This window comes from Micromonospora sp. NPDC003241 (assembly GCF_053589795.1).
In genome coordinates, this window is record NZ_JBSFSO010000008.1 from 93,069 (window position 1) to 205,209 (window position 112,141).

The 112,141-nt window shown below is 70.7% G+C and carries 108 protein-coding genes, 1 tRNA gene, 1 pseudogene and 1 riboswitch (1 of these 111 running past the window's edge); of the genes and pseudogenes, 57 read left to right on the forward strand and 53 right to left on the reverse strand.

Annotation, left to right across the window (positions count from 1 at the left end; translation table 11 throughout):
- Nucleotides 1–644: 644 nt before the first annotated feature.
- The gene (locus ACWDVW_RS09355) at nt 645–1,886 is read left to right on the forward strand and encodes a GNAT family N-acetyltransferase (protein ID WP_449946366.1); all 1,242 of its coding nucleotides are present in this window, start codon (nt 645–647) and stop codon (nt 1,884–1,886) included.
- Here ACWDVW_RS09355 and ACWDVW_RS09360 read toward each other — a convergent pair.
- Nucleotides 1,883–2,545, reverse strand: a complete 663-nt coding sequence (locus tag ACWDVW_RS09360) for a futalosine hydrolase (protein WP_449946368.1) — start codon at nt 2,543–2,545, stop codon at nt 1,883–1,885. The two genes, ACWDVW_RS09355 and ACWDVW_RS09360, sit on opposite strands and share 4 nt — an antisense overlap.
- Nucleotides 2,542–4,203: an MFS transporter gene (locus ACWDVW_RS09365; RefSeq protein ID WP_449946369.1), complete on the reverse strand. Its 1,662-nt coding sequence runs from the start codon at nt 4,201–4,203 to the stop codon at nt 2,542–2,544. Before ACWDVW_RS09365 ends, ACWDVW_RS09360 begins: the two co-directional genes overlap by 4 nt.
- A gap of 87 nt (nt 4,204–4,290) precedes the next feature.
- Here ACWDVW_RS09365 and ACWDVW_RS09370 point away from each other — a divergent pair, with 87 nt between their 5' ends.
- Nucleotides 4,291–5,127, forward strand: a complete 837-nt coding sequence (locus ACWDVW_RS09370; RefSeq protein WP_449946371.1) for a DUF3027 domain-containing protein — start codon at nt 4,291–4,293, stop codon at nt 5,125–5,127.
- 33 nt (nt 5,128–5,160) lie between these two features.
- Here ACWDVW_RS09370 and ACWDVW_RS09375 read toward each other — a convergent pair whose 3' ends face one another.
- Complete coding sequence (locus ACWDVW_RS09375; RefSeq protein ID WP_449946372.1) at nt 5,161–5,403, reverse strand: DUF2530 domain-containing protein; 243 nt, start codon at nt 5,401–5,403, stop codon at nt 5,161–5,163.
- 86 nt (nt 5,404–5,489) lie between these two features.
- Between ACWDVW_RS09375 and ACWDVW_RS09380 the strand changes: the two genes are divergently transcribed.
- The 5 genes from ACWDVW_RS09380 (at nt 5,490) to thpR (ending at nt 10,112) form a co-directional block, all read left to right on the forward strand.
- Nucleotides 5,490–6,965 carry an NCS2 family permease gene (locus tag ACWDVW_RS09380; protein WP_449946373.1) on the forward strand — a complete coding sequence of 492 codons (1,476 nt, stop codon included), beginning with the start codon at nt 5,490–5,492 and terminating at the stop codon, nt 6,963–6,965.
- Between the two features lie 129 nt (nt 6,966–7,094).
- Nucleotides 7,095–7,544, forward strand: coding sequence for a MarR family winged helix-turn-helix transcriptional regulator (locus ACWDVW_RS09385; protein WP_131052561.1), 450 nt, complete (start codon nt 7,095–7,097; stop codon nt 7,542–7,544).
- A 76-nt stretch (nt 7,545–7,620) separates the two neighbouring features.
- A complete protein-coding gene (locus ACWDVW_RS09390; protein WP_396741034.1) occupies nt 7,621–8,898 on the forward strand; it encodes an MFS transporter in 1,278 nt (425 codons plus the stop codon).
- A 114-nt stretch (nt 8,899–9,012) separates the two neighbouring features.
- Nucleotides 9,013–9,513, forward strand: a complete 501-nt coding sequence (locus ACWDVW_RS09395; RefSeq protein WP_449946376.1) for a hypothetical protein — start codon at nt 9,013–9,015, stop codon at nt 9,511–9,513.
- Between the two features lie 17 nt (nt 9,514–9,530).
- Nucleotides 9,531–10,112: an RNA 2',3'-cyclic phosphodiesterase gene (gene thpR, locus ACWDVW_RS09400; RefSeq protein ID WP_449946378.1), complete on the forward strand. Its 582-nt coding sequence runs from the start codon at nt 9,531–9,533 to the stop codon at nt 10,110–10,112.
- Between the two features lie 68 nt (nt 10,113–10,180).
- Here thpR and sepH read toward each other — a convergent pair whose 3' ends face one another.
- The 3 genes from sepH to ACWDVW_RS09415 all read right to left on the reverse strand — a co-directional run bounded on the left by sepH (nt 10,181) and on the right by ACWDVW_RS09415 (nt 14,118).
- Nucleotides 10,181–11,257 carry a septation protein SepH gene (sepH, locus tag ACWDVW_RS09405; protein ID WP_449946379.1) on the reverse strand — a complete coding sequence of 359 codons (1,077 nt, stop codon included), beginning with the start codon at nt 11,255–11,257 and terminating at the stop codon, nt 10,181–10,183.
- A gap of 260 nt (nt 11,258–11,517) precedes the next feature.
- Nucleotides 11,518–12,645 (reverse strand): phosphoserine transaminase, encoded by a 1,128-nt coding sequence (gene serC, locus ACWDVW_RS09410; protein ID WP_449946381.1) that lies wholly within the window; start codon nt 12,643–12,645, stop codon nt 11,518–11,520.
- 366 nt (nt 12,646–13,011) lie between these two features.
- A complete protein-coding gene (locus ACWDVW_RS09415; protein WP_396692183.1) occupies nt 13,012–14,118 on the reverse strand; it encodes a citrate synthase 2 in 1,107 nt (368 codons plus the stop codon).
- Nucleotides 14,119–14,400: 282 nt separating this feature from the next.
- Here ACWDVW_RS09415 and pdxH point away from each other — a divergent pair, with 282 nt between their 5' ends.
- The 7 genes from pdxH to ACWDVW_RS09450 all read left to right on the forward strand — a co-directional run bounded on the left by pdxH (nt 14,401) and on the right by ACWDVW_RS09450 (nt 20,483).
- A complete protein-coding gene (pdxH, locus tag ACWDVW_RS09420; RefSeq protein ID WP_449946540.1) occupies nt 14,401–15,027 on the forward strand; it encodes a pyridoxamine 5'-phosphate oxidase in 627 nt (208 codons plus the stop codon).
- Nucleotides 15,024–16,364: an MFS transporter gene (locus ACWDVW_RS09425; RefSeq protein ID WP_449946383.1), complete on the forward strand. Its 1,341-nt coding sequence runs from the start codon at nt 15,024–15,026 to the stop codon at nt 16,362–16,364. Before pdxH ends, ACWDVW_RS09425 begins: the two co-directional genes overlap by 4 nt.
- An 11-nt stretch (nt 16,365–16,375) precedes the next feature.
- Nucleotides 16,376–17,305: an aldose 1-epimerase family protein gene (locus ACWDVW_RS09430; protein WP_396741028.1), complete on the forward strand. Its 930-nt coding sequence runs from the start codon at nt 16,376–16,378 to the stop codon at nt 17,303–17,305.
- A 19-nt stretch (nt 17,306–17,324) separates the two neighbouring features.
- Complete coding sequence (locus ACWDVW_RS09435; protein WP_449946384.1) at nt 17,325–17,927, forward strand: nitroreductase family protein; 603 nt, start codon at nt 17,325–17,327, stop codon at nt 17,925–17,927.
- Between the two features lie 191 nt (nt 17,928–18,118).
- Complete coding sequence (locus ACWDVW_RS09440) at nt 18,119–18,424, forward strand: type II toxin-antitoxin system VapB family antitoxin (protein ID WP_131055140.1); 306 nt, start codon at nt 18,119–18,121, stop codon at nt 18,422–18,424.
- Nucleotides 18,425–18,454: 30 nt separating this feature from the next.
- A complete protein-coding gene (locus ACWDVW_RS09445; RefSeq protein ID WP_449946386.1) occupies nt 18,455–19,615 on the forward strand; it encodes an acyl-CoA dehydrogenase family protein in 1,161 nt (386 codons plus the stop codon).
- Between the two features lie 115 nt (nt 19,616–19,730).
- Nucleotides 19,731–20,483: a DUF4230 domain-containing protein gene (locus ACWDVW_RS09450; RefSeq protein ID WP_396741025.1), complete on the forward strand. Its 753-nt coding sequence runs from the start codon at nt 19,731–19,733 to the stop codon at nt 20,481–20,483.
- Nucleotides 20,484–20,867: 384 nt separating this feature from the next.
- Here ACWDVW_RS09450 and ACWDVW_RS09455 read toward each other — a convergent pair whose 3' ends face one another.
- Nucleotides 20,868–21,074 (reverse strand): PspC domain-containing protein, encoded by a 207-nt coding sequence (locus tag ACWDVW_RS09455; RefSeq protein ID WP_117230305.1) that lies wholly within the window; start codon nt 21,072–21,074, stop codon nt 20,868–20,870.
- A gap of 639 nt (nt 21,075–21,713) precedes the next feature.
- Between ACWDVW_RS09455 and ACWDVW_RS09460 the strand changes: the two genes are divergently transcribed.
- The 6 genes from ACWDVW_RS09460 to ACWDVW_RS09485 all read left to right on the forward strand — a co-directional run bounded on the left by ACWDVW_RS09460 (nt 21,714) and on the right by ACWDVW_RS09485 (nt 30,350).
- Complete coding sequence (locus ACWDVW_RS09460; protein ID WP_449946388.1) at nt 21,714–23,090, forward strand: L-serine ammonia-lyase; 1,377 nt, start codon at nt 21,714–21,716, stop codon at nt 23,088–23,090.
- 52 nt (nt 23,091–23,142) lie between these two features.
- A complete protein-coding gene (locus tag ACWDVW_RS09465) occupies nt 23,143–23,970 on the forward strand; it encodes an ABC transporter permease (RefSeq protein ID WP_449946389.1) in 828 nt (275 codons plus the stop codon).
- On the forward strand, nt 23,970–24,716 hold the full coding sequence (locus ACWDVW_RS09470; protein WP_449946390.1) for an ABC transporter ATP-binding protein: 747 nt from the start codon (nt 23,970–23,972) through the stop codon (nt 24,714–24,716). Before ACWDVW_RS09465 ends, ACWDVW_RS09470 begins: the two co-directional genes overlap by 1 nt.
- Complete coding sequence (locus ACWDVW_RS09475; RefSeq protein WP_449946391.1) at nt 24,713–26,692, forward strand: DUF5941 domain-containing protein; 1,980 nt, start codon at nt 24,713–24,715, stop codon at nt 26,690–26,692. The genes ACWDVW_RS09470 and ACWDVW_RS09475 overlap by 4 nt, the downstream gene beginning before the upstream one ends.
- A gap of 15 nt (nt 26,693–26,707) precedes the next feature.
- The gene (locus ACWDVW_RS09480; protein WP_449946393.1) at nt 26,708–28,897 is read left to right on the forward strand and encodes a bifunctional glycosyltransferase/CDP-glycerol:glycerophosphate glycerophosphotransferase; all 2,190 of its coding nucleotides are present in this window, start codon (nt 26,708–26,710) and stop codon (nt 28,895–28,897) included.
- Between the two features lie 145 nt (nt 28,898–29,042).
- Nucleotides 29,043–30,350 carry an ABC transporter ATP-binding protein gene (locus ACWDVW_RS09485; protein ID WP_449946394.1) on the forward strand — a complete coding sequence of 436 codons (1,308 nt, stop codon included), beginning with the start codon at nt 29,043–29,045 and terminating at the stop codon, nt 30,348–30,350.
- 98 nt (nt 30,351–30,448) lie between these two features.
- Here the strand turns inward: ACWDVW_RS09485 and ACWDVW_RS09490 are convergent, their stop codons facing one another.
- A complete protein-coding gene (locus ACWDVW_RS09490; RefSeq protein WP_449946396.1) occupies nt 30,449–30,784 on the reverse strand; it encodes a hypothetical protein in 336 nt (111 codons plus the stop codon).
- Between the two features lie 233 nt (nt 30,785–31,017).
- Here ACWDVW_RS09490 and ACWDVW_RS09495 point away from each other — a divergent pair, with 233 nt between their 5' ends.
- The 3 genes from ACWDVW_RS09495 to ACWDVW_RS09505 all read left to right on the forward strand — a co-directional run bounded on the left by ACWDVW_RS09495 (nt 31,018) and on the right by ACWDVW_RS09505 (nt 32,528).
- Entirely contained in the window at nt 31,018–31,818 is an 801-nt protein-coding gene (locus tag ACWDVW_RS09495; protein WP_449946398.1) for a helix-turn-helix domain-containing protein, read from the forward strand.
- Nucleotides 31,809–31,997, forward strand: coding sequence for a DUF397 domain-containing protein (locus ACWDVW_RS09500; RefSeq protein ID WP_449946400.1), 189 nt, complete (start codon nt 31,809–31,811; stop codon nt 31,995–31,997). The genes ACWDVW_RS09495 and ACWDVW_RS09500 overlap by 10 nt, the downstream gene beginning before the upstream one ends.
- Nucleotides 31,998–32,063: 66 nt before the next feature.
- Nucleotides 32,064–32,528 carry a DUF4442 domain-containing protein gene (locus ACWDVW_RS09505; protein ID WP_449946402.1) on the forward strand — a complete coding sequence of 155 codons (465 nt, stop codon included), beginning with the start codon at nt 32,064–32,066 and terminating at the stop codon, nt 32,526–32,528.
- 9 nt (nt 32,529–32,537) lie between these two features.
- Here the strand turns inward: ACWDVW_RS09505 and ACWDVW_RS09510 are convergent, their stop codons facing one another.
- The 4 genes from ACWDVW_RS09510 to ACWDVW_RS09525 form a co-directional block, all read right to left on the reverse strand.
- The gene (locus ACWDVW_RS09510) at nt 32,538–33,014 is read right to left on the reverse strand and encodes an SRPBCC family protein (protein ID WP_449946404.1); all 477 of its coding nucleotides are present in this window, start codon (nt 33,012–33,014) and stop codon (nt 32,538–32,540) included.
- A gap of 22 nt (nt 33,015–33,036) precedes the next feature.
- Entirely contained in the window at nt 33,037–33,366 is a 330-nt protein-coding gene (locus tag ACWDVW_RS09515; RefSeq protein ID WP_131053173.1) for an ArsR/SmtB family transcription factor, read from the reverse strand.
- A complete protein-coding gene (locus tag ACWDVW_RS09520) occupies nt 33,359–33,787 on the reverse strand; it encodes an SRPBCC domain-containing protein (RefSeq protein ID WP_117230375.1) in 429 nt (142 codons plus the stop codon). The genes ACWDVW_RS09515 and ACWDVW_RS09520 overlap by 8 nt, the downstream gene beginning before the upstream one ends.
- Nucleotides 33,788–33,927: 140 nt before the next feature.
- Nucleotides 33,928–34,338: a hypothetical protein gene (locus tag ACWDVW_RS09525; protein WP_449946407.1), complete on the reverse strand. Its 411-nt coding sequence runs from the start codon at nt 34,336–34,338 to the stop codon at nt 33,928–33,930.
- A 171-nt stretch (nt 34,339–34,509) separates the two neighbouring features.
- Here ACWDVW_RS09525 and ACWDVW_RS09530 point away from each other — a divergent pair, with 171 nt between their 5' ends.
- Together ACWDVW_RS09530 and ACWDVW_RS09535 are read left to right on the forward strand one after the other, a co-directional pair.
- Entirely contained in the window at nt 34,510–35,262 is a 753-nt protein-coding gene (locus ACWDVW_RS09530) for a beta-phosphoglucomutase family hydrolase (RefSeq protein WP_449946409.1), read from the forward strand.
- Nucleotides 35,259–37,634 carry a glycoside hydrolase family 65 protein gene (locus tag ACWDVW_RS09535; RefSeq protein WP_449946410.1) on the forward strand — a complete coding sequence of 792 codons (2,376 nt, stop codon included), beginning with the start codon at nt 35,259–35,261 and terminating at the stop codon, nt 37,632–37,634. The genes ACWDVW_RS09530 and ACWDVW_RS09535 overlap by 4 nt, the downstream gene beginning before the upstream one ends.
- A gap of 92 nt (nt 37,635–37,726) precedes the next feature.
- Here ACWDVW_RS09535 and ACWDVW_RS09540 read toward each other — a convergent pair whose 3' ends face one another.
- Nucleotides 37,727–37,906 (reverse strand): hypothetical protein, encoded by a 180-nt coding sequence (locus ACWDVW_RS09540; RefSeq protein ID WP_396741011.1) that lies wholly within the window; start codon nt 37,904–37,906, stop codon nt 37,727–37,729.
- A 135-nt stretch (nt 37,907–38,041) separates the two neighbouring features.
- Between ACWDVW_RS09540 and ACWDVW_RS09545 the strand changes: the two genes are divergently transcribed.
- Entirely contained in the window at nt 38,042–38,713 is a 672-nt protein-coding gene (locus tag ACWDVW_RS09545) for a dienelactone hydrolase family protein (protein WP_449946413.1), read from the forward strand.
- 2 nt (nt 38,714–38,715) lie between these two features.
- Here ACWDVW_RS09545 and ACWDVW_RS09550 read toward each other — a convergent pair whose 3' ends face one another.
- The 4 genes from ACWDVW_RS09550 to ACWDVW_RS09565 all read right to left on the reverse strand — a co-directional run bounded on the left by ACWDVW_RS09550 (nt 38,716) and on the right by ACWDVW_RS09565 (nt 41,847).
- Nucleotides 38,716–39,894, reverse strand: coding sequence for an AI-2E family transporter (locus tag ACWDVW_RS09550; RefSeq protein ID WP_449946415.1), 1,179 nt, complete (start codon nt 39,892–39,894; stop codon nt 38,716–38,718).
- A gap of 124 nt (nt 39,895–40,018) precedes the next feature.
- Nucleotides 40,019–40,807 (reverse strand): hypothetical protein, encoded by a 789-nt coding sequence (locus ACWDVW_RS09555; RefSeq protein ID WP_449946416.1) that lies wholly within the window; start codon nt 40,805–40,807, stop codon nt 40,019–40,021.
- A gap of 213 nt (nt 40,808–41,020) precedes the next feature.
- A complete protein-coding gene (locus tag ACWDVW_RS09560) occupies nt 41,021–41,443 on the reverse strand; it encodes a hypothetical protein (protein ID WP_449946417.1) in 423 nt (140 codons plus the stop codon).
- Nucleotides 41,444–41,538: 95 nt separating this feature from the next.
- Nucleotides 41,539–41,847, reverse strand: coding sequence for a helix-turn-helix transcriptional regulator (locus ACWDVW_RS09565; RefSeq protein ID WP_350696112.1), 309 nt, complete (start codon nt 41,845–41,847; stop codon nt 41,539–41,541).
- A gap of 196 nt (nt 41,848–42,043) precedes the next feature.
- On the opposite strand from ACWDVW_RS09565, the gene ACWDVW_RS09570 reads away from it, so the two are divergent.
- Nucleotides 42,044–42,742: a carbonic anhydrase gene (locus ACWDVW_RS09570; RefSeq protein ID WP_449946420.1), complete on the forward strand. Its 699-nt coding sequence runs from the start codon at nt 42,044–42,046 to the stop codon at nt 42,740–42,742.
- An 81-nt stretch (nt 42,743–42,823) separates the two neighbouring features.
- Here ACWDVW_RS09570 and ACWDVW_RS09575 read toward each other — a convergent pair whose 3' ends face one another.
- From ACWDVW_RS09575 to ACWDVW_RS09585, 3 genes are all read right to left on the reverse strand, one after another.
- Nucleotides 42,824–43,840, reverse strand: coding sequence for a coiled-coil domain-containing protein (locus tag ACWDVW_RS09575; RefSeq protein WP_449946422.1), 1,017 nt, complete (start codon nt 43,838–43,840; stop codon nt 42,824–42,826).
- A 3-nt stretch (nt 43,841–43,843) separates the two neighbouring features.
- Nucleotides 43,844–43,975: riboswitch (cyclic di-AMP (ydaO/yuaA leader) on the reverse strand.
- Between the two features lie 166 nt (nt 43,976–44,141).
- On the reverse strand, nt 44,142–45,521 hold the full coding sequence (locus tag ACWDVW_RS09580; protein WP_449946423.1) for a YibE/F family protein: 1,380 nt from the start codon (nt 45,519–45,521) through the stop codon (nt 44,142–44,144).
- 281 nt (nt 45,522–45,802) lie between these two features.
- Complete coding sequence (locus ACWDVW_RS09585; RefSeq protein WP_117230386.1) at nt 45,803–46,099, reverse strand: metal-sensitive transcriptional regulator; 297 nt, start codon at nt 46,097–46,099, stop codon at nt 45,803–45,805.
- Between the two features lie 118 nt (nt 46,100–46,217).
- Here ACWDVW_RS09585 and ACWDVW_RS09590 point away from each other — a divergent pair, with 118 nt between their 5' ends.
- From ACWDVW_RS09590 to ACWDVW_RS09610, 5 genes are all read left to right on the forward strand, one after another.
- Nucleotides 46,218–46,427, forward strand: coding sequence for a heavy-metal-associated domain-containing protein (locus tag ACWDVW_RS09590; protein WP_396741003.1), 210 nt, complete (start codon nt 46,218–46,220; stop codon nt 46,425–46,427).
- Nucleotides 46,428–46,452: 25 nt separating this feature from the next.
- Nucleotides 46,453–47,460, forward strand: coding sequence for a hypothetical protein (locus tag ACWDVW_RS09595; protein WP_449946426.1), 1,008 nt, complete (start codon nt 46,453–46,455; stop codon nt 47,458–47,460).
- A gap of 10 nt (nt 47,461–47,470) precedes the next feature.
- Nucleotides 47,471–49,756, forward strand: a complete 2,286-nt coding sequence (locus ACWDVW_RS09600; RefSeq protein WP_449946427.1) for a heavy metal translocating P-type ATPase — start codon at nt 47,471–47,473, stop codon at nt 49,754–49,756.
- 41 nt (nt 49,757–49,797) lie between these two features.
- Nucleotides 49,798–49,971: a CsbD family protein gene (locus tag ACWDVW_RS09605; protein WP_449946428.1), complete on the forward strand. Its 174-nt coding sequence runs from the start codon at nt 49,798–49,800 to the stop codon at nt 49,969–49,971.
- 119 nt (nt 49,972–50,090) lie between these two features.
- Nucleotides 50,091–50,672, forward strand: coding sequence for a sigma-70 family RNA polymerase sigma factor (locus tag ACWDVW_RS09610; RefSeq protein ID WP_350696100.1), 582 nt, complete (start codon nt 50,091–50,093; stop codon nt 50,670–50,672).
- A 39-nt stretch (nt 50,673–50,711) separates the two neighbouring features.
- On the opposite strand, the gene ACWDVW_RS09615 is transcribed toward ACWDVW_RS09610, so the two are convergent.
- Nucleotides 50,712–51,509, reverse strand: coding sequence for a zf-HC2 domain-containing protein (locus ACWDVW_RS09615; RefSeq protein ID WP_449946430.1), 798 nt, complete (start codon nt 51,507–51,509; stop codon nt 50,712–50,714).
- Nucleotides 51,510–51,769: 260 nt separating this feature from the next.
- Nucleotides 51,770–53,569, reverse strand: a complete 1,800-nt coding sequence (locus tag ACWDVW_RS09620; protein ID WP_449946432.1) for a glycoside hydrolase family 15 protein — start codon at nt 53,567–53,569, stop codon at nt 51,770–51,772.
- A 113-nt stretch (nt 53,570–53,682) separates the two neighbouring features.
- Between ACWDVW_RS09620 and ACWDVW_RS09625 the strand changes: the two genes are divergently transcribed.
- The 7 genes from ACWDVW_RS09625 (at nt 53,683) to ACWDVW_RS09655 (ending at nt 63,159) form a co-directional block, all read left to right on the forward strand.
- Entirely contained in the window at nt 53,683–54,900 is a 1,218-nt protein-coding gene (locus ACWDVW_RS09625; RefSeq protein ID WP_449946434.1) for a D-arabinono-1,4-lactone oxidase, read from the forward strand.
- A complete protein-coding gene (locus ACWDVW_RS09630; RefSeq protein WP_449946436.1) occupies nt 54,900–55,277 on the forward strand; it encodes a sensory rhodopsin transducer in 378 nt (125 codons plus the stop codon). Before ACWDVW_RS09625 ends, ACWDVW_RS09630 begins: the two co-directional genes overlap by 1 nt.
- A 32-nt stretch (nt 55,278–55,309) precedes the next feature.
- A complete protein-coding gene (locus tag ACWDVW_RS09635) occupies nt 55,310–56,422 on the forward strand; it encodes an FUSC family protein (protein ID WP_449946438.1) in 1,113 nt (370 codons plus the stop codon).
- A gap of 100 nt (nt 56,423–56,522) precedes the next feature.
- Nucleotides 56,523–56,858, forward strand: coding sequence for a YnfA family protein (locus tag ACWDVW_RS09640; RefSeq protein ID WP_350696092.1), 336 nt, complete (start codon nt 56,523–56,525; stop codon nt 56,856–56,858).
- 16 nt (nt 56,859–56,874) lie between these two features.
- A complete protein-coding gene (locus ACWDVW_RS09645) occupies nt 56,875–57,879 on the forward strand; it encodes a glycosyltransferase (protein ID WP_449946440.1) in 1,005 nt (334 codons plus the stop codon).
- A 207-nt stretch (nt 57,880–58,086) separates the two neighbouring features.
- Nucleotides 58,087–60,066, forward strand: coding sequence for an ABC transporter ATP-binding protein (locus tag ACWDVW_RS09650; protein WP_449946441.1), 1,980 nt, complete (start codon nt 58,087–58,089; stop codon nt 60,064–60,066).
- A gap of 90 nt (nt 60,067–60,156) precedes the next feature.
- Nucleotides 60,157–63,159: a fibronectin type III domain-containing protein gene (locus ACWDVW_RS09655; RefSeq protein WP_449946443.1), complete on the forward strand. Its 3,003-nt coding sequence runs from the start codon at nt 60,157–60,159 to the stop codon at nt 63,157–63,159.
- Here the strand turns inward: ACWDVW_RS09655 and ACWDVW_RS09660 are convergent.
- The 3 genes from ACWDVW_RS09660 to ACWDVW_RS09670 form a co-directional block, all read right to left on the reverse strand.
- Complete coding sequence (locus ACWDVW_RS09660) at nt 63,152–63,547, reverse strand: LPXTG cell wall anchor domain-containing protein (protein ID WP_449946445.1); 396 nt, start codon at nt 63,545–63,547, stop codon at nt 63,152–63,154. The two genes, ACWDVW_RS09655 and ACWDVW_RS09660, sit on opposite strands and share 8 nt — an antisense overlap.
- Nucleotides 63,548–64,068: 521 nt before the next feature.
- Entirely contained in the window at nt 64,069–65,124 is a 1,056-nt protein-coding gene (locus tag ACWDVW_RS09665; RefSeq protein WP_449946447.1) for a hypothetical protein, read from the reverse strand.
- A gap of 16 nt (nt 65,125–65,140) precedes the next feature.
- A complete protein-coding gene (locus ACWDVW_RS09670) occupies nt 65,141–65,680 on the reverse strand; it encodes a hypothetical protein (RefSeq protein WP_449946449.1) in 540 nt (179 codons plus the stop codon).
- Nucleotides 65,681–65,862: 182 nt separating this feature from the next.
- On the opposite strand from ACWDVW_RS09670, the gene ACWDVW_RS09675 reads away from it, so the two are divergent.
- Nucleotides 65,863–66,963: an L-dopachrome tautomerase-related protein gene (locus ACWDVW_RS09675; RefSeq protein ID WP_449946451.1), complete on the forward strand. Its 1,101-nt coding sequence runs from the start codon at nt 65,863–65,865 to the stop codon at nt 66,961–66,963.
- A gap of 7 nt (nt 66,964–66,970) precedes the next feature.
- Here ACWDVW_RS09675 and ACWDVW_RS09680 read toward each other — a convergent pair whose 3' ends face one another.
- Genes ACWDVW_RS09680 through ACWDVW_RS09690 form a run of 3 tightly spaced genes read right to left on the reverse strand, consistent with a single transcriptional unit; the run spans nt 66,971 to nt 69,407 of the window.
- Nucleotides 66,971–67,585, reverse strand: a complete 615-nt coding sequence (locus ACWDVW_RS09680) for a copper resistance CopC family protein (RefSeq protein ID WP_449946452.1) — start codon at nt 67,583–67,585, stop codon at nt 66,971–66,973.
- 17 nt (nt 67,586–67,602) lie between these two features.
- Complete coding sequence (locus ACWDVW_RS09685; protein ID WP_449946453.1) at nt 67,603–68,820, reverse strand: Dyp-type peroxidase; 1,218 nt, start codon at nt 68,818–68,820, stop codon at nt 67,603–67,605.
- Nucleotides 68,817–69,407, reverse strand: a complete 591-nt coding sequence (locus tag ACWDVW_RS09690; protein WP_449946455.1) for a copper chaperone PCu(A)C — start codon at nt 69,405–69,407, stop codon at nt 68,817–68,819. Before ACWDVW_RS09690 ends, ACWDVW_RS09685 begins: the two co-directional genes overlap by 4 nt.
- 192 nt (nt 69,408–69,599) lie before the next feature.
- Here ACWDVW_RS09690 and ACWDVW_RS09695 point away from each other — a divergent pair, with 192 nt between their 5' ends.
- The 4 genes from ACWDVW_RS09695 to ACWDVW_RS09710 are packed head-to-tail and all read left to right on the forward strand — an operon-like array spanning nt 69,600 to nt 72,702.
- A complete protein-coding gene (locus tag ACWDVW_RS09695; RefSeq protein WP_449946457.1) occupies nt 69,600–70,025 on the forward strand; it encodes a TOBE domain-containing protein in 426 nt (141 codons plus the stop codon).
- On the forward strand, nt 70,022–70,795 hold the full coding sequence (modA, locus tag ACWDVW_RS09700) for a molybdate ABC transporter substrate-binding protein (RefSeq protein ID WP_449946459.1): 774 nt from the start codon (nt 70,022–70,024) through the stop codon (nt 70,793–70,795). Before ACWDVW_RS09695 ends, modA begins: the two co-directional genes overlap by 4 nt.
- 12 nt (nt 70,796–70,807) lie before the next feature.
- A complete protein-coding gene (locus tag ACWDVW_RS09705) occupies nt 70,808–71,608 on the forward strand; it encodes an ABC transporter permease (protein WP_350696079.1) in 801 nt (266 codons plus the stop codon).
- A complete protein-coding gene (locus ACWDVW_RS09710; RefSeq protein ID WP_449946461.1) occupies nt 71,605–72,702 on the forward strand; it encodes an ABC transporter ATP-binding protein in 1,098 nt (365 codons plus the stop codon). The genes ACWDVW_RS09705 and ACWDVW_RS09710 overlap by 4 nt, the downstream gene beginning before the upstream one ends.
- Here the strand turns inward: ACWDVW_RS09710 and ACWDVW_RS09715 are convergent.
- The 4 genes from ACWDVW_RS09715 to ACWDVW_RS09730 form a co-directional block, all read right to left on the reverse strand.
- A complete protein-coding gene (locus tag ACWDVW_RS09715) occupies nt 72,681–74,858 on the reverse strand; it encodes an HAD-IC family P-type ATPase (RefSeq protein WP_449946463.1) in 2,178 nt (725 codons plus the stop codon). The genes ACWDVW_RS09710 and ACWDVW_RS09715 overlap by 22 nt on opposite strands.
- Before the next feature lie 112 nt (nt 74,859–74,970).
- The gene (locus ACWDVW_RS09720; protein WP_449946465.1) at nt 74,971–75,207 is read right to left on the reverse strand and encodes a preprotein translocase YidC; all 237 of its coding nucleotides are present in this window, start codon (nt 75,205–75,207) and stop codon (nt 74,971–74,973) included.
- Between the two features lie 59 nt (nt 75,208–75,266).
- The gene (locus tag ACWDVW_RS09725; RefSeq protein ID WP_131051346.1) at nt 75,267–75,389 is read right to left on the reverse strand and encodes a 50S ribosomal protein L36; all 123 of its coding nucleotides are present in this window, start codon (nt 75,387–75,389) and stop codon (nt 75,267–75,269) included.
- A gap of 175 nt (nt 75,390–75,564) precedes the next feature.
- Nucleotides 75,565–76,251 carry a hypothetical protein gene (locus tag ACWDVW_RS09730; RefSeq protein WP_449946467.1) on the reverse strand — a complete coding sequence of 229 codons (687 nt, stop codon included), beginning with the start codon at nt 76,249–76,251 and terminating at the stop codon, nt 75,565–75,567.
- A 190-nt stretch (nt 76,252–76,441) separates the two neighbouring features.
- Here ACWDVW_RS09730 and ACWDVW_RS09735 point away from each other — a divergent pair, with 190 nt between their 5' ends.
- Nucleotides 76,442–77,065, forward strand: a complete 624-nt coding sequence (locus tag ACWDVW_RS09735) for a TetR/AcrR family transcriptional regulator (protein ID WP_449946468.1) — start codon at nt 76,442–76,444, stop codon at nt 77,063–77,065.
- Between the two features lie 101 nt (nt 77,066–77,166).
- On the opposite strand, the gene ACWDVW_RS09740 is transcribed toward ACWDVW_RS09735, so the two are convergent.
- Entirely contained in the window at nt 77,167–77,835 is a 669-nt protein-coding gene (locus ACWDVW_RS09740; RefSeq protein ID WP_396740965.1) for a response regulator, read from the reverse strand.
- Nucleotides 77,832–79,088 (reverse strand): sensor histidine kinase, encoded by a 1,257-nt coding sequence (locus tag ACWDVW_RS09745; RefSeq protein WP_449946469.1) that lies wholly within the window; start codon nt 79,086–79,088, stop codon nt 77,832–77,834. The genes ACWDVW_RS09740 and ACWDVW_RS09745 overlap by 4 nt, the downstream gene beginning before the upstream one ends.
- Before the next feature lie 141 nt (nt 79,089–79,229).
- Here ACWDVW_RS09745 and ACWDVW_RS09750 point away from each other — a divergent pair, with 141 nt between their 5' ends.
- From ACWDVW_RS09750 to ACWDVW_RS09765, 4 genes are all read left to right on the forward strand, one after another.
- Nucleotides 79,230–80,003: an ABC transporter ATP-binding protein gene (locus ACWDVW_RS09750; RefSeq protein WP_449946470.1), complete on the forward strand. Its 774-nt coding sequence runs from the start codon at nt 79,230–79,232 to the stop codon at nt 80,001–80,003.
- Entirely contained in the window at nt 80,000–81,337 is a 1,338-nt protein-coding gene (locus tag ACWDVW_RS09755; protein ID WP_449946471.1) for a hypothetical protein, read from the forward strand. The genes ACWDVW_RS09750 and ACWDVW_RS09755 overlap by 4 nt, the downstream gene beginning before the upstream one ends.
- On the forward strand, nt 81,334–81,912 hold the full coding sequence (locus ACWDVW_RS09760) for a hypothetical protein (RefSeq protein ID WP_449946472.1): 579 nt from the start codon (nt 81,334–81,336) through the stop codon (nt 81,910–81,912). Before ACWDVW_RS09755 ends, ACWDVW_RS09760 begins: the two co-directional genes overlap by 4 nt.
- An 88-nt stretch (nt 81,913–82,000) precedes the next feature.
- Nucleotides 82,001–82,513 (forward strand): hypothetical protein, encoded by a 513-nt coding sequence (locus ACWDVW_RS09765; protein WP_449946474.1) that lies wholly within the window; start codon nt 82,001–82,003, stop codon nt 82,511–82,513.
- A 445-nt stretch (nt 82,514–82,958) separates the two neighbouring features.
- On the opposite strand, the gene ACWDVW_RS09770 is transcribed toward ACWDVW_RS09765, so the two are convergent.
- The 3 genes from ACWDVW_RS09770 to ACWDVW_RS09780 all read right to left on the reverse strand — a co-directional run bounded on the left by ACWDVW_RS09770 (nt 82,959) and on the right by ACWDVW_RS09780 (nt 86,600).
- Nucleotides 82,959–83,597, reverse strand: a complete 639-nt coding sequence (locus ACWDVW_RS09770; protein WP_449946476.1) for a nucleotidyl transferase AbiEii/AbiGii toxin family protein — start codon at nt 83,595–83,597, stop codon at nt 82,959–82,961.
- A 2-nt stretch (nt 83,598–83,599) separates the two neighbouring features.
- Nucleotides 83,600–84,166, reverse strand: a complete 567-nt coding sequence (locus ACWDVW_RS09775) for a hypothetical protein (RefSeq protein ID WP_449946478.1) — start codon at nt 84,164–84,166, stop codon at nt 83,600–83,602.
- Between the two features lie 85 nt (nt 84,167–84,251).
- Nucleotides 84,252–86,600, reverse strand: coding sequence for a TOTE conflict system archaeo-eukaryotic primase domain-containing protein (locus ACWDVW_RS09780; protein ID WP_449946480.1), 2,349 nt, complete (start codon nt 86,598–86,600; stop codon nt 84,252–84,254).
- A 61-nt stretch (nt 86,601–86,661) separates the two neighbouring features.
- Between ACWDVW_RS09780 and ACWDVW_RS09785 the strand changes: the two genes are divergently transcribed.
- The 4 genes from ACWDVW_RS09785 (at nt 86,662) to ACWDVW_RS09800 (ending at nt 91,043) form a co-directional block, all read left to right on the forward strand.
- Entirely contained in the window at nt 86,662–86,973 is a 312-nt protein-coding gene (locus ACWDVW_RS09785) for a hypothetical protein (protein ID WP_449946482.1), read from the forward strand.
- 6 nt (nt 86,974–86,979) lie between these two features.
- A complete protein-coding gene (locus ACWDVW_RS09790; RefSeq protein ID WP_449946484.1) occupies nt 86,980–88,131 on the forward strand; it encodes a hypothetical protein in 1,152 nt (383 codons plus the stop codon).
- 455 nt (nt 88,132–88,586) lie between these two features.
- Nucleotides 88,587–88,659, forward strand: a tRNA-Arg gene (locus ACWDVW_RS09795).
- 458 nt (nt 88,660–89,117) lie between these two features.
- The gene (locus ACWDVW_RS09800) at nt 89,118–91,043 is read left to right on the forward strand and encodes a DNA/RNA helicase domain-containing protein (protein WP_449946485.1); all 1,926 of its coding nucleotides are present in this window, start codon (nt 89,118–89,120) and stop codon (nt 91,041–91,043) included.
- An 82-nt stretch (nt 91,044–91,125) separates the two neighbouring features.
- Here ACWDVW_RS09800 and ACWDVW_RS09805 read toward each other — a convergent pair whose 3' ends face one another.
- The 10 genes from ACWDVW_RS09805 to ACWDVW_RS09850 all read right to left on the reverse strand — a co-directional run bounded on the left by ACWDVW_RS09805 (nt 91,126) and on the right by ACWDVW_RS09850 (nt 98,954).
- Nucleotides 91,126–92,505 (reverse strand): tyrosine-type recombinase/integrase, encoded by a 1,380-nt coding sequence (locus ACWDVW_RS09805; protein WP_449946487.1) that lies wholly within the window; start codon nt 92,503–92,505, stop codon nt 91,126–91,128.
- The gene (locus tag ACWDVW_RS09810; RefSeq protein WP_018722283.1) at nt 92,502–92,687 is read right to left on the reverse strand and encodes a helix-turn-helix transcriptional regulator; all 186 of its coding nucleotides are present in this window, start codon (nt 92,685–92,687) and stop codon (nt 92,502–92,504) included. Before ACWDVW_RS09810 ends, ACWDVW_RS09805 begins: the two co-directional genes overlap by 4 nt.
- 23 nt (nt 92,688–92,710) lie before the next feature.
- Nucleotides 92,711–94,513, reverse strand: coding sequence for a replication initiator (locus tag ACWDVW_RS09815; RefSeq protein WP_449946488.1), 1,803 nt, complete (start codon nt 94,511–94,513; stop codon nt 92,711–92,713).
- Nucleotides 94,510–95,187, reverse strand: a complete 678-nt coding sequence (locus ACWDVW_RS09820) for a DUF2637 domain-containing protein (protein ID WP_449946489.1) — start codon at nt 95,185–95,187, stop codon at nt 94,510–94,512. The genes ACWDVW_RS09815 and ACWDVW_RS09820 overlap by 4 nt, the downstream gene beginning before the upstream one ends.
- A complete protein-coding gene (locus tag ACWDVW_RS09825) occupies nt 95,184–96,566 on the reverse strand; it encodes an FtsK/SpoIIIE domain-containing protein (protein WP_449946490.1) in 1,383 nt (460 codons plus the stop codon). Before ACWDVW_RS09825 ends, ACWDVW_RS09820 begins: the two co-directional genes overlap by 4 nt.
- 38 nt (nt 96,567–96,604) lie before the next feature.
- Nucleotides 96,605–96,910 (reverse strand): hypothetical protein, encoded by a 306-nt coding sequence (locus ACWDVW_RS09830; RefSeq protein ID WP_449946491.1) that lies wholly within the window; start codon nt 96,908–96,910, stop codon nt 96,605–96,607.
- A 93-nt stretch (nt 96,911–97,003) separates the two neighbouring features.
- A complete protein-coding gene (locus tag ACWDVW_RS09835) occupies nt 97,004–97,432 on the reverse strand; it encodes a hypothetical protein (RefSeq protein WP_449946493.1) in 429 nt (142 codons plus the stop codon).
- 115 nt (nt 97,433–97,547) lie between these two features.
- Nucleotides 97,548–98,279 (reverse strand): GntR family transcriptional regulator, encoded by a 732-nt coding sequence (locus tag ACWDVW_RS09840; protein ID WP_449946495.1) that lies wholly within the window; start codon nt 98,277–98,279, stop codon nt 97,548–97,550.
- A gap of 37 nt (nt 98,280–98,316) precedes the next feature.
- Nucleotides 98,317–98,619, reverse strand: coding sequence for a DivIVA domain-containing protein (locus ACWDVW_RS09845; protein WP_449946542.1), 303 nt, complete (start codon nt 98,617–98,619; stop codon nt 98,317–98,319).
- 2 nt (nt 98,620–98,621) lie between these two features.
- Nucleotides 98,622–98,954, reverse strand: a complete 333-nt coding sequence (locus ACWDVW_RS09850) for a hypothetical protein (RefSeq protein WP_449946496.1) — start codon at nt 98,952–98,954, stop codon at nt 98,622–98,624.
- Between the two features lie 633 nt (nt 98,955–99,587).
- On the opposite strand from ACWDVW_RS09850, the gene ACWDVW_RS09855 reads away from it, so the two are divergent.
- The 3 genes from ACWDVW_RS09855 to ACWDVW_RS09865 all read left to right on the forward strand — a co-directional run bounded on the left by ACWDVW_RS09855 (nt 99,588) and on the right by ACWDVW_RS09865 (nt 103,838).
- The gene (locus ACWDVW_RS09855) at nt 99,588–100,868 is read left to right on the forward strand and encodes a hypothetical protein (protein ID WP_449946497.1); all 1,281 of its coding nucleotides are present in this window, start codon (nt 99,588–99,590) and stop codon (nt 100,866–100,868) included.
- A gap of 14 nt (nt 100,869–100,882) precedes the next feature.
- Nucleotides 100,883–101,428, forward strand: coding sequence for a GNAT family N-acetyltransferase (locus tag ACWDVW_RS09860; RefSeq protein WP_449946499.1), 546 nt, complete (start codon nt 100,883–100,885; stop codon nt 101,426–101,428).
- A 628-nt stretch (nt 101,429–102,056) separates the two neighbouring features.
- Nucleotides 102,057–103,838 carry a pentapeptide repeat-containing protein gene (locus ACWDVW_RS09865; protein WP_449946501.1) on the forward strand — a complete coding sequence of 594 codons (1,782 nt, stop codon included), beginning with the start codon at nt 102,057–102,059 and terminating at the stop codon, nt 103,836–103,838.
- Nucleotides 103,839–104,446: 608 nt separating this feature from the next.
- Here ACWDVW_RS09865 and ACWDVW_RS09870 read toward each other — a convergent pair.
- From ACWDVW_RS09870 to ACWDVW_RS09890, 5 genes and pseudogenes are all read right to left on the reverse strand, one after another.
- Complete coding sequence (locus ACWDVW_RS09870) at nt 104,447–105,640, reverse strand: hypothetical protein (RefSeq protein ID WP_449946503.1); 1,194 nt, start codon at nt 105,638–105,640, stop codon at nt 104,447–104,449.
- 395 nt (nt 105,641–106,035) lie between these two features.
- Nucleotides 106,036–106,944: an ImmA/IrrE family metallo-endopeptidase gene (locus ACWDVW_RS09875; protein ID WP_449946544.1), complete on the reverse strand. Its 909-nt coding sequence runs from the start codon at nt 106,942–106,944 to the stop codon at nt 106,036–106,038.
- Nucleotides 106,945–106,959: 15 nt separating this feature from the next.
- A pseudogene (locus ACWDVW_RS09880) lies at nt 106,960–107,184 on the reverse strand (helix-turn-helix transcriptional regulator); the annotation flags it as partial.
- On the reverse strand, nt 107,132–107,791 hold the full coding sequence (locus tag ACWDVW_RS09885) for a hypothetical protein (RefSeq protein WP_449946504.1): 660 nt from the start codon (nt 107,789–107,791) through the stop codon (nt 107,132–107,134). The pseudogene ACWDVW_RS09880 and the gene ACWDVW_RS09885, both read right to left, overlap by 53 nt.
- Nucleotides 107,792–108,628: 837 nt before the next feature.
- The gene (locus tag ACWDVW_RS09890) at nt 108,629–109,402 is read right to left on the reverse strand and encodes a hypothetical protein (RefSeq protein ID WP_449946505.1); all 774 of its coding nucleotides are present in this window, start codon (nt 109,400–109,402) and stop codon (nt 108,629–108,631) included.
- Nucleotides 109,403–110,028: 626 nt separating this feature from the next.
- Here ACWDVW_RS09890 and ACWDVW_RS09895 point away from each other — a divergent pair.
- A complete protein-coding gene (locus ACWDVW_RS09895) occupies nt 110,029–110,619 on the forward strand; it encodes a hypothetical protein (protein WP_449946507.1) in 591 nt (196 codons plus the stop codon).
- Between the two features lie 357 nt (nt 110,620–110,976).
- Here ACWDVW_RS09895 and ACWDVW_RS09900 read toward each other — a convergent pair whose 3' ends face one another.
- Nucleotides 110,977–112,141: the 3' portion of an ABC-three component system protein gene (locus ACWDVW_RS09900; protein WP_449946508.1), read on the reverse strand. The gene runs 578 nt beyond the window's last position; only the last 1,165 of its 1,743 coding nucleotides appear in the window; the start codon falls outside the window, past its right edge — the gene reads right to left on this strand; its stop codon occupies nt 110,977–110,979.

Below are 112,141 nucleotides of genomic sequence, written 5' to 3' on the forward strand. Positions count from 1 at the left end.
CCTGGTCTGGGCCCCGCCTCGGCCCTGGTCTGGGCCCCGCCTCGGCCCTGGTCTGGGCCCCGCCTCGGCCCTGGTCTGGGCCCCGCCTCGGCCCTGGTCTGGGCCCCGCCTCGGCCCTGGCCTCGGCCCCGCCTCGGCCCCCCTTCCCCTCGGCCTGGCTGAGGGAGTTCTGTGGCCTGCGCGCCTGGCGGCACAGCGTTGCGTGGACGTCAACCGCCGGACGTCGCTCGGGTGCCGACACCATGTCCACCGTGGCGCCTGTCGAGCTGACTGCATCTGCGGATCGGACCTCGTCCGAGCCCGAACCGGTGCGGATTCGCCGGGGCGATAGCACCGACGGTTCAGCTCGACAGGCGGCCAGGAGGAGTAGAGGTCGGCCCGACCTGTCGAGGTCAGGGCACCCGGTGCCACCAGATACGGGGATCCTGCTCACAAAGTTATCCACAGGCGTTGTCCACAGGTTCGGCGGGCGGGTTGAGAGGGCCGCCGGGTTCGGTCAGCATCGATGGCGCGGGGGCAGCGACGGCACGGGGGACGACGGCACGGGGACCAGGCCATGGGGACAGCGCTACGGGGGGTGAGGCCATGGGGGCAGCGCTACGGGGGGTGAGGCCATGGGGGACGACGCCATGAGGGACGAGGCCATGAGGGACGAGGCTTTGGGGGACAGCGCGGGTGCCGCCGGCGAGCGGCTGGTCGACGTGGGTGCGATGTTGCGCGCGTTGCGTCGACGGGCCGACCTGAGCCAGCGGGAGCTTGCCGCGCTGTCCGGGGTACCGCAGTCGACCGTGGCGCGGATCGAGTCGGGACGGGGCGCTGACCCGCGGTTCCGGACCGTGCAGCGGCTCGTCCGCGCGGCAGGGAGCACGCTGGGCCTCGTCGGGGGCGCCGCCATCACGGCGGAGAAATCCACCACGGCAGGGAAGGCCATCACGGCAGGGAAGGCCATTGCGGCGGGGCAGGCCCTCGTGACCGGGGACGAGAGCGCCACCGGAGACGAGAGCGCCGCCCTGGACGTGAGCGCGACCGGAGACGAGAGCGCCGCCCTGGACGTGAGCGCGACCGGAGACGAGAGCGCCACCCTGGGCGAGAGCGCGACCGGAGACGTGAGCGTCACCGGGGACGAGAGCGCCAGCGGCGACCGCCCAGGCTCGGCAGGGGCGAGCGACGTGGCCTCCGACGACACCTGGCGGGACGCGGCGGGGCGTCGCTATCCGGCTCACCTCGACGCTCGGCGGGTACGCACGCTCAAGGACTGGCCGGGGGCCTGGTGGGCGAACTGGTACTCGTTGCCGCCCGAGCGGTGGCCGTTACGAGTGCCCGAGGTGACCTTCGACCTGAATCGGCGGTACCGGGACGAGCGGCGTCTGCGCGAGCGGTTGCTTGCCGAGGTGCAGATCCGTCGCGTCACCGACGGCGTGCCGGAGACGTGCTGGCGCCTGGTCGCCGAGCTGTCGGACGGCGATCCGGTCGGCGAGTTGCGGGCCCATGAGCGCAGCCTCGACCTGTTGTACGCCGAGGACCTGGGTGACCAGCGCGAGGTGGTGCTGGACGGAGTGCTGGTCGCTCCCGAGTTGCGGCGGCTGGGCATCGGACGGCGGCTGGTGGGTCGGCTCGTCGAGGAGACGCGTCGGACGGGTCTGTGCGCGGTGTGCGCCACCGCGGAGTCGGGTGGAGTGCGGTTCCTGATGGCTTGCGGCTTCCGGATCGCGTCGAGCAGACACGTGTCGCTCCGTCTGGAACACCGGCGACCGCTGGAACCGAGGCCAGTCCGCCATCCCGGTGTGCACCAACCAGCGCGGGAACGGCTGGCGAGATCAGCGTGGGAGCGGCCGGAGCGGCGAGATCAGCGCGAGTGCGGGCGGCTAGCGCAGGGTGGTGGCTAGCGCAGGGGGGTGGCTAGCGCGGTGGCGGCGGCGGTGAGGGCGACGAGCGCCTCGCGCATCCGCCAGGCGCCGCGGTCGCGGGGACCGATCGGGTTGGAGACGGTACGCAGCTCCGCGAAGGGCACGCCGGCGTGGATGGCGGCGACGGCCACGCCGTACCCCTCCATGGCCTCGGCCACGGCGTCCGGGTGACGTCGGCTCAGCGCCTCGGTGCTGGCGGCGGTGCCGGTCACGGTGCTGACGGTCAGCACCGGCCCGACGGTGGCGTCCGGTAGCGCGGCGCGCAGGGCGGCCAACAGGGCGGGGTCGACGGCGACGGAGGTGCCGCCGCCGAGCAGTTCCGCCGGCATGCCGAGGTCGTCGAGGGGGATGAAGCCGTCGGGTGACTCGGCGCCCAGGTCGGCGGCGACGGCCCGGGTGCCGAGCACGGTGCCGCCGACCGGTACGCGGCCCGGGAAGCCACCGGCCACGCCCGCGCTGACCACCCCTCGGTACGGCCGGCCGGCGCCCTCGGCGAGGGCGAGCAGACGGGCGGTCGCGGCCCCGGCGACGGCCGGTCCCACGCCGACCGGCACCACCGCCACGGCGGGGTCGGCGAGACCGGCCTGGATCGCCTCCGCCTCGGCGGGCACCGCGGTGACCACGAGCAGTCCGGTCACGGGATCGGTCCCGGTGAGCTGCGTCGGGTCTCGTCGTCGCTGCCGCCGGTGACCGCCGACGACGGGCGGTAGATGTGGAAGCCGGGCGGTGCCAGGTCGCGCTCGTCGGCCGTACCGCCCTGGTAGGGCGCCGGTGAGGTGGGGGCGACTTCGGTGGCCTTCGCCTGCTCGGCGGCTTCGGCCTCCTCGGCCGCCTTCTTGTCCCGGGCGGCCTGTTCCGTGGCGGCCTGTTCGTCGGCGGCCCGTTCCTCGGTGGCCAACTCGTCGTCGGTCAGCGGTCGGCCGCGCAACCGTTCGGCCCGCAGCCGGCGGGCCATCACCATGCCGCGCATGGCGGCGAGCGTGCCGACACCGGCGGCGACCGCGATGCCGATCCGGCCCTCGAAGGGTACGAGTCCCAGCCCGCCACCGGCCACGAAGGCGAGCATCAGGGCCGTCTCGGAGTGCGCGAAGGAACTCGCCCGCAGCCGTTCCGGGATGCGTTCCTGGATCGAGGCGTCCACGGCCAGCTTGGCGATGCCGCTCATCATGGCCGCGACCAGGCAGAGCAGGGCGACCATCGGCAGGGAGAAGTTCAGGACGGTGAGTACGCCCACCCCGGCCACGATGATCATGCCGCTGGACTGGAGTGCGGCCGGCCGGTGGATGCGCAGTCGGGTGCCGATGGCGGTGGCCAGGAAGGTGCCGACGGCCAGGGCGCCGCCGACCACGCCGAGTGCTCCCTCGTCACCCAGGTCACGCCCGAACACCACGGTGGTCAGGTCGCCCGCCTTGATGCTGAAGGCGAGGAAGAGCAGCAGGAAGCCGTAGATCGCGCGTAACGTGGCCGCGCCGACGAGGTTGGAGATCACCAGCCGCCCGGCGGGGCGCCCCCGGCCGAGTGGTCGGTCGCCGGTACGGCGCAACAGCGCGCGCAGCGGGCGGGGGACCCGTTCCGGTGGCTCGGAGTCGGCCTTCGGCGGCAGCCGGAGCGCCACCACCATGCCGACCAGGAAGATGACCGAGGCGACCCGGAGCGGCCACTGCGGCCCGAACCAGAACGCGGCCAGTCCGATCGGGGCGACGAGGGCACCGGCCACCGTGCCGTAGACGCTGGCGCGTGCGCCGACCTGGGACAGACCGAGCCCTTCGGGCAGAAGTCTGGGCACGGCGGCGGACCGCGCCACGCCGTACGCCCGGGAGAGCGCGAGTACGCCGAAGGCCGCCGGGTACAGCCCGAATCCGTGGATGTAGTCGGAGATCAGCCAGGCCAGGAAGGCCCGACCCAGCATGGTCGTGGCCAACGCGTACCGCCGGCCGTGTCGGAAGTGGTCGAGCAGGGGGCCGACCACCGGGGCGAGCATGGCGAACGGCACCATGGTCACCAGCAGGTAGAGCGCGACCTTGCTGCGCGCCTCGCCGAGCGGCACGTTGAAGAAGATCGTCCCGGCCAGGCCGATGGCGATCAGCGTGTCACCGGCGCAGGAGACGGCGTGCAGGTCGAACATGCGGACCATGCCGGTCTCGCCGCCGGCACCCCGGGACCGGGCCCGGACGGCACTGCGCGTCACCCAGCGTCCGCTGCTCAGCGAGCCGCGCAGCAGCAGCCGGACGGCCCGGATTCCGGTGCCGACGGTCCGCCCGAGGAGGGACCTCTCGGGGCGGGAGGACAGCGGCATGGCACCCATCCTGAACCATCGAGCCGACACTTGGCGCGTCACCGCCGCAGAACACCTCTGGGGAGTGCCTCGCAGTCGGCCCCGCGCATGGGTGACAATGGTTGGGTGACCAGGCCCGCCTCTGCCCGCGCCGCTCGTCTCGACCAGGTCTGCGCCGCCGCCGTCGAGGTGGCCCGCGCCGGCATCACCGAGGTGGATCCCGACGACGTCGGCGACCACCTGCAAGCCGTGGCTGAGGGCGACCGCCTCGTCACCCACTACTTCGAGTGCCGTCAGGCCGGTTACCGCGGTTGGCGGTGGGCGGTCACCGTCACCCGGGTGCCGCGCAGCCGGACCGTGACGATCTGCGAGACGGTGCTGCTGCCCGGGCCGGACGCGCTGCTCGCGCCCGGCTGGCTGCCCTGGCAGGAGCGGCTCAAGCCAGGCGACCTCGGCCCGGGTGACCTGCTGCCGACGCCGCCGGACGACGAGCGGCTCCAGCCCGGCTACCTGCTCTCCGACGACCCGGCGGTCGAGGAGACCGCGTGGGAGTTGGGGCTCGGTCGGCCTCGGGTGTTGTCGCGGGAGGGTCGGGCCGAGGCGGCGCAGCGCTGGTACGACGGCGACCACGGCCCGTCGGCGCCCATCTCGACCGCCGCCCCCGCCGCCGCCCGCTGCGGCACCTGCGGCTTCTATCTGCCGCTCGCCGGCAACCTGCGGTTGTGCTTCGGCGTGTGCGGCAACTTCTACGCCCCGGACGACGGCCGGGTGGTCAGCGCCGACCACGGGTGCGGCGCCCACTCGGAGACCCTGGTCGACGCCGAGACGGCGGTGGACGAGATGCCCACCGTCTACGACGACAGCGCGGTGGAGCCGATGTCGGTCAGCCGTGCGCCCGGGTCCGTGGAGTCCGGCGAGCCGGCGGAGCCGTACGGCCACTCCTGACCGACCGGAGTCCGGACCGCCTCGGCGGGTCGCTCAGCCGGCGGCGCGTCGTCGCCGTCGGTGGGCGTCATGGCGCATCATCATCGCGAGACCGGGAAAGCCCCACAGAAAACCGGCCAGGCAGATCCATAGCCAGTTCTCGTGACCGCTGTCGATCAGCCGGTCGCGGAACAGCAGCAGCACCAGCCCGGCGACCGCCCAGGCCGCCATCCCGGCCAGCGCGAACGGCACCATCGGCGGGTCGAGCGGCTCGGGGCGGGGCTGCTGCTTCGGCACCCGGTCAGGGTACGTGACGCTTTTCCGCCGCCTCGGGTTCTGCGACGATGCGCGCGACAACCCGATGATCTGCTGTGAGGTTCCTGATGGCAGTAGCGCCGCCCGACGAGGGCACCCCACCCGGTCCCAGTCGTCCCCGCAACGGCTTCGACCGGTACTTCGAGATCTCGGCCCGCGGCTCGACGATGAGCCGTGAGGTACGCGGTGGCCTGGCCACCTTCTTCACGATGGCGTACATCGTGGTGCTCAACCCGCTCATCCTCGGCAGTGCCGTCGACGGCGACGGCAACACGCTGCCGATCCCGGCTATCGCGGCGGCCACCGCCCTGCTCGCCGGTCTGCTGACCATCCTGATGGGCGTGGTCGGCCGCTTCCCGCTGGCGGTGGCGGCCGGTCTCGGCGTCAACGCGCTGGTGGCGTACGAGATCGCTCCGGAGATGACCTGGGCCGACGCGATGGGCCTGGTGGTGATCGAAGGTGTGATCATCGCGGTGCTGGTGCTGACCGGGCTGCGGACCGCGGTGTTCCGCTCGGTGCCGACCCAGATGAAGACGGCGATCGGCGTCGGCATCGGGCTCTTCCTGACCATCATCGGGTTGGTCGACTCCGGTTTCGTCCGGCGTCTCCCCGACGAGGCGAACACCACCGTGCCGGTCGGGCTGGGCATCGGCGGCAAGCTGGTCAGCTGGCCGATGCTGGTGTTCGTGGTGGGTTTGCTGCTGACCCTGGTGCTGGTAGTGCGCCGGGTACGCGGAGCCATCCTGATCGGCATCTTCGTCTCGACGCTGCTGGCGATGGTGGTCGAGGCGCTCGGCAACATCGGACCGTCCATGGTCAACGGGGTGCCGAACCCGAAGGGCTGGTCGCTGAACGTCCCGACGCTGCCCAGCAACCCGTTCGACGTGCCGGACCTGTCGCTGCTCGGCAAGTTCAACGTGCTCGGGTCGTGGGAACGGGCCGGCTGGCTGGTCGTGCTGATGTTCATCTTCACGCTGTTGATCACCGACTTCTTCGACACGATGGGCACGATGGTGGCCGTCGGTCAGGAGGGCGGCATGCTCGACGACCAGGGCACCCCGCCCCGGACCAAGGAGATCCTGCTGGTCGACTCGATCGCCGCGGCCAGCGGTGGCGCGGCCAGCGTCTCCAGCAACACGTCGTTCGTCGAGAGTGCCGCCGGTGTGGCGGAGGGCGCCCGCACCGGCGTGGCCAACCTGGTCACCGGTGTGCTGTTCCTGCTGGCGATGTTCCTCGCGCCGCTGGTCGTGGTGGTGCCGTTCGAGGCGGCGTCGGTCGCGCTGGTGGTGGTCGGCTTCCTGATGATGACCGCGGTACGCACCATCGACTGGTCCGACCACGAGATCGCCATCCCGGCGTTCCTCACCATCGTGCTGATGCCGTTCACGTACTCCATCTCCAACGGCATCGGTGCCGGCCTCATCGCGTACGTGGTGATGAAGCTGGCCAAGGGCAAGGCCCGGGAGATCCACCCGCTGCTGTACGGGGTGGCGGCGCTGTTCGTGGTGTACTTCCTGCGCGGCCCGATCGAGTCGCTGTTCTGACGCCGGCCCGGGCCGGGCGTGCGTGCCGCGCACAACGCGAGCGCAGCCCGGCCCGGGGTCGGTGATCACCCGGGTGAGCGTGGTCATATTCGCTGCCGACTCCGGGTCTCATTAGCTAGGCTAACTAACGTGACGGAGCGGACGGTGACGGCTCAAAGCATGCCACCGGCGCAGCTGGCCCATCAGCTGCGAGATGCGATCACCCGGCTCAACCGGCGGGTCCGCCAGGCCCGGCCGGTCGGTGACCTGACGGTCACCCAGTTGTCCGCGCTCACCAGCCTCAAGCTGGCGGGCGCGCTCACGCCGCGGGAACTCGCCGACGTCGAACGGGTGCAGCCACCGACGATGACCAAGATCGTCGCGAAGCTGGAGGAGCGCGGCCTCGTGCAGCGCACGCCCCACCCGACCGACGGCCGGCAGGTCATCCTCGCGGCGACTGAGGGAGGCCGGGCCGTGCTCGACCAGTTCGAGCGGGTACGGGACGAGTGGCTGGCCCACCGGCTGGCCGAGCTGAGCGATGCCGACCGGGAGACCCTGCACCACGCAGCGGAGATTCTGCAGCGAGTTTCCCGAGCCTGACACCGCACACCGGGTGTGCGCCGTGCCGTGACGTCCGTCGTTGATGACGCGTACGACGCGAGGAGGCGCACCAAGCGTGCAGGCGAGGCTCAGCACGATGTTCCAGTCCCTACAGGTCCGCAACTACCGGCTATTCGCGTCCGGGCAACTGGTCAAACTGATCGGTGTCTGGATGATGTTCATCGCCCAGGACTGGCTGGTTCTCGAACTCTCCGGCGATTCGGCCACCGCGCTCGGCGTGGTCGTCGCCCTTCAGTTCACCCCGGTACTCCTGCTCACGCTGATCTCCGGGCGGTTGGCCGACCGGTACGACAAGCGGATGCTCCTCTTCGTCGCCAACGCCTTCTGGACGGTGTTGTCGCTGGCGATGGCGCTGCTGGTGCTCACCGGTCTGGTCCAGCTCTGGCACGTCTTCGTCTTCGCCGCCCTGCTGGGCGTGGCCAACGCGGTGGAGACCCCGGTACGCCAGGCGTTCGTCTCCGAGCTGGTCGGCACCCCGCTGCTGCCGAACGCGCTCTCGCTCAACGCGGCCGTGTTCAACTCGGCCCGGATCGTCGGCCCGGCCGTCGCCGGTGTCGCCATCGCCCTCTTCGGCGTCGGACCGGTCTTCCTGTTCACCGCGCTCAGCTCGATCGGCCCGCTGGTCACGGTGATCCAGATGCGTACCGCCGAACTACACCGGGAGCCGTTGCCGCCGCGCAACGAGCGGGCTGCGGCGACCGTGCTGGACGGACTGCGGTACGTCAGTCGGCGCGCCGACCTGGTGCTGCCGATGGTCGTGATGTCCGTGATCGGCATGTCGCTGTTCAACTTCCAGCTCACCCTCGCGGCGTTGGCCAAGACCGTGTTCGAGACCGGGGCGGCCTCGTTCGGCCTGTTCAGTACCACGCTCGCGGTGGGTGCGCTGGTGGGCGCGCTGGCCGGCACCGGGCGGCGCAGCCGTCCCTCGGTCTGGCTGGTGCTGGGTGCCGCCATCGCCTGTGCCGCCTTCGGGACGCTCGTCGGCCTCGCGCCCACGTACTGGATGGTCGTGGTGCTGTTGCTGCCGACCGGCTTCTTCATGGTCTATTTCGCCCAGGCGGCCAACCAGCGGGTCCAGCTCGGCACCGATGCGGCCTTCCGAGGCCGGGTGATGGCCCTGTGGGTGCTGGTGTTCCTGGGCACCAACCCGGTCGGTGCGCCGCTGATCGGCTGGATCGCGGAGACCTTCGGGGCCGGGGTCAGCATCTGGGCCGGCGGGCTGGTCTCCCTGGCCACCGCCCTGCTCGCGCTGGCCTGGCAGCTTCGCCGCGACGGCGCCCGGCTGCGGTTCCGGATCCTGCCGATGCCGCGCTTCTACGTCACCGAGGTCTGAGACCACGGTGCCGGGTGCCCCGACGTGGTCGGGGTGCCCGGATCTGAAGGGGTGACCGGCGCGGATACCGGAAAATCGGTTACGTCACGCTGCGCATCGGCATAGCTTCGGTGTGTGGAGGTCCTGCGCTCGCTGCTGCTCGCCCTGTCGCTGGCCGGCGTGGTCCTCCTGCCGGTGCTGATCGTTCTGGTAGTCGGTGCCGACGACGTGGTCGGCCGGGTCACCTACGGGTGCTCGCAGTGGCGTGCGCGACGTCGGGAGCGGCGGCTGATCGCCGCGCTGCTCCGGTCGGTGACCGGCGACGGGAGCGCCGTCCGGGCCGACCTCGACCGGCACGACCGGCGGCCGCTGGAGGAGATCGCGGCCGACCTGCGGTGCCTACGGCGGGAACGGGTCGGCGGCGTCGGAGCGGCGGTGGTGTGGCACAGCAGCGTGCTCGACGCGTACGACGACCGCCTGCGGCTGGCCTGCCGGGCACTGGGTGTCACCGAGCACCTGGCCGAGCTGACCGGCGTCGACCGGCAGATCGAACGGGTCAGGGTGGAGGGCGAGCTGGACGCCGCCGGGCTGCGCCTGCCGGCGACCCGCCCCGGGCAGCGCGAGCGGCACCGCTAGCTGCGATCCTTCACCGGGTGCGACTCTTCACCGCGATCCATCCGCCGACCGAGGCGGTCGCGCACCTGACCGACCGGGTGGCCCGGCTCCGGCTCGGTGCCGCCGCTGCCGCCGGGACCAACGTCCGACTGTTCGATCCGGCGCGGGCCCACCTCACCCTCGCGTTCCTCGGTGACGTCGACCCGGGGCGGCTGGTCGAGGTGGAGAGCGCCCTCGGTCTCGCCGCCGAGTGGGCGCGGGAAGGGCGTACCGCCGCACCTCTGCTTCGGTTGGTCGGCGGTGGGCGGTTCGGTCGGGGACGCTTCACCGTGCTCTGGGTCGGGGTGGGCGGCGAGGTCGAGGCACTGCACGTGTTGGGGCGGCTGGTCCGTTCCCGGCTGCGTCACGCCCGGCTGCCGTACGACGAGAAGCCGCTGCGTCCGCACCTGACCGTGGCCCGCCCCGGCGACCGGCTCTCACCGGCTGACGTGGACGCCGATCTCGCCGCCCTGGCGGACTACCAGGGCCCCGAATGGCCAGCCGGGGAACTCGTGCTCACCCGCAGTGAACTGGGGCCGCACCCGGCCCACCACCGCCTCGCGGCGTGGCCGCTGTCCTAGCTCAGGCGGCGTGGCCGCTGTCCTAGCTCAGCGCCCTCGGCGGGCACCGGCGCGTGGCCGGTGCCCGGTCAGGAGGACTCGCGGGCCGCAGGACCGCTGCCGAACAGGACGTCGTCCCAGCTCGGCAGCCGCTTGCGCGGCTTGGCGCCGGCCTCGGTCGACTCGTTGGCCGTGGCGGCCGGGGCACCCGTGCGGCGCGGTCGCAGCACCGCCAGCGACGGCACGGCCGGGACCTCCTTGGGCGCGTCCGCGTCGTCGTCGAAGGCGGAACCCTGACCGCCACCGAGCAGGGCGGCTGCCCCGCCACCGACGGCCCGGCGCGGCGTGTCCTGGCCGCCGGCGAGCGCGGCCGGCGAGCGGGGCTCGAGGCCCCGGCCCGAGGTGGAGCCGAGCGGACGGTCCAGCGAGGCGAGCAGCGCGTCCCGGCCGGCCCGGATCGGATCCCGGCCGGAGCGGTTCTCGGTCGGCGCGGGCAGCCCGTGCCCACCCCGGCTCGGCTCACCGCGCGACGGGCCGGGCAGGGCGTGACCGCCCCGCTCCGGTGCCGGCTCCTGGCCGAGGAGCGGCGCGGGCCGCTCGGCGCAGAGGTATTGCGCCATGTCGTCGTGTGGGGCCACCGACTGCCGGGTCTTGTCCAGATCCCAGACCGCCTGGGCGGTGGCCTTGCCGGACGGCCAGGTGGCGACGATCCGCCAGGTGCCGTCGTCGCGGCGCCACGCGTCCCAGGAGATCTTCTCGGTGTCGATCCCGTGCTGGGCGAGCCGGCCGTTGACCACCTCGGCGAGGGGCGTGGGCTTCTCGGCACCCTTGAGCCGGGTGCGGCGGGCGTGCTGGGCGAGCATCGCCCGCTCCTGGAGCACCGGCCCGGCGTAGCGGAGCACCCGGTCGACCGGTACTCCGGCGATCCGGGCGACGTCCTCGGCGGACTCGCCGGAGCGGATCCGGGCCTGGATGTCCCGAGGGGACAGCGACGGCACCGGGTCGGCGGTGGACGGTGCCACCGCGAGCGTGGGCGCACCGGGCTCGGCGTGCATCGCTCCGGCGATACGCTCGTCGATGGGCAGGGCGAGCAGGCGCCCGACCTCGTCGGCGAGCACCAGGGCCTGGCCGTCCTCGGAGAGGGCGACGAAGCGTACTGGGCGCATCGCGTTGCCTCCGTCCCGCTTCGCTGGCCGTTACGCCACGAGCCGGCCACCCGGGGCGTTGCGCTCCACGGTACGCCCATCCGGAGCCTGGTGGGAGACGCCACGCCCGGGCAAGTCGAGCTGAGCAGCCTAATTCCCCGCTGTTGAGCGCTGTGCGGCGGGTCAGTGCCGCGAGCGCGACAGTGGCGTTTGTCGCAGTACGACACGGGCCCGGCGACCACAGTGGGTCGACCGGGCCCGTAGGGTCACCGCGAGTTTACTCAGAGTCGCTCGACCACGTAGTCGATCGAGGCGGTCAGCGCCTCCACGTCGGCTGGCTCGACGGCCGGGAAGAGCGCCACCCGGAGCTGGTTGCGGCCCAGCTTCCGGTACGGCTCGGTGTCCACGATGCCGTTGGCGCGCAGTGCCTTGGCGATCGCGGTGGCGTCCACCCCGTCGGCGAAGTCGATGGTGGCGACCACGTTGGAACGCAGCGCCGGGTCGGTCACGAACGGGGTGGCGACGGTCGAGCGCTCGGCCCAGCCGTACACCGTCGCGGCGCTCTCGGCCGTGCGCTTGGCCGCCCAGGCCAGCCCACCCTGGGAGTTCATCCAGTCGGTCTGCTCGGCGGCGAGGAAGATCGTCGCCAGCGCCGGCGTGTTGTAGGTCTGCTCCAGCCGCGAGTTGTCGATCGCGGTGACCAGGTCGAGGAAGGCCGGGATGTACCGGCCGGAAGCCTTGATCTCGGCCGCCCGCTCCAGCGCTGCCGGCGACATCAGGGCCAGCCAGAGCCCGCCGTCGGAGCCGAAGCACTTCTGCGGGGCGAAGTAGTAGACGTCGGTCTCGCCGACGTTGACCTCCAGGCCACCAGCGCCGGAGGTGGCGTCGACCAGCAGCAGCGAGCCCGGGTCGGCACCGGCCACCCGGCTGATCGGCACCGCCACACCGGTCGAGGTCTCGTTGTGCGGGGTGGCGTAGACGTCCACGCCGGCCTCGGCGGTCAGGGTCGGCGCGCTGCCCGCGTCCGACTTGCGGATCGTCGGCTCGCCCAGGAACGGCGCGTCCTTGACGGACTTGGCGAACTTGGCGCCGAACTCGCCGAAGCTGGCGAACTGGGCCCGGTCGCGGACCAGGCCGAACGTGGCGACCTCCCAGAACGCGGTGGTGCCGCCGTTGCCGATCACCACCTCGTACCCCTCGGGCAGCGAGAAGAACTCGGCGATGCCGGAGCGCAGCCGGGCCACCTGGTCGCGGACGGTCTTCTGCCGGTGCGAGGTGCCCAGGTAGCTGGTCGCCACCTCGGCGAGCGCGGAGACCGCCGCCGGACGGACCTTGGACGGCCCGCAGCCGAAGCGGCCGTCGGCGGGCTTGATCTCGTCGGGAATCCGGATGGTCGGTGCGTCAGCCACGGTCGTAAAGATCCTTCCGCATGGGTCGGGGCCCGGGTGAGCAGGTGGGGCGGACCGACGGCGGGCGCGTGCGGGGTGCACGGTCGAAGCCGGGGTCCAGCCCATCGGGCGGCGCTGCCGGAATTCATCCTTGCACCCGTCGACGCCCCGCCGGGTGCTGGTCCCAGCCCCAACCGTGAGGCGTCCGCCACAGCCCGTGGCGTCGCCCACATCCCCGCCGCGCGCCCGCCCACCGCTGCCCGCCCGCCGCGCAGCGCTCGCTGCGCTGGGCACCGGGCCTGGATGTTAGGAAGGGACCCCTGTACTACCGGAGACGGTAGAAAGGGTCCCTTCCTTACACCTCAGACGCCGGGCGGCGCCGACGCCTCAGACGTCGTGCGGGACGGCGTCCCAGCCCTCCACCTCGTTCGGCTTGCGCGGACCGTGGCCCACGTACCGGGCGGAGGGGCGGACCAGCCGCTGGAGCCGCTTCTGCTCCAGGATGTGCGCGCTCCACCCGCCCATCCGGGCGCAGGTGAACATCGAGGTGAACATGTGCGCCGGCACCTCGGCGAAGTCGAGCACCACGGCGGACCAGAACTCGACGTTGGTGGCGAGCACCCGGTCCGGGCGGCGGGCCTGCAACTCGGCCAGCGCGGCCCGCTCCAGCGCCTCGGCGACCTCGAAGCGCGGCGCGCCCAGCTCCTTGGCGGTGCGACGCAGCACCCGGGCGCGCGGGTCCTCGGCCCGATAGACGCGGTGGCCGAAGCCCATCAGCCGCTCACCCCGGTCGAGCACGCCCTTGACGTAGCTCTCCGCGTCGCCGCTGCGCTCGACCGCCTCCAGCATGCTGAGCACCCGTGACGGGGCACCGCCGTGCAGCGGGCCGGAGAGTGCGCCGATGCCCGAGGAGATGCAGGCAGCGGCGTCGGCGCCGGTGGAGGCGACGATCCGGGCGGTGAAGGTGGAGGCGTTCAGGCCGTGCTCGGCGGCCGAGATGAAGTACGCGTCGACGGCCTTGACGTGTCGGGGGTCGGGCTCGCCACGCCACCGCTTCATGAAGCGCTCGACGATCGTCTCCGCCTTGTCGATCTCCTTCTGCGGCACCGCCGGCAGCCCGAGGCCACGGGCGGACTGGGCGACGAAGGAGAGCGCGGTCACCGACACCCGGGCGAGGTCCTCGCGCGCCTGCTCGTCGGAGATGTCCAGCATCTGCTGCAGGCCCCAGTACGGGGCGAGCATCGCCACCGCGGACTGCACGTCGACCCGGATGTCGCCGGAGTGCACCGGCACCGGGAACGGCTCGGCCGGCGGCAGGCCCGGGCCGAACCGGCCGTCGACCAGCAGCGCCCAGACGTTGCCGAAGGAGACCTGGCCGATCAGATCCTCGATGTCGACGCCGCGGTAGCGCAGCGCGCCACCCTCGCGGTCCGGTTCGGCGATCTTGGTCTCGAACGCTACGACGCCCTCGAGTCCGGGTTTGAAGTCGGCCATCTCACTACTCCTGGTGTGTGGTCGGTGCGCCCGCCCGGCTCGGTGCCCCGGCCCCGGCCGGGTGAGCGCCTTCAGGCGACCCTGCTCCGGATGTGTGTTCGTGACATCTTGCCTGCTGGTGATCGGGTATGCGACCCGCTGAGGATGTGCTGCTGACGACATCCCCGGCCGCAGGCGCCGTGGGGCCCTCGGTAAGACTGGCCCCGACGGGCTGGTCGCGGGGGCGAGCGGCCCGATCCAGAGGGAGGAAACGTGACGGGCGACACACCGCCACCCGCGGGGATGCGTCACGAGTACGCCGCAGACGCCGGCCTGATCGAGGCCGACCTGGCGGCGCGGTGGCACACGCAGTTCGACAGGTGGTTCGCCGACGCGGTCGCCGCCGGGCTGCCCGAGCCGAACGCCATGGTGGTCGGCACCGCCGACGCCGAGGGGCGGCCGAGCGCGCGGACCGTGCTGCTCAAGGGCTACGACCCGACGGGCTTCGTCTTCTTCACCAACTACCTCTCGCGCAAGGGTGTCGAGGCGGAGGTCAACCCGTACGCCAGCCTGGTGTTCCCGTGGTTCCCGATGCAGCGGCAGGTGATCGTCGCCGGCCGGCTGGAACGGGTCGACCGGGCGGAGACCGAGGCGTACTTCGCCAGCCGGCCGCGCGGCTCCCGACTGGGTGCCTGGGCGAGCGCCCAGTCGTCGGTCCTGCCCGACCGGGCGGCGCTGGACGAGGCGTACCGGGTGGCGGCGGAGCGCTTCGCCGACGTGGACCCGATCCCCACCCCGCCGCACTGGGGTGGGTTGCGGGTCCGGCCCGATTCGGTGGAGTTCTGGCAGGGCCGGGCCAGCCGGCTGCACGACCGGCTGCGGTTCCGCCGCGCCGCCGACGACTGGGTCGTGGAGCGGCTGGCGCCGTGACCTCGACCGAAACGGACCGGCCCCGCGAACGGCGGCGCTGGGCCATCGACCTGCGCCCGCTGCGGGTGGTCGCGTACCGGCGGCTCTGGCTCGGCAACGGCATCGCCATGTTCGGCTTCCAGTTCACCGCGGTCGCCGTGCCGGTGGAGATGTACGCCCTCACCCAGGACTCGCTCTGGGTCGGGCTGCTGGGCATCGCCGCCTTCGTGCCGCTGCTCGTGTTCGGGCTCTGGGGCGGGGCGGTGGCCGACGCCATCGACCGTCGGCTGGTGCTGACCGCCGGCTCGGTGCTGCTCTGGGTCTCGGTGGCCGGGCTGCTGGCGCAGGCGCTGCTGGGGGTGGGCAGCCCGGTGCTGCTGCTCGGGCTGGTGGCGCTCAGCTCGGTCGCGTACGCGATCAGCGGGCCGGCGCGCAGCGCGCTGGTGGCCCGGCTGGTCCCGGCCGAACTGGTGCCCGCCGCGACCACGCTGAACTTCACCACCGCGATGGCCACCTCGGTCCTCGGGCCGCTGGCTGCCGGCCTGATCCTGGCCACCTGGCACCTCGACGTGGCGCTGCCGATCGCGTACGCGGTGGACGCGGTGCTGCTGGTCGCCCTGGTCTGGGCGGCGCTGAGGCTGCCCGCCATGCCGCCCGAGCCGGACCCGGACGGTACGCCTCGACAGGCCGGGCTGCGCAGCGTCGTCGACGGGTTCCGCTACCTGCTCGCCAGCCGGGTGCTGATGCTCTCCTTCGGCATCGACCTGATCGCGATGGTGTTCGCCTTCCCCCGGGCACTGTTCCCCGAGGTCGCCGCCGAGCGCTTCGGCGGGGGCGCGGCGGTGGGGTGGCTGTACAGCTCGATCGCGATCGGCTCGCTGCTCGCCGGGCTGGTCTCCGGCTGGATCGGCCGGGTACGCCGGCAGGGGCTGGTGCTGGTGCTCGCCGTGGTGGGCTGGGGCCTGGCGGTGGCACTGGCCGGGTTGGCCCGGCAGCTCTGGCTGGTCATCGCCCTGCTGGTGCTGGCCGGGGCGGCCGACCTGATCAGCTCGGTGGTGCGGCAGTCGATCCTGCTGATCTATGCGCCGGACCGGATGCGCGGTCGGCTCCAGGGCGTCAACACCGTGGTGGTGGCGGGTGGGCCGCGCCTGGGCGACCTGCGCGCGGGCGCCATGGCGACCGGCTTCGGCAGCGGCGTGGCCTGGGTCGGCGGCGGTCTCGTGGCGGCGGGGTTGGCGGTCGTCCTCGCGGTGGCGTTCCCGGCGTTGCGGCGTTACCGGCCGCCGGTGACGTCGACCACCGAGGGCGCTTCCGAGGACCACCCGGCACGGCGAGCGGACAGCGGTTCCGGGAGCTAGGGTCTGGCGACATGAGCAGCAGTGAGCCCCGTCCCCTGTCCGGGGCACAGTGGACCATTTCCGCCGCCGGTCACGAGGCGGTCATCGTCGAGGTGGGCGGCGGGGTCCGCACCTACCGGCAGGACGGGGTGGAGCACCTCGACGGGTACGCCGCCGACGAGTTGTGCCCCGGCTCGGCCGGACAGGTGTTGGCTCCCTGGCCGAACCGGATCCGTGACGGCGTGTACCCCTTCGACGGGCAGTCGTACCAGCTCCACCTGACCGAGCCGGAGCGGCACAACGCCATCCACGGCCTGGTCAACTGGGCCCGCTGGGAGCTGATCGAGCAGCGGCCGGACGAGGTCGTCGTCGGGCTCGACATGCCGGCGCAGCCGGGCTACCCCTGGCCGCTGCGGCTGCGTACCCGGTGGAGCGTGGGGGCGGACGGGCTGCGGGCCGCGCACGAGGTGACCAACATCGGCGTGGAGTCGGTGCCGTTCGGCTTCTCCGTGCACCCGTACCTGCGACTGCCCGGGGTGGCGGTGGACGACGTGGTGATGCGGGTGCCGGGGGAGACCCGGCTGCTGCTGGACGGGCGGCTGCTGCCGGTGGGCGTGGCCAAGGTCGCCGGCACCGAGTACGACTACACCGAGCCGCGCCGGATCGGCGACGCGGTGCTGGACCTGGCCTTCGGGCAGGTGATCCGGGACGCCGACGGCGGCTCCGCGGTGACGCTGAGCGCACCGGACCGGTCACACGGCCTCCAGATCTGGGCCGACGCCCAGTTCGGTTGGTGGCAGGTGTACACCGGTGACACGCTGACCGGGGAGCGTTTCCGCCGGTCGGTGGCGGTGGAGCCGATGACCTGCCCACCGGACGCCTTCCGTTCCGGCCGGGATCTGATCACGCTGGCGCCGGGCGACACCTGGCGCGGCGACTGGGGTATCCGGCCGGGCAACTGAGCCGGCGAGGAGGAACGACGTGGAGTTCGCAGAGGTCGTCCGGGGGCGCCGCATGGTGCGCAACTACGACCCGGACCGTCCGGTCCCGCCGGAGGTCGTGGAGCGGCTGCTGGACCACGCGGTACGGGCGCCGTCGGCCGGCTTCTCCCAGGGCTGGGGTTTCCTGGTGCTGGAGGAGCCGGCGGACCGGGAGCGGTTCTGGGCGGCCAGCACCCCGGAGGACGCCGGTACGGGACGCTGGCTGACCGGGATGCGGCGGGCACCGCTGATCGTGGTGCCGCACGCGAACCGCTCCGTCTATCTCGAACGGTACGCCGAGCCGGACAAGGGCTGGGCGGACCGGTCGACGGACCGCTGGCCGGTGCCGTACTGGTACGTCGACACCGGGTTCGCCGCGTTGCTGATGATGCTGACCGCCGTGGACGAGGGGCTCGGTTCCTGCTTCTTCGGCATCCCGCCGCAGCGGTTGTCGTCCTACCGGGAGGCGTTCGGCGTGCCTGAGGCGTACCACCCGATCGGGGCGCTCACGATCGGTTACCGCGCCCCCGACCACCGGTCACCGTCACTGCGTCGGGGGCGTCGTCCGGTCGACGAGGTCGTCCGCCGGGGCCGGTGGAGCTGACCGAAACCGGAGGTTCGTCCGGTGCAGAACCGGACGACCGGGAGCGAAACTGGCAACAAGGAGCAGAACGTGGGGTGCGTGCTGCGGCTACGCTGGCACGGTCACGGGCGCCGCGGTACGCGGCGCCCCGCCGCGACCCGGCCCGGCTCGGCGTCGTGGTTCGGCCCGACCAGGGGGAGGAGCGTGCCGTCGTGATCTTCAGAGCGGTCCGGGACGGGTGTCCCTACCCGCAACACAATCTGACCCTCAAGCAGTGGGCGGAGATCCCGCCCCGGCCGCTGCGGCTGGATCAGCTCATCACCACCAAGCGGGAGCTGGCGCTGGACAAGCTGCTCGCCGAGGACTCCACCTTCTACGGTGACCTGTTCCCGCACGTGGTGCAGTGGAACGGCGGCCTCTACCTGGAGGACGGCCTGCACCGCGCGTTGCGCGCCGCCCTGCAACAGCGCAATCAGATCCACGCCCGGGTGTTCGTGCTCGCCGAAGCGATCGAGTGACCCGACACCTCCTGCTGAACCGTCGTTAGGGTGGTGGGCGTGGACCTGCTCGACCTGGACTCGTCGCTGACCGAGGAGGAGCGGCAGATCCGCGCCGTCGTGCGCCGGGTGGTGGACGAGCGGGTACGCCCACACGTCGCCGGCTGGTACGAGGCCGGTGAGGTGCCGGCCCGCGAACTGGCCCGCGAGTTCGGCGCGCTCGGTCTGCTCGGCATGCACCTGACCGGGTACGGCTGCACCGGCTCGACGGCCGTCGCGTACGGGCTGGCCTGCCTGGAGTTGGAGGCCGGCGACTCCGGCGTCCGCTCCCTGGTCTCGGTGCAGGGTTCGCTGGCCATGTACGCCATCTGGCGCTACGGCAGCGAGGAGCAGAAGCAGCGCTGGCTGCCGGCGATGGCGACCGGCGAGGCGATCGGCTGTTTCGGACTGACCGAGCCGGACCACGGCTCCGACCCCGGATCGATGACCACCCGGGCCCGCCGCGACGGCGACGACTGGATCCTGCACGGCACCAAGATGTGGATCACCAACGCCCCGATCGCCGACGTCGCGGTGATCTGGGCGCGCACCGACGACGGCGTGCGCGGTTTCGCCGTACCCATGGACACCCCGGGGGTCACGGCGCGCGAGATCGGCCGGAAGATGTCCCTGCGCGCCTCGGTGACCGGGGAGATCGCGCTCGACGACGTCCGGCTACCGGCGGACGCCCGGCTGCCCGAGGCGATCGGGTTGAAGGCGCCGCTGGGCTGCCTGACCGAGGCCCGGCACGGCATCGTCTGGGGTGCGCTCGGCGCGGCCCGGGACTGCCTGGAGACCGCCCTGACGTACGCGACCACCCGCACCCAGTTCGGTCGCCCGCTGGCCGGCTTCCAGCTCACCCAGGCCAAGCTCGCCGACATGGCGGTCGAGTGGCACAAGGGCTACCTGCTGGCGCTGCACCTAGGGCGGCTCGCCGACGCCGGCCGGTTGCGCCCCGAACAGGTCAGCGTGGGCAAACTCAACAACGTCCGCGAGGCGCTGGCCATCGCCCGTGAGTGTCGCACCATCCTCGGTGCGAACGGCGTCTCCGGTGACTACCCCGTGATGCGGCACGCCAACAACCTGGAGAGCGTCCTGACGTACGAGGGCACCTCCGAGATCCACCAGTTGGTGATCGGGCAGCGGCTCACCGGCGTCTCCGCGTTCACCTGATCTTTCACGCCTCTGACCTGCCGAAACACACGTTCGGGCGACTCGACGAGCGGCTGTCGTACCGGGGGCTTACCGTCATCAACAGACAACGCGTCTGACAAGGACGGTGAGGGCGATGGCACGCGACAGCGACATCAACGAGCCCACCAGCACGTTTGCCGACCACGAGCCCGGTGACGACAGCACGGGCCGGCCGGATGCCCCGCCCGTGCCGCCGGGCGGCGGTGGCGGTGCCGCGAGGGCCCTGCTCTGGGTGCTCGGCGCCGCGGCGATGGCGGTGGTGGTGCTGCTCGGCGTCCAGACCACCGGGCTCCTGCCGGAGTTCCGCAACCCGTTCAGCAAGGAGCAGACCGACCGCACCCAGCCCGCGCTGCTGGAGTCGATGCAGGACCTCAGCCGCTACGTGGCCGCCGAGGGTAACTTCCAGGTCGTGGTCGACCTGGAGAACGACCGGCGCAACGTGCCGGACTGGCTGCTCAACCAGCGCACCCTGTTCGTCGGGTCCGGCAGCGTCGAGGCGTACGTAGACTTCGGTGCCCTCAGCGAGGGCGCGATCGTGCAGTCCGCCGACGGCAAGTCCGTCGAGGTCAAACTGCCCGCACCGCAGCTCGCCGAGACCAACCTCGACCTCGACAAGAGCTACGTCTTCGCGGAGGAGCGCGGGCTGCTCAACCGCGTCGGCGACCTGATCGGCGGCGACCCGAACCGGCAGCAGCAGGTCTACCAGCTCGCCGAGGACCGGATCACCGCCGCCGCCCGGGACAGCGGCCTGAACGCCCGTGCCGAGGAGAACACCCGCAAGATGCTGACCGGCCTGCTCGGTTCGCTCGGCTTCGAGCAGGTCACCATCACCTACACCGCTCCCTGACACCCCGCACTGCCCCTGCACTCCCGCCCCTGCACTGCCCCGCCGGCTGTCGCTCGACCTGCTGGCGGGGCGGTCGGTCGTCCACCCCGACGGGGGTCGAGGCAGCAACTTCATGGTTGTTGCTGCCTCCAGAGCGGCGTGAGGCAGCAACAACCATGAAGTTGCGTGGCCTGGGCCTGAGTGCGGTGGTGCGGAAAGCCGAGGACCGCCGACGTGAGCCGGCGGCCCGGGTGGCCTTGGTGGGGTGTCGTTGGCCTGGTTGGCAGCCTCCGCGACGGCACCTCCGGTGACCGGGGTCGCCTCGCGTGCGGAGGGCGGACGGAGGAATCCCATCTTGACCGCCGCTCAGGTGCGGGGTGGCCTCGCGTGCGGAGGACGGACCGGTCAGTGGCCTGCGACGAGGTAGCGGTCCTCGTTGGGCATGATGATCCAGAGTGCCAGGTAGATGACGACCTGAGTGCCGGGCAGCAGCAGCGACAGCAGGAACAGCAGCCGGATGAGCCCGGCGGAGGTGCCGAAGCGCTGGGCCAGACCGGCGCAGACTCCGGCGAACATGCGCCCCTGCCGGGGCCGGACCAGTTTGCGACTCATGGTGGTACTTCCCCTCTGCGGCGATCCGCCGCTCCATGCCCTCAACGCTAGGAGCGGGTGACCCCCGCGCCCTCGCCCGCGAGAACGAACCTCAGCGCGCGCACCCGTAGGTACTTACCCGCGTCCCCACCGAGCCACCCATCCCCGAGCAACCCCGACCCCGCGCGTCGATCGAGGAGTCGCGGTGGGCGCCACCCGCCGTGGCGGGTTCCGTCGACCGAGGAGTCGTGGCCGGGGCTCGCCGATCATGGACCCGTGGTGGTAGTCGCCGCCGTGGTGAGGACCCGTCGATCATGGACCCGTCACGGGAACCGCCGCCGCGGTGAGGACCCGTCGATCATGGAGTCGTGGTAGGCGCAAAAGGTGCATACTCGGCCGAAACCTCGACCACAAGTCCATGATCGCGCGGGCGGGGCGGGGCGGCGAGGGTGGGTGGGGTGAGGCGGGGCGGCGCAGGGCCGACGGGGCCGACGGGGGCGGCGAGGGCGGGCGGGGTGGGGTGTGGGTGAGGCGGGGTAGGGTCGGCGGGTTGGGCGCTCTCACCAGGGCGTATGACGGGCCGCGTCCGGATGGGGGGCGGCCACCTCTTTCGGCGGGCCGCTGACCGGTGATCCCGGGGCAGGGCGAGGAAGTGCAGTCATGATCAGTGTGTTCGACCTTTTCAGTGTGGGCATCGGGCCGTCCAGCTCGCACACGGTGGGACCGATGCGGGCGGCGCGGACGTTCGTCACGGGGCTCAAGGCCGACGGGCTGCTCGCGGACGTGGTCCGGGTGCGGGCGGAACTGTTCGGGTCGCTCGGTGCCACCGGGCACGGGCACGGCAGTGATCGGGCGGTGCTGCTCGGGCTGGGCGGTGCGGCGCCGGAGACGGTCGACACCGACGGCATCGACGCGCGGGTGGCCCGGATCCGGGAGCAGGGCCGGCTGGCGTTGCTCGACACGCACGAGATCGAGTTCGACCCGGACCGGGATCTGACGTTGCACCGGCGGCGGTCGTTGCCGTACCACCCGAACGGGATGATCTTCGCGGCCTTCGACGGCAGCGGTGCCGAGGTCAGGGCGCGGACCTACTACTCGGTCGGCGGCGGGTTCGTGGTGGACGAGGCGGCGGCCGGTGCGGACCGGATCAAGCCGGACGCCACGACGGTGCGGTATCCCTTCCTGACCGGCGCGCAACTGCTCGACGTGACCGCCTCGACCGGCCTGTCGATCAGCGAGGTGATGCTCGCCAACGAGGTGTCCTGGCGGGCCGAGTCGGACGTACGGGCCGGTCTGCTGGACATCTGGCGGGTGATGCGCGAGTGCGTGGAGCGCGGCTGTTCCCGGGACGGCACGTTGCCGGGCGGGTTGAAGGTACGCCGCCGCGCGGCCGAGCTGCGCCGCAGCCTGGAGACCGACACGGTGGTGCCGGACGGCGATCCGCTGCACGTGATGGACTGGGTGACGCTGTTCGCCCTGGCGGTCAACGAGGAGAACGCGGCCGGCGGCCGGGTGGTGACCGCGCCGACCAACGGTGCGGCGGGGATCATCCCGGCGGTGTTGCACTACTACACGCGGTTCGTGCCGGGTGCCTCCGACGAGGGGGTGCTGCGGTTCCTGCTGGCGGCCGGTGCGATCGGGGTGCTGTTCAAGGAGAACGCGTCGATCTCTGGGGCCGAGGTGGGCTGCCAGGGCGAGGTCGGTTCGGCGTGTTCGATGGCCGCCGCCGGGTTGGCCGAGGCGCTGGGCGGCACGCCGGCCCAGGTGGAGAACGCCGCGGAGATCGGCATGGAGCACAACCTCGGGTTGACCTGCGACCCGGTCGGGGGCCTGGTGCAGATCCCGTGCATCGAACGCAACGCGGTGGCTAGCATCAAGGCGATCACCGCCGCCCGGCTCGCGTTGCGCGGTGACGGGGTGCACGCCGTGTCGCTCGACAAGGTCATCAAGACCATGCGTGAGACCGGCGCCGACATGAAGGTCAAGTACAAGGAGACGGCGCGCGGCGGCCTCGCGGTCAACGTGATCGAGTGCTGAGCGCATTCACCGGCTGCTAACCTGTCGTCCGTTCAGCAGGCGGGAGACGGCGGTGACCTCTGGCGTGGGGGCGTTGTGGTCGCACCGCAATTCGCTGCGCATCCTGGTCCGACGTGATCTCGCGGTCAAGTACCAGCAGTCCGTGCTGGGGTATCTCTGGTCGCTGATCGAGCCGCTGGGCATGGGGGCGATCTATTGGTTCGTCTTCGGCGTTCTGTACTCCCGGGACACCAACCGGCACCTCGGCGAGGCCGCCGGGTCGTACCCGCTGTTCCTGATCACCGGGATCTTCGCCTGGATGTGGACCAGCTCGGCGTTGAGCGAGGCGACCAACGCGCTGACCGGTCAGTCCCGGTTGATCACCACGATGAACGTGCCCCGGCAGGTCTTCCCGATCGGTCGGGTCACCGGGCGTTTCGCCGAGTACGCCGCCGGCCTGCCGATCCTGGGCGCCATCGCGATCTGGTACGCGTCCGACGGCAGGATCGACCCGGGGTGGTCGCTGCTCGCCCTGCCGCTGGCGGTGCTGGTGCAGGCCACCCTGCTGGTCGGGCTGGCGCTGCTGCTGTCGGCGGCGAACGTGCTGATGCGCGACGTGGAGCGGTTCATGCGTCTGGTCATCCGGGTGCTGTTCTATGCCACGCCGATCATCTATCCACTGAGCCTGGTCCGCGACTCCGGCCTGCCCGGGTGGCTCAAGCTCGGCTACGAGCTCAACCCGCTGGTGGGGATCTTCCAGCTCCACCACGCGGTCTGGTATCCGGACGAGTTCCCGGACGCCCGGATGCTCGCCACCACGGTCGGCATCAGCCTGCTGGTCCTGGTGGTCGGCTGGTGGACGTTCCGTCGGCTCGAACCCGCCGTGCTCAAGGAACTCTGATGGCCGACGCGATCATCGAGGCGGAGGGCCTCGGCATCCGGTTCGTCCGCAACCGCCGCCGGCAGTTGCGGCTGCGCGAGCTGTTCATCCACCGGGGTACGCGCGGGGCCTCCGACGGCCGCTTCTGGCCGCTGCGGGACGTCTCCTTCTCGCTCGCGCCCGGCGAGACGCTCGGAGTGATCGGCCGCAACGGCACCGGCAAGAGCACCCTGCTGCGCCTGATCGCCGGGGTGCTGATCCCCGACGAGGGGCGGATCCGGGTCCGGGGCGACGTCGCGCCGCTGCTGGAACTCTCCGCCGGCTTCTCCAACGACCTGACCGGGCGGGAGAACCTGTATCTGGTGGGTGGCCTGCACGGGCTGTCGTCGAGATACCTGAAGCGGCACTTCGACGAGATCGTCTCGTTCGCGGGCGAGCAGGTGCAGGGCGCCATCGACACCTCGGTACGCCACTACTCGTCCGGTATGAAGGTCCGGCTCGGGTTTGCGATCATTTCTCACCTGCCGCACCCCATCCTGTTGATGGACGAGGTGACGGCGGTGGGCGACGCCGAGTTCCGCGACAAGTGCTACACGACCATCGATCGTCTGCTCGGGGAGGGGCGCACTCTGGTGCTGGTCTCACACAACGAAAAGGACCTGACCCGGTTCTGCCGTCGAGGACTCTTCCTCGACGGCGGCCGGTTGAGCGTCGACGGCACCATCGCCGAGGCGCTGGCCGCGTACCACGACGCGGTTCCCCGGTGACCCTCGCGATCGTGCTCGCCGCCGGTGCGCCGGCCGCGAGCCTGCCGACGGGTGCGGCACCGGGCGGCACGTTGACGGAGGGGCTGGCCGCGCAGTGGCGCCGGGCCGGGGTTGCCGACGTGCGGTTCGCCGCGACCCTGGACGAGGTGGCGGACCTGGCCGCCACGGCGGGTGGCCCGGTGGTGCTCAGCGGCGCGGACCTGGTGGCGCACACCGCCGTACTGCGGCATCTGGTGACCAGCCCGGTCGGACCGACCGTGGCGCTGGTGCTCACCGACCCGCCCGGCGGTGGGCGGACGGTGGTGCGCGAGGAGCGCGGCCAGGTGGTCGACGCCGGTCCGGTCGACCGGCTCGACGGCGAGGCCACCGGCGTCTTCGGGGGCGCGGTGCGGGTCGGTCGCGACGACGTACCGGCGCTCGTCGCCGCCGCCCGCGCGGCCGGCACCGACCGGCAGGCCCCGGGCCCGGCGGTGGACCGGGTCTTCGCGGGCCTCGCCGGGCAGGGGACGCTGGTCTTCGCCCACCGGGTACGCCTGCTGGTCGCGCACCGGGTCGACGACGCGCCCGGACTGGCCGCCGCCGAGGCGGCGGTGGCCGCCGTCGACGAGGACCGGGCCGAGTTGCGGCTCTCGGTGAAGGAGAAGGACGACTTCTTCACCACGTACTTCGTCAGCACCTGGTCGCCGCAGGTCACCAAGGTCTGCGCCCGGTTGGGGCTGAGCCCGACGGCGGTCACCATGATCTCGGTGGCCTTCGCGGTCGCCGCCGCCGCGTTGTTCGCCACCGGTGGCCGACCGGCGCTGGTCGGCGGTGCGGTCCTGCTCTATCTCGGCTTCGTGCTCGACTGTGTGGACGGTCAGCTCGCCCGCTACACGCGCAACTTCAGCGCGTGGGGCGGCTGGCTGGACACCATGGCCGACCGGGCCAAGGAGTACCTGGTCTACGCGGGTCTCGGGTGGGGTGCCACGGCGGCCGGGTTCCGGTACGGCTGGGCGTTGGCCATCGCCGCGATGACCCTCCAGACGGTGCGGCACATGACCGACGCCTGGTACGGCGTGCTGCACGACGAGGCGGCCCGTCGACCTAAGTCGGAGGGCACCGGGGGAGGCGGCATCGGTGACCGGCTGAACGCCGCGTCCAACCGGGTGCAGGCCGACTCGGGGTCGCTGTCGTACTGGCTCAAGCGCACCATGGTCTTCCCGATCGGGGAACGGTGGGCGCTGATCGCGCTGGCCGCCGCGCTGTTCGACCAGCGGGTCGCCCTGTTCGCGGTGCTGACCTGGGGGGTGCTGGCGTTCGCGTACACCGGTGCGCTGCGTACCCTGCGGGCCCGCTGGATGTGGGTGCCGGTGCTGGACACGGTCGACGCGACCCTGCACCGCGACGACGGCCCACTGGCCACCCGGCTGCCGGTGCTGCGCCGGCCGGGGCCGCTGGTGCTCGCGGTGGTCGCGGCGCTGGCTGCGGCGGGGTTGGTGCTGGTGACGCTGCTGGGGGACGGCGGCGATCCGGCGGCCTGGCTGCGGTGGGCGGCGGTGCCGGTGGTGCTGCTGGTGCTGCTGGCCGCTGCGGCGGGGACCGGTGCGGCGCACAACGGGCCGCTGGACTGGCTGGTGCCGGCCGCGTTGCGGGCCGCCGAGTTCCTCTTCGCCGTCGCGGTCGGGGTGATCGGCGGCGCACCCGCGTGGCTGATCTTCGGGTACGTCTTCGTGCTCACCCTGCACCACTACGACCTGGTCGCCCGGCTGGAGAAGCGGCAACCGGCGCCGCCGCTGCACTCGGCCACGCTGGGCTGGGAGGGGCGGTCGGTGCTGCTGGCGCTGACGGCGATCGCCGGAATCGTGAGTATTGGTATGGCTACACTCGGTATCTACCTTCTGGTGCTGTTCGTGGCAAGTGTGGTGCTGGCCTGGTTCGTCCGGCCGAGCCGTCCCACCCGGGCTCCGGCGGGTACGCGACAAGGCGCGACGCTCTGACGGGAGGCCGGGACGATGACGCTGATCAGCTTCGTCGTCCCGGCCTTCCGCGTGCAGGGCTACCTGCGGGAGTGCCTGGACTCGATCCTCGGTCAGCCGATCGCCGACATCGAGGTGATCGGGATCGACGACTGCTCTCCCGACGCGGTCGGCGACATCCTCGACGAGTACGCCGCCCGCGACGACCGGGTCCGGGCGGTCCGGCTGGAGGGCAACGTCGGGCTCGGTCCGGCCCGTAACGTCGGGCTGGACCTGGCCGTCGGCGAGTACGTCTGGTTCGTCGACGGTGACGACTGGCTCGCGCCGGGCTGCCTGGTCGAGGTGGCCGCCCGGCTGCGCGAGACCCGCCCCGACGTGCTGCTGGTCGACCACGTCCGCACGTACTGGGACGACCGGGCCAGCGCCAGCGCGATGGCGGAGGTCTTCCCGGAGCCGCCGGGGCCGGAGACGTTCCGGCTGGCCGAGCGACCGGAGACGCTGGAACTGCTGCACACCGCCTGGAACCGGCTGCTGCGTCGGCAGTTCCTCGTCGACGCCGAGCTGCGCTTCGCCCCCGGCTGGTACGAGGACGTGTCGTTCAGCTACCCGGCGCTGCTGGCCGCCGACCGGATCGGCGTGCTCGACGTGGTCTGCGTCAACTACCGGCAGCGGCGGGCCGGGGCGATCACGAAGACCCAGGGCGAGCGGCACTTCGAGGTGTTCCGCCAGTGGCACCGGGTGTTCCGGGAGCTGGACCGGTTCGGCGCCGAGGAACTTCGGTCGGCGGTGTTCGCGCGGATGATGTGGCACTACCTGACCGTGCTCGGCACCGATGAGCGCATTCCGGAGGAGCTGCGGCCGACCTTCTTCGCCCGGATCACCATCGAACACGCCCGCTTCCGCCCGCCCGAGGGTCATCGGGTGCCGGACGGGATCGAAGGACTCAAGCACCGGCTGGTCGCGGCCGGTCGGTGGCAGACGTTCAGCGCGCTGCGCGCGACCGGCCGTGTCGGCGAGACGGCCCGCCGATTCGCCCGCCGGGCCCGACACCGCCTGGGCCCACCGGCCCGTCGGGGCGTACGCCTGGCCCGGGACGTCGCGCTGGGCGAGTACCAGCGGGTCGAGCGCCGTCGGCCGGTCGACGAGAACCTGGCCGTGTACGCGGCGTACTGGTATCGCGGGTACGCCTGCAACCCGGCCGCCGTGTACGAGGCGGCGCGGCGGCTGGCGCCGCACGTGCGGGGCGTGTGGATCGTCCGGCCGGACCGGGTGCACACCCTGCCCGACGGGGTCGAGTACGTGGTGGCCGGTACGCCCGCGTACCACCGGGTGCTGGCCCGCGCCCGGTGGCTGATCAACAACGTCAACTTCCCGGACTCGGTCCGCAAACGGCCGGGCACGGTGCACGTGCAGACCCACCACGGCACCCCGGTCAAGGTGATGGGGCTGGACCAGCAGCGGTACCCGCTGGGCGCGACCGGCATGGACTTCGCCGGGCTGCTGCGCCGGGTGGACCGGTGGGACTACTCGGTCAGCGCGAACAGCTTCTCCACCCAGATGTGGGAACGGGCCTATCCGGCCGCGTACACCACTCTGGAGGTGGGTTATCCGCGCAACGACCGGTTGGTGACCGCGACCGCCGAGGAGGTCCTGCGGCTGCGCGCGGAGCTCGGCGCCGGCCTCGGCGAGCGGGTGGTGCTGTACGCCCCGACGCACCGCGAGCACCTGCCCGGCTACCGGCCACCGTTCGACCCGGAGCGGTTCCTCGACGCGCTCGGCCCGACCGGCCTGCTGCTGATGCGCAGCCACTACTTCCACGACCGGGACCGCCGCACGCCCGGCCGGAGCAGCCGGGCCCGGATCGTGGACGTCAGCGACCATCCTCGGGTCGAGGACCTCTATCTCGCGGCGGACGTGCTGGTCACCGACTACTCGTCGGCGATGTTCGACTACGCCGTCCTGGACCGGCCGATCGTCGTCTACGCGCCGGACTGGGACGCGTACCGGTTGACCCGGGGGGTCTACTTCGACGTCACCGCCGAGGCGCCCGGCGCGGTGGCGCGTACCTTCCCGGACCTGCTCGACGTGTTCCGCTCCGGCGCGTCGGAGACGCCGGAGGCCGACCGGGCGCGGGCCGCGTTCCGGGAACGCTTCTGCTCGCTGGAGGACGGGCACGCCGCCGAGCGGGTGGCCCGACGGGTCTTCCTGGGCGAGACGGCCGCCTGAGTTCCTCTTTCCGTGCAATCGCCGTCATTCGATGGACCGTAATAGGTCTGTCACGTTTCGAACATGGCACGTTTACCCGATGTGCTCGCCGCGTGATCCTGGCGACAGTCATTCCGGGTTCGCCGACGAGCTGGGGGAGGAGACGGTGACAACCGTCGCGCTCAAGGATGTGACAAAGGTCTTCCGGGACGGCACCGTCGCTGTCGACACCATCAATCTCGACGTCAACGACGGCGAGTTCCTGGTGTTGCTGGGGCCGTCCGGCTGCGGCAAGTCCACCGTGCTGCGGATGATCGCCGGGCTGGAGGAACCGACCTCGGGCGCGGTGATGCTCGACGGCGAGCTGGCGAACGAGCTGCCGCCTCGGGAACGGCGGATCGCGATGGTCTTCCAGGACTTCGCCCTCTATCCGCACATGAGCGTCAACGACAACATCGCCTTCCCGCTCAAGCTGGCCGGCGTCGAACCGGCCCCGCGCGGCGAGCGGGTCACCGACGTGGCCAGCGCCCTCGGCATCGGTGACGTGCTGGCCCGACGCCCCGGTCAGCTCTCCGGCGGACAGCGGCAGCGGGTCGCGATGGGCCGGGCGATCGTCCGTCGGCCCGGCCTGTTCCTGATGGACGAGCCACTGTCCAACCTGGACAGCGGGCTCCGTGCCGAGCTGCGCGCGGAGATCTCCGGTCTGACCCGCGAGCTGGGCGTCACCACCGTGTACGTGACCCACGACCAGGCCGAGGCGCTGACCATGGCCGACCGGGTCGCCATCATGCGCAAGGGCGTCCTCCAGGACGTCGGCACCCCCACCCAGGTGTACGGCCGCCCGGCCACCCTCTATGTCGCCGCGTTCCTGGGCAGCCCCCGGATGAACCTGCTGGAGGCGTCGGTCTACGTCCACCTCGACCGGTACATCACCCTCACCCTCGGCGAGCAGGCGCTCTATCTGCCGTGGAACGACATCCGTAGTCGGGCCGTGGCGCACTACCACGGTGAGCGGATCGTGGTCGGCATGCGCGCGGAGGCGCTCACCCCGGTCGCTCCGGACACCTCCGGAGACGTGCTCCAGGGCCGGATCCGCTACCTCGAACACCACGGCCACGAGTCCCTGGCCTTCCTCGACATCGGGGCCTCCGCGATCGTGGTCGACGAGGTCGGTGCCCCGGCCGACGGTGACGTCCCGCTCGGTCAACGCGGGCTGCGCCGGTTCGGCCAGATGATGCAGCGGTTCACCGGCCGGGTCGCGGTCGATCAGGGCGAGCAGGGCGCGAACGGCGCCACCAACACCAGCGTCCTGAACGATCCGGGCCGCCACCACCGCCGCCCGGCCGAACTGGCCGTTCGCCTGGCGCCGTATCCGGCGGTCTCCGCAGGGCACCCGCTCAGCGTCAGGGTCCGCATGGACGCCCTGCACTTCTTCGACGACCGAGGCGACCGCATCGACGTCGGCTGGCGCTGACGGCACCGATGTAAGGAAGGGCACCTTATTAACGCCTGCGGTATAGCACGGGTCCCCTGCTAACGCGCTTCCACGAGCGGCTCGCGGATGGTCGGCCGCTAGCACGGTCCGATGAGCGGGCGGCGGTAGGGGGACCAGGCGACGAAGCGGGTGAACAGGTCACGTGGCGTGGGGCCGTCGTCGGGGTTGAGGCGGTAGAGATCCCGGGTGGCCTCGTAGAACAGGCCCGACAGATAGATCGACAGGCCGATCTCGTTGCGGCCGTACTCGGTCTTCAGCAGGATGCGCGCGGTGGCGCACGGCCACGGTTGCCCGCAGGCCCGGCAACACCACATGGGCCGCAGCGGGGTGTGGGGTTTCTCGTGCAACGGGTACGCCCGTGGCCGGTCCGGTGTCGGCCCGTCACCCGGTTGCGGCAACTGGTGAGTGATCATCAAAAACTCCTCTGCGCGGATGCCGTGCTCCGGGCGGAGCGCCTGACCTGGGTCGGGGCCCGTCCAAGCGGGGGACGAGCGGACGGGCCCCGACAGAAACCCCCACGATCTGCCGCAATCGGGGAACTTTCTACGTGACAGTCTGGTGAGGACACCACTACTTTCGGAAGGGAATCACCCCCCACCAGCCCGGCCGTACGAGCCGGTCGTGCCCGAAGTGCAGAGGTGTGCAGATGGATCGGTTACCCATGTTGGAGCTGTTCGCCGGTGAGTTACGTCGGCTGCGGACCAAGGCCGGACTCTCCCAGGAGGCGCTCGGCCAGCAGATCAGCTACTCGGCTTCGCTCGTCGCGTCGGTCGAGCAGTGTCGCCGGGCTCCCCGGGAGGAGTTCACCGTGCGCTGCGACGACGTGCTGCACGGCGAGGGGCTGCTGGTCCGGGTCCGGGAGGCGATCCTCAAGGAGAGCCTGATGCCGTGGTTCCGCGAGTGGGTCACGATCGAGCAGGAGGCGACCTCGCTGTGCAGCTTCCAGCCGTTGGTGGTGCCGGGTCTGCTCCAGACCGAGGGGTACGCCCGCGCGCTCTACGAGGGCGCGAGCCATCTCGTCGGCGACCAGGTCGAGGCACCGCTGGCCGCCCGGCTCGCCCGGCAGAGGGTGCTCGCACGGCCCAATCCGCCGCTGTTGGTGGCGGTGCTCGACCACACGGTGCTGGAGCGCCCGGTCGGCGGGCCGAAGGTGATGCGGGAGCAGTTGCTGCACCTGGTGGAGGTGGGGCGTCGGGTCAAGGTGCACCTGCACATCGTGCCTAAGGGGGTGGGCGCCTATCCGGGGCTCAACGGTGCCTTCGTGATCGCCACCCCGCCCGAGGGCGACGACATCGCCTACCTCGACAACCAGATGCGCGGCAGCATCGTGGAGCGCACTGTGGACGTAAACTCCCTGCGGCAGAACTGGGAGGCTGTTCGGGCCGAGGCGTTGCCCCAGGGAGCCACCCTCAAGATGATCTCGGAGGCGGCGGAAGCATGGACCTGACCGGCGCGATCTGGCGCAAGAGCACCCGCAGCAGTGGCAACCAGGGCGACTGCGTCGAGGTGGCCGACAACCTGGCGCAGGTCGTCGGGGTGCGCGACAGCAAGGACCGGCAGGGGCCGGTGCTCACCTTCACGCCCGAGACCTGGCGAGCCTTCGTGCAGTTCACCAGGACGCGTTGAGCGGGCGGAGCGTGGGCTGACCGGTCCCGGCTTGTCGGTTAAGTTACTTGCCGGTAGCGTTCGGCTATGACCATCGACTCGCGGCAGGTGGCCGCCGGCATGCTCCAGGCGGTGCCCTTCGCCCGTACGCTCGGCTTCGAATTCGTCGAGGTGGCACCGGAGGCGGAAGGCTCGGTCCGGGCCGTGGTCCGGCTGCCCGACTCGCCCGCCACCCACAACCACGTCGGCGGCCCGCACGCCGGGGCCGTGTTCACGCTCGGCGAGACCGCCTCCGGCGCGGTGGTGATGGCCGCGTTCGGCCACCTGCTCGACCGGGCCACGCCGCTGGCGGTGCGCGCCGAGATCGCGTACCGCAAGCTCGCCATGGGCGCGGTGCTGGCGACGGCGCGGCTCGGGCGCCCGCCGGCCGAGGTGATCGCGGAGCTGGAGGCCGGCGAGCGACCGGAGTTCCCGGTACGCGTGGAAATCGCCACCGCCGACGGCAAGCCGACCTCGGAGATGACCGTCATCTGGACGCTGCGCCCGAACTGACGAGAAGGGTCAGCGGCGCTGCTGCAACGCCTCGGCGTTGCGTACCTCGTTGTCGCGGTCGCCGCTGCCGGTGGCGATCAGGGTCCTGAGGCTGCTGCCCACGTAGCCGCCCCAGGCGTTCGCGCAGACGTCGTAGCACTCGTGGTGTCGGGTCAGGCCGACGTGGGTGAAGCGCAGCCGGGTGCCCTCGCCCTCCGGCGTGATGTCGAAGCGGATCCGGGTGTCGGTCCACTCCTGCGGGTCGGCGGTGAAGTTGAAGTAACCCTCCACGCAGAGCCACTCGACCGTCTCGCCGGGCACGAACTCCACGATTCGGAAGCGGCACCGGTGGATGTCCTTGTAGTGGTAGGAGAACTCGGCACCGGCGACGTCGGTCGGCCCGTCGATCTCCGTCGACCACCAGCCGCGTACGTCGTTGACGGCGTCGAACACCTCCATCGGGGTCTGGTCGACCACGAACGTGGTGGTGTAACTCTGCTCGGTCATGGTTCCTGTCCTTCGATCGGTGTCATTCGAGGTGCGTACGGAGGGCGGCGAGCGGGCCGTCCCAGTCGCGGGCCAGGGCGGCCAGGAACTGCTGGGCGACCTGCATCGGTGCGGATCGCAGGCGGTAGCGCACGCGGCGGCGCTCGCCCGGCTCGGCGCTCACCAGGCCCGCCTCGGCGAGCAGGGCGAGGTGCTTGGCGATCCCCTGGCGGGTGATCGGCAGCCGGGCTGCGAGGTCGGTGGCGGTGGCCGGGCCGCCCTCGGCCAGGGCGGCGAGGATGGCGCGCCGGTTGGGATCGGCCAGGGCGACGAACACCGCCTCCGCGACGGCCTCGGACGCGGGGTCAGTCATGGAGATAGGCGACCAGCTCGTCCAGCTCGCTCGCCCAGCCCCGGGTGTTGCCGGCGAACGCCACGTCGTGTTCGTCCGGGCCGAGCTGGGCGAACCCGGTCTCGACCACGGTGAGACTGGTGCCGTCGCCGTCGGGGTTCAGCGTGAACTCGACGTACGTGCGGCGCGGGTCGTCGGCGGGCAGCCCGTGCACGGGCCAGGTGTAGCCGAAGATCGTCTTCGGTTCGAGTCGCTCGATCCGCAACTGCGACCGCTCGCCGCTGTCCCAGGCGACCGTGGCGATGCCGCCGACACGCAGGTCCACCTCGGCGCGCTGGCCGAACCAGGTGCCGAGCCCTTCCGCGCTGGTGATCGCGGCCCACACGTCGTCGACCGGGCGGGCTATCCGCACGGTGCGTTCGATCCGGTCGGGAAATCCCATCGTCGCGCCCCTTCTGTAGCAACCAGTAGGTTGCTACAGAAGGTATGGCAACTCAATGGTTGCGTCAACTGCTGTGGTGAACCTCGTCGGTCAGGCGACCCAGAGAAGGAGCGCGACCGGAAAGGACACGATTCGCCGTCTCATTGCGACCGCCTCAGGGCGACTCGACCGGTGACGGTCATCAGGACGGAGCAGACCGCCATGAGTACCAGCGTGATCCAGGGAACCGTCCGGACGACGGCGCCGTCATCCGCGAGCATGGGGAGGACCACGTTGATCGCCGCCGCCAGGGCAACGAGAGCCAGCAACGCGATGCCGGTGCTCGCGAGTCTGTGTGCCTCCTTCGGCGCGACGTTGCGACGCCAGCCGCCGCGTGTCAGCCGCCAGGAGACCAGCATGATGAGCGTCAGCGCGACGCCGAATAGAGCGCCGATCCAGGCCGTCACCGGCCAGAAGACCGCCACGAACAGGCCGGTCAGGCTGGCCATCGACGACATCACCAGGGTGAGGACCAGGAGTCCCGGGTCCTTAATGGGCTGCGTACCGGACAACGAGACTCCCCGTGATGACTCGCTTCACGATGCTTGCTGCGATGAACGTATGAGCGAGCTTCACTTCCGGCAACTCGAGGCGCGGCGTGCCGAGCAGAGGACCCACTGCACGGCGCGCCGGGGTCGGTCGAAGTGCGTTTGCGGACCGGTGGCCGTGGATAGATTGGTACGGTGCTCGGCCTGCCTGATCATGTGACCGCTTGTCTCTTCGACCTGGACGGTGTGCTGACGCAGACCGCCCGGCTGCACAACGCCGCCTGGACCGAGACCTTCGACGACTTCCTGCGGCGGCACGCGGCCACCACCGGTGAGCCCTTCCGCCCGTTCGACCCGGGTCCGGACTACCACCGCTACGTCGACGGGCGGCCCCGCCTGGACGGCGTACGCACCTTCCTCGGCTCGCGGGGCATCACGCTGCCGGAGGGTACGCCGGAGGACCCGCCGGGCGCGCAGACCGTGTACGGCCTCGGGAACCGCAAGAACGCGCTGGTGCTGGCACGGATGCGCAGCGCCGGAGTGGACGTCTATCCGGGGTCGGTGGCGTACCTCAAGGCGGTCCGCGACGCGGGACTGCGTCGGGCCGTGGTCACCGCCAGCGCCAACGGCCGGGACGTGCTGGCCGTCGCCGGGCTGGAGCCGCTGCTGGAGGCCCGGGTCGACGGGCTGACCGCACGGGCCGAGGGGCTGCGCGGCAAGCCGGCGCCGGACACCTTCCTCGCCGGGGCGAAGCTGCTCGGTGTCGATCCCGCGAACGCGGTGGTGTTCGAGGACGCGCTGGCCGGTGTCGCGGCCGGGAAGGCCGGTGGGTTCGGGTACGTGGTGGGGGTGGACCGGGCCGGTCAGGCCGACGAGTTGCGGAAACACGGTGCCGACGTGGTGGTCGACGATCTCGCCGACCTGCTCACCGCCGGACGGCACGCGTGATCCGGGAGCGCGCGTACCCGGTCGAGCCGTGGCACGTGCGGGAGACCCGGCTCGACATGGACGTGCTCGCCCAGTCCGAGTCGGTCTTCGCCCTCTCCAACGGCCACGTCGGGCTGCGCGGCAACCTGGACGAGGGCGAGCCGCACGGGTTGCCCGGCACGTACCTGAACTCGTTCTACGAACTGCGCCCACTGCCGTACGCGGAGGCGGGTTTCGGTTTTCCGGAGTCCGGCCAGACGATCGTCAACGTCACCAACGGCAAGCTGATCCGGCTGCTGGTCGACGACGAGCCGCTCGACGTGCGGTACGGCGAGGTGCTCGCCCACGAGCGGGTGCTCGACATGCGGGCCGGCACCCTGCACCGCTCCCTGCACTGGCGCTCGCCGGCCGGGCGCGAGGTGCGGGTGAACACCACCCGGCTGGTCTCGTTCCGGCAGCGGTCGGTCGCCGCCATCCGGTACGAGGTAGAGGTGGCCGACGGTAAGCCGCTGCGCCTGATCGTCCAGTCCGAGCTGGTGGCCAACGAGACGCTGCCGCCGCAGAGCCGCGACCCCCGGGTGGCCGCCGTGCTGGAGTCTCCGTTGGAGGCCGAGGAGGAGCTGACCACGGAGGACGGTGGACTGCTGATCCACCGGACCAAGGTGTCCGGCCTGCGGGTCGCCGCCGCGATGGAGCACGAGGTCGACTCGCCCGCACGGACCACGGTGGAGTCCGAGGGGTACGAGGACTGGGTGCGGACCACCATCGGCTGCGTGCTGGAGCCGGGGCAGACGCTCTGCGTGGTGAAGTACCTGACCTACGGCTGGTCCAGCCGCCGCTCGCTGCCGGCCCTGCGCGACCAGGTCGGTGCCGCGCTCGCCGCCGCGCGACTCGACGGCTGGGACGGGCTGGTCCGCGAGCAGCGGGAGTACCTGGACGAGTTCTGGGACGCCGCCGACGTGGAGGTCGAGGGCGACCCGGAGGTGCAGCAGGCGGTCCGGTTCGGGCTGTTCCACGTGCTCCAGGCCGGTGCCCGCGCGGAACGTCGGCCGATCAGCGCCAAGGGGCTCACCGGCCCCGGGTACGACGGCCACGCGTTCTGGGACACCGAGATGTTCGTGCTGCCGGTGCTCACGTACACCCATCCGGCTGCGGTGCGGGACGCGCTGTACTGGCGGTTCTCCACGTTGGAGCAGGCACACGAGCGGGCCCGGACGCTCAACCTCAAGGGTGCGGCCTTCCCCTGGCGCACCATCGAGGGGCCGGAGTCGTCCGGTTACTGGCCGGCGGGTACGGCGGCGTTCCACATCGCCGCCGGTGTCGCCGACGCGATGCGCCGGTACGTGCTGATCAGCGGTGACCGCGAACTGGAGCGGGAGATCGGACTGACCCTGCTGGTGGAGACCGCGCGGCTGTGGCGGTCGCTCGGGCACCACGACCGCAACGGCCAGTTCCACATCGATGGGGTGACCGGCCCGGACGAGTACACCGCCGTGAAGAACGACAACATCTACACGAACCTGATGGCGCAGCGGAACCTCCAGACCGCCGCCGAGGTGGCGATGCGCTACCGCGACGAGGCGTACCACCTCGGGGTCACCGACGAGGAGGCCGCCGCCTGGCGGGACGCCGCCTCGGCCATGCACATCCCGTACGACGACGAGATCGACGTGCACCAGCAGGTGGAGGGCTTCACCCGGCTCCAGGAGTGGGACTTCGTCGATACCCCGTCGGACAAGTACCCGTTGTTGCTGCACTACCCGTACTTCGACCTGTACCGCAAGCAGGTGGTCAAGCAGGCCGACCTGGTGTTGGCGATGCACTGGCGCGGGGACGCGTTCACGCCCGAGGAGAAGCTGCGCAACTTCCTCTACTACGAGCGGCGTACCGTCCGGGACTCCTCGCTCTCCGCCTGCACCCAGGCGGTGCTGGCGGCCGAGGTGGGCTACACCGAGCTGGCGCACAGCTATCTGCGCGAGGCCGCGCTGATGGACCTGCACGACCTGAACGAGAACACCCGCGACGGGGTGCACATGGCCTCCCTCGCCGGGGCGTGGATCGCGCTGGTAGCCGGCTTCGGGGGCCTGCGGGACCACGACGGGGTGCCGTCGTTCGCACCGCACCTGTCGAGCCGGTTGAGCCGGTTGGCCTTCTCGCTCCAGTGGTGCGGGATGCGGCTACGGGTCGACGTGCGTCCGCACGAGACGACGTACTCGCTGCACCACGCCGCGCACGACGCGGTCATGGAGGTCCGCCACTTCGGCAAGTCGATCCGCGTCACCTGCGACGAGTCGGTCACCGTACCGATCCCGCCGCTTCCCGAGGACCTGCCGACGCCGGAGCAGGCCCCGGGCCGGGCACCGCTGCTCCGGCTCCCGGAGCCGCCCACCTGAGTCGCGTCGCGGCGGCCCGCCGATCCGTTGACGCCGTCAGCTCGACAGGGCCCGCCGACCTGCTCGATCGGCGGCCCGCTGGTCGACGCCGCTCAGATCGGCTCGCCCTGAGAGGGACGGCCGGTGGCGTCGTGCGGCGTCCTCGCCCGGGGATCGTCGGCGTCACGTGCCTGGGCCGCCTCGTCCGCCCAGTCCCGTCCGCGCCGGGTGTCCTGTTCGCGCCGCTCGCGATCGGCGGCCTTCTGCACGGGCTCACGCTGGTGATGCGGCATGACGGTCCTCGCGATCTGCTCGCCGACGCCCCAGGCGCCGGTCCGTCTGCGGTCTCTCGTCGGCTACCCGCCGCCCCCGGCGACAAACGCGCGTGCGATGCACCGGGCGGGGTATGCGGGAGACCGGGAGGCGAGATGGACGTACGCGGTGGCGAGGTGACGATCCCGGCGGGTCAGGTGGACCTGTCGGCCGACCTGTCGGTGCCGACCGGCCCGTCCGGTGCGGTGTTGTTCGCGCACGGCAGCGGCAGTTCCCGGCACAGCCCCCGCAACGTCTCGGTGGCCCACCGGCTCACCTCCGACGGGCTCGGCACCGTGCTGGTGGACCTGCTCACCCCGGCCGAGGACGAGGTGGACGCGGTCACCGCCGAGCTGCGTTTCGACATCGGACTGTTGGCCGACCGGCTGGTCGCGACCCTGGACTGGCTGGCCGTCGAGCGGCCCTTCGGCGACGTGCCGATCGGTCTCTTCGGCGCCAGTACGGGTGCCGCCGCCGCCCTGATCGCGGCGGCGCGGCGGCCCGACGCGGTGCGCGCCGTGGTCTCCCGTGGCGGCCGGCCCGACCTGGCCGGCGCCGCCCTGGGCGAGGTGCGCGCCGCCACCCTACTGCTCGTCGGTGGCCTCGACGAGCAGGTGATCACGCTCAACGAGCAGGCCCGGGACCGGATGACCGCGCCGACCGAGCTGCGGGTGGTCCCCGGTGCCACGCACCTCTTCGCCGAACCCGGGACGCTGGAACAGGTGGCCGACGCGGCGGCCGGCTGGTTCGGCGACCACCTGCATCCCCGGGTCCGCGCGCGGAGCTGAGGTCAGACCTTGCGGACCGTCCTGCGGGTACGGGCCTGAGCCGTACGCCCCCGGATGATCCTCGACCACCGCCGTTTCGCCGCGGCGGTCTGGCGCTGCTGCTGCACGCTGTCGATGACCCGCCAGACGACGGCGGCGATCGGGACCGCGACGAAGGCGCCCGCGATGCCGGCGATGAGCGTGCCGGCGGTGACCGCGAGCAGGATCACCACCGGGTGCAGCCGGACCTGCCGCTTCATGATCAGTGGTTCGAGCAGGTTGCCCTCGATCTGCTGGACGGCGATCACCGCGCCCAGGGTGAGCAGGGCGGTGGTGGGGCCGTTGGCCGCGAGCGCCACCAGCACCGCGACCGCCCCGGCCACGGTGGCGCCGATGATCGGGACGAAGCCGCCGAAGAACGTGATCAATGCGAGCGGGAAGGCCAACGGCACACCGAGCAGCACCAGCGCCAGACCGATGCCGATGGCGTCGATCGCCGCGATCAGCATCGTGCCCCGGCTGTACGAGCCGAGCGTGCGCCAGCCGACCCGACCCGCCTCGGCGGCGATCTCCCGGTTCGGCCCGCCCGCCCGACGCAACGTCCAGTGCCACATCGACCGGCCGTCCTTGAGCAGGAAGAAGAGCAGCACCAGGGCGAGCAGGATGGAGCCGAACACCTCGGCCACCGTCTGCGCGCTGGCGACCGGGTCGACCTCCTGCTGACTCAACGCCTGGCGGAGCTGGTCGACGAGGCCGTCGAGCTGCTCGTCGGTGACCGGCAGCGTGGAGGTGACGAAGTCGCGGCTTCGTTCCAACCCTTCCCGCAGCTCGTCGCCCAGCTCGCTGAACTGGCCCGCGGTCATGTTCCAGACCAGCACACCCACGCCGGACAGGACGCCGAGCAGGAGCAGGACGGTGAGCAGGGCGGCCAGGGCGGCGGGCAGGCGCAGCCGGCGTAGCGCGAGCTGGACCGGGTCGAGCAGCGCGGCCAGGAAGAAGGTGGCGGCCAGCGCGATGGCCAACGGGGTGACCAGCATCGTGATCCGGGCCAGGAGATAGAGCCCGGCGGCGATCACCACCAGGCAGGCGCTCCAGACCACCGCCGTACGCACCAGCCAGGGCAGGGCCGCCCAGGTCTGTCTCGGCCCGGCGCCCCGCCGCGTCGACTCCTCGGGCCTGCGCCCGTCACCCCGTGCGACCACGTCGGCCTCCTCTTCCCGGCGAGGTCGTACCCGGCCGGTGTCCGTCCGACACCGGTCCCACGCTAGGTTCCCGCCCGACGCGCCGGAGGAGGTTCGCGCTATCTGCCTGTCACGGCAGAACCGGTCAGTACGCGGGCGCCGCCCGCCCGGGAACCACGGTGGGCATCTCGCGGGTCTGCTCGACGCCACCCAACGCGGTCAACGGCAGCACCGACTCGCGCTCCTCGACCTGCGGCAGCAGTGCCGAGAGCGCCTCGTCGCGCAGGCTGCGTGCCGCTGCGGTAGCCAGCTCGGCGGCCCGCCAGCGCTCCTGCTCCTGCGCGTGGGCCGCCTGCTGGCGCGCGAAGAGGTTGTCGCGTACCGCCCGGCGCAGCGTCAGCTCCTGCTCGACCGGGTGCAGTCGCGGGTCCCAACCCCGGTGGGCGAAGACGTCGCTGAGCTGTTCCACCGACAGCTCCCGCCGCCAGTACGCCTCCATGGCCGACCGGTGCAGCCACCGCTCCCGGTCGGCGTACTCGGCGGGGGTGCGCGAGGTCTGCGGCAGCGGCATCCCGGTGGCTGCGGACAGCCGGCGGACGTCCGCCTCCGCCGTCTCGTACGCCTGCCACGCCCGCTCGGCCTCGTCCTGCGCGGTGAGCCACTCCTCGCGACGTCGCCGGGCCGTGGCGTCGGCCCGGTCGGCGGCCACGGCCACCTCCTCCGCCCAGCGGTCCTGGTCCCGCTGTTGCTCGGTGTGCTCGGTGCGGCTCGGCAGTGCCGCCTCGCGAATCCGGGTGCCCGCGTCGAACCGGAGGAGGTGTCGGGGGCGCAGCAGCAGGGCGGCGATGGCGAGGATCACCACCCCGAGCAGGCTCAGCCAGATCACGGCGGCCATGGGGACGTCGGGCAGGACATGGGAGAGAGCGGTTCGCATCATCAACACCTCTCGCGGTCGGATGAGGGTCGTCGACTGGGGGAAGGTCTGTGGTCGCCGAGGTCGGCGACAGGACGCCGGGCCGGGCCGGACGGGTCCGCGACGGCGGCGGGCCCCCGGGACGCTCGGCGACGGTCGCTGGCCGTGTCCGGGGTCGGGCCGGGGCGGCGGACGGTCGCGTGGGCCGGTGGGCGTCCTGAGGCGGGCCGTCGGTCAGGCGGCCGGTGGACCGCGACGGGTCGGCTCACCGTTGCCGACGGTGGGTCGCGGCGCGGCGAGCTGGTGAACCGTGGTGGTGGCCGCGCCGGACTCGGCGGCGGGCTCGGGGCGAGCCGGCGGCGGGGTCGGGACCGTGGGCTGCGTCGGTGAGGTCGCCAGCGTGCCGGAGGCCCGCACCTGCTCGGCAGCCGGTGCGACGGTGCCCGGCCAGGTCGGCAGGTCGGCGGTGACGGACCAGGCGCGATGATCGGCGACGGCGTGGATCGGCTGGTCGCCCGCCGGGCGCGCTGGCAGGTTCGCGGCGGCCGTGCCGAGGCCGACCGCCAGCACGAGGGCGGCCAGCGCCAGTCGGGTCAGCTCCCGCAGCGTGCGCAGCGTCGCCGGCCACAAGGGACGGGCGAGCGCGACGGATGACACGTGTTCAACCTATCGTCCCCGTGCCGATAACGCATGGGCGCGAGTGGGACGGGATCGGTGAACCACGCCACGTAGTCGACTGTGGACGGTGCGGCCTAGTCGGTGAACAGGGCGAGCAGGTCGCCGACCTGACGGTCGGCCTCGGCCGGGTGGCGGAACCGGCCGGCCGGGTTGAGGGTGTACTCGTTGCGGCGGCCCACCCGGGTGCGGTGCAGATAGCCGCCCGCCTCCAGGTCGGCGACGATGGCCTGGGCGGCGCGTTCGGTGACCCCCACCTCGCTGGCGACGTCGCGCAGCCGGGCGGTGGGGTTGCGGGCGATGGCGAGCAGTACGTGTGCGTGGTTTGTCAGGAAAGTCCAGTTGCGGGTACTTTCTCGCTCGTCTGAGGTCGCCATGCCCGCCATCGTATGGCCTGCCCTGTCGTGTTCCGGAGCTGCGCTCGCGCCCGCTCGGCTCGATTGGCAAGCGTTCTGTAATACATGAAATGCAGATCACGCATAGCTTGACGTGCCTTGCGCTGCGTGTGACGGTTGGTGGCAGCCCGTGGCCAGCGCCGGCCGGGATGACCAGGCATTCCACCGAGAGGCGAGGTGACGCCGGATGAGTCGACCCGGAACGATCGGAGCGCAGCCCGGTCCCGAACGTGAGTACCTGACCGCAGACCTTCCCGGTTCGCGGGAGCGCGCCCTCGCCGAGCTGATCGCCGGCAACCGCCGCTTCGTCACCGACACGCTCCGGCACCCCAACCAGAACGCCAGCCACCGGGCCGCCGTCGCCGCCGAGCAGCACCCCTTCGCGGTGATCGTGGGCTGCTCCGACTCCCGGCTCGCTGCGGAGATCATCTTCGACCGTGGGTTGGGCGATCTCTTCGTGGTCCGGACCGCCGGGCACACCATCGGCCCGGAGGTGCTGGGCAGCGTCGAGTACGCGGTGAGCGTGCTGCGTACGCCGCTGGTGGTGGTGCTCGGGCACGACTCGTGCGGTGCCGTCCAGGCGGCCCGGGCCGCGGCGGCCACCGGCACCGCGCCCTCGGGGCACCTGCGTGCCGTGGTGGACGCGGTGGTGCCCAGCCTGCGCCGGGCCGAGCGGGCGGGGGTCGACGACCTGGACGCGATCGTCGACATCCACATCGCGCAGACCGTCGAGGCGATGCTGGAGTCCTCCGAGGCGCTGGCCGCCGAGGTCGCCGCGGGAGGATGCGCGGTGGTGGGCATGTCGTACCGGCTGGCCGCCGGTGAGGTGCGGACCATCGCGGCGGAGCCCGCCGAGATGGCGGGTGTGGTCACGCCCGTGGGCTGACCCGCCGGATTGCCCGACACGGACGACGAGGGCCGCTCCGCCAGACGGCGGAGCGGCCCTCGCAGGTCACCCGGACGGTGCTCAGAGCAGCGACACGTGCACGTGGTCCGTGTGGTTGGACGGGCCGCTGTAGGACCGCCACCTGTTCTCGGTCGGGAACCAGATCTGCCGGTTCCAGATCACGTAGTAGATGCCGAGCCGGTCGGCGTTGCGGACCAGGAAGGCCGCCAGGTTGTTGCCGTAGATCCGGGTGTCGTTGTTGTGCCAGGGGCTGAACCCGCTGTTCTGCAACGACCAGTCACACGCCCGGCCCTTGGGGTGCTCGAACCTGTCACCGGGCCGCCAGCAACCGACGAAGCGGTCGAAGCCGGCCCGCTTGACCTCCTTGTACATGTGCAGGGTGCGCGGCGTGATGCAACCCGACGTGGTCGGGTCCTTCTGGCTGCACGACTCCGGCTTCCAACTCCCGTCGGACGCGCGGTTCGGCGCCACCCGGGCGACCGGCGAGGTGGCGGCCACCAGGCCACCGGTCAGGCCCTCGCCACCGACCAGGCGCAGTGACTTCTCCGCCTCGGTCTTCTTGCGCGCCATGTCGTTGGTCAGCTTCTGCTGCTCACGGACCTCGGCGTCGGAGGCGAGCTTGGCCTGGTCGGCGCGCTCCCGGATCGTGTTGACCTCGCCCAACTTCTTGTCGTTGAACAGGTTCAACTCGTCCAGGGCGGACGCGCGGTCCATGAACGAGTCCGGCGCGTTGCTCTGCAACAACATCGCTATCGCACCGACCCGGCCGGTGCGGTACGACTGCGTCGCGATCTCGGCGACCTGCGGCCGGAGCGCGTCGAGGTCGGCCTGTGCGCGGCGCAGCTCGACGTCGAGCTTGAGCTGGCGCTTCTTGGACTTCTCCAGTTGGTTCTTGGCCTTGGAGAAGTCGCGGTTCGCCGACTCGATCAGGTCGTTGAGCATCGGTGGGTCGTCGTCGTGCTCGGCCGGCGCGGGTGGGTTCGGCGCGGCCATGGCCGGCAGGGGCCCGGCGAACACGGCGAACGCGGCGAACACGGCCACCACGGGTGTCATCCAGCGGCGTAGGGGTGCCGTCACTTCTTTCCCTTCCATCGACCGCCGACCGGGTTAGCTGACGGGTTCGGAACGGAAGTGGCCCCTACCGCTGACGCGGATTCACCCCACCTACCTGGGTCCCCGGCTCGCCTCGCGGCGATTGGGCGGTGGCACCGCAGGCGCCGCTGCGCGCCTTCGTCGGTGACCGGCTGTGAGGTTACCCGACGGTCCATGTCGGTCTCTACGCCCCGAACCCGGCTAGATGCGTCATTTCGTAATCGCGATGGGTGACCAACGACACGGGCACGAACCGTGTCGGCAGGGGCGGTCACGCTGCGGGGTGTCACCATGTGGTGTCCGTGCTCCTGTCCGGGTCGGGCCACCGCGATCCGGTGGCGGGGGGTGTGTCACGCGCACGCGCGGTGCTGAGCGCGTGCAGGGCCTCGGTCCGGTCCGTGCCGGGCCGGGGAGTCGGGGGAGTGGGGCCGTCGCCGTCCGGCCCGTCGTCGTGGCCGCCGGACCCGCCGGGCTCCGGCGTGTCCCGCCGTCCGGCGGTGACCACCAGCGCGGCCAGTGCGGTCGTCAGCGGTACGGCGGCGACCAGCCCCAGCGTGGCCACCACGCTGCGGACGATCTCCTGGGTGAGGAACTCGCTGGTCACGATCTGGCCGAGCGCGCGGGTGTCGGCAGTGAGCAGGAGCAGCAGCGGCAGCGACGCGCCCGCGTACGCCAGCACGATGGTGTTCACCACCGAGGCGATGTGGGCCCGGCCGACCCGGGTCGCCGAGCGGTACAGCTCCCGGCGGGTGAAGCTCGGGTTGGCGTGGCGCAGTTCGGTCACGGCGGCGGCCTGGGTCACCGTGACGTCGTCGAGCACGCCGAGCGAGCCGATGATGATGCCGGCGAGCAGCAGGCCGTGCAGGTCGACGTCGCCCCGGAACATGGACAGCGTGGTGGCGTCCTCGCTGCCGAAACCGGTCAGGTGGGTGGCCCGGGTGGCGGCCAGTCCGAGCAGGCCGGTGAGCACCAGACTGCCGAGCGTGCCGAGGACGGCTACCGAGGTCTGTGCCGAGATGCCGTGCGTCAGGTACAGCACCACGAACATGATCAGTGCCGCGCCGACGATGGCGACCACCAACGGCGGCTGGCCCGCGCTGATGCCGGGCAGCACGAAGGTGATCAGGATGGCGAAACTGGCCGCCAGGCCGCCGAGCGCGGCCAGGCCGCGAAGCCGCCCGAAGGCCACGATGGCGGCGGCGAACAGCACCGCGAGCCAGATCAGCGGCTTGCCCCGCTGGTGCTCGGCGATGTTGTAGTAGCTGAGCGAGGGGTCCTCGGGATCGGTCAGGGAGACCAGGATGATCTCGTCGCCGACGCTGACCCGGGGCGCTCCCGGCCCGTCCGGCAGCGGCGTCTGCACGTCCTCGCCGGAGTCCGGGCCGCTGTCGACCCGTACGGTCACCGTGCCGCACTGCTGCCCGGCGGTGGTCGGGGTGCCCTCGGGCACGACCGGGTTCGGTGGGCAGGGCTCGTTCACCACCCGGGTGACCGTGCCGTGGTAACGAGGCGTGTCGTCGGCGGCCTCGGGCCGGGGCGGGTCCGAGGGCCAGAGCACGAGCGCGGCGACCAGGGTGACGAGGAAGAGGGGGACCACCGTCACGATGAGGATCCGCCGCACCCGGGGTGGGGTGGGCGGAGCGGAACGGGTGTGGTCGGCGCCCATTCATTGTCTCCCAACGATTCCAAGGCGAACTACGTACCGGCGGGCGAGAAGGTTCAGCGCCGCCGGTCGGCCGCTGCGGCGGGCATCCGGAATGGCCCGAGCGTGGCAGGATGGCTGCGTACCGTGAGGGCGGTTCCGGCTGGCCATCGTGGCGAATGGTAGCCAGGTCGGCATCGGAACGCAGGTCGCGCGCGTGTGTCGGGGGCGGGTGCCGGAGACGACACCCGGGCCGGGCGTGCGGGTGGGTCGGGTCGGCCGCGCTTCATCAGGCGACGGGCGGGTCAGCCGCGCTTCATCAGGCGGCCGACGGCGGCCATCATCTCGGAGGCCATCTCGTCGGCGCGGCCCTCGGCGGCGCCCTCGTGCATGCAGTGCCGGGCGTGCCCGTCGAGCAGGCCGAGAGCGACCTTGTCCAGTGCGGCCTGGATCGCGGAGATCTGGGTGAGCACGTCGATGCAGTAGCGATCCTCGTCGACCATCTTCTCGACGCCGCGTACCTGCCCCTCGACACGACGTAGCCGGGCGAGCAGTTGGTCCTTGCTGGCGGTGTAGCCGCGGATCGGCGCGGGTGTGCTCATGAACACGAGGATAACGTACCCCTGGGGGGTATGGTACGGTCACGGTTGTGGATACCCCCCGAGGGTATTCGACGGGGTGCCCGGCCCGGGTGGACGGGCCCTGGAGAGGAGAGTTGCCATGGTCACCACGGCGTACCAGGTGCAGGGCATGACCTGCGGCCACTGCGTCAGCGCGGTCAGCGCCGAGGTCGGCGCGATCCCCGGCGTCGAGGACGTCCAGGTCGACCTGGCCAGCGGTCAGGTCACCGTCACCAGCGCGCAGCCGCTGGACCCGGCCGCCGTCCGGGCCGCAGTCGACGAGGCCGGCTACGAGTTGGTCGCCGCCTGAGGCGACCGGAGACCGAGGTGTCCCGATGAACACGGCGACGAAGGTGAGCGGCTTCGCGCTCGGCCTCGCGGCGGTGTTCGCCGCCGCGTACGGAGTCGGCCAGGTGACCGGCCCGCCGGCCCCGGTCACCGCGACCGGCCACGGCGGCGCGACCGGCCACGGCGACGGCCCGGACCAGGCCGGGCACGACGAGAACGCCGGACATGACGACAAGGCCGGACATGACGACAGGGCCGGGCACGACGCGGGCGCGGCCGGGCACCTGCCCGGAGGGCTCCTCGTCTCCGAGCGCGGATACACCCTCGTGCCGGTCGAGGCCCCGGCGGGCGAGTTCGCCTTCCGGATCACCGGCCCGGACAGCCGGCCGGTAACCGGGTACGACGTGGTGCACGACAAGCCGATGCACCTGATCGTCGCCCGGCGTGACCTCTCCGGCTTCCGCCACGTGCACCCCGAGCTGGCGCCGGACGGCACCTGGCGGGTCGCCACGCCACTCACCGCGCCCGGAGTGTGGCGGGCGTTCGCCGACTTCACCCCGACCGGTGGCGAGCCGTTGACGCTCGGCGTCGACGTGACCGTCCCCGGCACGCTGACCGAACGGCCGCTGCCCGCCCCGGCACCCACCGCCACGGTCGACGACTACACGATCACCCTGGACGGCACGCCGCAGCCGGGCCGCTCGTCCACGTTGACGCTGACCGTCGCGCGCGACGGCGTACCCGTCACCGACCTGGAGCCGTATCTCGGGGCGTACGGGCACCTGGTCGCGCTGCGGCAGGGCGACCTGGCGTACCTGCACGTCCACCCGGAGGGGGTGCCGGACGACGGGCGCACCACACCCGGACCACGGGTGAGCTTCGCCACCGAGTTCCCGTCCGCCGGTGCCTACCGGCTCTATCTCGACTTCCGCCACGGCGGGGTGGTACGCACCGCCGAGTTCACCGTGCACGTCGGGGACCCGGTGCCCGTCCCGGTCGGCCCCACCGCCGCGCCGGACGACGGGCACGGTACGCCCGGACACGGGCACGACTGAGGGACCAGCCATGACCACGAGTCGACCCCTGCCCACCGCAGCGAACCAGATCGAGTTGTCCATCGGCGGCATGACCTGCGCGTCCTGTGCCGCCCGCATCGAGAAGAAGCTGAACCGCCTGGACGGCGTGCAGGCCAGCGTCAACTACGCCACCGAGAAGGCCACCGTCTCCTACGCCGACCCGGTCACCCCGCAGGAGCTGATCGCCACGGTCGAGAAGACCGGTTACACGGCGGCGGTGCCACCACCCCGGCAGGACACGCCGGAAGCCGTCGAGCCGGTGGACGAGCTGCGTGCGCTGCGTACCCGCCTGTGGGTTTCGGTGGTGCTCAGCGTGCCGGTGATGGCGCTGGCCATGGTGCCGGCCTGGCAGTTCACCTATTGGCAGTGGCTGTCGCTGACGCTGGCCGCCCCGGTGGTGGTCTACGGCGGACTGCCGTTCCACCGGGCCGCCCTGGTCAACCTGCGGCACGGCGCGGCGACCATGGACACCCTGGTCTCGGTGGGCACGCTCGCGGCGTTCGGCTGGTCGATCTGGGCGCTGTTCCTGGGCACCGCCGGCACGCCCGGCATGACCCACCCGTTCAGCTTCGCGATCAGCCGGACCGACGGCACCGGCCACATCTATCTGGAGGCGGCGGCCGGGGTCACCGCGTTCATCCTCGCCGGGCGATACTTCGAGGCCCGCGCGAAGCGGACCGCGGGTGCGGCGCTGCGGGCGTTGCTGGAGCTGGGCGCCAAGGACGTCGCCGTGCTGCGCGGCGGGGTGGAGACCCGGATCCCGGTCGGCGAGCTCGCGGTGGGGGACCGGTTCGTGGTGCGGCCCGGCGAGAAGATCGCCACCGACGGCACGGTGCACGAGGGCTCCTCGGCGGTCGACGTCAGCATGGTCACCGGTGAGTCGGTGCCGGTCGAGGTGGGCGTGGGCGACACCGTGGTCGGTGGCTGCGTCAACGCGGGCGGCCGGCTGGTGGTCACCGCCACCCGGGTCGGTGCCGACACCCAACTGGCCCAGATGGCGCGGCTGGTCGAGCAGGCGCAGACCGGCAAGGCCGCCGCGCAGCGGCTCGCCGACCGCATCTCGGGGATCTTCGTCCCCATCGTGATCGCGCTGGCCGCCGGCACACTGGGCTGGTGGCTGGGCTCCGGTGCCGGGCCGACGGCGGCCTTCACCGCCGCCGTGGCGGTGCTGATCATCGCCTGCCCGTGCGCCCTGGGCCTGGCCACGCCGACCGCACTGCTGGTCGGCACGGGGCGGGGTGCGGAGTTCGGCGTACTGATCAAGGGGCCGGAGGCACTGGAGTCCACCCGGCGGGTGGAGACCGTGGTGCTGGACAAGACCGGCACCGTCACCACCGGCCGGATGACGCTGCTCGACGTCCAGCCCGGTGCGGGCGAGCAGCGGGCCGAGGTGCTGCGGCTGGCCGCCGCGCTGGAGTCCGGCTCCGAGCACCCGGTCGCCCGGGCGGTCGTGGCCGGCGCCGCCGAGCTGGGCGAGCTGTCGCCGGTCACCGGTTTCGCCAACGTCGAGGGGCTGGGCGTGACCGGCACGGTGGACGGCCGTGAGGTGCTGCTCGGGCGGACCCGGCTGCTGCGCGAGCGGGGGATGGACGTACCCGAGGACCTGGTGCGGGCGGCGACCGAGGCGGAGGCCGCCGGACGTACCGCCGTGCTGGTCGGTTGGGCGGGGCGGGCGCGCGGCATGCTCGCGGTGGCCGACCAGGTCAAGCCGACCAGCCGGGAGGCGGTCCGCCGGCTGCGCGCACTCGGCCTGACCCCGGTGCTGCTCACCGGCGACAACACCACCGTCGCCCGGGCGGTCGCCGCCGAGGTCGGCATCGACGAGGTGATCGCCGAGGTGCTGCCGGCCGAGAAGGTCGCGGTGGTCGCGCGGTTGCAGGCCGAGGGTCGGGCGGTGGCGATGGTCGGCGACGGGGTCAACGACGCCGCCGCGCTCGCCCAGGCCGACCTGGGGCTGGCCATGGGCACCGGCACGGACGTGGCGATCGAGGCCTCCGACCTGACCCTGGTCCGCGACGACCTGCTGGCCGCGGTGGACGCGATCCGGCTCGCCCGCAGCACCCTCGGCACGATCAAGGGGAACCTGTTCTGGGCGTTCGCCTACAACGTGGCGGCCCTGCCGCTGGCCGCCGCCGGATTGCTCAACCCGATGATCGCCGGTGCGGCGATGGCCTTCTCCTCGGTCTTCGTGGTCGCCAACAGTCTGCGGCTGCGGCGCTTCCGACCGATTTCTTCGAACCGGGATGGTTCCGGTGCGGTTCGGCTGGGTACCTGATCCGTGTAGCAAGAGCTGAGCCGATACCCCGGGAGGCTGACATGGGCTTCGAAGACAAGTTGAACAACACCACCGAGAACACCACCGGCAAGGTGAAGGAAGGTGTCGGCCGGGCCACCGACAACGAGCAGTTGGAGGCCGAGGGTCGCGGCGACCAGGCACGCGCCAACCTCAAGCAGGCGGGCGAGAAGATCAAGGACGTCTTCCGGAGCTGACCGGAGCGCGTCTCACGACACCGCCGGGCCGGATCGTCGGCCCGGCGGTGTCGTGTGCGTCGATGATTTTTCGGATGTCGCCGGGAACCAACCCGGGTGCCGGAGCGACCAATACGGCGATGACTGCCGTGACCGACGACATCAGCGGGTACGCGTTCGCCGCAGGGCGGGGCGACCAGGCTGCCGCCGCCGCGTTCGTGCGCGCGACGCAGCACGACGTACGGCGGTTCCTGGCCCACCTGCCCGGGGTGCGCGAGGTCGACGACCTGGTCCAGGAGACGTACCTGCGGGCCTGGCGCGCGTTGCCCTCGTTCGCCGGCCGCTCCAGTGCCCGGACCTGGCTGCTCTCCATCGCCCGACGGGTCGCCGTCGACCAGGTGCGGGCGGCCGTGTCGCGGCCCCGCACCGCCAACCTCGTCGACTGGCAGTCCGCCGCCGAGGCGACCTCGGCCGGCGTCGAGGCCGCCGTGGACGAGCAGGTGGTGCTGCGCGGGCTGCTGGACGGGCTCGTGCACGAGCGGCGGGAGGCGTTCGTCGCCACCCAACTGCTGGGGCTCTCCTACGCCGAGGCGGCCCAGGTGTGTGACGTACCGGTCGGCACGATCCGGTCCCGGGTGGCCCGCGCCCGTGAGGACCTCGTCGCGGCGATGGACACCGCGACCCCGCATCGACGGCGGGGCCGGGACGGCACCGCCGGCTGACGCGGTGCCGTCCCGGCCCCCGTGGGGGCCGCCGCGCCGTCAGGCGGCGCGGCGGTGGTCGCGGCCGTGCCGGGCCTGGGCCGAGTGCGGCGGCAGCAGTCGCAGCGGCGCGGGCTCGTCGATCTCGTCGAGACGCAGCCGCCAGCGGGAGCGCTCGGGTCGCTGCCGGTCACTGGGGTCACCGGGTCGGCGCAGGCTGCGGGCCAGCAACACGGTGATCAGGTAACCGACTACCAGGAACCCGTGGCTGACCAGCCGTTCCACGGCGACCTGCGAGGCGACCAGGTCGTTGACCGAGAGCAGGACCAGGGTGGCCACGAAGGCGCTGAGCATCGGCAGCAGCCCGGACGGTGCGGTCCGGCGCAACGCGACGAAGAGGAACCCGGCACCGACCGCTACGTTCCAGGCGGCGGACTCGTGCCACAGGTGCTGACCGGTGGCGTGCACGTGCTCGGCCACCTCGGCCCGGCCGATCTGCGCCAGCCCGAGCACCAGTTGCACCGCGCCCAGCAGACCCAGCGACACCCGCAGCGCGGTGATCGTCCGGGCCCGTCCGGCCAGCGACGTGAACAGGTCACCACGCGGCGTGACGGCGGCGAGCCGGACGCGCCAACCCCGGCGCGGCGGCGGTGCGGCGGCGAGGATCGTCGCGGTCAGGTCCGGCAACGCGGACACCACCTGGGTACGCGCCCGCCGGGTCACCGTCGCCGCCGTGTTCAGCCACCGGCGGCAGCCGGCGCACCTGCTCAGGTGCAGGTCCACCCCGCGCTGCTCATCCGCCGTCGCCTCGCCGTCCAACTGCGCCGAGAGAATCTCCCGCCACTGCTCACACCCCATGTATCCGTAGTCGCTCCCAGACCCGGCATGGTTCCCGCCGGAACGGAAAGCGCCGAGGTCAGGACTCCGACACGGCTGCGGCTCCGGCTCCGGCGGTGCTGCGGCTCCGGCTCAGGGGGTGCGTCGGCTCCGGCTCAGGGGGTGCGTCGGCTCCGGCTATGGAGGTGCTGCGGCTCCGGCTCCGGCGGTTAGGAGGGGTCCCCTGCTATGCACGAGGCGTTAGCAGGGGACCCCTCCTTACCGGCCGGGCCGCCTGCGGATCAGGAGCCGCCCCGGGCGGCCCAGGCGTGCAGGGCGTCCCGGTCACCGGCCTCGTCGAGGTTGATCGCCGCCTCGATCAGGGCCAGGTGGGTGAACGCCTGCGGGTAGTTGCCCAGCGCCGTGCCGTCGGGGTCGAGCTGTTCGGCGTACAGGCCGAGCGGGCCCGCGTAGCTGAGGAGCTGGTCGAACGCCTTGCGGGCCTCGTCCCGTCGGCCGGCCAGCACCAGCGCCGAGACCAGCTCGAACGAGCAGAGCAGGAACGCGCCCTCCTCGCCGGGCAGCCCGTCGTCGGCCCGGTAGCGGCGCAGCAGGGCGGGGCCGACCTCCAGCTCCTGCCGGATCCGGTCGATGGTGGACTGCATCCGGGGGTCGTCGCCGGGCAGGAAACCGACCAGCGGGATGCGCAGCAGGGAGGCGTCCAGCTCGGTGGAGCCGTACGCCATCACGAAGCTGCCGACCTCCGGGTCGTAGCCGCGTTCGAGCACCTCGGCGTGGACCGCGTCGCGAGCCGTGCGCCAGTGTGCGACGTCCGCCGTCCGGTCGTCGAGCAGCTCGGCCAGCCGGATGCCCCGGTCCAGGCAGACCCAGGTCATCACCTTGGCGTTGACGTAGTGCTGGCGCGGTCCACGGATCTCCCAGATGCCGTGGTCCGGCTCGTTCCACCGGTCGGCCATCACCTCGACGTGCTTGCGGAGCAACTCCCACTGCTCCTGGGTCAGCTCGCCGGTCAGCTCGTGGTATACCAGCGCGGCGTCCAGGATGTGCCCGTACGTGTCGAACTGCACCTGCTCGACGGCCTCGTTGCCGACCCGGACCGGTCGGGAGCCGGCGTACCCCTCCAGGTGTTCCAGCTCGCGTTCCTCGTCGATGTGGCCGTGGATGCCGATCAGCGGGGTGAGCAGGTCGCCGGAGCAGACGGAGATCAGGAAGTGCAGGTAGCGCCGACCCTCCTCGGCGTGCCCGAGGCGGAACAACGCGAGCAGCAGCAGCGCCGAGTCCCGGTGCCAGGCGTACCGGTAGTCCCAGTTGCGTACCCCGCCGATGTGCTCGGGCAGGCTGGTGGTCGGCGCGGCGATCAACGCGCCGGTCTCGTCGAACGCGAGCCCGCGCAGCACCAGCGCGCTGTGCCGCACCTCGTCCGCACCGAAGCCGGCGTAGTCGCTGCGGGTGGACCAGTCCTGCCAGGTCCGGCAGGTACGTGCCAGCATCTCGTCGGCGTCGACGTCCCGGGTGGCGTCCTCGTCGTAGCCGACCAGCACGGCCGCCTGCTGACCGGCGGAGAGCTCCGCCTCGATCCGCAGCACCCCGTCGCCGTGCTCGGCCGGCAGGTCGGTGTCGACCCAGAGCGGGCTGCCGGCGGCCCGCCAACGCCCGTCGACGTGCTCCCAGCTGGTGTCCCGGGCGCCGTGGTCGGGTCGGGGCCGGATCCGCAGGGCCAGCCGGACCGTGCCCTCCTCCACCGTCACCCGGCGCACCAGCACCTTGTCCGCGCGCAGCGGTTGGGCGGCGTCCCCCGGCGCCACCGCGAGGAAGTCCTTGACGACCGCCACCCCGTCGGGCGTCGACCACCGGCTCTCCAGCACCAGCGTGTCGGGCAGGTACCGCCGGGTCGGGGTGTCGCAGCCGGCCACGGTGAGGTCGAGCGCACCGCCGACCTCGCGATCCAACAGGCGGGCGAAGACGGCGTCACCGGCGAAGTGCGGCACGCAGAACCATTCGACCGCGCCGTCGGCGGCGACCAGCGCGGCGGTGTGGGTGTCGGAGAGGAAGGCGTACGAGTCGATCGGGGGATAGGTCATCGCAGCTCCGGAAGGACGTAGTTGCCGAAATGCTCGTGCAGTACGGGTTTGAAACATGAATACCCAGCTCGCGGCCGGGTAAGCGTCTCGTTCGCCACCGAGAAGAGGTCGTGATGCCCCGTCCGTTCGTGAACTGGTCCGGGAGCCTCTCCTTCACCCCCGGTGGCAACGCCGAGCCGGCCGACGAGGACGAGGTCCGCGAGCTGGTGTTGCGGGCCCGGGAGTCCGGCACCCACCTGCGTCCGGTCGGCTCGGGGCACTCGTCGAGTCCGCTGGTCCGCACCGATGGGACGCTGGTCAGCCTGGATCGGCTGGCCGGGGTCGTCCACCAGGAGGGTGACCAGTTCACGGTCTGGGGCGGTACCCGGTTGAAGGCGCTCGGTGAGAGCCTCTATGACGCCGGTCTGGCGATGGAGAACCTCGGTGACGTCGACTACCAGTCGATCGCGGGTGCCACCGCCACCGGTACGCACGGCACCGGCGTCCGGTTCGGCAACCTCTCCACCCAGGTCGCCGGGGTGCGGTTGGTGACCGGCACCGGCGAGACGATGGACATCTCGCCGAACAGCAACGCCGACCTGCTGCCCGCCGCGCGGCTCTCACTCGGTGCCCTGGGCGTGGTCACCAAGATCACCATCGACGCGCAGCCCCGCTACGAGCTGCGCCGACGGGCCTGGTGCGCGCCGGTCGACTGGACCCTGGACCACCTGGCCGAGTTGCAGCACACCAACCGCAACATGGACTTCTACTGGTACCCGCGCAGCGACCTGACCCAGATCCGCACCATGAACCGCGCCGACGACCTGCCCGAGGGGCAGATGTGGGTGGCTCGCCAGGCGTTGGAGTCGACCCCGTGGACCGAGCCCCGCGAGCTGGAGATCGGCCCGACCCACCGGACCATCCCGCAGGACCGGGACCTGCGCTTCGAGGAGATCGAGTACATGCTGCCGGCCGAGGCGTTCACGGCCTGCTTCACCGAGGTCCGCAAGCGGATCCTGAACCGGCACCGACGCATCGTGGGGTGGCGGGTGCTGGTGCGGACCATCGCCGCCGACGACATCTGGCTCAGCAACGCGTACGACCGCCCCACCACCACCATCGCCTGCCTGCAGAACACCTCGCTGCCGTACGAGGAGTACTTCCGCGACATGGAGGCGATCTTCCGGCAGTACGGTGGCCGACCGCACTGGGGCAAGAAACACTGGCTGACCGCACAGGAACTGCGCCCGCTCTTCCCGCACTGGGACGACTTCCGCCAGACGCGGTGCCGCCTCGACCCGGACGGGGTGTTCCTCACCCCCGATCTGGCCCGACTGCTCGAGGAGGCGTGATGGGACAGCTCGGCGGACTCGTCTGGGTGGTGCCGGGCGGGCACATCCCGCTCGACAGCAACGGATCGGAACCGGAGTTCACCAGCTTCGACAAGATCTGCGTACTCAACACCTCCGACGCCGAGGCCCGGCTCACGCTGACCTTCTACTACGAGGACGCCGAGCCGGTCGGGCCGTACCGCTTCGTCGTCGACGCCCGACGGATCCGGCACGTACGCGTCAACGACCTGATCGATCCGGAGGCCGTCCGCCTGGACCGCCCGTACGGCTGCGTGGTGCACTCCGGGGTGCCGGTGGTGGTGCAGTTCCTGCGGCAGGACTCCCGGCTGCCCGGCACCGTCACGCTCACCGGCACCATGGCCCATCCGGCCGGTTAGGTTGGTCGGCCACCCTTCGGGTACCCGCGCTCATGCGGATCTCGGCGGACAGTGTGCGCGGGCATGCCTCGACCGTGGGTCGGCGCGGTTACCGGCGACTCCAGCAGTACCTGCTGCTGGCCTTCCAGGGCGGGCTGGCCGCAGCGTTGGCCTGGGTGATCGCCGGGCAGGTGCTCGGCAACCCGGAACCCACCTTCGCCCCGGCCGCCGCCGTCGGTGTGATCGCCGCGTCGATCGGGCGGCGCGCCATGCGTACCGTCGAACTGGTCCTCGGGGTGCTGCTCGGCATCGTCGTCGGTGACCTGCTGGTCGACACGATCGGCTCCGGGCCCTGGCAGACCTTCGTGATCGTGTTCGGGGCGCTGCTGGTGGCGGTCACCGTGCGGGGTACCGGCGCGCTGGTGACCCAGGCCGGTGGTACGGCGGTGCTGATCGCCACGTTGACCCCGAACACGCCGGACGTCCTCCTGCCCCGGACGGTGAACGCTCTCGTCGGCGGTGCGACCGGGCTGGTCGTGGTGCTGCTGCTCGCCCCGATGAACCCGATCCGCAGTCTGCGGCGGGTCGCCGGGCCGGCCCTGGACACCTTCGCAAAACAGATGACCGCCGCCGCCGACGGGCTGGCCCGGGGTGACATCCGCAGGGTGGAGCGGCTGCTCGACGAGATGCGGGCATCGGAGGCGCAACTGCGGCAGATCCGGGAGGTGGTGACCGCCGCCGACGAGGTGGTCCGGTTCTCGCCGCTGCGCTGGCGGCGCCGGCGGGTGTTGGGCGCGTACCGGGACGGCGCCGAGCACCTGGACCGGGCGTTCCGCAACAGCCGGACCCTGGTCCGTCGGATCTTCACCACGCTGCGGGACCGGGAACCGGTGCCGGCCGACCTGCCCGCCGCCATCGAGCACTACGGGCAGGGCGTTCGCCTGCTGCACCAGGAGTTCCTGGCGATGCGGGAGCCGACGCGGTCCCGGGAACGGGTGCTGCGGTCGGTCCGGGAGGCGGGTGAGGCGTGCCGTCAGGACATCGGCTTCTCCGGCACCATCGTCGTGTCGCAACTGCGGACCATCGCCAACGACCTGCTGCGGGCCACCGGTGTGTCGGGCGAGGAGGCTCGCCGCCTGGTCCGGCACGCCGCCTCCGGGACGTAGGCCGGATGTCGGGACGGAGGCCGGAGGTAAGGAAGGGACCCGTACTAACGCCTGGTGTATAGCAGGGGTCCCCTGCTTACATCCGGGTAGGGTGCGGGCCGTGACCGTGCTGCGTTCCGTGCTGCTGTTCGTGCTCGCCGCCGTCGCCGAGATCGGCGGTGCCTGGTTGGTGTGGCAGGGCTGGCGGGAGCACCGTGGACTGTGGTTCGTCGCCGCCGGGGTGCTCGCCCTCGGGGCGTACGGCTTCGTGGCCACGTTCCAGCCGGACCCGAACTTCGGGCGCATCCTGGCCGCGTACGGCGGGGTGTTCGTCGCCGGTTCACTGGCCTGGGGCATGATCTTCGATGGGTTCCGGCCGGACCGCTGGGACGTCACCGGCGCGGCGATCTGCCTGCTCGGCGTGGCCGTGATCATGTACGCCCCGCGCGGCGCCTGACGGGTAGGAGCCCTCGATGCGTCTGATCTTCGCCAGCCTGGCCTCGGTCGGTCACGCCTATCCGATGATCCCGCTGGCCGTCGCCGCCCGACAGGCCGGGCACGAGGTGCACTTCGCCGCCGGGGAGGCGGTGCACACGCCGCTGGCCGCGAACGGGCTGCGGCCGTTCCGCCCCGCCGACACGTTCTACGAGATGTACGCCGAGGACCTGGCACCGGATCTGGAGCGGCTGGCCCCGGACCTGGTGGTGCACGGTTGGGGCGTACCCGGAGCGGCCGTCGCCGCCGCGCAGGCCGGCGTCCCCGGACTCTGGCACGGCTTCGGCCGGATGTTCCCGCCGCACATCGGCCTGGAGTCGCCGACCGCGATCGCTGCCGCACCCGGACGACCGCACCTGGACATCTGCCCACCGTCGTTGCAGGACGCGACGTTCGCCGCGACGGCCGAGCGGATCGCGCTGCGGCCCGTCCCGTTCTCGGCACCGGGGCCGACGCCGACCTGGGACGACGACAGGTCCGGGCCACTGGTCTATCTGACCTTCGGGACCGCCTTCGGCTCCGCTGACCTGGTGACCACCACCGTCGCGGGGCTGGCCCGGCTGGGGACCCGGGTGGTGGTGGCCGCCGGGCGGGTACCGGTGGAGGAGATCGGCGTCGTACCGGCCGACGTGGTCGTGCGGGAGTGGGTGCCGCAGGCGGAGGTGCTGCCCCGGGCGGACCTGGTGGTGCACCACGGCGGCAGCGGCACCACGCTCGGTGCGCTAGCCGCCGGTCTGCCGCAACTGATCCTTCCGCAGGGCGCCGACCAGTTCGCCAACGCCGACGCCGTGGTGGCCGCCGGTGCGGGGCTGCGGTTGCGGCCCGACGAGGTCACCGCCGAGGCGGTCGCCGAGCACGCCGCGCGCCTGCTGCCGCGTCGGTCGGACCACCGCGACGCGGCGTCCGCGCTGGCCCGGGAGATCGCCGCGATGCCGGGCCCGGACGAGGTGGCCCGTCGGCTCCCGGAGTACGCCGGGTCCTGACGCGATCGCGCGTCGCGTCGCCGATTCGGCCGGACGCCGCATCGGTCGACATCGTGGGTCGGCACGCCGACAGGGGCTGGACCGACGGCACCTCCGCAGTGACCATAGGTAGCGGTCCGAACGCCTTCAGCGACGAAGCCGGTGGCCATCGTCCGGTGTGCCTGACACCGGGCGCCGCGCCGTCCAACCGCCCCAGGAGGTACGCCCATGGCCGTCACCCCGACCCGACGACGGGCCCGCGTCCCGCGCTCAGAGCCGGTGGCCACCGAGTCGGTGCTGCCCGAGCTGCGGTCGACGTGGTGGGAGACCGGGATGCGGGCCCGGACAGAGGCAGGACTGTTCGCCGTCTTCGCCGAACTGCCCACGCTGGTCTGGGCGGCACTGCGCATCAGTTGGCGGGCCGACCGGCTGCGTACCTCGGTGGTGGCGGTGGCGACGGTCGGCGCGGGGGTGATGTCGGCGTTCGGGCTGCTGGCGACGCAGCGGGTGCTGGTGGAGCTGTTCGCCGGTGGGCCGACCGGGGACAAGGTGGTGGCGGCGCTGCCGGCGCTCGCGGTGCTGGCGGCGGCGACCGCGGTGCGGTCCGGCATGGCGATCGCCACCGGGTACGCGTTGAACGGACTGACGCCCCGGGTCAGCCGGGAGGTGGAGCGGGGCCTGTTCGAGGTGACCACGGCGGTGCGGTTGGAGGCGTTCGACGCGGACGCGTTCGCCGACGACATGGAGCGGGCGTCGAGGGGCACCGATTCGGCGGTGAGTCTGGTGCCGGCCTCGATGAACCTGCTCGCCGGGTTGGTCGGCGTGGTGGCGGTGGCGGTGGCCGTGGTGGTGGTCCACCCGTTGCTGCTGCTGGCGTTGCTGGTCGCCACCGTGCCGAACGCCTGGGCGTCGCTGCGCGCCGGACACCTGCACTACCGGACCTACATCGCCGGTTCGGTGCGGCGACGGCGGATGTGGTTGCTGCACCGGTTGATGGCCGAACGGGACTCGGCACCGGAGCTGCGCTCGTACGGGCTGCGCCGGTTCCTGCTCGACCAGCACGACCGGGTGATGGGGGTGGAGACCGACATTCAGCTCGCATTGGCCCGCCGGGTCACCACGACCACCACGGTGGGGTCGCTCATCGGCGGTGTCGCCACCGGCCTGGTCTACGTCCTGCTCGGCCTGTTGCTCATCGACGGGCAGATCCCGCTCGCCGCTGCGGCGACCTGTGTGATCGCGGTGCAGGCGGCGCAGCGTTCGCTCTCGGTGGTCACCTTCCAGATGGACCGGGTCTACACCGAGGGTCAGCACTTCCGCGACTACACCGGCTTCATGACCCGGGCCGCCGGGTACCTGCCGGAGGCGGTGGACGCCGTGCCGCCGGAGCGGTTGGGGGAGTTGACCGTCGACGGGGTGAGCCTGCGTTACCCCGACCGGGACGACCTGGCCGTCGACCGGGTGACGCTGACCGTCCAGGCGGGGCAGACCGTGGCGTTCGTCGGGGAGAACGGTTCCGGCAAGAGCACTCTCGCCGCGTTGATCGCCTCCCTGCGTACCCCCACCGAGGGGGCGATCCGATGGAACGGGCGGGCCCTGACCGAGCTGGACCGCGACGGCCTGCGGGACCGCATCGCGGTGGTCACGCAGGAGTACCACAAGTGGCCGTTCACCGCCGCCACGAACATCGCGATCGGTGACATCGAGGGCGAGGTGCGGCAGGACCGGATCGAGGCGGCGGCGGCCCGCGCGGTCGCGGACGAGATGATCCGCGAGTTGCCGTACGGGTACGAGACGCTGCTCGACCGGACCTTCGCCAACGGGCAGGACCTCTCCGGCGGCCAGTGGCAGCGGATCACCGCCGCCCGTGGGTTTCTCCGCGACGCGGAACTGCTGGTGATGGACGAGCCCTCCTCGGCGCTCGACCCGAGGGCGGAGGACGCGTTGTTCCAGGCGATCCGCGACCGGCAGGGGCGGGCGACCACGATTCTCATCACGCACCGCCTGGCCAACGTCCGGCACGCCGACCGGATCTTCGTGCTGCATCACGGTCGCCTGGTCGAGGCCGGTACCCACGACGAGCTGATGGCCGCCGCCGGCCGCTACGCCGACCTGTTCACCCTCCAGGCGGCCGGGTACGCCCCGGTCGACCGCGTGCCGGCCCCGCGACCGCGTGCCACGTCGACCCCGGACAGCGCCGACGCCTGACACCCGAATGTCTGGTTTGGCCATTTTTGTCCTTTAGGGCACCGTAGGGTCCCTGTGAGGTCGGCGAGGTGGATGAGTCCGGAGGGGTGCATGTCGTTCGCACACTGGGGACGTCCGGCGGTCGCCACGGCGATGTCGGCCGCGCTGACCATCGGACTGCTCGTCGCCGTACCCGGCCCGGCGGCGGCGGACGGCACCGTGCTGTTCGACCAGCCCTTCCGCAACAACACCGCGAACGGCATCGGCGCGGTGGCGGTGCCGGGTGTGCCCTTGGGCACCAGCAGCAACAGCGCCTGCCTCAGCGCGTCCGGCAACACCACCACCGGTCCGCTGCTGAGCTGCCCGACCAGCACCGACCCGCAGGGCAGCGGCAAGCTCCGGCTGACACCGGCGTCGTTGACCCGGCAGGGCGGCGTGTTCGGTGCGGTGAGCGTGCCGACGTCGCAGGGACTGCACGTCACGTTCAACTCCTACCAGTACGGCGGCACCAGCCCCGGAGCCGACGGCCTGGCCTTCGTGCTCGCCGCCGTCGACCCGGCCGACCCACGCTCACCGTCGATCATCGGTCAGCCGGGCGGATCGCTCGGCTACTCGGCCGCCTTCAACGGAGGCTCGGTCGGCCTCTCCAACGGCTACCTGGGCATCGGATTCGACGTCTTCGGCAACTACAGCAACAGCGTCTACCAGGGCACCGGCTGCACCAACCCGCCGTACATCTCCACCACCGGCGGGCGGGTGCCGGGCCAGGTGGTGATCCGTGGACCGGGCCGCAACGGCGTCGGCTACTGCGCGGTCAACAGCACCGCCACCAGTACCTCGTCCTCGGCCATCGCGTTGCGGGCGAGTACCCGCGCGGCCTCGGTGGTGCCGGTCGAGGTGGTCGCCAACACCACCGGATCGACGTACACCACCAGCACCGGGATCACCGTGCCGGCCGGGCAGTACGCGGTCCGGTTCACCCCGGTCGGCGGGACGGCCCGGACCCTGTCCGGCGCGTTGCCGGTGGTGTCGTCGACCCTGTACCCGTCGCCGAACTGGCTGAACGCCAACGGCTTCCCCCGGCAACTCGCCTTCGGCTGGGTCGGTTCCACCGGTGCGGTCACCGACTTCCACGAGATCGACAACGCCCGCGCGGTCAGCTTCAACCAGGTGCCCGACCTGACCGTGACACAGACCAGTTCGGTCGGGGCCAGCCCGCAGCCCGGTGACCCGGTCACGTACACGATCACACCCCGGGTGGAGAGCGGCACCAGCGAGCCGGCGCCGATCCTGGTCACCCAGACCATGCCGACCGGCGTGGTGCCGCGCGGCGCGTACGGCACCGGATGGTCCTGTGGCACGCCCTCCGGACAGAGCATCACCTGCACGAACTCCAACGTGCCGTTCCCCGGTGGCAGCAACCTCTCGCCGATCACCGTGGCCGCCACCGTGACCGGGACCTCGGTGACACCGACACTGATCCAGACCGGCACGGTCGCCACCGCGTCGTCGATCGACGCGAGCCCCGGCTACACCTCGACCACCACCGCGGTCACCCCGCTGACCGCGCCGACCGGCCTCACCGTCAGCCCGGCCATCAGCGCCATCGCGGGCGGCGTCGCGGTCACCGTACGCGGCAGCAACCTCGCCGGTGCCACCGCGATCACCATCGGCACCGCCGACGAGCAGCGCACCGCTGCCTCGGTGGTGCTGCTGCCCTGCACCTCCGGCCCGGCCGCCGGCTGCTTCACCACCAACAGCGACGGCAGCCTGGCGATCTCCTCACTGCCGGCCCGCAGCAGCGCCGCACCGGTGACCATCTCCGTGGCCACCCGAGGGGTCGCCGGCGCGGTCAACTTCGTCTACGCCTCCGCGCCGGCCACCCCGGCCACGCCGACGGCGGTCGCCGGCATCACCAGCGCCACCGTGTCGTGGGCCGTCCCGGCCGACAACGGCAGCCCGATCACCGGGTACGTGCTCACCCCGACCCGGGACGGCGTGACGCAACCGACGATCACCTTCGACGCCTCCACCACCACCCGTACGCTGACCGGGCTGACCGCCTCGGCCCAGTACACCTTCCGGGTCGCGGCGATCAACGCCTACGGCACCGGTGCGGCCAGCGCAGCGTCGGCGCCGGTGGTGCCGTACACGCTGCCCGGCGCGCCCACCATCACCTCGGTCGCCGCCGGCACCAACGCCGCCGCGATCACCTGGAACGCGCCTTCCAGCGGCGGTGCGGAGATCACCGGCTACCGCCTGACCCCGTACGTCGGAGGGGTGGCCCAGACACCGATCACCCTGCCGGCGTCGCCGACCTCCCGGACCGTGACCGGGCTGACCGCCGGCACCACGTACACCTTCCGGATCGCCGCGATCAACGCCGCCGGCACCGGCCCCGACTCGGCGCAGTCCGCAGCGGTTACGGTCAACGCCTCGCCGACCCTGACCTTCCCGGCCCCGCCGAGCGGCAAGGTGTCCGAGCCGTACTCGCAGCAGTTGACCGTGAACGGCGGGACCGCGCCGTTCACCTGGTCGGTGAGCAGCGGCTCGCTGCCGCCCGGGTTGACCCTCGCCCCCGGCACCGGGCTGCTCTCCGGTACGCCGACCCAGGCGGGCACGTTCTCCTTCACGGTCCGGGTCACCGACTCGTACGACCAGTCCGCCACCCGCCCGGTGAGCCTGGTGATCTCGCCACTGGCCGGGTTGCGGATCAGCGTCCCGTCCGCCGCGTCGATCGGTCGAGGTGTCCCCGGCGCGTCGCTGGCGAACCGGCTCGGCCTGGTCACGGTCGTCGACGACCGAGGACTCAGCGCCGGCTCCTGGACCGCGACGGTGTCGGTGACCGCCTTCACCACCGGGTCCGGCACACCGGGTGAGACCATCCCGCGCTCCGCCGTCCGGTACGCATCGGGCACGGCAGTGAGCACCACCGGCCTCGGCGTCTTCCTGCCGCAGCCCGGTGCGGTGCTGGACGTGCCGCGTACTGCCGCGGCCTGGTCCGGAGTGACCGGCGCCAACTCGGCGAGCTGGAATCCCACCCTGTCGGTGACGCTGCCGACAAGCGCGGTGACCGGCGGCTACCGCGCCACGGTGACCCACTCGGTCATCTGACCCGCCGCCGCCCGAGGACGCCGAGGATCCCGCCGCCGACGATCAACACGGCGGCCAGGGCCAGCAGCGGCCCCGGACCGGAGTCCGACCCGGTGACCGGCAGCGGCTGCCGCGTCGGATGCGGTGTGGGCTGCCCGGTCGGGTGCGGTGTCGGCTGCGGGTCCGGCGTCGGGCTTCCGGTCGGCGACGGCAGCACCTCGAAGTAGACGCCGGTCGAGCCGGGCGGCGGGGTGGCGGCCGAGGCCCCCGCCGCAGCGGCCGGCGCGGCTCGTCCCGCCACGGCCGACGCCGTCGTCGGTGCGAGGGTGAGCACGCCGATCGCGACCAGGCCCGCGACGACCGTTCGGCCGGGACGTGTCGAGCGTGCGGTGCGGCCCCGGACCATCATCACGACCTCCCTGCGGCGTACGCCCCCGGGCGACGGCCCGAGCACGTACATCGTCGGCAAATGTGAGTCTGATCCTATAAGACCGTTTGTGGAGTATTCTCGGTTTCCTGACGGTGGCACGACGAGGTCCGGCCGTCCATCGGACGGCCGGACCTCGTCGCCGCGCCGCCGCCAGGTCGCCCGCGCCGCGCCAGGTGTCCCGCGTCCGCCGCGCCGTGCCGCCGTGCCCGTCGCGCCGTGCCGCCGTGCCCGCCGCGCCACCGCCGCCTCGCCTCGCCGCCGCCTCGCCGCGCCGATCACGGAGTTGTGGCCCCCGCATATGTAGCGAAAGCTGACAAATCAAGAGCCGCAACTCCATGATCGACGGTCACAACTCCATGATCGCGAAGGGGTGGCGGTTTCGCGGAGGGTCGGGGGATCGCGGAGGCCGGGGACATCGTGTGGGCCGGGGACGCCTTGGAGGGCCCGGCGGGCTCGTGCCGTGCCGTGTCGGGTGCCGGGGCGGCGCGGGTGGTGGGTGATCAGTCGAACGGGCCTACCCGGCGGGTCGGGACCGTGAGGGCGCGGCGGCGGGCGAGGTGCCAGGCGCCGAGTGCGCCGACGGCGGCCACCGCGACCAGGGTGCCGAGGGTGTAGGGCAGCCACGTGGACGAACTGTCCATCGTGGCGCGGGTGCCGACCGGCAGGGTGATCCGCCCGTCGGCGGTACGCTCCACCACGCCGCTGACCAGGGCCAGTCTCGCGGTCCAGACGCCGGCCGGCAGGGACTCGTTCACCTCGATGCGGACCTGTCCGCTCTGTCCGGGCAGGATGGTCACCCCGTTGGTCACCTTGAACGGCCCTGCCCGGATCGAGTCCTTGGTCAGGCGCAGTGTGCCGGTCATGTCCAACGCCCGACCGCCGGTGTTGGTCACCCGCGCGGTCACCACCGGGAACTCACCGGTGCCGGGCTCGGCGGCCACCTCGTCGATGCGGAAGTCGGTCGGCGGTTCGCCGCCCGGGCCGACGTCGAGATAGAGCCGGATGCCCACCCGGTGCACCTGGATGACGTTGTCGCCCTGTCGCGGTTCGCTGGAGACCTGTGCCCAGATGGCCGCGTACCGCTCGCCCTTGGACGCGGTCCGGGGCACCTCGACGTCGACCTCGACCGGCGCGCGTTCGCCCGGAGCGAGGTCGAGAACGGTGGCGCCGAGGCTGATCCAGTCGCTCAGCTCGTTGCTCTCGCGTCCCTCCGGGACGGCGAAGGCGTTGTTCTCGATGGCCGCGGCCCCGGCGTACAGCTCGATCTGCTGTCGCTCGGGCGACTCGTTGCTGACCTCGACCCGGCGGCTGATCGTGGCGCCGGGCTTGAGGTGGTCGATGATGTAGACCCGGGCCCGGGGGTCCTCGGCCCGCTTGGCGGGGATGTCCATCAGGCGGATGCCGATGCCGTCCCGCGAGGCGGCCTGTGCGTGCTGCGGCGCGGCGATGGCCTGTACGTGCTGTGGCGCGGCGATGGCCTGTACGTGCTCCTGCGCGGCAACGGCCGGAGCCGCCGGCACTCCGAGCGCCACGAGGGCGACGGAGGCCAGCGGCACCAGCCGGCCGAGGAGCCTAGGCCACCGAATGTGTCACCGTCCCGCGATAGGTGCCCTGCACCGTGCCGGGCGGGATGTTCACCACCAGGGTGGGGTTCCAGGTGGCGAAGTTGTTGCCGGTGCCGCCGGTCTTGCTGAACGCGGTCCGCGGCACGTTGATGATCTGCTGGCTGGCCTGGTTCGGCTGGCCGGGCGTGAAGGTGCCGGTGCCGGCCGTGGCCGTGGCCGGGCCCGACCAGTAGCTGACGTTGATGTTCGGGATGGTCTCGCCGGAGCTGCCGCCGCCGGTGGTGAAGTCGGTCGAGATGACCGTGGCGGTCCAGTTCGGGGTGAGCGATCCGCGCTGGTCGAGCACCGTGACCGGCCCCAGCAGACCGGAGACCGAGCTGCCCTCGACGCCGTGGCCGATGTTCGCCGTCGCGGGGACGGTGATCGACAGGCCGCCGGCGGCGTCGACGGTCAGCGTGACGATGGTGTCCTCCGCGAGGGCGGGTGCGGCGAACGCGGTGGACGCGGCCACACCCGCCAGGGCGGCGGCGAGGAATCTCTTTCGCATCAAGGCTCCTTCGGTACTGCGGTGACTGGTGGAGGCGGCATGTGAAGGATATGAGGCGAATAATCCCGTAACAGGCAAGTTGAGGAGTCGAGACCCTAATGGGTTAGAAGTCCGTTTGATTGGCGCGTTTGCCCCCGTCGGCCCCGGGAACGGGAACCGGCACCGACAGTCAGGAGCAGGGCATGAGTCAACCGGTGACGGACGAGCCCGTCGGCGAACTGGAACTGGTCCACGCGTTCACCGGGCCGATGCCGACCGGGGTGAGCGTGTCGCACACCGGCCGGATCTTCGTCAACTTTCCCCGCTGGGGCGACGAGGTCCCCGCCACGGTGGTCGAGCTGCGCGACGGTGCGGAGGTGCCGTACCCGGACCCGGAATGGAACCGGCCGGCTGGCGACGACGACGCGGGGGCGTTCGTCTCGGTGCAGAGCATCGTGGTCGATCCGGCCGACCGGCTCTGGGTGCTCGACACCGGCAGCCCGATGTTCCAGCCGACCCGTCCCGGCGGTCCCAAACTCGTCCGCGTCGACCTGGCCACCGACACGGTCGCCCAGGTGATCACCTTTCCGCCGGACGTGGCGCTGCCCACCACCTACCTCAACGACGTACGGTTCGACCTGCGACGCGGTGCCGCCGGGATCGCGTACGTCACCGACTCGGCGGTCGCCGGGGCGAACGGGATCATCGTGGTGGACCTCGACACGGGCGCCTCGTGGCGGCGACTGCACGAGCACCCGTCCACCAAACCGGAGCCGCTGTCCCGCTTCCGGCCGGTGGTGGAGGGCCGCCCGTTCCTGGAGCGGCCGGCGGACGGGCCGCCGAAACCGGTCACCATCGGTTCGGACGGCATCGCCATCTCCGCCGACGGGACCCGGCTCTACTACTGCGCCCTCGCCTCACGCCAGTGGTACAGCGTGGCCACCGAGGCCCTCGTGGATGTCTCCCTCGGCGAGGACGAGGTGGCGGCCACGGTGCGGCACGAGGGCGACAAGGGCACCGGGTCGGACGGCCTGGAGAGCGACGACGCCGGCCGGATCTACCTGACCTCGTACGAGCACAACGCGGTGCTCCGCCGTCGCCGGGACGGCGGCTACGAGACGGTGGTGCACGATCCCCGCCTGCTCTGGCCGGACACCATGTCGGTGGCCGTCGACGGGCACCTCTACGTGACCGCGAACCAACTCCACCGGCAGGCCACCTACCACCGGGGCGAGGACCTACGCCGCAAGCCGTACGCGCTGTTCCGTACCCGGATCGACGCCGGGCCGGTGCTGTTGCGCTGAGCCGGGCTCACTGCCCGACGGCGCGGCGACGGCGCAGCAGGAACACCGCCGCACCGATCGCCAGGATGACCAGCACCCCGGCGCCGACCAGCAGCCCCACCGGGGCCGAATCGTCGTCGGTGCCGCTCGCGGCGGGGCTGGCGGAGACGGTCGGCTCGCCGGTCGGCTCCGCCGACGGCGTGGTCTCGGTCGGCTCCGGGCTCGGCGTGGGGGTCGGCTCGGCGGTGGCGGTCGGGTCGGCCACGGTGAACTCGTACGACCCCTGCACCGGGTGCCCGTCGGCGGAGACGATCCGGTACGCCACCGTGTAGACGCCGTTGACCAGCGGCTCGTCGATGGTGATCGTGCCCTTGGTGCCGTCCACCTCCGGCTCGCTGGTGGCCACCTTCTCCTTGTCCGCGTCACTGAGCGTGATCGTGGTGTAGTCCGGGTTCAGTCGCTGGAGGAACTGGAGGGTGACCTTGGTCGGCGCCTTGGTGACCTCGGCGTCCTGCGCCGGGGTGGCCTTGGTCAGCACGTTGTGCGCGTACGCGGGGGAGGCGGGCGTGGCCAGCAGCGTCGTGGCGGCCAGCAACGAGGCGGCCAGCGCGGCGGTGACCCGGTGGCGGAGGCGGGTGGACATGCGGGTGATTCTCCTCGTCAGTCGAGCAGTTGCCGGCCGATCCAGCCGTCCTCCGGGCACCCCGGCGGGACGGCGAAGACGGCGGATCCGATCGGGGTGACCCACTCGTTGAGCAGGTCCCGCTCGGCGAGCCGCCGCTGGATGGGCAGGAACTGGCGGTCGATGTCGGCCTGGTAGGAGGCGAAGATCAGTCCGCTGTCGGCGGTGCCGTCGGCGGCCGGTGTTCCATCGTAGTTGTAGGGGCGGCGGAGGATCCGGAACCGGTCGTCGGTGACGTGCGCCCGGGTGACGTGGGAGAAGTCCGGCATCACGGTGAGCCCGTCCGGGCCGAGGGCGGCGAAGTCCGGCTCGTCGTGCTCGTCTGCCCCGGTCAGCGGCGCGCCGTCGCCCAGTCGCCGGCCGACGGCCAGTTCCCGGTCGACGCGTCCGAGCAGGTCCCAGGTCTCCAGGTCCATGCTGATCCGCCGCACCACCAGCGTGGTGCCGTGCCGCAGCCAGTCCGGGCCGTCGGGCACCCAGACCGCAGTCTCGACGGGGACGCCCGGCTTCGGGTTGGCGGTGCCGTCGAGCTGGCCGAACAGGTTGCGTTGGGTCCGGCCCGGCTCGGCACCGGCGGCCCGCCGGAAACCCTGCTGGACCCAGCGGACGGTGGCGAACGGACGGCTGTCCTTGACCAGCACCCGCTGGGCGTGCGCGACCGTGATCGGGTCGTCGGCGCACACCTGGATCAGCAGGTCCCCGCCGGACCAGCGGGGTTGCAGCCGGTCGATCCGGAACGCGGGCAGGTCGGCGACCGAGGGCGGGCGGCGGTCGTCGAGGCCGGCGGCGGTGAACAGACCCGGGCCGAAGCCGAAGGTGACGGTGAGCCGAGCGGGCAGCAGGCCCAGTTCGGGCTCGGTGTCGGCGAGCGCCGGTCTGCCCTGGGTGAGCCGGGCGGCGTCGTCGGAGAGCAGTCGCAGCATCCGGCCGAGGGCGGCCCGGTCGGTGCCGGGGCGCAGGGTGAAGGCGACGAACGCCGCGTGCGCCTGGGGTTCGGTGGTGATCCCGGACTGGTGTACGCCGTGGAACGGCTCGACCGCCGCGCCGACGGTGACCGCCACCGGCTCGGGGCGTACCGCCGGTGGGTCGTCCCGGCCGGCGGCGACGGCGGCGGCACCGGCCAGCGTGCCCCCGGCGGCCAGGGCGCCGCCGGTGAGCAGTCCGCGCCGGCTCACCGGCCGACGGGTCGGGGTCACGACGCCGGGCTGGGGGAGGTGTGCGGCATCGGCTCGCCGTGCCCCGGTGCGTAGCTCTCCTGCGCGCCGGTGAACGGCTTGGCCACGGCGGTGAACGTCTGGGTCCGGCCGTCGGCGAAGGTGAGCGTGATGCTCAGCTCGTCACCGGCCTTGACCGGTGCGGCCAGGTTCATCAGCATCAGGTGGTCGCCGCCGGGCTCCAACTTGTGCTCGCCACCGGCCTTGATCACCACACCGCCGGTCTTGGCCTGCATGACCATCGTGCCGTCCCGCATGGCCATCTCGTGCACCTCCATCGGGGAGACCTCGGTGCTGGCGCCGGTCAGGGTGACGTCGGTGGTGCCGTCGTTGACCAGCGTGGCGAACGCCGCGGTCATGCCGTCGTCGGCGGCCTTGACCCACGGGTCGCGTACGCCCAGCACGCCGGCGGCCTCGCTCGACGCGGCGGCGGCCGGGGTAGCCGACGGGCCGGGGGTGGCGGTCGACGCGTCGTCGGACGAGCCGCAGCCGGCGACGGCGGCGGCCAGGACGACGCCGGTGAGCAGGAGTGCCGGGCGGACGAGCCGGCGGGAGGCGGTGCTGGGCATGGGCTTCCCCTCGATGAGCGATCTCGTGAGCTTGGTCGGCTCCGACGCGTCGGAAGTTCCGGACCGCGAGGTAACCCGGATCACGGTCGGCCGCCGGATGCGGCAGGTTCGGCCGGGATCGGGCAAGAGTCATCGTGGATGCGGCCGTGATCGGGTCTATCGGGCCGCACCTGCGGCCGTTACGATCCGTCCGTGACGATGTTCCGGATGGGTGAGGCGGCCGAGTTGCTCGGGGTCAGCGTCGACACCATGCGCCGCTGGGTGGACGGCGGTCGGCTCACCGCGAGCCGCGACGAGCACGGACACCGGGTGATCGACGGCGTCGAGCTGGCCGCGTTCGTCCGCGCCCAGGCCGCCGAACCCGGTGGGCGGGCCGACGAGTCCTCGGCGCGCAACCGGCTGCGCGGCGTCGTCACCGCCGTGGTCAAGGACGCGGTGATGGCCCAGGTCGACATCCAGGCCGGTCCGTTCCGGCTGGTCTCGCTGATGAGCCGGGAAGCGGTCGACCACCTCGGCCTGGAGGTCGGGTCGGTGGCGGAAGCAGTGATCAAGTCGACGACCGTCGTGGTGGAGAAGCCCGCCGTGCCGGCCGGCAGCAGAGGAAGGGCCCACTCGTGAGAGCAGTACGTCTCCTGGCCGCGGTCACCGCACTCGCACTGCTCGGCGGATGCGCCGAGGACGCCGCAGACCCGCCGGTCGGCGGAAACGGGATCGGCGGTGAGCTGACCGTCTTCGCCGCCGCGTCACTGACCGAGTCGTTCACCCGGATCGGGCGGGACTTCGAGGCGGCCCACGAGGGCGTGAAGGTCACGTTCAGCTTCGCCGGCAGCTCCGCGCTGGCCACCCAGATCAACCAGGGCGCACCCGCCGACGTGTTCGCCTCCGCCGCCCCCGCCCCGATGGCCACCGTCACCGAGGCGGGCAACGGCGACGGTGAGCCGGTCACCTTCGTCCGCAACCAGCTCGTCATCGCCGTACCCGAGGGCAACCCCGACCGGGTGACCGGGCTGAGCGATCTGACCAGACCCGGCGCGAAGGTGGCCCTCTGCGCCGAGCAGGTGCCGTGCGGGGCGGCGGCGCGGACGGTGCTGGACGCGGCGGGTGTGGCGCTCACCCCGGTCACCCTGGAACAGGACGTGAAGGCCGCGTTGTCCAAGGTGCGGCTGGGCGAGGTGGACGCCGCGCTGGTCTACCGGACCGACGCGCGGGCCGCCGACGCGGACGTCGACGGCGTCGAGTTCCCCGAGTCGGCCGGGGCGATCAACGACTACCCGATCTTGGTGCTCAAGGAGGCCCGCAACGCGACGACCGCGCGGGCCTTCGTGGAGTACGTCCGCTCCGACACCGGGCAGACCGTGCTCACCGAGGCCGGATTCCAGGCGCCGTAGTCGGTGACCAGCGTGCCCACCCGTACCCGGCGCACCGGGCGGATTCCGATCGCCCTGCTGGTGCCCGCGACGCTCGGGATGGTCTTCCTGGTGCTGCCGCTGGTCGGGCTGCTGGCCCGGACACCGTGGAGCACGCTGCCGCAGCGACTCACCGAACCGGGCGTGCTGACCGCGTTGCGGCTGTCGGTGCAGACCGCCTCGCTGGCCACCCTGCTCTGTCTGGTCCTCGGCATCCCGCTGGCCTGGCTGCTGGCCCGGGTGTCGTTCCCCGGCCGCCGGGTGGTGCGCGCTCTGATCACCGTGCCGCTGGTGCTGCCTCCGGTGGTCGGCGGTGTGGCGCTGCTGCTGGTCTTCGGTCGGCGCGGGCTGGTCGGCTCCTGGTTGGACAGCACGTTCGGCATCACGCTGCCGTTCACCACCACGGCGGTGGTGCTCGCCGAGGCGTTCGTGGCCATGCCCTTCCTGATCATCGCGGTGGAGGGGGCGTTACGTGGCGCGGACACCCGGTACGAGGAGGCCGCCGCCACGCTCGGTGCCGGCCGGTGGACCACCTTCACCCACGTCACGTTGCCGCTCGTCGCGCCCGGCATCGCGGCCGGGGCGGTGCTCTGCTGGGCCCGTGCGCTCGGCGAGTTCGGTGCCACCATCACCTTCGCCGGCAACTATCCCGGCCGGACACAGACCATGCCGTTGGCCGTCTATCTGGCGCTGGAGACCGACCTGGAGGCCGCGATCGTGCTCAGCCTGATCCTGCTCACCGTCTCCGTCGTGATCCTGGCCTGCCTGCGCGACCGGTGGATCAGCTCGCCATGACCGCCTCGCCACCGACACCGGCCGCCGGGTCGCCGCTGCTCGACGCCCACCTGACCGTGGCGCGGGGCGAGTTCCGGCTGGACCTGCCGCTGACCATCGGCCCCGGTGAGGTGGTCGCGCTGCTCGGGCCCAACGGGGCCGGCAAGACCACGGCGTTGCGTACCCTCGCCGGGCTGCTCCCGCTCTCGGCCGGACACCTCACCCTGGACGGCCGCGACCTCGACGACCCGGAGCGGCGGATCTGGACCCCACCCGAGCGGCGGTCCGTCGGCGTGGTGTTCCAGGACTACCTGCTCTTTCCGCACCTCACCGCGTTGGACAACATCGCGTTCGGCCCGCGTCGGCAGGGCCTCAACCGTCGGCAGGCCCGCAGCCGGGCCGCCGACTGGCTGGCCCGGATGGGGTTGACCGCACACGCCGGGCACAAGCCCCGGCAGCTCTCCGGCGGGCAGGCCCAGCGGGTCGCCCTGGCCCGGGCGCTGGCGGTGGAACCGGCGCTGTTGCTCCTCGACGAGCCGCTGGCCGCGCTCGACGCCGGGACCCGACTCGACACACGCGCCCAGTTGCAGCGGCACCTCGCCGCGCACACCGGAGCCACCCTGCTGGTGACGCACGACCCGCTCGACGCGCTGGTGCTCGCCGACCGGCTGGTCATCGTCGAGCACGGTGAGGTCGTGCAGGAGGGCAGCGCGGCCACCATCACCGCCCAGCCGCGCACCGACTACGTGGCCCGCCTGGTCGGCCTCAACCTGTACCGGGGGCAGGCCAGCGGGCATCAGGTCCGGCTCGCCGACGGGTTCCGGCTGACCGCCGGGGACCCACAGGACGGTGACGTGTTCGTGGCGTTCCCACCGTCCGCGGTGGCGCTGCATCCACGGCAGCCCGACGGCAGCCCGCGTAACACCTGGCCGGCCACCATCACCGGTGTGCAGCGGCACGGCGACAACCTGCGTATCCAGCTCGCCGGCCCGATCGAGGTGGCCGCCGACGTCACGCCGGCCGCCGCCGCGCAGCTCGCGCTCACCCCGGGCCAACCGGTGTGGGCTGCGGTCAAGGCCGCCGAGACCCGCGCCTACCCGGCCGCGCCGGTCTGATCCGGTGGCCGGAGCCGCGTACCCGTCTGGTCCTGCGGCCGGAGCCGGACCCGGCGCAGCAGTTGGGCGTTGAGCGCGACCACGATGGTGGAGGCGGACATCAGCACCGCCGCGACCGCCGGGCTCAGCGCCACTCCGGCCCAGGCCAGCACCCCGGCGGCGAGCGGCAGCGCGACCACGTTGTAGCCGGCGGCCCAGACCAGGTTCTGGATCATCTTCCGGTACGCGGCGCGGGACAGCCGGATCACTCCGGTCACGCCGCGCGGGTCGGAGGAGGCGAGCACCACCCCGGCCGACTCGATCGCCACGTCGGTACCCGCGCCGATCGCGATGCCCACGGTGGCGCGGGCCAGCGCCGGGGCGTCGTTCACCCCGTCACCGACCATCGCCACCCGCAGCCCGCGTCGGTGCAGGTCCGCCACCGTGTCGTCCTTGTCGGCCGGCAGCACCTCGGCGAAGACCTCGTCCTCGCCGGGTCGGAACCCGAGGTCGGCGGCGACCGCCTCGGCCACCGGACGGGCGTCACCCGTGATCATCACGATCTTCCGGATGCCCTGGGCGCGCAGGTCGGCGACGGCCTGCCGGGCCTCGGGGCGTACCTCGTCCTCCAGGGCCAGCGCACCCAGCACCCGGGCTCCGTCGTCCTGCACCCGCAGCAGGTGCAGCACCGCCGCGCCGCGATCGGACCAGTCCCGCTGCCGTCGGGCGAGATCGTCGGGCACGGTGACCCCGAACTCGCGCAGCAGCGCCGGCCCGCCGACCGCGTACGTCACGCCGTCCACCTCGGCGCGGACACCCCGGCCGGTCAGCGACCGGAATCCGGTCGCCGTCCGCCGGTCCGCCCGCCGCTCGGCAGCGACCACGATGGCCCGGGCCAGCGGATGCTCGCTGTCCGCCTCCACCGCCGCCGCGATGGCGAGTACGTCCCGCTCACCGTCACCGGTCCCGTCCGACCGGTCGCCTCCGGTGTCGCCGGGGCGGCGGCTCTCGACGTCGCCCGGCCGGCGGCTTCCGGCGTCGTCCGGGCGGTCGCTTCCGGCGTGGCCCGCCGCCGGGCCGTGTTCGTGGGTGGCGGCGACGTCGGTGACCACGTGTTCGCCCCGGGTCAGCGTGCCGGTCTTGTCGAACAGCACGGTGTCCACCGTGCGCATCCGCTCCAGCGCCAGCCGGTCCTTGACCAGGATGCCGCCCTTCGCGGCGACCGCCGTGGAGAGTGCGATCACCAGCGGGATGGCCAGGCCGAGCGCGTGCGGGCAGGCGATGACCAGCACCGTCACCGTACGGACGACCGCCTGGTCGAGGTTGCCGAGCACCGTCCACACCAGCAGGGTGACCAGGGCGGTGGCGGTGGCGATGTAGAACAACCACGCGGCGAACCGGTCGGCGAGCACCTGCGCCCGTCCGCTGGACTGCTGTGCCTGCGCCACCAGCCGTTGGATGCCGGCCAGCGCGGTGTCGTCGCCGACCGCGTCGACCCGTACCCGTAGTGCCGCGTCGGTGGCGACGGTGCCGGCCACCACCCGGTCGCCGGGCGAGCGGGACACCGGCCGCGACTCTCCGGTGATCATTGATTCGTCCAGCTCGGCCGCGCCGTCGACGATCTGCCCGTCCGCCGGCACCCGGCCGCCCGGCCGGACCAGGACCAGGTCGCCGACGCGCAGGTCGGCCACGGTGACCGCCTGCGGTCGGCCGTCCGGGTCGAGGCGTTCCGCGTCGTCGGGCAGCAACGCGGCCAGCGCCGACAGGGCGCCTCGGGCCTGGCCGATGGCCTTCATCTCCTGCCAGTGCCCGAGCAGCATGATGGTGACCAGGGCGGCCAGTTCCCACCAGAAGTCCAGGTCGAACGCGCCGAACGCGGTGGCCAGCGACGCCACGTACGCGACCGTGATCGCCATCGCGATCAACAGCATCATCCCGGGGGCGCGGTCCCGGAGCTCGCGTACCGCGCCCTGGAGGAAGGGCCAGCCGCCGTAGCCGAAGACCACCGTGCCGAGGACCGGCCCCACCAGGTCGACGCCGGGGAAGTCCAGCCGGTAACCGAACCAGTCCATCACCATCGGGCTGGTGAGCACGACGGGCACGGTCAGCGCCAGGCTCAGCCAGAACTTGCGGCGGAACGCCTCCGGATCGTGCCCGGCGTGCGTGTCGTGCTTCATGTGGCCGGCGTGCGTGTCGTGGCGGGCGTGCGGTTCGTGGCTGGCGTGCCTGTCGGGTGCGGCGTGCCCGGTGTCGTGGTGAGGGCCGTGCCGAGGCATCCGTCGGCTCGCGTCAGCGGGAGGCGTCGGGGTGTCCGGGCATGCTGGAGCCGCCGCCACTGCTGCCCGAGGAGCCGCCGGTCATCCCCGACCCGTTGTCCTCGGTCACCAGGTCCGGCCGTACGTCGGTGTCGTCCGGCGCGGGCACGTCGGTGTCCGCCTCGACCTGGACGAGCGGTACCTGACCGGCCTCGTCCTCGGCGTGGTCCGGATCGACCGGCTGCTCGCCGTCCCGCGCTCGGTAGCTCACGGTCGCCTCCTGTCGTACGGTGTCTGCACCGCCTTGTCGCTTTCGGGTGGCGGGGAACGTCAGCCCTGTCGGGCCTTCTGGCGCGGGTCCTTCTTGTTGACCACGACGACCTTGCCCCGACGGCGGACCACGATCGAGTTCATCTTCCGCGTCAACGACCGCAACGAACTCCTGACCTTCATCGTCCCTCCCGTCCCAGCGGGTGACCGCACGCGATGTCACGTGCCGTGCGACTCGTCTACCCGTACCGGCGGACGCCACACGCGGCACGCGGGCCGGGCGGGCGCGATCCGCCGCAAGTCGGTGCGGCGCGGCCTCGGTGGACAGCGCCGCGCAATCCTCGGCCACGGTGATCGGTCACAGGCCCTCTCTGCCGGTTGCCCAGTACGGCTTGGTGACGATGGCTCGCCGGGGGAGCACCTGGTGCTGGAGGAGGTGTCTGCGTTGGCGCTGCAGGGACTGCGCATGTCCGAGCAACAGGGCGCCGTCGATGCCGTCGAGGGTGCCGGCGTCGGTCGTTGCGTCCAGCCAGTGCTGTAGCGCGTCGCCCGGCAGTGGGGTGGCGGGGATGAAGTGGTGGCGGGGCCATCGCTGTGCGAGTGCCGCGACGGCGGCCGGCGGGACTTCGACGGCCACGAGGTGACCGGTGCGGTCATGGGTGAGGGCGTCGATCGTGCCGAGGGCGGAGCTGTCCCCGAGGTAGAGCCGCCGGGTCCCGGGCAGCCGTAAGGGGATGTGCCGGCCCGCCAGGATGGTGGTCTCGGCTCCTGCGCGCAGCTGCCTCGCCCAGGTCGTGCCCGGTCCGGTCGCGCGGGTGGCGACGAGCAGACCGATGCGGTCGGCGTGGCCGGGGTCGACGGTGCGGACGTTGTATCGACGGCTGCGGGTGGGAGTGACGCGGAACTGGAGTTCCTGGGTGGGGTGCCAGCCGCCGTGTGGTGGGTCGGCGCGCAGGCTCACGTCGAGGAAGCCGGGAAAGGGCTCGGTGACGTCTTCGACGCGGCCGGCGCGTCCGAGCAGGGCTTCGGCGATGGTTCCCAACACGGCTGGTGCTTTGGGCATGGATCTCTCACGTTCTCTCCGTCGGGTGGTGGCGTCGTGGCCGACCCGAAACCAAACTAAACGGTTCAGTCTGGCTAGACAAGACTGAACGGTATAGTTCAGAGCGCAGGCGGGTAGGGCACGACGATCACGAGGAGCGCGGTCCGTGGGCGCAGGTCAGAAGGAGAAGCCGATGCGGGAGAGGTCGGCGGCGAAGCGGAAGGCGGTCCTCGCGGCGGCGCGGGAACTGTTCGTCCGGCAGGGCGTCGATCGGGTGAGCATGGACGCCGTCGCGGCCGAGGCGAAGGTCTCCAAGGCCACCGTCTACGACTACTTCGGCGACAAGCGTCGCCTCTTCCTGGCCATCCTCGCGGACGCCTCCGAGTCGCTGCTGGCCTCCGCGCAGCGCGCCTTCGACGAGCACCTCTCCGCCGAGGTGCCGATCACCACGGTCGCCCGACTCGAACAGGCCATGACCGCACTGCTCGTCGACTTCGGCACGACGATGGTCGGCTCCGCCGACTACGCCGCCGCCTTCGCCCTCGCCGCCCAGGAGCGCCTGCGTACCCCCAGCGCCCGCGACGACGTGTCCACCGACGTGGCCGAGGAGCTGATGGCGGAGTACGTCGCCGGCTTCGCCGAGGCCGGTCTGCTGGAGACCGACGACCCGCGTCTGGCCACCGAGCACCTCTTCGCGCTGACCGTCCTGTTGGCCTACAACCAGCAGCCCGACCCGGCCCGCGTCGATCCCGACCGGGTCAGAAAGACCATGATCGACGGCGTACGCGCCTTCATCCGCGCCTACGGCGCGCGTTGATGTCCCTCCGCCGCCGCATGGTCGCGCTGCTCGTCAACGGACTATGGTCCGGCTGGGTGCCGCGCTGACCACCACGGGAGAACGGCCCCACGCGTTCTTCGTCAGAGCGGGGAGCAGACGTCGTTGCGCCACGCCCAGGCGGCGATCTCGACCCGGTTGCGAACGGCGAGTTTGCGCTGCACGTTGGCCAGGTGCGTCTTGACCGTCGACAGCGTCACGAAGAGCCGTCCGGCGATCTCGTCGTTGGTGTTCCCGTGCGCCACGAGTCGGACCACGGCCAGCTCGCGTTCGGTGAGCGGCTCGGTGGGCGGCGCCTCGGGCGTCTCGGGTTCGTCCCCCCGACGCGGCGCCAGGTGCGACAGCAGACGCACGGTCACCGCCGGCGAGATCAGCGAGGTCCCGGCGGCGGCCGCGCGGACCGCCTCCACCAGCAGGTTGGGTGAGGTGTCCTTGAGCAGGAATCCGCAGGCGCCGTTGCGGAGCGCCCGGTACACGTACTCGTCGAGGTCGAAGGTGGTGACGATGAGGACGTTGAGCGGGTTCCGGACGGCCGGACCGGCCAGCAGCCGGGTCGCTTCCAGGCCGTCGAGCTTCGGCATCCGGATGTCGAGCAGGCACACGTCGGGGCGCAGCCGGCGGGCCTGGTCCACGGCGGCCTCGCCGTCCGCCGCCTCGGCCACCACCTCGATGTCCGGCTGGGTGGTCAGGATCATGCGGAACGCCGTGCGGATCATGTCCTGGTCGTCGGCGAGCAGGAGCCGGATGGTCATGCGATCTCCTTCGCTTCGGCCCCGGCCTCGGGCCTGAACGGGCGGAACCGGCGTCGGCTGCCCGAAAGCCCCCCGTCGATCGGGAGGGTCGCGGTGACCTGCCATCCTGACCCGGCCGGCCCGGCCGAGAGTTCGCCCCCCGCAGCCCGTACCCGCTCGCCGAGGCCGGTCAGGCCGAAGCCACCGGCCGGCAACGGCGACCCGGCCGGCTTTCCGTCGTTGCGGATCGACACCTCGGCGAGATCGGGTCGGTCGGCCTGGACCCGGATCCGGATGTCGATTCGCGTCGCCCCGGTGGTGTGGCGCAGCACGTTCGTCAGCGCTTCCAACACCGTGTGATGTGCCGCATCGAGGGTGGCGTCGGGCAAGGTCCGGTGCGACAGCGCCTCGTCGACGGAGACGGTCGGGGTGGGGTGTCCGGGCGGCAGAGTGCTGGTGACAGCGGTGAGCATCTCGTCAAGTGTGCCGTGGGCGGGCGCGGGCGCCGACGTCTCGTCACGCAGGATGCCGACGAGCGTACGCATCGAGGTGAGCGCCTGACCGCCGGCCTGTTCGACACCGGCCAGCAGTTCGTCGAGATCCTCGGCGGACGGTGCGGCACCGGAACTCGTGACGAATCGGATGGCGCGCGTCTGCGCGACGATCGCGGTCACGTGGTGGGCGACGTAGTCGTGCAGGTCGCGGGCGTTGTCCATGCGCTCCGCCTGCCGGGCCAGCCGGTCGAGGTCGACCCGGCGGCGCTCCAGCAGGCGCAGATAGAGGCCGAGCAGCGCCAGGAACAGCACCCAGGCGGTCAGCGCGACGACGAGCACGTCACCGTACTGCGACATCGTTCCCGCGTTGACCGGATGGAGCAGGACCCGGGTCGGCAGCACGGCGATCGCGAGGATCGCCAGGGCGGCCGGACCTGCCGCGCGGCGGAGCGGATGTTGCATGACCAGGCGAATCACCGCCACCGAGAGCACGGCGAGTTCCACGATGCCGAAGGTGTGCTCCGGGCGCAGCGTCGGCACGAGCCCGAAGGCGGCCGAGACCGTGAGAGACACCGCCGCCGCCACGGCGAGTGCGATCGGGCGGGCCTCGGCCAGCAGCACCACGGCGACCGCGAGCAGCCCGCTGAGGATCAGGCCGAGCGTGGCGGGCAGGGTGGGACCGTCCAGCCCTTCGAGCACGACGAGGGTCGCCGCCACGACGGCGAGCAGCCCCGCCGTCACCCGCTGCGACCTGCGGGGGCCCGGAAAGATAACCAGCACGGAAGGCCACGGTACGACACCGGCGTCCGGGCGGCGTAGTTCTTTCGGCCGACTCCCCGCAGGGTCGCTCGGTAGCACGGCCGAGGTGTGTCCCCGCCTTGCCGTCGCACGATCGAAACCGCACCGAACAGACGAGCGGAGATGATCGTGGCAACGACAGTGCAGGCCGAGGGCCTGCGAGTGAGAACGGGCCGGTACGTGGCCGTCGACGGCGTCGACCTGGATCTGGGTGCCGGCGTCCACGGGCTGCTCGGCCCGAACGGCGCCGGCAAGACCACCCTGATCCGGGCGCTGGCGACCGTGCTGCCCCCGCACGAGGGCCGGCTCCGGTTGCTGGGGCAGTCGATGGACGGGCGGCCCGACCTGCGTGCGGTACGGCGCGGCCTGGGCTACCTGCCCCAGGAGTTCGGCTACTACCCGCGCTTCACGGTGTCCGAGTTCGTCGAGTACATGGCGTGGATCAAGGACGTGCCCGGCGGCCGGCGTCGCCGTGCCGTGCGCCACGCGATCGAGCGGGTCGGTCTGACCGACCGGGCCGACTCCCGGATGAAGGCGCTCTCCGGTGGCATGCTGCGGCGGGCCGGCATCGCCCAGGCGATCGTGAACGAGCCGGACCTGCTGCTGCTCGACGAGCCGACCGTGGGCCTCGACCCGCAGCAGCGGCTCGACTTCCGGGCCCTGCTGCGTGACCTCGGCGAACGCTCCTGTGTCGTGGTCTCGACCCACCTCGTCGAGGACGTGGCCGCCGCCTGCACCAGTGTCGTACTCGCCGACGCCGGGCGGATCGTGTTCCACGGGACCCCGGACGACATCGCGGCGGCCGGCGGTCCCGGCGACGCCGGGGACAGCCCGATCGAACGCGGCTACTCGGCGCTGATCGGGCGGCACCGCGCCGGACTGGTGGTGGCGCCGTGAACCGCATCCTCCGGATCGAGCTGCGCCGCTCCGACGCGCTTCTCGCGGGGGCCGTGACCGCCGCGCTCGGCGTGGCGGGACTCTACGTGCTCGCGTTCACCGGGCAGACCGCCCTCTGGGACCAGCAGTGGAATCTCCTCGCCGTCTTCCAGCGCATCATGCTGGTGATCCTCTGGCCGCTGGCGCTGGCGGCCGGCGCCTGGCAGGCCGGCCGGGACCGACGCCATAGGATCGAGGAGCTGCTCGGCACCACACCGGCGCCCCGCTGGCAACGCACCGGACCGTTCGCCGTGGTCACGGCGGCCTCCCTCGCTGCCGGTTTCCTTCTCGTCCTGGTCGGCGGGGCACCGAAGGTCGCGGCCGCCGCCGGTCACCCGGGCACCGGCTGGCCGGCGGTGACGCTGGTCGGCGTACTTGCCCTGGTGGCCGCCGGCTGGCTCGGCCTCGGCGTGGGCCGGCTGCTGCCGTACGCGTACACCCCTGCGGTCCTGGGTGTGGGCGGTCTCGCCGGACTTCTCGCGGCGATCGAGCTGACCCGGCCCAGCGAGGCCACGGACCCTGGGGCGGCCCTCCTGCTGCCGTTCTTCACCACCACGATCTCCGAGTTCGAGATGGTCGCCGGCGCGGTGAGCGCGGGCCAGGCCTGGTGGTTCGGCGGGTTGGCCGCCGGGGGACTGGTGCTGTTCCTCGCGAGGAACCCACTGGTACGGCTGCTCGCCGTCGCCCCACCGGCACTCGGACTGGCACTCGCCGCACCGATGCTGACCGTTCCCCTGGAGGAGGCGTTCCCGGTCGACCCGGCCGCCGTCGTCGAGGTCTGCACCACCGACGACGGGCCACGGGTCTGTGTCACCGCAGCCCACAGCCGGGAGCTGCCCGCTCTCGTCGCACCGGCCCGGGAAGCACTGCGCATGATGGCCACGCTGCCGGACGCGCCGACCTCGGTCCACGAGGCGGCACCCGGCCTCGACCGCCCACAGCCGGCCTCCGAGGTGTGGGTGGACACCGACAACCTCGGTGCCACCGAGGATCCCGCCGAGTTGACCGCCCGCATCCTAGCCGGTGCCGGTACCCCGCTCTGTGTCCGCGCCGACGACGACGCGTACCTCGACGTGCTGCGCGCCCGATCCGTGGCGGCCGCCTGGCTCCACGGCAGTCACCCGGTGCCCGGTCAGAGCCTCTTCGGGGAGGAACAGGCCGTTCGCGAGCAGATGTGGCAGACCTTCACCGCGTTGCCCGCCGACGAGCAGGTACGCCGGGTCGCCGCCGTACGTGCCGCAGGCCTGACCTGCGGTGACCAGGCCGCCGCCCTCGGCGTCGGAGCCGACCGGTGACGCCCGCGCTGCTGTTCCTGCGCTCGCGTGAGGTGCCAGGCGGGTTGCTGTTCGCGGTGCCGGCGATGGCCCTCCTCGCCTGGTTCGGCGCCGCGCAGACCCACCCCAGCCACGCCGTGACGACCGCCGCCCTCGCCCTGGCACTGGGCACGGCCGTTCTCGGGTACGGCCTGGGCGGGCCGGACGGCACCCTGGACGCGACCGCGGCGATCCGGTGGGCCCCGCACCGAGCGCTGCACCTGGCCGCGATCTTCGTGGTCGCATCCGCCGTGGTGACGGCCGTGACGACGGCGCCGGTCGGCATCGTCCTGCGGGACGCGGCCGGTTTCGTCGGGCTCGCCGCCTCGGCGGTGGTGCTGTTCGGTCGGCGACTGGCCTGGACGCTGCCGGTGGTCGTGGGTTGCGTGTCGGCCGCCATTCCCGCCGTCCCGGAGCCGTTCGCGCTGTACCTGCTCACCTGGGCGGGCCAACCGGCGGACAGTGTCGCGGCCCTGGTGACCGCAGGGGTCCTCGCGGTGACCGGCGTGAGCGCCTACGTGATCCGTGGTCCCCGCCGGATCAGCCCGGTCAGCTGATCCTGTTCCGCCCGTCGTCCGTCGTTTGTCGTCCGTCGGTCGATGGGCTGTTAGCTGGGGGACTCGCGATGCAGCGCATACTCGACGCGTGTCCTCCCAGCAGTACAAGAAGATGCGGCAGCGGTATGTGAGTATCGGCAGCGGGGAGCTCGTTTCCGTGGTGGTCTTCGCCGCAGTGGCATGGCGGGTCACACCACGATTTGCAGACCCGACAGATGTACGCGCTCTGTGGTCCGCGCTCGTTCCGCTCCTGCTGATCCTGATTCAAGGCGGGGCGTACTGGCTGCTCGCGCGTCGCTGGATCGGGACGGGCCACATGCCGCGCGGGCTCGCGGCGGTGTATCGCGTGTTTCGCGTGGTCGACGTGGCCATCCTGGCCGGCGGTCTGGTCGGGGTGCTCGTATGGCTCCCGGACTCCGTCGCCATAAGCGCCCTGGTGGTCGGAATCTGGCTGTTTGGTGTGCTCGAGTATGTGAACTACTTCGTGGTGAGGCTGAGCTACCCACCGCGCACCTGGTTCTCGCAGGTGGCTCGGGGACGCTCGCCACGGCTCGTCCAGGACCTGCACCGCAGCCGGCAGCAGCCGCCGCCGACCGCATGATGACCGTCGAGGCAGCACTGGCTGAGGCGCCCCTGCGGTGGTGATCCTCTCCGGCTCGTCTCGACTCCCCGTCGCCGGGTCCGCCCGGCGGCGCGCGGTCGGTGGGAGATCCACTGGTGGCGGTGCCAGCGGATCACCCCGGGAGCTTCCTGTGGGCGGCTGACAGCCACAGCCAAGCGGTGATGATCGTCCGGCCCTCGTAGCTCAGGGGATAGAGCATCGGTTTCCTAACACCGGTCGCTGCCCGTTTATGCAGGCCGATGACCGGCGGTTTTCCGCATTTTCCCCACGTTGGCCTGTCGCTTAGCGGCGCTGCTGTGATCTATTGCTGAAGCGGCGTTTGTCCTGGTCATTTTTGATTGGATCAAGAGTGCAGGGTGTCTTCCGAACGTCAACGGAGTGCCGCAGGATCAGTGGACCGAGCAGTGGTAAGTCGAGCGGATTTCTACTCGCCGAGCAGTTCGCGACGCCATTCGGCGAATCGGTTATGGAGATTGTCCAGCGCGTGGCCGGTGACGCCGTATTGGGCGAAGTCGTCGGGATCGAGCTGGGTGGCTTGTCCGAGAGCGTCGGCGAAGATGCGCGGATCGAAGCCACGGTCGGCGCGTTGCGCGAGAGCGAGAAGGGCGTCGCGGGTGTAGCGGCCGGATCGGAGTGTGGCGTCGATGTCGATGAAGTCCCGGGCGAACGCTCGTCCGTAGAGGGCGCTCATCTTGTTCGCGACCGCGTCGTCGGGGTGCAGGACCGGTCCAATCGCCATGAGGATCGGTTCGTTGGCGCGCCAGTCCACGCCGAGTTCGACCTTGGAAACCCGCGTACCGTCGGTGACGGCCAGCCGGGCGAAGGTGTCGTACTGCCGCTCGGTCTCGACGGTCAGGCCGTCGTCTCGATAGGCGTGCACGACGGCAACGACCGCGGCGGTGAACTCGTCGCGGCGGTCCCAGGCGGTGAACAGGTCGATGTCCTCGCTTGGTCGCTCGACGAGACCGGCGGCCTGGACCGCGTAGCCGCCGGCCAGCGCGAAGCCGTATCGATCGGCTGCCGCGAGTCCGGTACGGGCGAGGCGTTCGTGGAAGGGGTCCACCGCTATGCCGCGTTGCTGCGGGTGGCGGCGAGTTCGGGGAAGGCTTCTTCCCAGCGCTGGCGGAGTTGGGGTGGCAGCCAGAGGGTGGGCCAGAGCCGCCGGAGGAGGTCGGCGTCGAGCCAGGTGTTGAGATCCTCGACCGTGGCGGCTTCGGTGAGCACCACCTTGTACATGCTGGCCAGGCGTGCGGCCCGGTTTAGGTCGTACTCGGGGTGCCCGGACCAGTCGAGATGACGCGGAAGCGTCACCGTGCCATCGGTCGGGCCGTGCAGTTCGGCGAGGGTTTCGGCGATCACGTAGGGCTTCCGGTCGCCGTAGGGCCGGTAGTCCGCTGGCGGCTGGGGCGATGTCCGGCGCCGGCTGATGTTGGTCGCCCGTCGGACTTCCGGTCGTAGCGCCTGGCGTATCGTCTCCCGGCTGTATCCGGTGACCCGCTGCAGATCCACCGGCCGCCAGCCGGCCGCGTGAAACGCCCGTAGTCGCTCGTCCCGCTCGGTCAACGCAGCCGCGCGCGTCGCTTCGTACCGGGAGACCACCGCATGCAGCTCATCCTCGGAGAACCGGCCCATGCCCGTAGCCTACTACGCTAGGCCAAGCGCGCTTGGCCTCTTGTCGTATCCCCGTAGCCGGCGGGACCAGCCAGATCGGATGCACTCATGTTCTGGTGAACCCGAGGGCCCGGTATCCGGGCATGCGGCGTGGGAGTGAGGCGGCGAGGATGGGGGCGGCCGGGTCGTGGTAGTCGTGGACCTCGGCGAGTTCCTTGCCGGGTGCGGCGCGGATGACGCGGCCGGCGCATTGGACGAGCAGGCCGTCGTAGGAGATCGGGCCGGCGAGGAAGAGGGTGTCGAGGGCGGGGGCGTCGAAGCCTTCACCGATGAACGGTGTGGTGCCGATGACGAGCAGGCCGTCGCCGGGCTTGGCGCCACTGAGCCGGTCAACGATGGTCCGCCGGTCGCGGGTGCTCATCGCGCCTTGGAGCACGAGTGGCTGGTGTCCGCGCGCGGCGAGCAGAGCGGTGAGGGCCTCGACCTGGGCGACCCGCCGGGTCAGGACGAGACAGTTGCGCCCGCGGGCCAGGGCTGCGGCGACATCATCGGCGATCTGGGTGTTGCGTGGCTCGTCGAGGGCCAGCCTTCGGTGTACCTCGGCGAGCGCGCCGGGCGCGTCCAGGTCGACGTCGCCGGGCTGGAAGGTGGTCTCGCGGAGGAACAGCGCTCGTCGGGGGCCGGCGTCGGCGTGCATCGCTGCCGCGAGGGTGCCCTGTTCCTCGTCGGTCAGGGTGTGGCGGACGGGTCCGAGTTGCCAGGTGACGAGTTGGCCGAGGCCGTCGCGTCGGGTGGGGGTGGCGGTGAGGCCGAGCCAGAACTGCGCGGCGATCCGTTTGACCGAGTGCTCGTATGCGGCGGCGCCGAGGTGGTGGCATTCGTCGACGATGACGTGCCCGTACCCGTTGGTCAGGGTGGCGAGGTCGTCGCGCCGCGCGAGGGAGGGCAGCAGCGCGATGTCCACCGTGCCGGTGAGCTTGCGTCGGCCGCCGCCGAGTTGACCGGGCTTGATGCCGAGGAACTGTTGGATGCGGGTGCGCCACTGGTCGGCGAGGGCCTTGCGGTCGACGAGGACGAGGGTGGAGGTATTGCGTTCGGCGATCACGGCGCAGGCCATGACGGTCTTACCGGAGCCGGGTGGGGCGACCAGGATCCCGTCGTCGTGGGCGAGAAGTGCGCCGACCGCGGTGGCCTGTCTGCTGGTGAGTTCGGCGGTGAACCCGATGTCGATCTCGGTGCCGGAGCTTCGTGCGTCCGTGACTGCCAGCCGCGATCCGGCGCGTTCGACGATGGTGGCGATGGTGTGCCGCAGTCCCCGCGGGAGTAGCAGGCGGTCATCGAGGGTGAGGTCGTAGCCCTGGATGAAGCGGGGTGTGTCCCAGGTGGACTTGCGGAGTCGTTGCAGCTCGTAGAACTTCGGGTTCGCCATGGCGGCGGCGTGCTTGAACGTCGCCAGCGCGGCGGGGGTCAGCTGCCTGGCGTCGATGCTCAGCCCGGCACCTGCCTCCGCGTGGACCACCGGAGGTAGCGGTGGATGGACCTGGGTCGCGGCGGACCGGCTCATCGTGGCGAGGTCAGCACCGGTGACGGCTTGCTTCGCTTGCCGGGCGACGTGTTCGGCGTCGCCGGGGCTGAGCCGGTCCAGCGTCGACAGGAACGCCCACTGGTCCGCGTGCGGCTCGAGCGTGCCGAGGTCGAGAAAGGTGGTCAGTCCGTCCTTGCGGCGGCGTCCCTGCAGGGGTGCGGCGATGAGGTTGCCGAAGCCACCCTCGGGCAGGACTTCCTGGTTGGGGAAAAGCCGATCGTACGACCGCAGATCCATCGACCCGCGCAGCACCATCGCCTCACGCAGCAGGACCGTGCCGACGGCCCGCCCCGTGGCGGCCGGGACCGCGCCGGTGAAGAAGACCCACACGTGGGCGCCGCGGCCCGACTGGGAGATCTCCAACGCGGCCGGCACCGCGCTGGCTCGCGCCGCCTTCACGTACGCGAGGGCGTCGAGCATCGCCGTCGGCCCGTCGAAGTCGGCCACGACGAAGTGGCAGGTGTTGCCGGGCATCAGTGGGTACAGGCCCATGAACACGTCGCCGACCAGATGCGCCGCGACGACCTCCGTCGCGCGGGGCAGGTAGGCGGCACCCCGCCGGTCCATACCCTTACGCCAGCCACCGGCTACCGCGGGCATCCACCCTGCAGCGCCGGTACGGGCGTTGTCCCACCGCACGGCGTACACGTCGGCCCGGGCTCGGAACCGGTCGGCGAACAACGCCAGCTTGTCCTGCGTGGGCGACGCCATGGTGACCAGCCCCGGCGGCTCCACCGGCGCGGACAACTGCTCCGGCGCCGCAGACGTGTCCTGGCCGCGCAGCTCCAGCAGACGCGCCAGCCGGGCGTTCTCCGCCCGTAACCGCTCCACCTCCCGCCGAAGATCGACGAAATCGGCCACCGAACCCATGCCGACCATCCTCGCGCACCAGGCTCCGAACTCCCCGACACCGGTCCGCTAGCCTCCGCGGATGGCATTGAAGGAAACCGCCGCGCTGGAGGCGATGATCGAGGAAGCCACCGTCGACGCGTACGGCGACGACGAACAGCTCGCCGGCCTGTTCACCATGATCGAGGAGCATCTGGTGGTGCCGTTCACCACCACCGTCCTCGGCGTCGAGGTGACCGTGCGCAAGGTCGACCTGACCGCGGAGAGCATCGTCGCGGTCTGCGCCCGAGGCCGCCACCAGCAGAGAATCGATCTCCTCGACCTGCCGCTACCCACTCCCGCGCCGGACGGTGCCGGGTGGATCGACGCCTACCGGCACTGGGCCAGAGGGTAGGCCGCGATGAGCGAGTACCAGTACTACGAGTTCACTACCGTCGACCGGCCTCTCAGCGACCGGGAGCGGGCCGCGCTGCGGTCGCTGTCCACCCGAGCCGACATCACCGCCTCCAGCTTCGTCAACACCTACGAGTGGGGCGACTTCAAGGGCGACCCCCGCACACTGATGGAACGATACTTCGACGCGCACCTGTACCTGGCCAACTGGGGAACCCGCCAGCTCATGCTGCGGCTACCGAAACACGTGCTCGACCCCGCCACCGTCGCCCGGTACTGCCAGGGTGACAGCGCATCCGTGTGGACCGCCGGCAAGCACGTCATCATCGACCTCCACGACGAGGACGAGGACGGCACCGACGAGTGGGACCTCGACGGCCACGGCCTACTCACCTCGAGCATCCCGGTCCGGGCCGGCCTCGCCGCCGGTGACCTGCGCCTGCTCTACCTGGCCTGGCTGCGCTGCGTACAGTCCACCGAGATCGCCGACGACGAGCCCGAACCGCCCATCCCCGCCGGACTGAACACCCTCGACGCGCCCCTCACCGCCGTCGCCGAGTTCCTGCGCATCGACCCCGACCTGATCACGGCCGCAGCGGCCGGCTCGCCGCCGGCCGCCTCCGGTGAACCGACCGCAGCGCAACTACGAACCTGGGTCGCCGGGCTACCCGCTCAGGACAAGGACACCATCCTGACCGACCTGATCACCCGAGGCGACAGCCACCTACGCAGCCAACTGCTACGCCGCTACCACGACGAACACCGCACCGATGCCCCCGCCCCGGCAGCCACCCGCACCGCCGGGCAACTGCTCGCCACCGCCGCGGAGTTGCGCGCCGAACGGGAACGACGGGACGCCGAGCAACGCGAACGCGACCGGATTCGCCGCGAACGGTCCGCTGCGGCAGCACGGCAACGACACCTTGACACCCTCGCAGTCGACCAACCCGCCGCCTGGCAGCGGGTCGCCGAACTCATCGCCACGAAGAAACCCCGCGAGTACGACACCGCCGTTCAACTCCTCGTCGACCTGCGCGACCTCGCTGAACGAGACGGAGACAGCACATCGTTCCGAAATCGCCTGGCCGAGCTACGGACGGTGCACGCCCGCAAGCCCAGCCTGCTCGAACGCCTCAACCGCACAGGTCTCGAAACCTGACGCATGGTTCCCCGCTGACCGTCGCCAAGGTGCGACGAGGATCGTGGAGGGCCGGTGCGGCGTGCCAGCGTGACGCCCCAGACAGTCGACGCTGGCGGAGGTGCGCTCCAGGCGTCCGTCGGGACCCGCAACCGGACATCGAACCGCGTCGTTTGGCGGGGTGGACCCGGAGGGTCGGGTGACTGTATGGGTGTGTGCTGCCGATGTCATGGCCAGCTTGGAGTAGGACGCCCCGGCCCTCGCTGATGACCGCTGTATCAGCACTGGATGGAGACTCCGCAGCCGGTGACCGTAGGTGAACGGCGTCGCGCGACCGTGGCCGCCGGCGACGGTCGCACCGGTCGGCCCGGCGATGTGTGGTCGGTGTGTGATCCGCTGGTGGCGGTGCCAGCGGATCACCCCGGGAGCTTCCTGCGGTACGCTGACAGCCGCCGCCGAGCGGCGTTGATCGTCCGGCCCTCGTAGCTCAGGGGATAGAGCATCGGTTTCCTAAACCGTGTGTCGCAGGTTCGAATCCTGCCGGGGGCACCTCGAAGATCAGCAACAACGATCGCTGAGCTGCGGGTACGTCTCTGCGTCGATTGATCGACCTATGCAGCCGGATGCCACCCTGAGCCGCCGTTTGCAGCCGTCCGTGCAGAGTACGTGCAATGATCTTGACGGCTCGAAGGAGACCGTTTGCCCAGCTCGGCGACCTCCGTCGAGCGCCTGTAGCCGCGTGGCGTCTGGCAGGATCGCGGCCGTGATGACCGCGAAACCGGCGCCGCCCGACCCCGCTGAGGTGGAGGACCGCTTCGTGGCAATCCTCGACGGCGGCCGGTCGCCTGACGAGGTCGACCGCGGGGTGGTAACCCCTTGTCGGGCCATTCACTGGATGGGATGCTGCCCTCTGCGATCGTGTTCGATCGAGAGGTCCCTAGCTGCGGGTGCCACGGTGTTTGGCTGCGGCGGGATTCCAGCTGACGTCGGGCGAATGGACTCTTGTAGTGGCAACGGGAAGCGCGTGGGCGCCGCTGGAAGCATACTGGCCCGCCGAGGAACTGGTGCGGAGCCGCGATCGGTTGGTCGGAAAGATCGAGCAGTGCTACCGCGAGGCGCATCCGCGGGGGTTAGATCCGTCCAGAGGCGATGTGGAGTCGTGGCGGGAGAGCCTCTACGAAGTTGCGACTGCCCTCGTTGACTCCGGCCTTGGCCAGGTGTGGATGTTCGTCGAGTACCGCGTGGATCCGGCGATGAGTCCCGTTGACGTCGTCCTCGCGGGTCGGCATCCCGTGGATGGCTTGAGCTATGCCGCGATCGAGCTGAAGCAGTGGAGTGTCGTCGAACGGCCTCACGCATCAGCACCCGACTGTGGTTTGTGTGCGTCCAACGGCGGCGGGTACCTGTGCAGGCGATGCGCCATCGATCGGGTCTATGTTCCGAATTACGGGAAACATAAGAAGCACCCGGCGATCCAGGTGCGAGACAACCTCACGTCGATCCGTAGGCACCACAGCATGTTCGACGACCGCTACGTCACCCTCGTCGGCGCGTCCTATCTGCACAACCTGAAGCACCAGGACGCCCAATGGATCAGCAGGGTTGCTCCGTGCCAAGGGATCCCGACCTTCACCGCCCGGCAGCCCTCCGACCTCCGGGCGTTTCTGAAGAGCCACTTCAGCGCCGCGCCGGGCGAGGCGGCGGCGCAGGCACTTCTCGAGCGGCGGCGTTTGAACTCGCTACTCGCGGACGAAGCGGGTGCCATCATCAGCGGATATTCGCGGTTCAGCCTGGTGGAGAACCAACTACAAGCCGTCAATGACGTCATGAGCTTGGTCCGGGAAAGGGCCTCGTCCGGCGCGAAGAGGGTCTTCGTCGTGAGCGGCCGAGCGGGCAGTGGGAAGTCTCTTGTCGCGCTCACCCTGCTGGGCGAAGCGCTCGGGGAAGGCTACGAGGCGCGGTATGTGTCAGGCGGGATCGCCTCACGCGAGACCTTCAGGCGTGCGTCCAGGGGGCGTGGTGCCGCCTTCGAGACGCTGAACAGGATCGCCGATCGCCACGCTGCCGATGAGCTGGATCTCATCCTGTGCGACGAGGCGCACCGGCTCACGGAGCGTCCGATGACCGGCTCCTTCGCCATGCGTCCGGGTGAATCGTCGATCTCAGTGGTTGTCACCCGTGCCAGGGTGCCCGTCTTCTTCATCGATGGAGACCAGCGCCTCTTCGCTGAGGAGATCTGGTCCCCCGAGGCGCTTGTTCATGAGATCCAGCGCCTAGGGGCGGAGGTCGTTCCCGTGACGTTGGATCGCGTCTTGCGCGCAGTGGGAAGTGCAACGTACGACACGTGGATCCAGCGCCTGATGGCTGGTGATCCGGTGCGCTGGAACCCCGACGCCGACTCGGATCCGGAGCCCTTCGAGCTCTACTACGCCGACAGTGGTGCTCAGATGGAGAAGTTCCTGCAGGGCAAGGAGGCTTCGGGTGCCAGCGCACGGATGAGTGCTGGGATGTGCTGGGACTGGACCGATGACACCGGGACCTTCCCTGACGTGACGCCGGAGGAGGGCTGGGCCCGCCCTTGGAACGCCGGTGACAACCACAAGACTCCCGGCGTGCCGAAGCGCCGTTATTGGGCGACCGAAGCCGGGGGCTTTGGACAGATCGGGTGTGTCCACACCGCACAGGGCCTCGAATATGACTGGGGTGGAGTGATCCTGGGCCCCGACCTCACCTGGCGCGAGGCTGCCTGGAGGGTGCACCGCGAGCACGTGCGGAGCAAAGCCAGCCGAATCCAGGACGACGAAGAACTGTCACGCGCCATCCGTAACGCCTATGGCGTCCTCATGACTCGGTCCCTGCGCGGTACGGTGATCTATTCAGTCGATCCGGCGACCAGGCAACTCTTCGCTGACCTAGGGGTCCCGAAGGTCTGAGGCCTTTCTCGAGGAGTTCATACGGAACGCCATCTTGTTGTGGTTGCTGCCGCGGACAATTATCGATCAGCAAGCCGAAAACTCAACTCAACGCCGCCTCGATCCGTTCGTTCATTCGGCTGCGGTCCCCGTCTAAGCACTTCGCGTACACCTTGAGCAACACGTCGACCGAATGCCCGGCGCGCTGCGCGACCTCGGGCGCCGGCAGCCCGGCGTTGAGCCAGAGCGACACCCCGGCGTGCCGCAGGTCGTAGGGACGGCCGGCCAGGGGAGAGGCCACCCGGTCGGGGGTCAGGCTCAGCGTCCGCGCCTCCTCCCAAACCCGTGAGTACGTCGACGACGCCACCACGTTGCCCCGATCACTGCGGAACAGCCGCCCGTCGGCACCGACGCCGAACCGGTCGATGTGCGCGTGCAGGATCGCCACCAGCTCCGGCGGGATCGGCACCTCCCGCGCTTCGGTGTCGCCCCGGTGCTTGAGCCCGCGATCGTCGTGCACCTCGCCGCTGTCGGTGTAGCGCTTCCCGGCCGCCGGCCGCGACTTCTCCACCGTCAGCAGGCCCCAGCCGGTGGCCGGAAGATGGCAGTCCCGCTCCCGCAAGCCCAGCGCCTCACTTGGCCGCAGCGCGGCGAAGTAGAGGCAGGCGTAGAAGGCGACCAGGCGCTCACCGCGCCGGCCGTTCTTGCCGCGCCGGCCGACATACGTCACCCCGGTCAGCAGCTCCCGCGCTTGGCGGATGTTGACCACGACCCGGCGATCCACCTCCCCGGCCACCTTCCGCCAGCTCGACCGGACCCGCAGCTTGTCGACCGGGTTGAAGTCCAACAGCTCCAGCTCGACCGCGTACTGAAGGACGTTGTAGAAGACCGAGCGCCGTCGCCTGGTCGTCGACCCTGCCGCCGGCCGCCCGTCCAACGTCAGCCCGAGAGTGTCCAACGCCGGACGTACCACCGCGGCCTCAGCCAGCGCCGACATCGGCAGGGACGCCTTCTCGAGCCACCGCAGCGCAGCAGCGATGTCCGCCGGCCGGTCGAGTTGTCGAGACGCGGGCGGAAACTCCCACTCCCGCAACGCTCGCCGCAGCAGCGCCGGGTCCGGCTGCCCGGCCAGGTCGCGCACCAGCACAACCGTCGCGGTCGCCAGCGCATCCGTCGTACTCTCCCGGGACTTGGCCGCCGCGCCCGGCCACTTCATGTCGAGGTACCGGCGGACGAAGCTGAGCCAGCTCACCGACTCGATCGGCGCCATCATCGACTCAGGCAACCCCGAGTCGCCATCGAACGCCTCGCCCCGGTTCGCGGCCTGCATCAGGTCAGACCGGAAGTTGTCCGCCAGCGCCCGGGTGCCGAACGTCCGCGACTTCGGCCCCGTCCCCACCACCCACCGAACGGTGTACGACTTCTTACGGCCCGTCAGCGCGTTGACCTGAATGCCCCGGATCCGGACCTCGCGCGACTTCACGCCGCCTCCCGGTGCTGCTCCAGCCACGCCCGCAGGTCCCGGCGCTCAATGCGCAGCTCACCGTTGGGCAGCTTGATGCATTCCGGGGCGATGCCCAGCTCACGCCAGCGATAAAAGGTCCGCCTCGACACTCCGTTGAGGACGGAGAGGACTTCCGGAACGGTCAGCAGCTCACTTTCCATGAGGGGTTCTGTCCTCCAGATGGTCAGGCAGCAGGGGAGAGGGGAGCAGCAGTGGCCGACACCGCGCCGGTTGTTCGTTGCCGTGCTGTGTCGAGGTCTGCGCGCCATCGGATGCGTGCGGAGATGGCGCGCAGGAGTCGGTGCTCCAGGGGCGGCACGTCCGGGTCTTCGGGTCGGGCGAGTTCGAACCGGTAGCGGTTCGGCCCGTCTGCCTCGTCGGCCGCCTGTTCGTGTTCTTCGGTGTCGGCCATGCCGCCCGCGAGGATCGCCCGCACCCAGGCCCGGTTGTCGGCGCGGTGGTCAGCGAGGGTCTTCCCGGACCACTGTCGGGAGACGAGGACGCGGCGTCCGGTGAAGCCGAGGGTGGAGCGTTGGTGGACCTTCCCGGTGCACCGCCCGGGGGTCAAGCCCGCCTTGACGCCATCCGGTTGTACTCCGTAGAGCAGCCAGTTGGCACAGGTCGGCGAGCACGGGAGCACGGACAGTTCGGCGTGGAGCCGGTCGAAGTGTGCCTTCTGCGCGTCGGAGCGGGGCTTGGCCTGGTCGGTCAGGTCCTTCGTGACGTACTTGGTCACGTACCGGATGGACCGCTCCGCATCCTTGGTGCCCTGCTCGATACCCCGGGCGTCGATCCGGCCGAGGCGGGCGACGTAGGCGGGCCGGGCGTCGGGTTCCTCCAGGGCGTCGAGCGCTTCACCCCACGTCGGTAGCGGCTCGCGGGTTTTCGGGTCGATGTATGCCTGTTGGTCGACGTCCCAGACCGGCGGCTTGTCCACCGGATAGGTCGGCTCGTTGAAGGGTGGCCACCACACCTGGTGGTAGGTGGCGGCGGCGATCTGCTTGAGCAGGCGACGCGGAAGGGTGCCTCGGATGGCGAAGTGGGCGTGTGGGGCGAGTCGGCGTTGCAGTTCGACGGCTCCGGCGTATTGGACGTTCCAGCCGGCGGCCCGTCGCACGTTCTGCCACCACCTGTCGAGGACCCGGGCGAAGTGGATCGCGTCGAGGGCGGCCCGCCGGTAGTCATACGACTGTGGGTCGACCGGGGTGCCGAGCACGTCGTCATACGGTCCGTGTCGTTGACCGCACTCGCATGGGGCGATGTAGGGGCCGCGTCGCAGGTGGGAGTGCACCGGCCCGTGAGAGCCGAGGGTCAGGGTGACGAGCATCGACGGGCGGTGGGTCTTGCCGGTCTTGCCGGAGTAGGCCCGGCCGACGGTGCGGGGGTCGACGGGCAGGCGGGGTAGGTCGGGTGAGTCCTGACGCCGCCGGGTGGACCGTTTGCGGCGTGGCCGGTCGTCGCGGTCTTTGGGGGTGAGGTGCCCGCGCAGGCTCGTTTCTGCGAGCGCTTCGTCCAGTTCGGCGATGGCGGCGTCTATTTCGGTCAGGTGGGTGACGCGCTCGTCGGGGGTCATCGGTTGGTACTGCACCGCTTCCCGTTCGAACTCCAGATGCGCCCGCACCCGCACCAGCGCGAGTACGTCTTCCCCTGGCTCGTCGGGGCGTATGGCGGGTTCGTCGGCGAGGTGCCACCCTTCCCTAATCTGCTGGATTCGCAAGCGCCTACCGCGCTCCGCGCACGGCCCGCACTTGACGGCGAGGGTGGCGCCGCAGGGCACCTCCACGACCTCGGTCACGCCGGTGGCGGTGTCGGTACGCCGGAGGGCGAGGGGTCGGACGCAGACGCCGTTCTGTTCGGCGAGCTGCTTGAGCGCGTCCTTGGCGAGCGGCTTGCGCAGTCGGTCGGCCCGCGACCCCGGCCGAGGCCGCTCAACGGCCTCCGCGTTGGTGGCCGGGGTTGTGGTGGGGATGAGTTCGAGTTGGCTCACCGGTCACCCTCCCCGGTGGGGGTGCCGTTGCGTGGGGTGAACGCCGCCGCAGGGACGGGCACCAGCCCGGGACGCCGCTCGATCGACGGCACCGGCCGCAGAACCGCCGGACGAGGCTGCTCGCCATCGACATCCCGGACGACGGTCGCCGCCTGGTCGTCGTTGATGCGCTCCGACAGGGTGCCGCCTCCGGCCGCCTGGTCGTCGTTGAGGGGCACCGGCACTTCGTCGGGTCCAGTCGGCACGTCAGCGCGTCGCTCGTCACCCGGCTTGGCGACAGGTGTCGGGACGGGTGCGGTGGAGAAAACGAGCTTCGACAGGCCGAGGAATGCCAGCGCCGGAACGGCGGACAGCAGCCAGCCGGACAGACCAGGCTTGGCTACTGCGAGTTGTGCGGCCAGCGACAGCGACACGGCGCAGACGAGCAGGAACATCGGGTAGCCGATGGGGCCGCCGGTGCGGCGGCGTTGGCGGATGGTCAGCAGCGCGGCCAGGGGTAGGAGTTCGGAGATGGCGGCGTTGGCCCAGCCGAACCAGTCCCCCGTACCGGCAGGCGAGTTCGCCATCGTCCAGTCATGCACATGCGTGAACGACGCCGCCCCGGCGAGCCCGCCGACGATGAGGACGATGAGGACCAGGACGACGCCCTCTATCCGGTGCGAGTTGGTCTTCACGCCGTCACCTCCTTCTCGTTGGCGGGGTGGTCGAGGTGGCGGTAGGTGCGGCCGAGGGAGCGGATGTCGTCGTCGGTGAGGTAGGCGAACCGCACCCGGACGGGTTCCCGGACCCCGTCGAGGACCACGAACCCCACCCCCGGCTGTGTCTCCGGTATCCGGTCGCAGAGCGCGCCTCGGTCGCGGGCAGCGTCGCCGAGGACCATGTCCACCTGCTCCGGTTCGGTCAGCCGCAGACCGATGCGGGTCGGGAACAGGTCGCGGAACGGCAGCACGTCCTTGCGCGGGTCCTGCAACGCCGCGACGACGTGCACCCCGACCGCGCGGCCCTGGGAGAGCAGGAGGCCGAGAGACTCCTTGATCCGGTCCCGGACCTTCCGATCCGTGATGTACGCGGTCAACGCCGCCAGCTCATCAATGACCAGGACCAGCAGCGGTTCCTCCACCGTCGGCACATGCTGGCGGGTGACCCCGCGCAGCCGGGAGGCGCGTAGCCGCATGCGCTTGACCGCTTCGTCGAGGACGCCGGCCATGCCGTCGGGGTCGTCGTAGGCGAACCGGGCGAACAGCGGCACCCCCGCCGCCAACTCCATGCCGCCCTTCGGGTCGAACGCCCACACCTCCACCAACCCCGACCGCACACCACCAGCCAGAGAGCGGATCAGCGACCACAACACCGAGCCCTTACCCGCACCAGTCGCCCCCGCGATCAACACATGCGACCCGGCCAACCGCAGCCGATACGGCTCACCGTCCTCCCGCAGACCGAGCGGCAGCCCGCCCAGGTCCGGCACCTCCGCCACGGGCAGCGGTGCGACCATGTCGGAGAGGGGGTCGCGGCGCATGAACCGGACCACCACCCGGTCAGGACGGTTTGTGGAGCGGGCTTGCCCGGTGTGCTGCCGGAACGCATAGGCGAGACGCTCCGCCGCCTGACCCCAGTCGTCGGGGATCTGGCCGGGAAGCATGCGGACGGTCAGTTCGTCGCCCCAACGGTCACAGCGCACCTTGACCAGCCGAGGTACGTAGCGGTCACCGCCGAACGCGGTCGCCAGGCCGCAAGTCGCCATGACCGACGCCCAGCGAGGCCGGTACACCACGAGCGCACGGATCCGGGCGACGAGCGGGTACCAGCCGAACCGCAGCCACGACGCCGGGTGCCATCGCCACCAGCCCAAGCAGCCGGCCGCCACGGTGGTGACGACGCCCGCCAGGACCAGACCGCCGAACTCGGCACGTACCCACAGCGCGAGACCGGTAGGGAGGGTGAGCCACCAGTAGCGAACAGCCAGGACGGTCAGGCGGAGCAGGCCCCGGGCCAGCCACCAGAACACCAGCAGCCAGCCCGGCACCCGCCACGCGGGAAGACGCACGTTCATCGGCGCTACGGGGATCTTGTCCCCCGGGATGACGTTGATCAGAGGCACACGCCACCGCCCTGACCACGCCGGCCCCGGCCACGGCCGAGAGTGGTGATGCAGGGCCGGCAGGACATGCGCCGCAGGTCGAACCGACGCGGCTTCACCCACCGGCGGCAACGCGGGCAGCGAATGGCGTAGACCACGCCGGAAGCCGGCGGCAGCCGCAGCACCGACCGGACAACGGCCTCCACCTCCCGCAGCGCGTGCCGCAAGTCGGCCACGCGGGTACGGACCATCAGGAGTAGGGCCCCGACCAGCAGCGGCACGGCCGCGATCAGGGCAGGGTGAACTACGGTGGGCATCACGCCCTCCTTCATCTGACGAGGGATGGGAGAGCGCGGGACGGGCCGGGACTCTTGGCGGGGAAACGACCCGCCCCGCGCGACACACAGCGATCAGGCCGCCGCCGAACCCGGCGACGACGACGCCGGCCGCAACGCCGACGCCCGCAGCGAATACGCCATCCGCGACCGGCAATCACCCGACGAGCGGCCCGGCTTGCACCGCTGCGAATCCACATACGGCGTCAACGTCAGGCCCTCGAACTCCACCGCAGGCGGATAACCCGGCACCGTGGACGCAGGCGGCACCGGCTGCTGCGCCGCCACCACCTTCACCTTCACCTCAGTCGACCGACCGAACTTCCCCGCCTCCGGGTCCAGGTCCATCACCCGCACCACCCACACCCGCTCCCCAGACTCCTTATCCCGCGCCTGGTTATCCGCCTCACCACGCCGCTCAAAGTCGATCTGCGGCGACACACCCAGGCAGAGCGCCCCGGCGGGGAAGACGTACTCGGACGGGACCGGCACCTTCAACGTCATCGGAACCAACGCACGACCTCCAGAGCCATGAAGCCAACTCAACCAGTTGACTTGTTAAGTTGCATCAAAAGTAGGCGCGGCCAACTCGACTTGTCAAGTGATGTATCGAGTGGTGTCAGTCGAGCGGATAGACGTCTTCGAGATCGTGCCGACGGGCCGGCAGCAGCAGATCCACGGCCAACAGCGGCTTGCCGAAGCGGTCGCAGACGGACAGCAACACCGTCAGGACCGGATCGCTTTCGCTGACCTGCAAGAGCTTGGCCTCATCGGCGTCGGGGAGACGCGCCGAGATCCGTTCGCTGACGTGGTCGAAGCGCACCCGCTTGCGTGACGCGACATGCCGAAGCAGCCCTTCCGGGAGCACGTCGCTACCGCCGACGCCCGTGCCGTCGGCCAGGTCGGCAGGAAGGAAGGCGGTACCGAGTTCGACCGGCCCGAGCCCGTCCACGGTGATCACGCGGCGTCGCGCGACGACTGACGTTCCGGGCTCGATCCCGAGCGCTACCGCCGCCCTGGAGGGAGCGGGCACCTCACCGGCAGCCAGCAGGGTGGAGCCGGCTCGTTCGTCGTCCTCCAGGACTGCGAAGCGGCGTTCGCGCTGCCGCTGGTCGGCCCCACCGGGCCGGCCGAGGGAGAAGCGCCCCTTGCCTTGTCGACTTTCGATCCAGCCGTCCTGACGCAGCAGGTCCAGCGCCCTGACGACGACCGGCCTCGACGCGCGGAACTCCCGCACCAGATCGGTCTCGCTGGGCAGCATCGAGCCGGGCGGGTACGTGCCGTCTTCGATGCGTTGCTGCATCGCGTTGACGATCACGACGTACTTCGGCGGCGCAACTTCGATCGGCACCGGCTCACCCCAGACGACAACTCAGCTTGTCAACAGGCTATCTGCGCTGCTCAGGTTCTGTCCAACGTCCCGCGTTGGCCATCGGACCCGGCCTGGGCGCGAAGCCGCTCTGCCAGTCCCTCAGCGCACTCTTCAAGCGTGCGTTCTCCGCACGTAGGCCCGCTTCCACGCCATCGCGGGCGGTCAGCTCGTCGACGACGGCGCGCAGGAAGCCGTACACCTGCTCTTCTGCCAGGCCCCGCCGCCCGAACCTGGTGCGACGAAACCGAATCTGCTTTACCTGATCCGGACAGAGCCGCGCCAAGCGCGACGCAGCCCGGAAGACGCCTACCGAATGCATGGTCACCGCAACCTCCTTGGAGTTGAGACCGCCGTAGGTGCCTTTCGATTCGCCCCGCTCCGGCCGGCACGGCCTGGCAGGGTGGGTGGTGTGCGTCGGTTGACGGGAGCGGCATCCGGGGCGATCAGCTTCAAACCGGCGCGCTGCACGAAGATCTCTCGCCGGTCCACGGCGTTGCCGGCCCGGTCGAGCGCGTAGCCGAGGAGCCACACCCAGCCGTCGTACGTCGTCCAGTCATGGACCTTGATGACCCGGAAGATCAGTGACCGGCTGCCGCCGAACTGCACCGACGCATCGACACCGACGTGCAGCACGTCGCCCGGCCTTGGGTCCATCACCGCCCGCCCTCACGCACACTGTGGATGGGCACCGAAGCAGGCGGGCTCTGGCCACGACCGACACCGCCGCCTGCCTGCACCTGCTCCGGTGCCCTGCTCAGGACGCAGCCGCTACGACAATCGCCGCCGATCGCGTCTGCCTACCGGTGCCGGCGCAGTCCGGGCAGCTCCGTCGTTGCAGCCGGCTCGGATCACTCGGCGCGCGAAGAGAACGCCGAGGACTGGCCATCTTCCAGCCCCGCCCCTCACAGCCCGAACAGGCCACGAGCAACGACGAGGCATGACACGGTCCCCGGCGCGAGCGGCCCCCGTCCACGCACCGAAGGATCCGAACGCCGCTCCCCGCCACGACCGCAGCGGACTCGGTACCGGCACGAGCGACCCGGTGCCCTGTCGGCCCGTGCACCTGCGCGGCCTGTACATGCACAATTGCGGTGGGTGAGACGTCCATGGTGGAGATAGAACACCCGGTCACGGAGACCGATCGAGGACCGAATCAGCACCTCTGGTGGACATCGAGCGGACACCATGAGGACCTGCGTTGAGTTCAGGACCTCCGACAGGCGAGCGTGGAGATAGCCCATCAGGAAGGCATCGACGATGGCCCGAGACCGCCGCGAACCTCGCACCGTGCTGGAGCACCTGATCCAGCAGAGCGACCGCACGTATGAGGAGCTGGCCGACGAGTTCAGCCGCATGGACCCTCGCGCGGCGATCAGCGCCCGGCACCTCGGGCGTCTTGCACGCGGTGAACGGGACCTGACCTCATCGACTCCCGCCACCCGGCGCGCGTTGCAGGCCATGTTCGGCACAACCGTCGACGAGTTGCAGCGTCCCTGGGCACCTCACCAGTTGACCCCTGCGCCGGGCCGACAGCTCATTGTCGAGCCCTTCGGCGCCGGCCCGGAAAGGAATCTCCTCACCATGGCCGCACAACGCGCACGTCAGTACGCCATGCTCGCCGCCGAATCCACCTCACCGGCGGCCATCACCCAGCTCACCGAAGACGTGCAGCGCCTCGCCCTGGCCTACCCGCAACGCCCGGTCAGCCAGATCCTGCCGGACCTGGTCGAGACCCAGGACACCCTGTTCACCCTGCTCGAACGTCGCCAACAGCCGGCCCAGTCGCGGGACCTGCACTTCCTCGCCGGAATCACCAGCGGTCTACTCGCCAAGGTCTCCCACGACATGGCCGACCCGCACTCCGCGATGCTGCAAGCCCGTACCGCCGTCCTCTGCGCCGACCAGGCCGCACACCCCGGACTGCAAGCCTGGCTGCGCGGTCTCCAATCACTGGTCGCCTACTGGGCCGGTCGGTACGCCGAAGCGGTCCGCTACGCCGAAGCCGGACGCGAGTTCGCCACCCAAGCCGGCGGCACCTCCGCCGTCTGGCTACCCGCCAGCGCCGCCCGCTCCTACGCCGCACTCGGCAACGCCGAACACGCCAAGGCCGCCATCCACGAGGCCGAAGACGCCTGGTCCCGGGTACGCCCCGACGAGATGGACGAAATGGGCGGCATCTGCACCTTCAACCAGCCCCGCACCCTCTACTACGCCAGCGACGCCCTTGCCTGGCTCCCCGACGAAGCCGCCACCACCGAGCGCTACGCCCTGCAAGCCGTCCAGGCGTACTCCGACCGCTACGACCCCGCATGGGCCTTCGGCGACCAGGCCGGCTCACACACCAACCTCGCCATCGCCCGCGTGGCCAGCGGCGAACTCGACGCCGCCGAAGACGCACTCACCCCCGTGCTCGACCTCCCCGCCGACCAGCGCATCAACGGCATCGTGCACTCCGTCCGACGCGTCCACCAAGCCATCACCCGCGCCGGCCACGCCGACGACGCCCGCGACCTCATCGACGGCATCGAACACTTCACCCACACCCCCGCCAACGCACTACCCCGATAAGGCACCATCAGCGCATGTACCCGATCACCATCCCCGGCCGCGTCATCACGCTTCGCGATATGCGACCCGGTGACGCGGCCGACGCCTTGGCAATCATCGGCGACGACCGCGTCACCCACTGGCTCTCCTTCGACAGCCGCGACCACGCCGCCGCCGTCGCCATGATCGAAGGTGCAGTGACCCGGGCACAGCTCAACCCCCGCACCGAGTACTACCTAGCCGTAGCCGATACGGAAGACCGCATGATCGGGTTCGCCCGCCTCGGACTCACCGGCCACCAGGCCGCCAAACTCGGCTACGCCATCAACGCCGACCACTGGGGCCACGGCTACGCCACCGACGCTGCCCGCACGATCATCGGCTACGGCTTCCGAGAGCTGGGGCTTCACCGCATCACCGCCGCCATCGGCCCCGACAACGCAGCCTCCATCGCCGTCGCCAAACGACTCGGCATGCAGTACGAAGGCCGACTCCGCGACCACGTCTACACCAACGGTGCCTGGCGCGACTCCCTGCTCTACTCCATCCTCGCTCCGGAGTGGAACGCCACCCCAGGCTGACCGCCCGTCAGCACCGCTCCACCATGCGCGAACCGGCCCCGATCAAGCCGCCGGTACGATCGCCGCCATGCGCGACGCCGACACGCCGCCGCAGGAACCCGCCGAACGCCCCAGTACCTCGGGAACTACGCCTCTCCAGCGAGCGACGCTTATTCGAGCTGCCGCAGCCGAGGTGTACGAACGCGTGCAAGAGTGGCGAAACTCGGCCAATTGGCAAGGCACACCCATAAACGCTCACCGGTATCAAACAACGGGGCGTGTAGTCGACGCCCTTGACCTGCTACCCGAGCCGGTCACTATGGAAGACCTTAGAGGTTTCCTCGCTGCTGTCCGGCCTCTACTCGTTGAGTGGCGACCGAGCCGGCCAGGTCCCGAACAACAGATCTTCGCAGCGGTTGAGCGCCTTCGGAGAGCGTGCGAATAGGGCAATGAACCGTGCAAAGCTTCTACACATTCGCCAAAGCGGCACCGGTAGTGCGCCGCTTGTGGCAGGTCGACAGAGCGCGGGGCCGGTCGCTTCGCGTGTGCTTCGCGCCGGCCGCGCCCCGGTGCCCGTCGACGGGCACGAGACGGGTTGTCGTGTACGGGCACGATTCGCAGTGTGACGAGACGGTTGAGTGTCGCCTTGATGGCGGTCGGCGGGTCGGTTCTGCTGTCGGTCCCGCTGGTGATGGTCCCCTGGTCGTGGTGGGGTGTCCTGGCTTCCTGGTGGCCGGTGCTAATGCCGGTTGCAGCAGGCTTGGCGGCGCTGGTCGTGGGGGTACTGCTGTGGCTGCGCGACGGCGTGAAGCACGAGGTGTCTGCCGCGCCGATGCCGCCGGATCGGCAGGTGCGACCCTTACGGGCGTGGGTGATCCCGGCCGGGGTGGTCCTGGTGGGACTGGTCACCTGGGCCGCGGTCGGTTGGTTGCAGGGTTCGGTGCCGGCGGTGGGCGACCAGTTGGAGCGGGCGAAGTTGCGGCTGGAGTCCATCCGGACCGGCTTGACCGTCGGCGCGTCGGTGACCGCCGCGTTCGCGCTGCTGCTGGCGTTTCGCCGGCAGCAGTTGGCAGAGCGCACCCAGCAGGCCACCGAGTACGACGCCGGGGAGAAACGCGTCACCGAGTTGTACGTCAAAGCCGCCGACCAGCTCGGCGCGGCCAAGGCCCCGGTCCGCTTCGCCGGCCTGTACGCCCTGGAACGCCTCGCCCAGGACAACCCCGCCCACCGGCAGAGCATCGTGGAGGTGATCTGCGCCTATCTACGCATGCCCTACACTCCACCGGACGACCAACCCACCCCGGAACCCGAAGACCAACTACCCGCGGGCGGCCCCACTCTAGCCGCACCGAAGGGAGCCACCGGTGACAGCGACAAACCCGCTGTGGATCCCCGGGAAGAACGCCAGGTCCGCCTCGCCGCCCAACGCATCCTCGCCCGCCACCTACGACCAACAACCCCACAAGAAAAACTCGACCCCTCGTATTGGGGCCCGAGCGTGACGCTCGACCTCACCGAAGCCGTTCTCATCGACCTCGATTTCATCGGCTGCCATCTCCATAACGTCACCTTCACCGACACCCACTTAATCGGCAGCACCAGGTTCGACGGGGCGACGTTCACCGGCGACGCCGGATTCGACAAGGCGACGTTCACCGGCGGCGACGCAAGCTTCGACAAGGCCACGTTCACCGGCGGCGACGCAAGCTTCAGCGAGGTGACGTTCGGCGGCGACGCCTGGTTCGGCGAGGTGACGTTCGGCGGTGACGCTTGGTTCGACGAGGTGACCTTCACCGGCGACGCCAGTTTCCGCGAGGCGACATTTAGCGGCAACGCCTGGTTCGGCGAGGCGACGTTCGGCGAAATCGCAGGGTTCGGCGAGGCGACGTTCCGCAGCTACGCCAGTTTCCGCGAGGTGACGTTTAGCGGCGAGGCCGGGTTCGTCGGGGCGACGTTCGGCAGCGACGCCGGGTTCGACAAGGCGACGTTCAGTGGCACCGCCAGGTTCGAAGAGGCGATGTTCAGTGGCACTGCCGGGTTCGACAAGGTGACGTTTACCGGCGGCGACGCCGGGTTCGACAAGGCGACGTTCAGCGGTGACGCCAGGTTCATCGGGGCGACGTTCGGCGGAATCGCCTGGTTCGGCGAGGTGACGTTCGGCGGCGATGCCGGGTTCGACAAGGCGACGTTCAGCGGCGATGCCTGGTTCGGCGAGGCGACGTTCGGCGAAATCGCAGGGTTCGGCGAGGCGACGTTCCGCAGCTACGCCAGTTTCCGCGAGGTGACGTTTAGCGGCAACGCCGGGTTCGTCGGGGTGACGTTTAGCAGCGACGCCGGGTTCGACAAGGCGACGTTTCGCGGTACCGCGAGCTTCGACGGGGCCACCCTTGCCGGGAGCACGTACGACGGGCCGAAGCCAGTTGCCGAATAGGCCTCTATCAGATCAAGCGCGCTCCGCGCGGCGCGGGCCGGGCGCGGTAACCGGCTCCTGACGGAGCCGCCGCCCCGCCCGCCTTCGGCGGCGGGGCGGTAAGTCAGCCGGCCCGAACGCCACGCCCGCCCCGCGCGTCACCCGTGGCTCCGTGAAGGGAACCGGTGACGAGTCCCGGAGGTCGACCGAGACCAGGACGACAACGTCCTACCTGACATCACGGTTCAGCCTCACGAACGGGAACTGCGGACCGGTCGACGGCCGGGCCGGGCGAGTTGCCGAACGGAATCACGCCGACCGCTCACGGGTCCCAGGTGAGGAAGAGGTGAGGGTGTGGAAGGGGGCGGAGGGCGGGACGGGGTTGGGGCTAGAGATTGTGCCTCCGGCGGGGGCCAGACGACTCCGGGATGGAGTTGCCGAACGGTTGCGGCTGTGGGTGGTAGTGGTTGAGGGATGCCATCCCGTCCACCGCCGACCCAGGCAAGCCGAGCAGACCAGGGCCAGGGTGACAAGGTCGTACGTCCAGTAGGGCGCTCCACCTTGTCACCCTGGCCCTGGCCCGCTCCACGATGTGTGGGTCGGCGGCAGACGGGATGGCAAAGAGGTGGCTAAGGCTCGCCCGGTGACTTCCGTGAGTCGAATCCCATGCGTCGCCAGGCTTCGCGAACTGGCTGCAAGCTATTGGCGAAACTGGTTTCGGTTACATCGATCGGGTCGCCATCAAACTCAATCCTCTTCCCGATGCGCCGGTAGAAAGAGAGGAGTTGCCGCCTATTGCCATAAGCATCCTCCGCGATTACAGACAGCGCCTCACGTCGGTCGGTTTGTAGCTCGGGACGGATCAAAAATCCCTGCTCGTCATGAACAAGCTGACCCTGCCACGTATCTCCAATTTCTATGAGGCCGTCTATTCCGCTTCGTTCAACTGTAGCTGCCAGTTCGCGCATCATGACCATCTTATCTGGCCTGTCTCGTGCCTCTAGCGCCTCGTTAGCGACCTGCCTATTTCCTTTGTACAAGAGGATATACCAGCCGTGCCACCCATCCTTCTTCAAGATCTTCCGGGCGTTGCTCATGCACCAATCGGCTAGGGCAGTGACTGAATCCCAATTTTGCGGGGGTGGATCAGAAAGGCCATACCTATTAAGGGATCGGTTCATCTGTTTCACGCTCGGCGAGAAGGAGTACCGAGTCCCGCCAACATGGGTGGCCCCGTTGGATAGCTTCAATCGGTTCACCGCGTAGTCAGTGGGAACCATGCATGGAAGCCTGCCATGAGGGAGGCCGGCAACAACGAGGAATTCGTCCTCTGTGTACTTAAGCGCCAACCCTCGTTCGATCCCGAGCTTCTTATGTAGATCGTCCAGCATGACAGCCATCACGCCGAACGCCTCAGCGCAGGCATCCGCCAGCTCGCGATCAGGCAAAGCCTGGTCAACCCACCGACGAGTTATTTCTATGTAGCCTTCCCTGACAAAAAAGTCAGGAAGGTTCGCGAACTCCTGTACTTGCTCCTTAGTTGTGCTAGACGGGGGAACGTCGACGGACAGCTTGAGAGCTTTACTTCCCTCCGGTCCGAGTGCGGCAGCAAGGCCCTCGGGAGGTTCTCCCGACCAATAGGCGGTGATAAGCGAGGCGTTCGCTTCGGACTTTGCATCCAGGTCGCCCTGCTTTACCACTCTGTTCCGCGACTCAACAACCCACCTCATGACGGGGTTGGCGCGCATCTTCTCTTGCCATGGCCCGTACCAGGAATCGAAATCCTTAATGTTGGATTTCTCAGACTGGAGGATAAAGGTCACGTTGCGCAAGCTCTGAACTAGCGTGTTCAGTTCCCTCCGGAAGTGCCGAGGGTGGTGATACTCGCGCGTTAGGGAATGCCATTGGTCGTGGCAATCCTGCATCCGGTTGTGTGTGCTAGGGATCGGGCAGTTTGCCTCATTTGGCAGCTCCCCTGCTCCGCGGACTTCGCCTACCAAGTACCCGCTCGGGGCGCGATGCCGCTGCTTCTTGCGCTTGTTGCCGGGCCTCGGAAACTTCACACCACCAGTATCTGATGCATCGTCAAGAGATTCAACGGGCATCAGTCGGAACTTTAGGGTAGGTAGCTAGTCCGGCAGCCGAGTTGCAGCCGAGGATCATCGGACAGCAGAAGGAGTGCGGGTGCGGCGTCACAAGTGCCCACCGTGGGTCACCGTTATTTGACGAGACGGAGATGGCCCGTCACTGCTGGTGCGGACTGGCCTCCGCCATCAATTGCCGAGACTGCAAGCCCGAAGACAAGGGAGTCGACCTCTTGCTCGTGAACTTTGAGCTCCTGTGCGATTTTGCGCGATCCCCATCCATCTTCACGAGCCATTTTGAATAGCTCACGAAGGAGAGTTGAACCCTCCGCAGGGCCACCGCCTGGCTCAGCGGACCTAAATCCACGTTGGGACAGGTCCACCATCCAAGACCGTCGAGTCCACTCCGAAATGATGCGAAGCTCATACAAGCGTTGGGTCATTGCGACAGCCGAAACTTTCCAGTATCGCTTGAGTATAAAGATGTCATTGAAGGTTGGGTGCCCCTTGAGTTGAGCGCGCAACCCGTCTTCGGGAACCAGGAAGTTTGCAGCGAAGTCATGGGCCTCTAGCTCGTACTTGCGATCGCGCTTGGTGAAGATTCCGCGGTGCAGGATCAGATGACCAAGCTCATGTGCCAGATCGAAGCGTAGTCGCTCGGCGGACTTTGATGTGTTGAGGAATACGAACGGACGCTTCTCGCGCCAGAATGAGAAGGCGTCAACCTCTCGGTCTGTCGAAGGCAACGAGAACAGGCGGACACCTTGGCGTTCGAGGAGGCTTGCCATGTTCTTGATCGGTGTATGGCCGAGGTTCCATGCAGCTCGTACTCTGGCGGCGGCGGTGCGCGGGTCCTCTACGTAGGTCTCATTCAATTCAGGCAAGCGAGCGTCTGGAGTGTCGTAGTGCTGGTCCATCCAGTTGCTGAGCTGACAAGCCAGCGTGGCGGAGGCCAAAACGCGATGAACTTGTCGAGCTGACATGGTGGAGAGAGCGCGGAAACTGACCGACTCCTTGCAGACGGCTGAGACATCGTCAGCCATGAAGAAGTCGATCGGTAGTTGGAGGACGTCAGCAAGTTGCCGAAGGGGTGGGCGCCCGGTGTCTCCAGCCTCCCATGAGGAAACGGTTCGCCGCGTGACGCCACATGTGTCCGCGAGCTGCTTCTTCGTCAATCCACGCAGCTCGCGGGCTAGCTTCAGCCGGCTGGGGCTGAAGGAGTAGTCTCGATCATCCCCGGCGTCGAACGAGGTTGCTGTCACCCTCATCGTCATCGTCCTCATTTGGCATTTTCGGCGCAAGCACTCCGGAGACCATCAGTGCTTCGACCAGGATGCGCTCCGACCACTCGCTGACGTTCCCGTCACCGCTCATGTCAGTCGGTAGAGAGAACTCGATCCGAACGTCGTCGTCGGTCGGATGTACGACGAGGAACCACGTCTGGCAGTCCTCATCCTCCGGCAGCCGATCCACGTCGGCGGTGAACCCCAACGCCTCCAGGTCGAGCACCATCTGGTTCGGGTTGAAGTTGCGCCGAACTCGTTGGCTCGTCTTTGGCCCACGGCTTCGCTTCAGACGAGGACCCCGGCTGGGCTTCTCCTGGCCAGTGTCTTCATCGCCTGCGACGACCGTGATGCCGATCTTGAGGCTCGGAGAGTACACCGTCTCGTAGTTCCCGCTGCGGCCGATGCGCCAACCCTCGCTCTCGGGAAGCTTGCTCCTGAGCGCTGCCAGGGTCTCTGCCCACATCACGACGCCGGGGTATGTGACGGGGTAGTTGCCACCCGTCACTCGGCGGCGCGCTGTGTCGCCGACTCGGATAGAGGAGTGCAGCGTCTCCACGGAGAGATCAAGCTCTCGAAGTCGGGCGTCCGCGTCCTCGGGAAGCACGACTGGTCTGCGGCCTCTGGTCGACGGGCTTGGTTCGCTTGCGGCAGGACTAGTCACGGGCGCTCCTCATGAGACTTCCCGAAACCTTACCTCATCTGAGGTTGAAAAAGGGGAAGGCGCGGCTCGCTGCGCACCTCTGAAGGTCGGCACCGATCGAACGTATGTTTCAGATGGGGTGCAGTCAAGATTGGATTGGTAGTACAGCCATCCGTACAGCCAAGCCGTTCGACGGGCACGAGTGACGAGCGACAGCAGCCGACAAGCCGAGCGGGCCAGCGGCAGTGGCCGACATCAGCCGACAGGAGCCTTGATCTTTGCAAGGCCCGGGTCACGCAGACCGAAGTGCAGCAGCGGAGCGCAGCAATCGACCGACCCGCAGCGCCTCGCGCGGGACCGCCATGCGCCGATCGACGGCGCGGGCAGCCTGACCGGACCGCATCGACCGGAGCTGCGGAGCAGAAGGCCACCTACGTGAGGGGCCCTCCACAGGGCCTTGGTGACCTTCGATCAGAGGAACTAGAGCATTAGTACGATGCCAGCGGCAGCGATCAAGAGCCATGCGACCGATGGCAGAACGTAGGTGGCCATCGGACCAAACTCCCCAGGTCGCGAGTCGGGCGAGGGCGACGGCGCCGCCTTCGATGAAGAGCCGGTGGCGCCGGCAATGACCGATGGCGTGATCAGCTGGAGCGTCCGAGCGCCGAAGAGTAGGAGAACGAGCAAGCAGAAGACTAGCCAGGCGAGGCGCCACAAGACCGACGGCCGGGCGGCGATCTTTGCAATCACTACCGCGACCTCAGCCATAGGGACGCTCCCGGCCGGGTCCAACCGGAGCTTTCATTCGCGAACCCATCTGTCGCCGTCTGGATAGATGACGCCGACCCCGGCATGCCGTAGGTAGTCGAGGAGGTCTCCGCGGGGGCGGGATGGAACGAGGACACTGCGAACTGAAGCGTCGACGAAGCGACCGTAGTCGAGCAGCTGCCCTACGGCTTGACGTAGCTGCTCACGAGTGACGCTGCCCTTGGCCTCAACAAGCTCGCGCTTTGTCTCGTCCCATAGGTCGCTGTAGAGCGGCGATCCTTCGCCAGGCGGAATGATCCGCAACCGCCCCACTGCATGTCCCTGACTCTGCAGATAGTTTCGGTAGCGGCGAACCAAAGTGGCCTCGATCCGCTCAAGTTCGTACGGCTCGCGGTTGGGCGTCACGAAGCTGCGCTCGGTGTGCTGCTCCTCGACGGGCACCATGTTGACGACTGGTGCGGCGGTCGGCGTGATAGGTGTGCTGGGTAACTCGACGGGGACCTCGTTGCGAGGGCGGAGCCGGAAGACGATCACCTGTCGAAGGGCGACCTCGTTGCCCGTCTCGTGCGCGTCTCGTAGATAGGTGTCAACTAGCTCAAACTCCCCGAGGTAGGTGACCACAGGACCGTTGGCGAGGAAACCTTCGAGCGTTCGACCTTCCTCCTTGTGAAGCAAGATCGACTTGTTGCCTTGAGTAAATCTCTGATCTCCCTGCTGGCCTTCGCCGACGTAGTTCAGCAGACCTTGTTCATCCCAGCCGTCGTAGTACCCGTGCTGATGCCCGGTTCGGGGATCAGTAAAGAACATCACGACAGGGGCTTCACGGGACGGTGAAATTCCTCCCTGTCTCCGGCCGCCGAAGCGGGCATGGACCTCACGGCGGGGGAGCCGGTCTCCGGGATTCAATCCTGGCAGCATCTTTACCCTCAATTTTTAGCTAGGAAATTAAGGGTAAAACAGCGACCCATCGACGTCAAGCTCAGCAGTACGCGGGGGTCGCTGGCGAGCAGAGAGGCACCTCGCTGTTGATGTTGTTGATCCGCGCCGATGCAGGCGAGGGGTTCGGAAGTTGACCGCGCGCTCGCGGACTGCCCTGCGGGCGGCCTCCGGCCGTCCTCGGGCGCCCGCAGCGCCTCATCGGAAAGTCAGCAGATCGTCAGCGAACACCGCACCGCGTACCCCGCATTCGATCATGCTCGACGGCATGGACGATGCGTATGACCGCGTGGCACGGCATTCGATCACACTCCTTGCTACGTCAGGTCACTTTTCCCCAACGGGCTCGACTGGTCCGGGCATCCTGGTCACCCGCGATCCAAGGGTTGCGGAGCAGGCAGTCCAGAAGGCTCGTGGCAACACGCCCGCCGCCGGCAGACTGTCTCCCGCAGGTGTGTCGCCGGTCATGGAAGCGCCCCGACCGGCAAACTCCTCACATGCCGTCGATCAACTGGGACACCGTCGCCACATCCGCCGTGACCGCGCTCGTGGTGACCCTTGCCGTCGAGTACGCAGCGAAGCCCTGGCTCGAAGCCCGAAAAGAACGGATTCTCGGAGCGCTCCGCTCCCGGCGTGAGCTCTCGGCAGCCATCACGGGTGTTGCTCTGCCCGCCGCGTTCCTCTCCATCGACATGCCGAAAGACGCCAAGGGTGAGGTGAGGGAGAGTCTGCTCGCCGAGCGGAAACGACAATACGAGCGGTTGCGCGACCAGGCGCAGGCGCTCGTTGACTCCATGGACCGGCACGCCAGCACCTTCTTCGGCCCTTCGATGAACCTCGTCATCACGTACATCAGCACCGTGCAGGGGGTCATGCTGTCGACCCGTACTCGCCACGACAAGGCCCGCCTGATTCATGACCTGTCGAAGCAGATTGCGATGGTCCTCGACGGTCGGTGGTGGCAGGCGCCGGCCCGGATGCGCGCTATGTGGGAGTTGGATCGGCTGGCGAAGGGCAGCCAGGAGCAGGGCGGTGACGGGGAGCCGGAGCCGGTGAACGGACGGCAGGAAATCGCAAGCGCCACCTGACGAGCGGGTCGCCGCCGTGGCGGATGCCTACCTGCGTGAGCGGCTCTGCCCTTCAGCGGAGTCGACCTGGGTCGTCTCGTGCAGAGGGTGTGCAACGATCTTGCTCAACAGCGCCGGTGGCCAGCTCATATGCGCAGGTCACGGAGGAAGTAGCCAGCCGGTGTGAGTCGCCTTCCTAAACCGTGTGTCGCAGGTTCGAATCCTGCCGGGGGCACATCACAGAACTGCAAACGCGAAACGCGACTGGTCAGTCACTGATCGTGGAAACCGGTTTTGGGTTCGAGTAGACGATCAAGGATGCCCCGGCCGAGCGGCCGGGGCATCCGACGTTGGCTCGATGTATGAAGGCCGAACGCGTCAGAACCGGAACCCGAATAGGCCGCCTGATTCGTAGGCGTCGGTCAGGCGCTGTTCGAGCACGCGCCCGGTCGGATCGAAGCCTCGGCGGACGGCCTTGTCCAGCTCGTCGGAGTTAAGCGTGACGAGATACTGCATCTGCTCGCGGCGGGCGACCTCGGCAGCGAGGGTGAGTGCTCGGGCGACCTGTCGTTCGTCGACGCCGTCGAAGAGGTGGCTGTCGTGGACGAGGAAGTTCGGGGCGCGGCGTCCCCGGTGGCCGAGGACGGCGACGGTGAGGTCGAAACAGAAGATGACCATGTTGCCGATGCCGCCGCTGTTGTCGCTGGCGATGTGTGGGTCGATGCGCAGGCTGCTGTCGCCGGGTGAGAAGCGCAGGTAGGCTTCGCGGCCTTCGCCGTAGAGGGTTTGGGCGAACTCGGCGAACAGCACGACCGCTTCGTCGACTATTCGGCGGCGTTCGTCGATGTCTGCTTCGGTGGCCTGTTGCAGTGCGATGCGGTCGGTGGCGATGCTGCGGCGGCTGGCTTCCAGGGCCTGCGCCGCTTCGTACCTGTGGCGCAGTGCGGCGAGCATGGCCTGTTCTTGGGCGAGGACCTGCTGGAGCGTGGTGAGCGCGTCGAGAGCTCCGCCTTCGTTGAGGGCGCGCAGCACGGTAGCCAGTTCGGTGCCGAGGCGTTCCCGTTCGGCTTCGCGTTCGGTGAGGCGGGTGCGGATCGTAGCGGCTTCTTCGCCGAGGTAGCGGCGTCGGTTGCGTACGACGGAGTTGTGGAAGGCTTCGACGTCGGCGAAGCTGCGGCGGACCTGGTCGCTGAGGACGACGCCGAGTTCGGCGTAGGTGGATTCGAGGTAGGCGATGTCCGGGTCGACGGCTTCCTCGACGGCCTTTTCGAGGTCTGCCAGGTTGCGTCGGTCCAGGACGTCCTGGTTGCGCAGCGCCCGGATCCGTTGATCCATCTCGTCGGCGCGGCGGCGCAGGTTCTCGTACTCGGGCACGACGCGGAAACCGGCAACCTGCCGTTCGACTTCGTTGACGCGGTGTTCGGCGACGGCGATCTGACCGCGTAGCTCGGACGCCTTACCGACGATGCGCCCGAGGATCGGGTCGTTGGCTGCGTTGCGCAATTGCTTGCTGGTGGTCTCGCGGGCTTTGAGCGTGCGGTAC

What these genes read in the sequence shown, in the direction of transcription:
- ACWDVW_RS09565 (WP_350696112.1), bottom strand. Translation starts at nt 41,847, where the DNA reads ATGGCGGGCATGGCGACCTCAGACGAGCGAGAAAGTACCCGCAACTGG.
- ACWDVW_RS09865 (WP_449946501.1), top strand. Translation starts at nt 102,057, where the DNA reads ATGGCGGTCGGCGGGTCGGTTCTGCTGTCGGTCCCGCTGGTGATGGTC.
- ACWDVW_RS09605 (WP_449946428.1), top strand. Translation starts at nt 49,798, where the DNA reads ATGGGCTTCGAAGACAAGTTGAACAACACCACCGAGAACACCACCGGC.
- ACWDVW_RS09570 (WP_449946420.1), top strand. Translation starts at nt 42,044, where the DNA reads ATGAGTCGACCCGGAACGATCGGAGCGCAGCCCGGTCCCGAACGTGAG.
- ACWDVW_RS09505 (WP_449946402.1), top strand. Translation starts at nt 32,064, where the DNA reads ATGACCATCGACTCGCGGCAGGTGGCCGCCGGCATGCTCCAGGCGGTG.
- ACWDVW_RS09415 (WP_396692183.1), bottom strand. Translation starts at nt 14,118, where the DNA reads ATGGCCGACTTCAAACCCGGACTCGAGGGCGTCGTAGCGTTCGAGACC.
- pdxH (WP_449946540.1), top strand. Translation starts at nt 14,401, where the DNA reads ATGCGTCACGAGTACGCCGCAGACGCCGGCCTGATCGAGGCCGACCTG.
- ACWDVW_RS09845 (WP_449946542.1), bottom strand. Translation starts at nt 98,619, where the DNA reads ATGCATTCGGTAGGCGTCTTCCGGGCTGCGTCGCGCTTGGCGCGGCTC.
- ACWDVW_RS09830 (WP_449946491.1), bottom strand. Translation starts at nt 96,910, where the DNA reads ATGCCCACCGTAGTTCACCCTGCCCTGATCGCGGCCGTGCCGCTGCTG.
- ACWDVW_RS09355 (WP_449946366.1), top strand. Translation starts at nt 645, where the DNA reads ATGAGGGACGAGGCTTTGGGGGACAGCGCGGGTGCCGCCGGCGAGCGG.
- ACWDVW_RS09620 (WP_449946432.1), bottom strand. Translation starts at nt 53,569, where the DNA reads ATGACCTATCCCCCGATCGACTCGTACGCCTTCCTCTCCGACACCCAC.
- ACWDVW_RS09370 (WP_449946371.1), top strand. Translation starts at nt 4,291, where the DNA reads ATGGGTGACAATGGTTGGGTGACCAGGCCCGCCTCTGCCCGCGCCGCT.
- ACWDVW_RS09850 (WP_449946496.1), bottom strand. Translation starts at nt 98,954, where the DNA reads ATGGACCCAAGGCCGGGCGACGTGCTGCACGTCGGTGTCGATGCGTCG.
- ACWDVW_RS09635 (WP_449946438.1), top strand. Translation starts at nt 55,310, where the DNA reads ATGCGGATCTCGGCGGACAGTGTGCGCGGGCATGCCTCGACCGTGGGT.
- ACWDVW_RS09780 (WP_449946480.1), bottom strand. Translation starts at nt 86,600, where the DNA reads ATGGGTTCGGTGGCCGATTTCGTCGATCTTCGGCGGGAGGTGGAGCGG.
- ACWDVW_RS09860 (WP_449946499.1), top strand. Translation starts at nt 100,883, where the DNA reads ATGTACCCGATCACCATCCCCGGCCGCGTCATCACGCTTCGCGATATG.
- ACWDVW_RS09655 (WP_449946443.1), top strand. Translation starts at nt 60,157, where the DNA reads ATGTCGTTCGCACACTGGGGACGTCCGGCGGTCGCCACGGCGATGTCG.
- ACWDVW_RS09365 (WP_449946369.1), bottom strand. Translation starts at nt 4,203, where the DNA reads ATGCCGCTGTCCTCCCGCCCCGAGAGGTCCCTCCTCGGGCGGACCGTC.
- ACWDVW_RS09895 (WP_449946507.1), top strand. Translation starts at nt 110,029, where the DNA reads ATGCCGTCGATCAACTGGGACACCGTCGCCACATCCGCCGTGACCGCG.
- ACWDVW_RS09875 (WP_449946544.1), bottom strand. Translation starts at nt 106,944, where the DNA reads ATGGCTGACGATGTCTCAGCCGTCTGCAAGGAGTCGGTCAGTTTCCGC.
- ACWDVW_RS09715 (WP_449946463.1), bottom strand. Translation starts at nt 74,858, where the DNA reads ATGAAGCACGACACGCACGCCGGGCACGATCCGGAGGCGTTCCGCCGC.
- ACWDVW_RS09490 (WP_449946396.1), bottom strand. Translation starts at nt 30,784, where the DNA reads ATGATCACTCACCAGTTGCCGCAACCGGGTGACGGGCCGACACCGGAC.
- ACWDVW_RS09450 (WP_396741025.1), top strand. Translation starts at nt 19,731, where the DNA reads ATGGCACGCGACAGCGACATCAACGAGCCCACCAGCACGTTTGCCGAC.
- ACWDVW_RS09580 (WP_449946423.1), bottom strand. Translation starts at nt 45,521, where the DNA reads ATGGGCGCCGACCACACCCGTTCCGCTCCGCCCACCCCACCCCGGGTG.
- ACWDVW_RS09710 (WP_449946461.1), top strand. Translation starts at nt 71,605, where the DNA reads ATGACCGCCTCGCCACCGACACCGGCCGCCGGGTCGCCGCTGCTCGAC.
- ACWDVW_RS09650 (WP_449946441.1), top strand. Translation starts at nt 58,087, where the DNA reads ATGGCCGTCACCCCGACCCGACGACGGGCCCGCGTCCCGCGCTCAGAG.
- ACWDVW_RS09545 (WP_449946413.1), top strand. Translation starts at nt 38,042, where the DNA reads ATGGACGTACGCGGTGGCGAGGTGACGATCCCGGCGGGTCAGGTGGAC.
- ACWDVW_RS09515 (WP_131053173.1), bottom strand. Translation starts at nt 33,366, where the DNA reads ATGACTGACCCCGCGTCCGAGGCCGTCGCGGAGGCGGTGTTCGTCGCC.
- ACWDVW_RS09625 (WP_449946434.1), top strand. Translation starts at nt 53,683, where the DNA reads ATGCCCCGTCCGTTCGTGAACTGGTCCGGGAGCCTCTCCTTCACCCCC.
- ACWDVW_RS09555 (WP_449946416.1), bottom strand. Translation starts at nt 40,807, where the DNA reads ATGCGAACCGCTCTCTCCCATGTCCTGCCCGACGTCCCCATGGCCGCC.
- sepH (WP_449946379.1), bottom strand. Translation starts at nt 11,257, where the DNA reads ATGCGCCCAGTACGCTTCGTCGCCCTCTCCGAGGACGGCCAGGCCCTG.
- ACWDVW_RS09835 (WP_449946493.1), bottom strand. Translation starts at nt 97,432, where the DNA reads ATGACGTTGAAGGTGCCGGTCCCGTCCGAGTACGTCTTCCCCGCCGGG.
- ACWDVW_RS09610 (WP_350696100.1), top strand. Translation starts at nt 50,091, where the DNA reads ATGACTGCCGTGACCGACGACATCAGCGGGTACGCGTTCGCCGCAGGG.
- ACWDVW_RS09785 (WP_449946482.1), top strand. Translation starts at nt 86,662, where the DNA reads ATGGCATTGAAGGAAACCGCCGCGCTGGAGGCGATGATCGAGGAAGCC.
- ACWDVW_RS09500 (WP_449946400.1), top strand. Translation starts at nt 31,809, where the DNA reads ATGGACCTGACCGGCGCGATCTGGCGCAAGAGCACCCGCAGCAGTGGC.
- ACWDVW_RS09430 (WP_396741028.1), top strand. Translation starts at nt 16,376, where the DNA reads ATGAGCAGCAGTGAGCCCCGTCCCCTGTCCGGGGCACAGTGGACCATT.
- ACWDVW_RS09510 (WP_449946404.1), bottom strand. Translation starts at nt 33,014, where the DNA reads ATGACCGAGCAGAGTTACACCACCACGTTCGTGGTCGACCAGACCCCG.
- ACWDVW_RS09645 (WP_449946440.1), top strand. Translation starts at nt 56,875, where the DNA reads ATGCGTCTGATCTTCGCCAGCCTGGCCTCGGTCGGTCACGCCTATCCG.
- ACWDVW_RS09735 (WP_449946468.1), top strand. Translation starts at nt 76,442, where the DNA reads ATGCGGGAGAGGTCGGCGGCGAAGCGGAAGGCGGTCCTCGCGGCGGCG.
- ACWDVW_RS09520 (WP_117230375.1), bottom strand. Translation starts at nt 33,787, where the DNA reads ATGGGATTTCCCGACCGGATCGAACGCACCGTGCGGATAGCCCGCCCG.
- ACWDVW_RS09810 (WP_018722283.1), bottom strand. Translation starts at nt 92,687, where the DNA reads ATGGAAAGTGAGCTGCTGACCGTTCCGGAAGTCCTCTCCGTCCTCAAC.
- ACWDVW_RS09660 (WP_449946445.1), bottom strand. Translation starts at nt 63,547, where the DNA reads ATGATGGTCCGGGGCCGCACCGCACGCTCGACACGTCCCGGCCGAACG.
- ACWDVW_RS09825 (WP_449946490.1), bottom strand. Translation starts at nt 96,566, where the DNA reads ATGAACGTGCGTCTTCCCGCGTGGCGGGTGCCGGGCTGGCTGCTGGTG.
- ACWDVW_RS09540 (WP_396741011.1), bottom strand. Translation starts at nt 37,906, where the DNA reads ATGCCGCATCACCAGCGTGAGCCCGTGCAGAAGGCCGCCGATCGCGAG.
- ACWDVW_RS09680 (WP_449946452.1), bottom strand. Translation starts at nt 67,585, where the DNA reads ATGTCCACCCGCCTCCGCCACCGGGTCACCGCCGCGCTGGCCGCCTCG.
- ACWDVW_RS09750 (WP_449946470.1), top strand. Translation starts at nt 79,230, where the DNA reads ATGATCGTGGCAACGACAGTGCAGGCCGAGGGCCTGCGAGTGAGAACG.
- ACWDVW_RS09690 (WP_449946455.1), bottom strand. Translation starts at nt 69,407, where the DNA reads ATGCCCAGCACCGCCTCCCGCCGGCTCGTCCGCCCGGCACTCCTGCTC.
- ACWDVW_RS09470 (WP_449946390.1), top strand. Translation starts at nt 23,970, where the DNA reads ATGGCCGACGCGATCATCGAGGCGGAGGGCCTCGGCATCCGGTTCGTC.
- ACWDVW_RS09460 (WP_449946388.1), top strand. Translation starts at nt 21,714, where the DNA reads ATGATCAGTGTGTTCGACCTTTTCAGTGTGGGCATCGGGCCGTCCAGC.
- ACWDVW_RS09380 (WP_449946373.1), top strand. Translation starts at nt 5,490, where the DNA reads ATGGCAGTAGCGCCGCCCGACGAGGGCACCCCACCCGGTCCCAGTCGT.
- ACWDVW_RS09630 (WP_449946436.1), top strand. Translation starts at nt 54,900, where the DNA reads ATGGGACAGCTCGGCGGACTCGTCTGGGTGGTGCCGGGCGGGCACATC.
- ACWDVW_RS09670 (WP_449946449.1), bottom strand. Translation starts at nt 65,680, where the DNA reads ATGCGAAAGAGATTCCTCGCCGCCGCCCTGGCGGGTGTGGCCGCGTCC.
- ACWDVW_RS09600 (WP_449946427.1), top strand. Translation starts at nt 47,471, where the DNA reads ATGACCACGAGTCGACCCCTGCCCACCGCAGCGAACCAGATCGAGTTG.
- ACWDVW_RS09790 (WP_449946484.1), top strand. Translation starts at nt 86,980, where the DNA reads ATGAGCGAGTACCAGTACTACGAGTTCACTACCGTCGACCGGCCTCTC.
- ACWDVW_RS09590 (WP_396741003.1), top strand. Translation starts at nt 46,218, where the DNA reads ATGGTCACCACGGCGTACCAGGTGCAGGGCATGACCTGCGGCCACTGC.
- ACWDVW_RS09725 (WP_131051346.1), bottom strand. Translation starts at nt 75,389, where the DNA reads ATGAAGGTCAGGAGTTCGTTGCGGTCGTTGACGCGGAAGATGAACTCG.
- ACWDVW_RS09455 (WP_117230305.1), bottom strand. Translation starts at nt 21,074, where the DNA reads ATGAGTCGCAAACTGGTCCGGCCCCGGCAGGGGCGCATGTTCGCCGGA.
- ACWDVW_RS09675 (WP_449946451.1), top strand. Translation starts at nt 65,863, where the DNA reads ATGAGTCAACCGGTGACGGACGAGCCCGTCGGCGAACTGGAACTGGTC.
- ACWDVW_RS09615 (WP_449946430.1), bottom strand. Translation starts at nt 51,509, where the DNA reads ATGGGGTGTGAGCAGTGGCGGGAGATTCTCTCGGCGCAGTTGGACGGC.
- ACWDVW_RS09595 (WP_449946426.1), top strand. Translation starts at nt 46,453, where the DNA reads ATGAACACGGCGACGAAGGTGAGCGGCTTCGCGCTCGGCCTCGCGGCG.
- ACWDVW_RS09775 (WP_449946478.1), bottom strand. Translation starts at nt 84,166, where the DNA reads ATGGGCCGGTTCTCCGAGGATGAGCTGCATGCGGTGGTCTCCCGGTAC.
- ACWDVW_RS09585 (WP_117230386.1), bottom strand. Translation starts at nt 46,099, where the DNA reads ATGAGCACACCCGCGCCGATCCGCGGCTACACCGCCAGCAAGGACCAA.
- ACWDVW_RS09740 (WP_396740965.1), bottom strand. Translation starts at nt 77,835, where the DNA reads ATGACCATCCGGCTCCTGCTCGCCGACGACCAGGACATGATCCGCACG.
- ACWDVW_RS09495 (WP_449946398.1), top strand. Translation starts at nt 31,018, where the DNA reads ATGGATCGGTTACCCATGTTGGAGCTGTTCGCCGGTGAGTTACGTCGG.
- ACWDVW_RS09480 (WP_449946393.1), top strand. Translation starts at nt 26,708, where the DNA reads ATGACGCTGATCAGCTTCGTCGTCCCGGCCTTCCGCGTGCAGGGCTAC.
- ACWDVW_RS09890 (WP_449946505.1), bottom strand. Translation starts at nt 109,402, where the DNA reads ATGTTCTTTACTGATCCCCGAACCGGGCATCAGCACGGGTACTACGAC.